General features: G+C 69.5%; 84 protein-coding genes and 7 pseudogenes (1 of these 91 cut by a window edge). 42 read left to right on the forward strand and 49 right to left on the reverse strand.

The window, feature by feature from the left end:
* On the forward strand, positions 1-240 hold the 3' portion of the coding sequence (locus tag ACZ7L0_RS20620; protein ID WP_471243916.1) for a hypothetical protein. It extends 180 nt beyond the left edge of the window; 240 of the gene's 420 nt are visible here — the last part of the coding sequence; the start codon falls outside the window, past its left edge; the stop codon is at positions 238-240.
* 235 nt (positions 241-475) lie between these two features.
* On the opposite strand, the gene ACZ7L0_RS20625 is transcribed toward ACZ7L0_RS20620, so the two are convergent.
* From ACZ7L0_RS20625 to ACZ7L0_RS20645, 5 genes are all read right to left on the reverse strand, one after another.
* Complete coding sequence (locus ACZ7L0_RS20625; RefSeq protein WP_471244006.1) at positions 476-1,093, reverse strand: malonic semialdehyde reductase; 618 nt, start codon at positions 1,091-1,093, stop codon at positions 476-478.
* A 153-nt stretch (positions 1,094-1,246) separates the two neighbouring features.
* A complete protein-coding gene (locus ACZ7L0_RS20630) occupies positions 1,247-3,265 on the reverse strand; it encodes an acetoacetate--CoA ligase (protein WP_471243917.1) in 2,019 nt (672 codons plus the stop codon).
* Between the two features lie 16 nt (positions 3,266-3,281).
* Complete coding sequence (mhpA, locus tag ACZ7L0_RS20635; protein WP_471243918.1) at positions 3,282-4,904, reverse strand: bifunctional 3-(3-hydroxy-phenyl)propionate/3-hydroxycinnamic acid hydroxylase MhpA; 1,623 nt, start codon at positions 4,902-4,904, stop codon at positions 3,282-3,284.
* Positions 4,901-5,839, reverse strand: a complete 939-nt coding sequence (locus ACZ7L0_RS20640) for a fumarylacetoacetate hydrolase family protein (protein WP_471243919.1) — start codon at positions 5,837-5,839, stop codon at positions 4,901-4,903. The genes mhpA and ACZ7L0_RS20640 overlap by 4 nt, the downstream gene beginning before the upstream one ends.
* Positions 5,836-6,981 (reverse strand): VOC family protein, encoded by a 1,146-nt coding sequence (locus tag ACZ7L0_RS20645; RefSeq protein ID WP_471243920.1) that lies wholly within the window; start codon positions 6,979-6,981, stop codon positions 5,836-5,838. Before ACZ7L0_RS20645 ends, ACZ7L0_RS20640 begins: the two co-directional genes overlap by 4 nt.
* A gap of 136 nt (positions 6,982-7,117) precedes the next feature.
* On the opposite strand from ACZ7L0_RS20645, the gene ACZ7L0_RS20650 reads away from it, so the two are divergent.
* Together ACZ7L0_RS20650 and ACZ7L0_RS20655 are read left to right on the forward strand one after the other, a co-directional pair.
* Positions 7,118-7,756, forward strand: coding sequence for a TetR/AcrR family transcriptional regulator (locus ACZ7L0_RS20650; RefSeq protein WP_471243921.1), 639 nt, complete (start codon positions 7,118-7,120; stop codon positions 7,754-7,756).
* A gap of 40 nt (positions 7,757-7,796) precedes the next feature.
* The gene (locus tag ACZ7L0_RS20655) at positions 7,797-8,420 is read left to right on the forward strand and encodes an alpha/beta fold hydrolase (protein ID WP_471244007.1); all 624 of its coding nucleotides are present in this window, start codon (positions 7,797-7,799) and stop codon (positions 8,418-8,420) included.
* Between the two features lie 117 nt (positions 8,421-8,537).
* Here ACZ7L0_RS20655 and ACZ7L0_RS20660 read toward each other — a convergent pair whose 3' ends face one another.
* Both ACZ7L0_RS20660 and ACZ7L0_RS20665 read right to left on the reverse strand, forming a co-directional pair.
* On the reverse strand, positions 8,538-9,584 hold the full coding sequence (locus ACZ7L0_RS20660) for a zinc-binding dehydrogenase (RefSeq protein WP_471243922.1): 1,047 nt from the start codon (positions 9,582-9,584) through the stop codon (positions 8,538-8,540).
* A gap of 128 nt (positions 9,585-9,712) precedes the next feature.
* Positions 9,713-12,934 (reverse strand): bifunctional cytochrome P450/NADPH--P450 reductase, encoded by a 3,222-nt coding sequence (locus tag ACZ7L0_RS20665; RefSeq protein WP_471243923.1) that lies wholly within the window; start codon positions 12,932-12,934, stop codon positions 9,713-9,715.
* A gap of 201 nt (positions 12,935-13,135) precedes the next feature.
* Here ACZ7L0_RS20665 and ACZ7L0_RS20670 point away from each other — a divergent pair, with 201 nt between their 5' ends.
* Positions 13,136-13,798, forward strand: coding sequence for a TetR/AcrR family transcriptional regulator (locus ACZ7L0_RS20670; protein ID WP_471243924.1), 663 nt, complete (start codon positions 13,136-13,138; stop codon positions 13,796-13,798).
* 55 nt (positions 13,799-13,853) lie between these two features.
* Here ACZ7L0_RS20670 and ACZ7L0_RS20675 read toward each other — a convergent pair whose 3' ends face one another.
* On the reverse strand, positions 13,854-14,183 hold the full coding sequence (locus ACZ7L0_RS20675; protein ID WP_471243925.1) for an NIPSNAP family protein: 330 nt from the start codon (positions 14,181-14,183) through the stop codon (positions 13,854-13,856).
* A gap of 68 nt (positions 14,184-14,251) precedes the next feature.
* Positions 14,252-14,521, reverse strand: coding sequence for a hypothetical protein (locus tag ACZ7L0_RS20680; RefSeq protein WP_471243926.1), 270 nt, complete (start codon positions 14,519-14,521; stop codon positions 14,252-14,254).
* 305 nt (positions 14,522-14,826) lie between these two features.
* On the opposite strand from ACZ7L0_RS20680, the gene ACZ7L0_RS20685 reads away from it, so the two are divergent.
* Positions 14,827-17,289, forward strand: a complete 2,463-nt coding sequence (locus ACZ7L0_RS20685) for a SpoIIE family protein phosphatase (protein WP_471243927.1) — start codon at positions 14,827-14,829, stop codon at positions 17,287-17,289.
* 80 nt (positions 17,290-17,369) lie between these two features.
* Entirely contained in the window at positions 17,370-19,796 is a 2,427-nt protein-coding gene (locus ACZ7L0_RS20690) for an ATP-binding SpoIIE family protein phosphatase (protein ID WP_471243928.1), read from the forward strand.
* Between the two features lie 235 nt (positions 19,797-20,031).
* On the opposite strand, the gene ACZ7L0_RS20695 is transcribed toward ACZ7L0_RS20690, so the two are convergent.
* The 6 genes from ACZ7L0_RS20695 to ACZ7L0_RS20720 all read right to left on the reverse strand — a co-directional run bounded on the left by ACZ7L0_RS20695 (position 20,032) and on the right by ACZ7L0_RS20720 (position 26,935).
* Positions 20,032-21,075 carry an NAD(P)-dependent alcohol dehydrogenase gene (locus ACZ7L0_RS20695; RefSeq protein ID WP_471243929.1) on the reverse strand — a complete coding sequence of 348 codons (1,044 nt, stop codon included), beginning with the start codon at positions 21,073-21,075 and terminating at the stop codon, positions 20,032-20,034.
* A gap of 23 nt (positions 21,076-21,098) precedes the next feature.
* Entirely contained in the window at positions 21,099-22,364 is a 1,266-nt protein-coding gene (locus ACZ7L0_RS20700; protein ID WP_471243930.1) for a cytochrome P450, read from the reverse strand.
* A gap of 60 nt (positions 22,365-22,424) precedes the next feature.
* Entirely contained in the window at positions 22,425-23,828 is a 1,404-nt protein-coding gene (locus ACZ7L0_RS20705) for an NAD(P)/FAD-dependent oxidoreductase (RefSeq protein WP_471243931.1), read from the reverse strand.
* On the reverse strand, positions 23,825-24,043 hold the full coding sequence (locus tag ACZ7L0_RS20710; RefSeq protein WP_471243932.1) for a ferredoxin: 219 nt from the start codon (positions 24,041-24,043) through the stop codon (positions 23,825-23,827). The genes ACZ7L0_RS20705 and ACZ7L0_RS20710 overlap by 4 nt, the downstream gene beginning before the upstream one ends.
* Before the next feature lie 294 nt (positions 24,044-24,337).
* Complete coding sequence (locus tag ACZ7L0_RS20715; RefSeq protein ID WP_471243933.1) at positions 24,338-26,161, reverse strand: glycoside hydrolase family 15 protein; 1,824 nt, start codon at positions 26,159-26,161, stop codon at positions 24,338-24,340.
* Between the two features lie 117 nt (positions 26,162-26,278).
* The gene (locus ACZ7L0_RS20720) at positions 26,279-26,935 is read right to left on the reverse strand and encodes a TetR/AcrR family transcriptional regulator (protein ID WP_471243934.1); all 657 of its coding nucleotides are present in this window, start codon (positions 26,933-26,935) and stop codon (positions 26,279-26,281) included.
* 781 nt (positions 26,936-27,716) lie between these two features.
* Here ACZ7L0_RS20720 and ACZ7L0_RS20725 point away from each other — a divergent pair.
* Positions 27,717-28,061, forward strand: coding sequence for a MerR family transcriptional regulator (locus ACZ7L0_RS20725; RefSeq protein ID WP_471243935.1), 345 nt, complete (start codon positions 27,717-27,719; stop codon positions 28,059-28,061).
* A 464-nt stretch (positions 28,062-28,525) separates the two neighbouring features.
* On the forward strand, positions 28,526-29,248 hold the full coding sequence (locus ACZ7L0_RS20730) for an intradiol ring-cleavage dioxygenase (protein WP_471243936.1): 723 nt from the start codon (positions 28,526-28,528) through the stop codon (positions 29,246-29,248).
* A gap of 283 nt (positions 29,249-29,531) precedes the next feature.
* Here ACZ7L0_RS20730 and ACZ7L0_RS20735 read toward each other — a convergent pair whose 3' ends face one another.
* The gene (locus tag ACZ7L0_RS20735; protein WP_471243937.1) at positions 29,532-30,095 is read right to left on the reverse strand and encodes a cysteine hydrolase family protein; all 564 of its coding nucleotides are present in this window, start codon (positions 30,093-30,095) and stop codon (positions 29,532-29,534) included.
* Between the two features lie 260 nt (positions 30,096-30,355).
* On the opposite strand from ACZ7L0_RS20735, the gene ACZ7L0_RS20740 reads away from it, so the two are divergent.
* Positions 30,356-31,573: a GNAT family N-acetyltransferase gene (locus ACZ7L0_RS20740; protein WP_471243938.1), complete on the forward strand. Its 1,218-nt coding sequence runs from the start codon at positions 30,356-30,358 to the stop codon at positions 31,571-31,573.
* A gap of 173 nt (positions 31,574-31,746) precedes the next feature.
* Here ACZ7L0_RS20740 and ACZ7L0_RS20745 read toward each other — a convergent pair whose 3' ends face one another.
* The 3 genes and pseudogenes from ACZ7L0_RS20745 to ACZ7L0_RS20755 all read right to left on the reverse strand — a co-directional run.
* Positions 31,747-32,316, reverse strand: a complete 570-nt coding sequence (locus tag ACZ7L0_RS20745) for a GNAT family N-acetyltransferase (RefSeq protein ID WP_471243939.1) — start codon at positions 32,314-32,316, stop codon at positions 31,747-31,749.
* A gap of 263 nt (positions 32,317-32,579) precedes the next feature.
* On the reverse strand, positions 32,580-32,936 hold the full coding sequence (locus tag ACZ7L0_RS20750; RefSeq protein ID WP_471244008.1) for a GatB/YqeY domain-containing protein: 357 nt from the start codon (positions 32,934-32,936) through the stop codon (positions 32,580-32,582).
* A gap of 119 nt (positions 32,937-33,055) precedes the next feature.
* Positions 33,056-33,261, reverse strand: a pseudogene (locus ACZ7L0_RS20755) (hypothetical protein); the annotation flags it as partial.
* A gap of 83 nt (positions 33,262-33,344) precedes the next feature.
* On the opposite strand from ACZ7L0_RS20755, the gene ACZ7L0_RS20760 reads away from it, so the two are divergent.
* A complete protein-coding gene (locus tag ACZ7L0_RS20760) occupies positions 33,345-33,926 on the forward strand; it encodes a dihydrofolate reductase family protein (RefSeq protein WP_471243940.1) in 582 nt (193 codons plus the stop codon).
* 266 nt (positions 33,927-34,192) lie between these two features.
* Here ACZ7L0_RS20760 and ACZ7L0_RS20765 read toward each other — a convergent pair whose 3' ends face one another.
* Positions 34,193-34,582, reverse strand: a complete 390-nt coding sequence (locus tag ACZ7L0_RS20765) for a hypothetical protein (RefSeq protein ID WP_471243941.1) — start codon at positions 34,580-34,582, stop codon at positions 34,193-34,195.
* A 266-nt stretch (positions 34,583-34,848) separates the two neighbouring features.
* Between ACZ7L0_RS20765 and ACZ7L0_RS20770 the strand changes: the two genes are divergently transcribed.
* Complete coding sequence (locus ACZ7L0_RS20770; protein WP_471243942.1) at positions 34,849-35,097, forward strand: hypothetical protein; 249 nt, start codon at positions 34,849-34,851, stop codon at positions 35,095-35,097.
* A gap of 167 nt (positions 35,098-35,264) precedes the next feature.
* Positions 35,265-38,156 (forward strand): helix-turn-helix transcriptional regulator, encoded by a 2,892-nt coding sequence (locus ACZ7L0_RS20775; protein ID WP_471243943.1) that lies wholly within the window; start codon positions 35,265-35,267, stop codon positions 38,154-38,156.
* A 27-nt stretch (positions 38,157-38,183) separates the two neighbouring features.
* Here ACZ7L0_RS20775 and ACZ7L0_RS20780 read toward each other — a convergent pair whose 3' ends face one another.
* The 5 genes from ACZ7L0_RS20780 to ACZ7L0_RS20800 form a co-directional block, all read right to left on the reverse strand.
* Positions 38,184-40,352 (reverse strand): bifunctional serine/threonine-protein kinase/ABC transporter substrate-binding protein, encoded by a 2,169-nt coding sequence (locus tag ACZ7L0_RS20780; protein ID WP_471243944.1) that lies wholly within the window; start codon positions 40,350-40,352, stop codon positions 38,184-38,186.
* Positions 40,353-40,395: 43 nt separating this feature from the next.
* Complete coding sequence (locus tag ACZ7L0_RS20785; RefSeq protein WP_471243945.1) at positions 40,396-42,663, reverse strand: bifunctional serine/threonine-protein kinase/ABC transporter substrate-binding protein; 2,268 nt, start codon at positions 42,661-42,663, stop codon at positions 40,396-40,398.
* Positions 42,663-43,508, reverse strand: coding sequence for a hypothetical protein (locus ACZ7L0_RS20790; RefSeq protein ID WP_471243946.1), 846 nt, complete (start codon positions 43,506-43,508; stop codon positions 42,663-42,665). Before ACZ7L0_RS20790 ends, ACZ7L0_RS20785 begins: the two co-directional genes overlap by 1 nt.
* Positions 43,509-43,711: 203 nt before the next feature.
* Positions 43,712-43,945 (reverse strand): hypothetical protein, encoded by a 234-nt coding sequence (locus ACZ7L0_RS20795; protein WP_471243947.1) that lies wholly within the window; start codon positions 43,943-43,945, stop codon positions 43,712-43,714.
* Between the two features lie 311 nt (positions 43,946-44,256).
* Positions 44,257-44,709: a hypothetical protein gene (locus tag ACZ7L0_RS20800; RefSeq protein WP_471243948.1), complete on the reverse strand. Its 453-nt coding sequence runs from the start codon at positions 44,707-44,709 to the stop codon at positions 44,257-44,259.
* Between the two features lie 208 nt (positions 44,710-44,917).
* On the opposite strand from ACZ7L0_RS20800, the pseudogene ACZ7L0_RS20805 reads away from it, so the two are divergent.
* Positions 44,918-45,205 (forward strand): annotated as a pseudogene (locus ACZ7L0_RS20805) (SDR family NAD(P)-dependent oxidoreductase); the annotation flags it as partial.
* Here ACZ7L0_RS20805 and ACZ7L0_RS20810 read toward each other — a convergent pair.
* Both ACZ7L0_RS20810 and ACZ7L0_RS20815 read right to left on the reverse strand, forming a co-directional pair.
* Positions 45,190-45,444, reverse strand: coding sequence for a hypothetical protein (locus tag ACZ7L0_RS20810; protein ID WP_471243949.1), 255 nt, complete (start codon positions 45,442-45,444; stop codon positions 45,190-45,192). The pseudogene ACZ7L0_RS20805 and the gene ACZ7L0_RS20810 overlap by 16 nt on opposite strands.
* Positions 45,445-45,457: 13 nt before the next feature.
* A complete protein-coding gene (locus ACZ7L0_RS20815) occupies positions 45,458-46,909 on the reverse strand; it encodes an amidase (protein ID WP_471244009.1) in 1,452 nt (483 codons plus the stop codon).
* A 379-nt stretch (positions 46,910-47,288) separates the two neighbouring features.
* Here ACZ7L0_RS20815 and ACZ7L0_RS20820 point away from each other — a divergent pair, with 379 nt between their 5' ends.
* From ACZ7L0_RS20820 to ACZ7L0_RS20840, 5 genes are all read left to right on the forward strand, one after another.
* Positions 47,289-47,663: an SDR family NAD(P)-dependent oxidoreductase gene (locus tag ACZ7L0_RS20820; protein ID WP_471243950.1), complete on the forward strand. Its 375-nt coding sequence runs from the start codon at positions 47,289-47,291 to the stop codon at positions 47,661-47,663.
* Between the two features lie 68 nt (positions 47,664-47,731).
* Positions 47,732-47,941, forward strand: a complete 210-nt coding sequence (locus ACZ7L0_RS20825; RefSeq protein ID WP_471243951.1) for an SDR family oxidoreductase — start codon at positions 47,732-47,734, stop codon at positions 47,939-47,941.
* 124 nt (positions 47,942-48,065) lie between these two features.
* Positions 48,066-48,356, forward strand: a complete 291-nt coding sequence (locus ACZ7L0_RS20830) for a DUF5133 domain-containing protein (protein ID WP_471243952.1) — start codon at positions 48,066-48,068, stop codon at positions 48,354-48,356.
* A 47-nt stretch (positions 48,357-48,403) separates the two neighbouring features.
* Positions 48,404-48,919 carry a hypothetical protein gene (locus ACZ7L0_RS20835; protein ID WP_471243953.1) on the forward strand — a complete coding sequence of 172 codons (516 nt, stop codon included), beginning with the start codon at positions 48,404-48,406 and terminating at the stop codon, positions 48,917-48,919.
* A gap of 215 nt (positions 48,920-49,134) precedes the next feature.
* Complete coding sequence (locus tag ACZ7L0_RS20840; protein ID WP_471243954.1) at positions 49,135-49,377, forward strand: DUF5302 domain-containing protein; 243 nt, start codon at positions 49,135-49,137, stop codon at positions 49,375-49,377.
* Positions 49,378-49,698: 321 nt separating this feature from the next.
* Here ACZ7L0_RS20840 and ACZ7L0_RS20845 read toward each other — a convergent pair whose 3' ends face one another.
* Positions 49,699-51,714 carry a glycoside hydrolase gene (locus ACZ7L0_RS20845; protein WP_471243955.1) on the reverse strand — a complete coding sequence of 672 codons (2,016 nt, stop codon included), beginning with the start codon at positions 51,712-51,714 and terminating at the stop codon, positions 49,699-49,701.
* Between the two features lie 55 nt (positions 51,715-51,769).
* A complete protein-coding gene (locus ACZ7L0_RS20850) occupies positions 51,770-53,374 on the reverse strand; it encodes a glycoside hydrolase family 43 protein (RefSeq protein ID WP_471244010.1) in 1,605 nt (534 codons plus the stop codon).
* A 430-nt stretch (positions 53,375-53,804) separates the two neighbouring features.
* Between ACZ7L0_RS20850 and ACZ7L0_RS20855 the strand changes: the two genes are divergently transcribed.
* From ACZ7L0_RS20855 to ACZ7L0_RS20865, 3 genes are all read left to right on the forward strand, one after another.
* Positions 53,805-55,451 (forward strand): glycoside hydrolase family 27 protein, encoded by a 1,647-nt coding sequence (locus ACZ7L0_RS20855; RefSeq protein WP_471243956.1) that lies wholly within the window; start codon positions 53,805-53,807, stop codon positions 55,449-55,451.
* 334 nt (positions 55,452-55,785) lie between these two features.
* Positions 55,786-57,075, forward strand: a complete 1,290-nt coding sequence (locus ACZ7L0_RS20860; protein WP_471243957.1) for a CE1 family esterase — start codon at positions 55,786-55,788, stop codon at positions 57,073-57,075.
* Between the two features lie 314 nt (positions 57,076-57,389).
* Complete coding sequence (locus ACZ7L0_RS20865; protein ID WP_471243958.1) at positions 57,390-58,055, forward strand: hypothetical protein; 666 nt, start codon at positions 57,390-57,392, stop codon at positions 58,053-58,055.
* 157 nt (positions 58,056-58,212) lie between these two features.
* Here ACZ7L0_RS20865 and ACZ7L0_RS20870 read toward each other — a convergent pair whose 3' ends face one another.
* Genes ACZ7L0_RS20870 through ACZ7L0_RS20880 form a run of 3 tightly spaced genes read right to left on the reverse strand, consistent with a single transcriptional unit; the run spans position 58,213 to position 61,734 of the window.
* A complete protein-coding gene (locus ACZ7L0_RS20870; protein ID WP_471243959.1) occupies positions 58,213-59,793 on the reverse strand; it encodes an FAD-dependent oxidoreductase in 1,581 nt (526 codons plus the stop codon).
* A complete protein-coding gene (locus ACZ7L0_RS20875) occupies positions 59,790-60,521 on the reverse strand; it encodes a methyltransferase domain-containing protein (RefSeq protein ID WP_471243960.1) in 732 nt (243 codons plus the stop codon). The genes ACZ7L0_RS20870 and ACZ7L0_RS20875 overlap by 4 nt, the downstream gene beginning before the upstream one ends.
* Positions 60,522-60,525: 4 nt before the next feature.
* Positions 60,526-61,734, reverse strand: coding sequence for a lycopene cyclase family protein (locus tag ACZ7L0_RS20880; protein ID WP_471243961.1), 1,209 nt, complete (start codon positions 61,732-61,734; stop codon positions 60,526-60,528).
* 377 nt (positions 61,735-62,111) lie between these two features.
* On the opposite strand from ACZ7L0_RS20880, the gene ACZ7L0_RS20885 reads away from it, so the two are divergent.
* From ACZ7L0_RS20885 to ACZ7L0_RS20910, 6 genes are all read left to right on the forward strand, one after another.
* On the forward strand, positions 62,112-63,416 hold the full coding sequence (locus ACZ7L0_RS20885; protein ID WP_471243962.1) for a polyprenyl synthetase family protein: 1,305 nt from the start codon (positions 62,112-62,114) through the stop codon (positions 63,414-63,416).
* Positions 63,413-64,954, forward strand: coding sequence for a phytoene desaturase family protein (gene crtI / locus ACZ7L0_RS20890; RefSeq protein ID WP_471244011.1), 1,542 nt, complete (start codon positions 63,413-63,415; stop codon positions 64,952-64,954). The genes ACZ7L0_RS20885 and crtI overlap by 4 nt, the downstream gene beginning before the upstream one ends.
* Positions 64,951-65,976, forward strand: coding sequence for a phytoene/squalene synthase family protein (locus tag ACZ7L0_RS20895; protein WP_471243963.1), 1,026 nt, complete (start codon positions 64,951-64,953; stop codon positions 65,974-65,976). Before crtI ends, ACZ7L0_RS20895 begins: the two co-directional genes overlap by 4 nt.
* Entirely contained in the window at positions 65,973-66,983 is a 1,011-nt protein-coding gene (locus ACZ7L0_RS20900) for a DUF5914 domain-containing protein (protein WP_471243964.1), read from the forward strand. The genes ACZ7L0_RS20895 and ACZ7L0_RS20900 overlap by 4 nt, the downstream gene beginning before the upstream one ends.
* A 384-nt stretch (positions 66,984-67,367) precedes the next feature.
* Positions 67,368-67,973, forward strand: coding sequence for an acyl-CoA-like ligand-binding transcription factor (locus ACZ7L0_RS20905; RefSeq protein ID WP_471243965.1), 606 nt, complete (start codon positions 67,368-67,370; stop codon positions 67,971-67,973).
* Between the two features lie 70 nt (positions 67,974-68,043).
* Positions 68,044-69,510 (forward strand): FAD-dependent monooxygenase, encoded by a 1,467-nt coding sequence (locus tag ACZ7L0_RS20910; protein ID WP_471243966.1) that lies wholly within the window; start codon positions 68,044-68,046, stop codon positions 69,508-69,510.
* Between the two features lie 73 nt (positions 69,511-69,583).
* Here ACZ7L0_RS20910 and ACZ7L0_RS20915 read toward each other — a convergent pair whose 3' ends face one another.
* The 4 genes and pseudogenes from ACZ7L0_RS20915 to ACZ7L0_RS20930 form a co-directional block, all read right to left on the reverse strand.
* Entirely contained in the window at positions 69,584-70,936 is a 1,353-nt protein-coding gene (locus ACZ7L0_RS20915) for an MFS transporter (RefSeq protein ID WP_471243967.1), read from the reverse strand.
* Between the two features lie 294 nt (positions 70,937-71,230).
* Positions 71,231-72,139 (reverse strand): ankyrin repeat domain-containing protein, encoded by a 909-nt coding sequence (locus ACZ7L0_RS20920; RefSeq protein WP_471243968.1) that lies wholly within the window; start codon positions 72,137-72,139, stop codon positions 71,231-71,233.
* Positions 72,140-72,566: 427 nt separating this feature from the next.
* A pseudogene (locus tag ACZ7L0_RS20925) lies at positions 72,567-72,737 on the reverse strand (TetR family transcriptional regulator); the annotation flags it as partial.
* Positions 72,738-72,749: 12 nt separating this feature from the next.
* A pseudogene (locus ACZ7L0_RS20930) lies at positions 72,750-72,928 on the reverse strand (IS21-like element helper ATPase IstB); the annotation flags it as partial.
* Between the two features lie 131 nt (positions 72,929-73,059).
* Between ACZ7L0_RS20930 and ACZ7L0_RS20935 the strand changes: the two are divergent.
* From ACZ7L0_RS20935 to ACZ7L0_RS20945, 3 genes and pseudogenes are all read left to right on the forward strand, one after another.
* Complete coding sequence (locus tag ACZ7L0_RS20935; RefSeq protein WP_471243969.1) at positions 73,060-74,046, forward strand: TIGR01777 family oxidoreductase; 987 nt, start codon at positions 73,060-73,062, stop codon at positions 74,044-74,046.
* Between the two features lie 41 nt (positions 74,047-74,087).
* Positions 74,088-74,340, forward strand: a pseudogene (locus ACZ7L0_RS20940) (lamin tail domain-containing protein); the annotation flags it as partial.
* A 40-nt stretch (positions 74,341-74,380) separates the two neighbouring features.
* Positions 74,381-74,866, forward strand: coding sequence for a hypothetical protein (locus ACZ7L0_RS20945; RefSeq protein ID WP_471243970.1), 486 nt, complete (start codon positions 74,381-74,383; stop codon positions 74,864-74,866).
* A 620-nt stretch (positions 74,867-75,486) separates the two neighbouring features.
* Here ACZ7L0_RS20945 and ACZ7L0_RS20950 read toward each other — a convergent pair.
* From ACZ7L0_RS20950 to ACZ7L0_RS20965, 4 genes are all read right to left on the reverse strand, one after another.
* Entirely contained in the window at positions 75,487-76,920 is a 1,434-nt protein-coding gene (locus ACZ7L0_RS20950) for a sensor histidine kinase (RefSeq protein ID WP_471243971.1), read from the reverse strand.
* Positions 76,917-77,651 (reverse strand): response regulator transcription factor, encoded by a 735-nt coding sequence (locus tag ACZ7L0_RS20955; protein WP_471243972.1) that lies wholly within the window; start codon positions 77,649-77,651, stop codon positions 76,917-76,919. Before ACZ7L0_RS20955 ends, ACZ7L0_RS20950 begins: the two co-directional genes overlap by 4 nt.
* A gap of 349 nt (positions 77,652-78,000) precedes the next feature.
* On the reverse strand, positions 78,001-78,414 hold the full coding sequence (locus ACZ7L0_RS20960) for a PepSY domain-containing protein (protein ID WP_471243973.1): 414 nt from the start codon (positions 78,412-78,414) through the stop codon (positions 78,001-78,003).
* A gap of 673 nt (positions 78,415-79,087) precedes the next feature.
* Complete coding sequence (locus ACZ7L0_RS20965; protein ID WP_471243974.1) at positions 79,088-79,261, reverse strand: CsbD family protein; 174 nt, start codon at positions 79,259-79,261, stop codon at positions 79,088-79,090.
* Positions 79,262-79,507: 246 nt separating this feature from the next.
* Between ACZ7L0_RS20965 and ACZ7L0_RS20970 the strand changes: the two genes are divergently transcribed.
* The gene (locus ACZ7L0_RS20970) at positions 79,508-79,678 is read left to right on the forward strand and encodes a DUF5670 family protein (RefSeq protein ID WP_055705189.1); all 171 of its coding nucleotides are present in this window, start codon (positions 79,508-79,510) and stop codon (positions 79,676-79,678) included.
* Between the two features lie 563 nt (positions 79,679-80,241).
* On the opposite strand, the gene ACZ7L0_RS20975 is transcribed toward ACZ7L0_RS20970, so the two are convergent.
* The 5 genes from ACZ7L0_RS20975 to ACZ7L0_RS20995 all read right to left on the reverse strand — a co-directional run bounded on the left by ACZ7L0_RS20975 (position 80,242) and on the right by ACZ7L0_RS20995 (position 85,793).
* Positions 80,242-81,561: a helix-turn-helix domain-containing protein gene (locus tag ACZ7L0_RS20975; protein ID WP_471243975.1), complete on the reverse strand. Its 1,320-nt coding sequence runs from the start codon at positions 81,559-81,561 to the stop codon at positions 80,242-80,244.
* Positions 81,562-81,938: 377 nt separating this feature from the next.
* On the reverse strand, positions 81,939-82,517 hold the full coding sequence (locus ACZ7L0_RS20980; protein WP_471243976.1) for a GNAT family N-acetyltransferase: 579 nt from the start codon (positions 82,515-82,517) through the stop codon (positions 81,939-81,941).
* 397 nt (positions 82,518-82,914) lie between these two features.
* Complete coding sequence (locus tag ACZ7L0_RS20985) at positions 82,915-83,433, reverse strand: cupin domain-containing protein (protein WP_471243977.1); 519 nt, start codon at positions 83,431-83,433, stop codon at positions 82,915-82,917.
* 651 nt (positions 83,434-84,084) lie between these two features.
* Positions 84,085-84,906 carry an SCO6745 family protein gene (locus tag ACZ7L0_RS20990; RefSeq protein WP_471243978.1) on the reverse strand — a complete coding sequence of 274 codons (822 nt, stop codon included), beginning with the start codon at positions 84,904-84,906 and terminating at the stop codon, positions 84,085-84,087.
* 47 nt (positions 84,907-84,953) lie between these two features.
* Positions 84,954-85,793, reverse strand: a complete 840-nt coding sequence (locus ACZ7L0_RS20995; RefSeq protein WP_471243979.1) for an alpha/beta fold hydrolase — start codon at positions 85,791-85,793, stop codon at positions 84,954-84,956.
* A gap of 390 nt (positions 85,794-86,183) precedes the next feature.
* Between ACZ7L0_RS20995 and ACZ7L0_RS21000 the strand changes: the two genes are divergently transcribed.
* From ACZ7L0_RS21000 to ACZ7L0_RS21020, 5 genes and pseudogenes are all read left to right on the forward strand, one after another.
* Complete coding sequence (locus tag ACZ7L0_RS21000; protein WP_471243980.1) at positions 86,184-86,978, forward strand: thiolase family protein; 795 nt, start codon at positions 86,184-86,186, stop codon at positions 86,976-86,978.
* Positions 86,978-87,382 carry a hypothetical protein gene (locus ACZ7L0_RS21005; RefSeq protein ID WP_471243981.1) on the forward strand — a complete coding sequence of 135 codons (405 nt, stop codon included), beginning with the start codon at positions 86,978-86,980 and terminating at the stop codon, positions 87,380-87,382. Before ACZ7L0_RS21000 ends, ACZ7L0_RS21005 begins: the two co-directional genes overlap by 1 nt.
* 227 nt (positions 87,383-87,609) lie before the next feature.
* Complete coding sequence (locus ACZ7L0_RS21010; RefSeq protein WP_471243982.1) at positions 87,610-88,281, forward strand: HAD family hydrolase; 672 nt, start codon at positions 87,610-87,612, stop codon at positions 88,279-88,281.
* 69 nt (positions 88,282-88,350) lie between these two features.
* Positions 88,351-88,581: pseudogene (locus ACZ7L0_RS21015) on the forward strand (AMP-binding protein); the annotation flags it as partial.
* A 214-nt stretch (positions 88,582-88,795) separates the two neighbouring features.
* Positions 88,796-89,713, forward strand: a complete 918-nt coding sequence (locus ACZ7L0_RS21020; protein WP_471243983.1) for a TetR/AcrR family transcriptional regulator — start codon at positions 88,796-88,798, stop codon at positions 89,711-89,713.
* Between the two features lie 202 nt (positions 89,714-89,915).
* Here ACZ7L0_RS21020 and ACZ7L0_RS21025 read toward each other — a convergent pair whose 3' ends face one another.
* On the reverse strand, positions 89,916-90,269 hold the full coding sequence (locus ACZ7L0_RS21025) for a putative quinol monooxygenase (RefSeq protein ID WP_471243984.1): 354 nt from the start codon (positions 90,267-90,269) through the stop codon (positions 89,916-89,918).
* Between the two features lie 355 nt (positions 90,270-90,624).
* Here ACZ7L0_RS21025 and ACZ7L0_RS21030 point away from each other — a divergent pair, with 355 nt between their 5' ends.
* The 5 genes from ACZ7L0_RS21030 (at position 90,625) to ACZ7L0_RS21050 (ending at position 97,703) form a co-directional block, all read left to right on the forward strand.
* Entirely contained in the window at positions 90,625-91,662 is a 1,038-nt protein-coding gene (locus tag ACZ7L0_RS21030) for an NAD(P)-dependent alcohol dehydrogenase (RefSeq protein WP_471243985.1), read from the forward strand.
* 159 nt (positions 91,663-91,821) lie between these two features.
* Positions 91,822-92,547 carry an MIP/aquaporin family protein gene (locus tag ACZ7L0_RS21035; protein ID WP_471243986.1) on the forward strand — a complete coding sequence of 242 codons (726 nt, stop codon included), beginning with the start codon at positions 91,822-91,824 and terminating at the stop codon, positions 92,545-92,547.
* Positions 92,548-92,733: 186 nt separating this feature from the next.
* Positions 92,734-93,531: an IclR family transcriptional regulator gene (locus tag ACZ7L0_RS21040; RefSeq protein ID WP_471243987.1), complete on the forward strand. Its 798-nt coding sequence runs from the start codon at positions 92,734-92,736 to the stop codon at positions 93,529-93,531.
* Positions 93,532-93,734: 203 nt separating this feature from the next.
* Entirely contained in the window at positions 93,735-94,658 is a 924-nt protein-coding gene (locus ACZ7L0_RS21045; protein ID WP_471243988.1) for a Rieske (2Fe-2S) protein, read from the forward strand.
* 600 nt (positions 94,659-95,258) lie between these two features.
* Complete coding sequence (locus ACZ7L0_RS21050) at positions 95,259-97,703, forward strand: SpoIIE family protein phosphatase (protein ID WP_471243989.1); 2,445 nt, start codon at positions 95,259-95,261, stop codon at positions 97,701-97,703.
* Between the two features lie 322 nt (positions 97,704-98,025).
* Here ACZ7L0_RS21050 and ACZ7L0_RS21055 read toward each other — a convergent pair whose 3' ends face one another.
* Positions 98,026-99,732 carry a DUF6895 family protein gene (locus tag ACZ7L0_RS21055; RefSeq protein WP_471243990.1) on the reverse strand — a complete coding sequence of 569 codons (1,707 nt, stop codon included), beginning with the start codon at positions 99,730-99,732 and terminating at the stop codon, positions 98,026-98,028.
* 45 nt (positions 99,733-99,777) lie between these two features.
* Positions 99,778-99,984: a hypothetical protein gene (locus ACZ7L0_RS21060; protein ID WP_471243991.1), complete on the reverse strand. Its 207-nt coding sequence runs from the start codon at positions 99,982-99,984 to the stop codon at positions 99,778-99,780.
* A gap of 164 nt (positions 99,985-100,148) precedes the next feature.
* Between ACZ7L0_RS21060 and ACZ7L0_RS21065 the strand changes: the two genes are divergently transcribed.
* On the forward strand, positions 100,149-100,325 hold the full coding sequence (locus ACZ7L0_RS21065; RefSeq protein WP_471244012.1) for a hypothetical protein: 177 nt from the start codon (positions 100,149-100,151) through the stop codon (positions 100,323-100,325).
* A gap of 111 nt (positions 100,326-100,436) precedes the next feature.
* On the opposite strand, the pseudogene ACZ7L0_RS21070 reads toward ACZ7L0_RS21065, so the two are convergent.
* Positions 100,437-100,613: pseudogene (locus tag ACZ7L0_RS21070) on the reverse strand (IS5/IS1182 family transposase); the annotation flags it as partial.
* Positions 100,614-100,726: the final 113 nt, after the last annotated feature.

The raw sequence follows: 100,726 nt of genomic DNA on the forward strand, positions 1-100,726 counted from the left end.
CACAACAACACCGAGGAGGACTACCGCCGGGACGGACACTACTGGGATGACGAGGACCGCGGCTGGAAGCACGACAGGGCCTACCGCTACGACTGGGACCGGTCCGACCGCGACTCGAACCGGTACGACCACGACTGGGACCGGTACGACCACGACTGGGACCGGTACGACCACGACTCCAACCGGTCGAATCACGACTCCAACCGGTCCGAACGCGACGGAGGCCGCAACGACCGGTGACGCAGGCGCCGTTGGCACGGGTGGGCTCAGACCGTGCACGTCGCCGTGACACCGGCCGGGGGCAGGGAGGCGGCCGCTGATCTCGGGATCAGCGACTCCTGACCGCGCCCGGGCGGAACGCCGAGCAACAGGCCGACCGACAGCGGGCGGTGCGTGTGAAATGGGCGCCGGTACTCGGAAGAGCACCGGCGCCCATGGCATGCCGCCTCTCATCTACCAGGCGGTGGCAGTGCCCTCAGGCATAGGCGACGGCGTCCTCGACGGGCACGCGGGGCAGTCGCGGGAACCACGGGTCGGCACCGGGGTGACCGATGTTGACCACCAGATGCGAACGCCAGCTGGTACCGGCGAAGAACTCCCCGTCCACACCGGCCTTGTCGAAGCCCGCCATGGGACCGGCCGCGAGCCCTGCCGCGCGGACCGCGAGCAGGAAGACGCCCGTCTGCAGTGCCGAGTTGTAGGCCGCCATGCTCTCGCGTGCGTCGACCCGGTCGGCGAACGCCGCTCGCAGCATGTCGCCGCGGGCCGGGAAGACTGTCGGCATCTGCTCGTGGAAGTCGACGTCATACGCCAGGATCGCCACGGCCGGTGCTTGAAGCGTCTTGGCCCTGTTGCCCTCGTCGAGATGCCGGACGAGCCGCTCCTTGCCCTCGCGGGTGCGCACGAAGAGGACGCGCAGAGGCTGGCCGTTGGCGGCGCTCGGCGACCAGCGGGCGAGTTCCCAGATCGTGGCGAGTTCGTCGTCGGCGACGGCCACCTCGGCGAAGGTGTTCGCGGTGCGGGCCTCGGTGAACAGCACCTTTCGGCCGGCGTCGTCGAGGACATCGAGGGCCTGCGGTGCGCGGTCGGTCATGCTCATGGTTTCTCTCTTACTTCGGTGGTGCGGATGGTGTGGTGCCGGGGCGGGTTGACCGCCCCGGCACCACACGGTGGGGACGGGGTCTGCGGAGCCGGACGGGGCGCGAGGACCCGGCGCTGTCCACGCGGGCCTGGCCACCTGGCCGACTCATGTGTGGTGTGCTGACCGCTTGTTGCGCTCCGCTCCCAGGCGGGCGAAGTAGGCGATCAGGTCGGGGTCGTCGACCGCCGCGGGGTTCAGGACCTGCTCGGCGGGGGCACCCTGGAGCAGGCGCTTGACGGGCACCTCCAGCTTCTTGCCGGTCTTCGTGTGCGGGAGCGCCGGTACAGCGATGATCTCGTCGGGGACGTGGCGGGGTGAGGCGTCGGCGCGGATCGCGTCGCGGATCCGGTCGCGCAGGGGATCGTCCAGGTTGACTCCGTCCGCGAGGACCACGAAGAGCGGCATCCAGTAGCCGCCGTGGGGTTCCTCGGCGCCGATGACGAGGGCCTCGGTGATCTCGGGGAGGCGTTCGACGACGTCGTGGATGTCGGCACTGCCCAGGCGCACGCCGTTGCGGTTGAGGGTGGCGTCGGAACGGCCGTGGACGATCACCGAGCCGTGCGAGGTGAGCGTGATCCAGTCGCCGTGCCGCCACACACCGGGATAGGCGCCGAAGTAGGCGTCGCGGTAGCGGCTGCCGTCGGGGTCGTTCCAGAAGTACAGCGGCATGGACGGCATGGGGCGGGTGACGACCAGTTCGCCGACCTGGTCCAGGACAGGGGTGCCCCTCGGGTCGTAGGCGGTCAGTGCCACGCCCAGGCTGGGGGCGGACAGTTCCCCCGCCCATACGGGGGTCGTGGAGGCGCTGCCGGCGAAGCCGGAGACGACGTCCGTGCCTCCGCTGGTGGAGGCCAACTGGACGTCGGCGCCCACGTGGTCGCGGACCCAGGGGTACGCGGAGGCGGGCAGAGCGGAACCGGTGCAGCCGATGACGCGGATGGCCGACAGGTCGTGCGTGGAGGGTTCGATGCCCAGCTTGGCCATGGCCAGCAGATACTGGGGACTGGTGCCGAAGACGGTGACCTTGTGACGGGCCGCCAGCTCCCACAGGAGGTCCGGTCGTGCCTGCGGTGCCGGGCTGCCGTCGTAGGTGCAGGTGGTGGCACCGGTCAGCAGGGTGGAGACGACCAGATTCCACATCATCCAGTGGGTGGTGGTGTACCACAGCAGGCGGTCCCCAGTGCCCAGATCGGTGTGCAGGCCGAGGGTCTTGAGGTGTTCGAGCAGGACCCCGCCGTGCCCGTGGACGATGCCCTTGGGCAGGCCGGTGGTGCCGGAGGAGAAGACGACCCACAGAGGGTGGTCGAAGGGGACCGGAGCGATGGTGAGGTACTCGACGCGGGTGGCCGCGTCCTCCCAGGGAACCGTCAGCCCCGCGTCCCCGCTCTCGGGCCAGGCAAGGCCCACGTGGTCGACGAGCACCGTGGCCTTCAACGTGGGCAGAGCGCGGACCAGTTCGAGCGAGGCGGTCCGGCGGTCGTGTGTGGTGCTGTTGAAACGGTAGCCGTCAGCGGTGATGAGCACGGTGGGTTCGAGCTGGGCGAAGCGGTCGGCGGCGGCCTTGGGCGCGTAGTCCTGGCCGCACACCGACCACACCGCGCCCAGGCTTGCGGTGGCGAGGAAGGCGATGACGGCGTGGGGTGTGTTGGGTAGATAGCCCACCACCCGGTCGCCCTGCCCGACACCCAGGTCGCGCAGGCTGGCGGCGACGGAGGCGACCCGGGCGCGCAGCTCCCGGCCCGTGATCTCATAGCCGGCTCCGGTCTCGTCCAGGGCGGTGATCGCGGGAGCGTCCGGTTGCAGGTTGCGCAGCGCGTGATGGACGTAGTTGAGGGTGGCGCCGGGGAACCAGCGGGCGCCGGGCATGGTCTCCTCGGCCAGCACCCGCTCGTAGGGAGTCGTCGCGTCGATGTCGAAGTACTCCCACACCGCGGCCCAGAACCCTTCGAGGTCGGTGACGGACCACTGGTGCAGGGCCCGGTAGTCCGTGGGCTCCTGGATCCCTTCGGCTCCCCGGTGCCGGGCCGCCCACCGCGCGAAGTCCGCGATGCGGCTGTGGGCGGCCGACTTCGGGTCGGGAACGAAGAAGGGTTCCGGATACGACGCACGGGGCGGGGTGGTCATGGTGTGGTGCTCCTCGTCAGGCGGGCCGGGCGTCGGCGGTACGGCGGGCCGTGTGCAGCAGGGGGGCCCAGGCGGCGGTGTCCGTGAAGTCGCCGGTGCCGGCCGGGACGGTGTCCACCACGACGCGGTCGGGGCGCAGCAGGACGGCGTCGGCACGGCCGCGTGCCAGCCAGTCGGCCAGGGTGCCGTCGTCGCCCAGGTCGTCGACGTGGATCGTCGGGGCACCCAGTGCCGTGGCCACGGCCGTGATCCGCGTCGTGGGCGGCGCGGCGGTCAGGACGGCGAAGGAGTCCCCGAGGACGTCATCGAGGCGCACTCGCCCGCCGTCGTGCCGTACCCAGGGCTGCGGGCAGAAGGTACCGGCCAGCGCGCGGCCGGTCAGCCTGGGGCGGCGCCGTACGAGTGGACCGGCGGTCAGGGCGGGGCTGAGGTCACGGCTCACCGCCGCGGTCACGCCGGGGATGCGACAGGCCGTGCCCACGACGGCCCGGCGGAACGCCGCACCGCGGTCCTGTCCGCCGGTCATGGCCCAGCCGACGGCGACCGCGACGCGGATCGCATGGCGGGCGTGCGGCTTGCGCTCGCGTTCGTAGGTGTCCAGCAGCCCGTCGTGTGCGCCCTGTTGGAGCACGCGGGCGAGCTTCCAGGTGAGGTTGTGGGCGTCGCGCAGGCCCGAGCACAGACCCTGCCCGACGAATGGCGGGGTGAGGTGGGCGGCGTCGCCCAGCAGGAAGACACGCCCCCTGCGCCACCGGTCGGCGAGACGGGCCTGGAAGGTGTACTGCGCCTGCCGTATCACGTCGAAGTCGTCGCCCCGCGAGGCGTCGGGCGGCAGGTCCACCCAGGGGGCCACCAGCTCGCGCAGGCGCTCCCATCCGTCCGGGCCGTCCAGGTTCTGGTCGTCGGCCAGCCGGAACTCCCAGCGGTAGCGGTCCTCGCTGATGCGCATGAAGGTGGTCGGCCGGGTGGGGCAGCAGATCTGCTCGGCACCTTCCCAGGTGCGCACCGGGCGGCTGGTGCGCACGTCGATGACCCGCCAGCTCTCCTGGAAGTGCAGGTCCTCCCAGTCGGTGCCGATGGCGTCACGGGTGAGACTGCCCGCACCGTCGCAGCCGAGGACGGCATCGGCCCACAGGTGCTCCTCCTCGTCGCCGCCGTCGCGCCGGAAGGTGACCCGGACCGGGCCCGTCGGATCGTCGGGTGCGTCGGTGTTCTGCGTGTCGGACTGGGTGACGGACACGACCTCCACCCCGCTCCACAGCTCGCACTCCGGGCGGCGCGCCAAGGCGTCACGCAGCAGGCGTTCCAGCTCGGGCTGGTTGAACATGCTGAGCTGCGGGAAGCCGTGGAGTCCGTGCATGGACCGCGGGAATTCGGTGATCACGCGGCGCCGGGCGTCCAGGAGCCGCAGCCCGGGCGCCGGGCGGGCGAGGGCGGCGAATTCCTCGTGGACGCCGACGCTCTGCAGGATCCGGCGGATCTCGTCGTCCACGACGACGGCGCGCGGCAGGGGGTAGATGTCCCGGTGGCGTTCGAGGATCAAGCTGGGCACGCCGTGCCGGGCGAGCAGAAGGGCGGCCGTGACCCCGACGGGTCCCGCTCCGATGATCACCACCGGTTTCTGGGACGCGGTCCTCATGGCGCGTCCGTAACGGGGGTCCGCTGCTCGCCGAGCTCGATCCGCCCGTCCGGGGTGGCGATCGTGGCGGTGATGAGGTCACCGTTCTGCAGGTAGAGGGGGTTCTTGGCCTGGCCCTTGAAGAACGCCTTCCACTTCAGTGCGGGCGGAAGCAGCGCACTGATCTTCGCGACCGGTGCGGGCGGAGCCTTCAGGGCCGTGCCGCCGGGAGTGCCGGTCAGCAGCAGGTCGCCCGGGTCGAGGGTCTGGAAGCGGGCGAGCAGGGTGAGCGCCTGTGCGGGCCGTACGATCATGTCGGCCAGCGTGCGGTCCTGGCGCGACACGCCGTTGACCGACAACCGCAGCCGCAGGTTCAGCAGATGGGCGAAGTCCTCCGGCTCCAGCAGGGCCAGGTACGGCCCCGTCGGTGTGAAGGTCGGATAGGACTTGCTCTCGTAGAACTGGGTCTTGGTCAGCTGGACGTCGCGGGCGCTGACGTCGTTGGTCAGGACAAGGCCGGCGACGTAGCGCGGCAGGTCCTGCTCCTCGACGACGGTGCCCACGGGCAGGGTCGCGCCCATGACGAGGCCGAGTTCCACCTCGTAGTCGAGGAACTTCACATGGGCGGGGCGGATGATCGTGTCGTGGGGGCCGCTGACCGAGCCGGACGCCTTGCGGAAGAAGGTGGGCGGGATGTCGCCGGTGAAGCCCGAATCCTTGGCGTGGCTACGGTAGTTGACCATCTGGGCGACCACCCGGCACGGGGTGGTGACCGGAGGCAGCGCCACCAGGTCGGCGACGGGCGTGCCGCTCTCGGCGGAGGCGGCGGCCTCGCGGACCGCCTCCCGGTCGGCGAGCAGGTCGGCGGTGGTGACGGCCTTGGTCTCGATGCGGACGGCGCGCTCGTCCCGGACGACCCACCAGCCGTCGGTGGTGCGCAGAACATTGGTGCTCATGAGCTCATCGCTTTCATCAGGCCCAGCAGGCGTGCGGGGTCGAGTTCGTTGTCGCCGCGCAGGGCCGTCATGACCTCGCGCAGCTTGGCGGGGGAGGGGCTGGTGCCCAGGAAGTCGCGGGTGACCGGCGGGCCCCACTGGGCCAGGCCGCTCGCCGACATCGGTGCCCAGCCGGGTTCCAGCTCGCAGGAGAAGAGGTCGCCGTCGGCGAAGTGCTCCAGCATGAAGTGGTCGGGGTCGCGCCAGTAGTCGAACAGCTGACTGCCCTGGATGTGCCGGCCGATGCCCCAGCTGCGCCGGTAGCCGCGCTCGGCCAGATACTCCCCGCCGGCGGCGATCGCGTCGAGGTCGGTGACCTGGTAGGCCGAGTGGACGTAGCCGGTTCCGGGCCCCAGGTGCAGGGCCAGCGTGTGGTGGTCGACGGCCACGCTCCCCTGGTCGCACCGGATGAACGCCATCGTCGGCCCGCGTCCGCGCTGCCCGTCCAGGAACAGGAAGTCGGACACGATCATCCCGAGGGTGTCCAGGTACCAGTCCAGGGTGCGGGTGAACGCCCGTGTCTCCAGCACCACATGGCCCAGCCGCTGGATACGGGACGGCTCACGGGGCGGACGCTGGGTGGCGTTCGTACGACGGTGATCGGTACCGAAGTTGAGGATCAGCGGCTCCTGCTCGGGCAGCGCGGGCAACTGCTCGGCGCAGTGCGCGACCCGGACCGGCAGGCCCGCGGGATCGAGCAGGGCCACCGACTGCCCACCGCCCGGTACGCCGATGTCCCGGACGGTACTGCCGGTGGCACGGGCCAGCCGGTCCAGGTCGGCCCGCTCGGCCGCGCGGAACGCCGGGCCGATGAACCGGGACGCACGCCCCCGCCGGATGACCATGCAGGGTGAGCCCGCGAAGGTGCCGCGCAGCCACAGCTCCGCCTCGGTCCGGGCGGCGATCGCGAACCCGAAGTCACGCGCGAACACCTCGGCCCGGTCCAGGTCCGGCTTCTCGAACTCCAGCCATGCCAGATCCGCCACCTTGATCACGGGATTGCGGGAACGGCCGGGGTGCTCTCCGCGCAGGGCGCCCTGCTCACTGTGGAGGTCTTGGTGGGGCGTCTGGGGAGCGGCTCTGTCAACGGGGGTGTGGGACATGGTGTCCTCCAAGCAACACTGCTGTAATGAGGAAATCATCAACTTTGCCGTTACTCATCGTCAATAGGGAGGGGAGGAATAATTGATGATCTCATCATCAATGGTGAACTCATCGAGACGTTGTTACACTCGTCGTATGCCCCCGCCGTCAGCCCCGCCCAAGAACCGCTTCGAGCGGCGCCGTGCCGAGACCCGGCAGGCGCTCGTCCGTGCGGCCCGGCAGATCCTCGCGGAGACCGGGGACACCAGCGTCAGCATCCAGGCGATCGCGGAACTCGCGGACGTGGGTTTCGGCTCCTCCTACAACCACTTCGAGTCCAAGACGGCGCTGTTCGACGCCGCGGTGACAGACGCCCTGGAGGAGTTCGGGCAGGTCGTAGACGAGCGCGTGCAAGGAATCGACGACCCGGCCGAGCTCGTCGCCGCGGGCTTCCGGCTCACCGCCCGCATGGCCGACTCGCACCCCGAACTCATGCGGATCCTGCGTGACCGCGGTCTTGCCTACATCCACTCCGACCGGGGCCTCGCCCCGCGAGCCCGGCGCGACCTGGAGAATGGCATCGTCTCGGGCCGCTTCACCTGCGGCAACGCGACCACCGCCCTGTCCGCCATGGGCGGCACCCTGATGTCCCTCGTGGCGCTGCGGCTGGCCCACCCCGACCTCGACGGCGATGAGGCCGCCAGCGACCTGGCCGAGATGGTCCTGCGCATGCTCGGCGTCCCGCCGGACGATGCCCACCAGGTGACCCGGCGCTCGCTGCCCGGCCTCGGTTGACCCGGAGCATTCGCGCTCGGGGCCAAAGGCGGCCTGGGACCTGCCCGGCTTCGGCGTACCGCGGCCGCAAGGCTTCGGCTCCACCAAAGAGGAGTACGTCGATCGGCTCATCGACCGGCTGGAGCGAGTCGGCGAGCCGGTGGACCTGGTCGGCCATGACTGGGGCTGCATTCTCACCGCGCGCGTCGCTTCGATACGGCCGGACCTGGTTCGTACGTGGGCCGGCAGCAGCGCTCCGGTGAGTGCTCGGTACGGCTGGCACCCGCTGGCCAGGATTTGGCAGGATCCGGTCGAGGGCGACCGGTTCATGAACGAGCTGGACCCGGCGTCCTTCGCCGAGGACCTGGGCAAACTCGACGTCCCGGCCGACGTGGCCGAGGAGATGGCCCGGCGTGTGGACGGGGCGATGAGGGACAGCATCCTCAAGCTGTACCGCTCCGCCGTGACGGTGGGCGCGGAGTGGGAACCGGAACTGGCGAACGTGTCCGCGCCGTGCCTGGTCCCCTGGGGGACGCTCGACCCGGCTTGTCCGGTCGCGTTCGCCGACGAACTCGGTCAAGCCGTGCGAGCGTCCCGGGTCGTCAAGCTCGACTGCAGCCACTGGACGTTGATCCAGAAGCCGGCCGAGGTCGCCGCAGCCCTGGAGGCGCACTGGGATGCCTGAGGAGCTGTTGCCCTCGGCCACCGGTGGATGAAAGACCGTGGGCGCCGGTGCTCCCTCAAGCACCGGCGCCCACTCACCCCTGCCCGAGGTGGTCTTGGTGAACTTTCTGTTCGGTTGTCAGGGGACGAGGATGAGGCGGATCGGGTCGCCGATCTTGTTCTCCAGCCGGCTGACCGCGTCGGCGGCCTCGGCGAGCGGAATGTGGTCGGTGATGGAGGGGGCCAGGTCGAGACGGCCGACCTCGGCCAGCCGGACCAGGTCGGTGACGGACTCGGGGGTGCCGCCGTAGTGGCCGCGCACCTGCTTGCCCAGGTAGTTGAAGGTCAGGCCCTCGCTGATGGTGATCGGCCTGGGGCTGATGCCGACCAGGATGAGCACTCCGTTCAGGCCGAGCACGGCCGCGGCCTGCTCACGGACCGCCGGCACGCCGGCGCAGTCGAAGGCGAAGTCCAGGCCCCGTCCACCGGTGGCCGCGCGGACCTGGTCGGCGAAGTCGTCGGCGGCCGGGTCCAGGGCCACATCCGCACCGAAGGCCAGGGCGCGCTTCCGGGCGCCGGGCAGCGGGTCGACCGCGATGATCGGCGCGGCGCCGGCCAGGCGGGCGACGCGGACGTTGTGGGCGCCGACACCGCCCACGCCCCAGATGCCGACGGACTGCGCGGGGCGTACTCCGGCGGTGGTGACGACGGCGGCGTAGGGGGTGGAGACCGCGTCGGGGATGATCGCGGCCTGGTCGAAGGGGAGGCTGTCGGCGATGGGGATGAGGGTGTCCTCGCGGGCGAGGGTGTACTGGGCCCAGCCGCCGTCGTAGTCGATGCCGGCGGTGAGCATCTGGGTGCAGGGGCGGTGGCGCACGCAGCCGGCGCACTGGCCGCAGGTCTTGCCGGCCTCCAGGGTGACGCGGGTGCCGGGAGTCAGGCCGCGCTTGAGGTCGGGGCCGAGGGTGTGGATCACACCGGAGACCTCGTGGCCGACGGTGACCGTGTCGGAGGTGGCGAACAGCGGGACGAGGGAGCCGTCGATGAGGTGGACGTCCGAGAGGCAGACGCCTGCGGCCTTGACCTCGATCAGGACCTCGCCCGGGCCGGGTACGGGGACGGGGACCTCCTCCACGGCGAACTTCTTGCTGTCCAGGTGGAAGCGTCCGGCGAGCATGGTGTCCATGGTGCTCTGCTTTCTGTGAGCGGCACTCCCGGCGGTTCCGGCCGACGGGGGGCGTGTGGTGTCGTGGGTGAGTGGTGGCCGGGAGGGGTGCGGAGGGTCAGGACCGCGCGCCTCCCGGCGTGTGAGGGTCAGGCGAAGACGTCCTGCTGGTAGCGCTCGTCGGCTTCGAGCTGGGCGAGCCACTGCTGGGCGGCCTCGTCGTCGCTGCCGGTCTTCCGGCGGTGGATGGCGGCGAGTGCCTCCCGTACGGCGGGTGCCATGCGGCGGCCGTCACCGCAGACATAGAGGTACGCGCCGTCCTGGATGGCCTGCCACACGGTGTCGGCGGCGCCTGCGATGGCGTCCTGGACGAACCGGGCCGGGTGTCCGGTCACCGCCGAGAAGGCGGTGTGCACCTGCGCGATCCCGGCCTGCTCCCAGTCCTGCATCTCCTGCCGGTAGAAGTAGTCGTGCTCCGGGTGGCGGCAGCCGACGAAGACCTGGGACAGCCCCACCTGCGTGCCGTTCACCTGCTGGTGGGCCCGCTCCTCCAGGAACCCGCGCAGCGGTGCGATGCCGGTGCCGGGGCCGATGAGGATGAGCGGTGTGGCGGGGTCGGCCGGGGGGGCGAAGGTCGGGGAGGGCACACGTACGTAGCCGTAGACGACGTCACCGGCATCGAGGCCCGCGACGTAGGAGGAGCAGGTGCCGCGGTATCGGCCGTCGCCGGACAGGGCCGGGCCTTCCAGCAGGCCTACGGTCAGGCGCACGTGGCGCGGGTTGGCCAGCGGGGAGGAGGAGATGGAGTAGAAGCGGGGACGGATCGGGCCCATCATTTCCAGGAACACCGCCAGCGGCAGTTCGACCGCGGGGAAGCGCTCCAGGAGGTTGAGCACGGAGACGCGCTTGCCCAGGACCTCGGTCTGGTAGCGCTCCTCGGCTTCGGCGGTGTCGGCCGTGTAGGCCTGCAGCTGCGGCCGGGTCCAAGGGCACTCGGTGTGCCCGGCCAGCGTCTGTATCTGGGCGCGGGTGGCCACGTCCTGCAGTTCCAGGAACTCCGTGAAGAGCAGACCAGCGGTGACGGGCGTGCCCACCGGGAGGTGCGTGCGGCCGCCGGCCGGCTGGTCCAGGCGCAGGACCTGGTCGCGGTCGACGCCGAGCCGCGCGAGGGCGCGGTTGACCAGCTGCGGCTCGTTCTTGGCGAAGACGGCCAAGTGGTTGCCGGTGTCGTAGGTGACACCGTCGGGGAGTTCGACGGTGATGGACTTCGCGGCCGGGCGCGGCGGTTCGATGCTGAAGTCCCACAGGCCGGTCGGGTCGTCGACGAGTTCCTCGTTGGCCACGACCGTGAGGGGGTAGGCCTGCTCGGAGACGATCGCGGGGCGCACGTCGGCCTCGGTGAGCAGCTGGACCTCGAAGCGCGGCCCGCTGGTTTCGGAGGTGTCGGCGGCGTACTCCTCCGCCAGGGTGGTCCACAGGGTGTCCATCCAGCGGGTGGCCATGCCGTCGAAGTCACCGGCGGCATCAGCGATGCCGCGTTCGATGACGCGGGTGGCGCCGGCGGCCAGCAGGCCTGCCTCGATCCGCTTGGGGAAGGCCTGGTAGGTGGCCACCCACTGGGTGTTGCCGGCGCCCAGCAGCGCGAACCGCACATCGGACAGGGAGCCCTCCGGGAGTCCGGCGGCGAGCAGGTCGTCGAAACGCTGCGAGTTGTCCGGGGCCTTGCCGTTGTAGCTGGAAGCCACGACGACGAGCAGGCCCTCGGTGGGCAGGTTGTCACCCAGCTCGTCCAGGCCGACCAAGGTGGTGCCGAACCCGGAGCGCTCGCCGCGGTCGGCGATGGTGCGCGCCAGGTCCTCGCAGGAGCCCAGACTGGAGCCGTAGGCGACGGTCAGGTTCACCCCGACACCGCTGACCGCGGTCTGGTGCCGCGTGTCGTCGGTCTGCAGGTCCGCGGCGCCGAAGACGGTGCGCTCGTGCTCCTGGCGGGTCCGTACGACCAGCTGGAAGTCGCCGGGCTTGCGCGTCAGCGCCTCCCGCACGTCCATCTTGTAGTCGCTGGTGTCGGAGAACTTGAACTTCTGCAGCACCAGCGCGAGGGCCAGGCGGGCCTCGGTGAGCGCGAACTGCCGGCCGATGCAGGCACGTACACCGTTGCCGAACGGCTTGTAGGCGTGCGGGTGGTGGTTGACCCGGTTCTCCGGCAGCCACCGGTTGATGTCGAACTCCTCAGGCCGCTCCCACGCCTTGGGGTGGGTGTGCAGCGGACCTTCAAGGATGTTGACCCGCGCTCCCTTCTTCAGGCCGTAGCAGCCGCCGATGACGGTGTCCTCCAGCGGGGACTTGCCGATCATCGGGATGGGAGCCCACAGGCGCAGGGTCTCCTCCAGGATCCGCGGGATCACGTCCATCTGCATGATCGTGTCGTAGTCCGGGACCGTGTCGCCCGGCAGCAGCCGGTCCACCTCGGCATAGGCCTGGGCCAGGACGTGCGGGTTGCGCATCAGCGAGTACGTGGCGAACGACAGCAGACCGCTGGTGGTCTCGTGACCGGCGATCAGGAACGTCAGCACCTGGTCACGGACGTTGTCGTCCTCCAGCCCCTTACCGGTCTCCGGGTCGGTGGCCTCCAGCATCAGGCCCAGCAGGTCATCCTCACCGGTGCCCTTCCCATCACGGCGCTCCTTGATCACGTTCTCGACCAGGTCCCGCATCAGCCGGATGTTCTCGCGGTACTTCCTGTCATCGGCCTTGCGCATCTTGGTCATCATCGGCAGCTCCTGCGAGCGCCGCAGCGACTCAACCAGCGCCTGCAGCAGCGCGTTGAGGAAGGGGTGCAGATCCTCCTTGGCGAAGGAGTCGAACCGGTAACCGAACCCCGTCAGGGCGATGGTGTCCAGGGTCAGCCGGGTGTAGTCGTCGGTGATGTTGACCGGCTGGCCCTCCTTGCGCTCCCACTTGCCGACCAGGTTCTGGGCGATCTCCAGCATCTGCCCGAAGTAGCCCTTCATCGCCCGCTGGCTGAAGGCCGGGAGGAGGACTCGGTGCGCCATACCCCATTCCTCTTCGTGCTGGTGGGCCGTGAACAGGGCGGCTCCCGCGTAGTCCCGGACATGGGCCAGCGGCGTCTTGTCGATCTGCTTGAAGAACCGCGTCTCGTCACAGACCTCGGCCACCAGGTCCGGGTCCCAGACGAAGACCTGCTCGATGCCGGCGATCTCCATGCCGTAGAGCCCCTCGGGGAACTGCTTGGACAGCTCGCCGAAGTACTCCACCGGGTTGGTGCTGGGGATCTGCGGCGTGTGGCCGAAGAGCGGGACCCCGCGCGGAGACCGGATGGGGCGCAGGTCGTGCTCGGACTGTGTGGTCATGGCTTGCTCCTTTGTGCAGGGAGGGATGGGCAAGGGCGCCGGGCGATGCCGGGGTGCACCACGGAAACATACGCCGTATGGAATTGGTACCATACGTCGTATGGAAAGTCGACCGCAACCCTGGATGTGCGAGTGACTGTCATGCCGGCGGGGTGGCCGAGGTCATTTCCGTACGTTGTACGAAACTGATAGCGTCCTGGCATGGAAAAGGCGAAGCGTCCCCCGCGAGGAACCAGGAGGAGAGAGGTACCTCTGACCGAGGCCGGGATCTATGCCGCCGCCCTGCGGCTCATCGACGCGGACGGGGTCGAGGCGCTCACCATGCGCAAACTCGCGACCGCGCTCGATGCGAACCCGATGTCGCTGTACCACCACGTGCCGAACAAGGACGCCCTGCTGCGCGGCGTCGCGAGACTGGTCGGCACCCAGTTCCGCACCGTGACGCTGGAGGACGCTCCCTGGCAGGAGCGCATCCGCCTGCTCGCCACGGACTTCCGGACGCTGGCGCACCGCCATCCCAAGCTCATGGCCTACTCGTTCAGCCACCAGGCGGACTTCATTCAGCGCGAAGACCCGTTCTGGGTCGCGCTCACCGCGATCCTGGACGCCGCGGAGGTGCCGCACCCGGAGCTCCCGCAGATCACCGCGCTCGTGGGGGTCGTCATCACGGGCGTCCTCACCGCCGAACTGAACGGCGCGCTCCACCAGTGGGCGAGCCTCAAACCCCTCACTGCCGGCGAACACGGGCCTGCTCACGCGAGCCATGACGAGAACCGCATCTTCCGCCTGACGCTGGACACGATCATCATGGGCCTGGAGAGCCGACTTGCCGCCAATGGCGACGGCCCGGGCGCCGGCCGTTGATTCCGCAGTCGCCTCGAACGAGAAGGTCACCGAAGACTTCGAGCGGCGGTACCTCTCATCGCAAGGGTGAGTCGGCGGTGGGCGTCAGCACGGACTCGGCGACGTCGACGATCTGGCTGATGTCGAAGCCCTCCATGTCCGCGCGGAATCCGGGGCTGGACAGGTACGCCTCCAGCCGCTCCTGAACGTCGTCGGCGTCCCGGTAGGAAACGAGGGCGTACAGCTGGGACGCCTCACTCCCGGGAGCTGCGGGCGCCGTCCAGACGCCGTGTGTGGCGATCCTGTGTTTGGCCATACCGGGAATGTGCTTGGACCAGATGTTCTCGTAGGCGACGAGCGCCTCAGGGCTGCGCAGTGTGTAGACACGAAGCTGGTACTGGGACATGAACTCTCTTTCCTTCTCTTCTGTGGTCGGGGCGAAGAGCCCCACGGGCGCGGCGGTTGGGAGGCTTCTCAGCCTTTCGGTCCCTCGTGGCACAGGCGTCTCCCTGTCTCGGCCCCGGCCGCGCCGCTGATCTCCTCCCAGGAGTAGCCCTGCTCGAGCAGGTAGCCGACACCGTGGTCCCAGCGGTAGTCGTCGGCGTTGACGCTGACTGCCGGGCGCTGGACGCACGCGGACGCGGAAGTCTCGGCCGAAGCGGTACTCCCGGCACCGAGGGCGGCGACGATCGCGACCGCCACGGTGGAAGCGGTGACGGCAACGCGTCTCGTGAGTGTCTTCATGGGTTTCATGGTTTTCCTTCCGGATGGGGCGATCTGCGCCATCGGCTCCGTGCGGGCGGCGTGCGGCGCCTGGTGTGGCCCGAACAAGAGTTTCCATACGACGTATGGATGCGTCCCGCCAGAGGTACCATACAACGTATGGAAGTGTCGAGGAGGTGAAAGACGGGGCTTGACGATGAAGCGCTCGTATCTGACTATTCCATCAGAAGTGGACAAAGTCGTCCAAAGTCCACCGCGGCGACAGATGGGACCACGCCGCACACGCCGACGCTGTCTCAGGCCGCCGCACCGATGGGAAGAACCGGATGACGAACACTGACCACACACGACTCGCCGAGCCGGTGAACCCCCGGGAGACACCTGATGCGGCGATAGCGATGCTCGACGCGGAGGGGACCGTGGTGGGGTGGACGCACGCAGCTGAGCGCCTTGTCGGGTACTCGGCCAGGGAAGTGGTGGGCAAGTCCGCCGCACGCGTGCTGCCGCCCGCCGAGGACGCCCTGAGCGCTGCGGCGTTCGCCGAGCAGTGCCGGGCCCAGGATGGCTGGTCCGGCACCGTGACGGTCCGCCACCGCGACGGCCACGGCATCAAAATGACGTTGCGGACCTCGCTGCTGTGGGGGGAGGGCGCCGGCACCCGGTGGCTGGTGTCCGTGACCGACATAGGGACCCTGTCCTCGGGGATGGCCAACGGAGCTGTGCGGGAGTCACTCCTGGCCCACGCACCGATCGGCATCGCCGTCTACGACCCGCAGTTGCGCTGTACCTGGGTCAACGACGTCATGGAGCGTCACGACGGCACTCCTCGTGAGCGACGGTTCGGACGCCGCTTGCAGGACTCACTGCCCGCCGTCGAGGCCGAAGCGCTCGAAGTGGTGATGCGGCAGGTGCTGGAGAGTGGCACCACCATGGTTCACGAGTACCGGGCGTGGTCGCCGGCGGACCCGCGCCGGGAGCACGCGTTCTCGGCCTCGTTCTTCTGTCTGCAGGACGCGGACGGTACGGCGTTGGCAGTGTGCTCCATGAGCGTGGACGTCACCGGCAACCGGCGGGCTCGCGAGCGCCTTGCCATCCTCAGCGAAGCCGGCACACGCATCGGCAGCACCCTGGAGGTCATGCGGACCGGGCAGGAACTGGCCGACCTCGCTGTGCCCCTGCTGGCCGACCACGTACTCGTCGACCTGGTGGAGTCGGTTCCGTTCGGCGTGGATCCCTCGGCGGAGACCGGCAGGGCGAGCGGCCCCCCACCCGTACTGCGCCGCGCCGGTCTGGCCTCCATCGACCTTGGTGCCCTCGAGTTGCCGTGGGCGCGCGAAGAGGTGATCCGCCCCTTCCCGACCTCGCTGTTCGCCACCGCCCTGCGCACGGGCAGGTCCTACCTGGAATCGGTGCTGGACACCCAGGCGGGCCCCTGGGTCCTTCACGACCCGGTGCGGACGCAGAAGGTCCGTGACAGCGGCGTCCACTCTTTGATGGTCGTACCCATCCGTGCGCGGCGCTGTGTACTGGGACTGGCGGTGTTCGGCCGCTCCGAGGAGTCGGCCCCGTTCCAGGAGGACGACCTGCTCCTCGCCGAGGAGCTCGTCACCCGGGCGGCGCTCAGTCTGGACAACGCTCTCCAGTACGCTCGCCAACGCACCGCGGCCCTGACGCTCCAACGCGACCTGCTCCCTCACCACGTGGGAGGCGGCTCCGCCGTCGATGTGGCCTCGCGCTATGTGCCGGCTGACATGGAGCACGGCGTGGGAGGCGACTGGTTCGACGTGATCAAGCTGTCCGGCGCCCGGGTGGCCCTCGTCGTCGGAGACGTGGTCGGACACGGCATCAACGCCGCGGCGACGATGGGCCGATTGCGCACCGCCGTCCGCACGCTCGCGGACATGGAACTGCCTCCCCATGAACTGCTGACGCACCTCGACGACACGGTCAGACGGCTGAGCGAGGAAGACGCCGACGCTCCGGACAAGGTCCCCGCGGCGGTGGGTGCCACCTGTCTGTATGCCGTCTACGACCCGGTCACCCAGCGGTGCACGATGGCGCGGGCCGGGCATCCCCCGCCCGCGATCATCGACCCGCAGGGCCGTATCACCTTCCCCGACATGCCCGCAGGAGCCCCGCTCGGCCTCGGCCTCGGTCTGGTCCCCTTCGAGTCCGTGGAACTGGAACTGCCCGAGGGAACTCTGCTCGCGCTCTACACCGACGGTCTGGTCGAGTCCCGCGACGACGACATCGACGTGGGTCTGGATCGCCTGGGCGCAGCCTTGGCAGAGACCGGATCGTCCCTGGAAGACCTGTGCTCTCAGGTGATCGAGACCTTGCCGACCCAGGCCCCGGCCGACGATGTCACCTTGCTCCTCGCGCGGACCCGCGGACTCCAACCGGCCCAGGTCTCCTCCTGGGAACTGCCGAACGAACCGGCCACCGTCCGCATCGCCCGGCAGGCAGCCGCCCGTCAGCTCGGCGAATGGGGCCTTGGGCATCTGGTGAGCACCGTCGAGCTGATCGTCAGCGAACTGGTCACCAACGCCGTCCGCCACGGCGGCGGGCCGATCAGCCTGCGGCTCATCCAGCACCAGGTCTTGAGTTGCGAAGTCTCCGACAGCAACACCAGCCACCCCCGCCCCCGTCATCCCCACACCACCGACGCGAACGGCCGCGGTCTCTTCCTCGTCGCCCAGTTGTCCCGCAGATGGGGCTCCCGCTCGTCGAGGGACGGCAAGGTCGTCTGGGCCGAGCACGACCTGCCCTCCAAAGCCGTCGCGGTGTGACGCGCTACCGACCGGGCGGCCGACGGCCGCCACAGCATGCCGCTCTCCCGAGCCGCAGGCTGTCGTAAAGGAAGCCATAGATGGATACAGAGAATGTCAAGAACGCCTTCTCAGCAGGCACCTCCCAAGCATCGACGGGCGGCTGCGATGCCGGTCCGAGTGGCAGGTCGTACGCCTTCGACGGCCTGGCAGCGGCCGTGCTCGACAGCACAGGCACGGTGGTGCGGTGGACCGGGACGGCTGAGGACCTGACGGGCCTCCGCGCCGAGGAAGTCTGCGGCCGCCCTGTGCAGAACCTGGTGGCCGACCTCCCGGACGATCTGCGTGGCGCCACGGAGATGCCGAGGTCCGGCCGGCTACGGCTGCGCCACCAACGCGGCGACACCATCGATGTCACTTTCCGGACCACGGAAGTGGGGGGCTCGGCGGAAATCCTCGTCCTGGCGGCCCCTACGCACCACGTGGCCGACCACGAGCGGGGCGCGGCGCTCCTGCGTGCGCTGTCCGCACAGAGCGGGATCACCATCGCTGTGCACGACACGGATCTCACCACCGTGCAGACGAACGCCACGCCGGGCACTCTCGACGGCCGTCCGGTACAGCCCGGCGCTCGGCTGCGCGACGTGCTGTGCGCCGAGGACGCCGAGAACATCGAGGCAGTACTGCGCCAGGTACTCGAAACGGGCGCCCCGGTGGTCCGCAGAAACCACCAGGTGAGCTTGCGGCACGATCCGGCGCGGCGGCAGGCGCTGTCGCTTTCCGCCTTCCGTCTGGAGGACGCGCGAGGACGTCCCGCGGGGGTCGCGGCCCTGTACATCGACAACGCCGACCAGATGCGTGCCCACCGCCATCTGGATCTCGCACGCGAGGTGGCCGAGCGAGTAGGAGGATCCCTGGATGTCGTGCGCACCGCGCAGGACCTTGCCGACGTTCTCACGCCTGCGTTCGGGGATCTCGTCGCAGTCGACCTCGCGCACTCTGTCTTCGACGGGGAGGAACCCTCGAAGCAGCTGGGCGGTGGAGCCATGGGCAACGCCGCCCTCGCACCGGCCACCGCGATGTGGCCGGCCGGCATCAAGCGCGGCGAGCCCGTCCCGCACCTTCCCGACCACCCCATGCTGCGCAGCTTCCGACACGGCGAGCCAGTCGTCTTCGGCCTTGACGACTTCATCGCCATGGTCAGTGGCCCGCGGCAGGTCGAGTGTCTCGTCCCGGGGGACGCCCATTCGGTGATGGTGGCACCGTTGTATGCCCGCGGGCTCATGCTCGGCGCCATATCGGTCTGGCGCCGCGGTCGGTCCGACTCGTTCACCGAGGACGAGGCGGATCTCATGAAGCAGATCGCCTCCCGGGGTGCGCTCGCCATCGACAACGCCCGCCGTTACACGCGGGAGCACAGGGCGGCCGTAGCGCTGCAGCAGAGCCTTCTCCCTCCGGCCACGACCGACACACCGGGAGCCGAGACCGCCGGCGCCTACCTGCCCGCGGGCGGGGGAGCGGTCAGTGGCGACTGGTACGACGCCATCGCCCTGCCCTCTCTCCGGCTGGCCCTTGTCGCCGGAGACGTCGGCGGCCAGGGAATGTGCGCAAGCGCCACCATGGGCCGCCTGCGCACCGCCATCCAGACGCTCGCGGACCTGGAACTCGAACCGGACGAGCTGCTCACGCGGATCGCGGACCTGATCCAGCGCCTCGCGGCCGAAGCACCGCCCGACAACGACGTCGTCGGCGCCACCTGCCTGTACGCGGTCTACGACCCGGTCACCAGGCGCTGCGCCATGGCCAGTGCCGGGCACCCGCCACCCGTCCTGGTCCGTCCCGACGGGACCGCCGAAGCGGTCGGGATCTCCCCGGGGCCACCGCTCGCCCTCAGCGGCATGCCGTACGAAACCACCGTGATCGACGTCGAGCCGGGCAGTGTCCTCGCTCTCTACACCGACGGCCTGGTCGAACGGGGCGATCGCGACCTCGGCCAAGGCCTGCGGCGCCTGACGGAAGCCCTCGCCCTGTCCTGCCGTCCGGACCGCGCTCTGGACGAAACCGGCCGGACTCTCCTTGCCGACCTGGCAGACCAGTCGCCGCGCGACGACGCGACCCTGCTGCTGGCACGCACCCGCGCCGTCCCGGCGGCGGCCACCGCTCACTGGGAGATCCCGCCCGACCCCGTCTCCGTCTCCAAGGCCCGAGAGTGGGTGGCCCGCCAACTCACCACATGGGGCTTGGACGACCTCCTCTTCACCACCGAACTCATCGTCAGCGAACTGGTGACCAACGCCATCCGCTACGGTCGTCCGCCGATGGACCTCCGGCTGATTCGCCACAACGTCCTGGTCTGCGAGGTCACCGACTCCAGCAGCACCCACCCCCGCCTGCGGCGTGCCCGCACAACCGACGAGGGAGGGCGCGGCCTGTTCCTCGTCGCTCAACTCGGCGGACGATGGGGCTGCCGCCATGGCCAGAACGGCAAGACGATCTGGTCCGAGCAAGCCATTCAGGATTCCCCCTGAAGCCACGGCTCACTGAAGCCGTGCCAGGCATTGATCAGGGAAGAGACGTCCACGACCACGTCACGCGCACGCCTCTCAGGCACGGAGCGCCCTGGGCGATCCGTCGCCGCGTCTCGGATCGGAGCCAGGATCCCCGTTACGCGTTCGGCTCCCAAGTGCCAGGCACGCGGGTCGGGCAAAGCGAGGTCACCCCGTCGCATCGACCCGCGTCGGGCGACTGTCGTGATGTCAGGACTCACGGGGGGGTGATGACGGCGCGTCCTTGGATCTTGCCGTCGTGCAGGAGTTGGTATGCCTCGTTGGCGCGTTCCAAGGGGAAGTGTTCGACCAGCATCTTGATCTTTTGCTGCTGGGCGAGGGTGATCACTTCCATCAGTTCGGGAAGGGAGCCCCAGTAGGGCGAGGCGACCGAGCACTCGTGCGGCGGGCTGGAGAAGTTGACGGGGAGGGCTCCGCCGCCGAGACCGACGATGGTCAGGTGGCCGAGCACCCTGGCCACCTGAGCAGCCATACGCAGAGTCGGGTCTATGCCGACCATGTCGAGTACGAGCTGAGCGCCCTGCTGCTCCGTCATGTCCTTGATGCGGGTGACCGCCTCCTCGCCCGAGAGCAGCACCTCGTCCGCACCCATGCCCTTGGCGGTTTCGAGCTTGCCGGCATCGGTGTCCACGGCGACGACGGTGGTCGCCGCGCTGAGCGCTCGTACCATCTGGATGGCCATCTGGCCCAGACCGCCCGCCCCGATCACCACCGCGGTCGAGCCCGGCCCCAGCAGGTGCATCGATCGCTTGACGGCGTGATAGCTGGTCAGCCCCGCGTCGCTGAGCGGGGCGGCCTGGCGGGGGTCGAGGGTGCCGAGTGGAATCAGGAATCGCGCTGCCGGGACCAGCAGGTACTCTGCCATTCCGCCGTCGTGACCGCCTCCCAGGCCCCCGCCCTGACCACTGACCCTCTGGCAGTAGTTCTCCCGGCCCTCCCGGCAGTCGGCGCACACCCCACAGCCCCAGGGACCGTAGACCATCACAGGGTCTCCCGGCGCGAACCCGGTGACACCCGGCCCCGGCCTCTCCACCCATCCCGCATTCTCATGGCCGAGCGTGAAGGGCAGTTCCGTGGTGAACCCGGGTGGTGGTCCGGGTGCCTCCATGATGTGCAGATCCGAGTGGCACGCACCGGCACCCCCGACCTTCACCAAAACCTGACCCGGCCCGGGCTCGGGCACCGGAACCTCGCGCAGCTCGGGCTGTTGCTGCCATCCGACCAGTTGAAAAGCCCGCATGGCGATCCTTTGAGCACGCCGATTCAGTCGCGGATCCCGTCGATGTCGACCAGGACGTGGCGCGGGCCGCGGAAGATCTGGTTGTGGCGGTACGGCGGTGGGTCCTCCACGAGCCGGGGGTTTTCCACCCGGCGAACGAATTCACCGACCGCGACCTGGACCTCGAGCCGGGCCAGCGGAGCGCCGAAGCAGAAGTGGATGCCCTGGCTGAAGCCGAGGTGCTGGTTGTCCCGGCGTTCGAGGTCAAGCTCGTCGGGGTTGGCGAACCGCTTCGGGTCGCGGTTCGCCGAGCCGTATGCCAGGAAGATCGGCGCGCCCTTCGGGATGGTGGTGCCCGCGATGTCGATGTCTTCCAGAGCGGAGCGGGTGTGCCAGAACTGGACCGACGACTCGAAGCGCAGCAACTCCTCGACCCCGGGCACGATCAGCTCGGGCCGGCGGCGCAGTTCCTCGAGCGCGTCGGGATGCCGCAGCAGGGTGAGCACGCTGTGGGCGATGAGATTGACCGTGGTTTCATGCCCGGCGAAGATCAGGAGCAGGGCATTGCTCACGAGCACGCCCTTGGACATCTCTCCCGCCGGACCGTCCTCGTTCACCATCGCCGAGAGCATGCCCGGGCCGGGCTGGCGGCCGTACCGGTCGAGCAGCTCAGCTGTGAACTGCCCGAAGTCCCTCACGGCCTGGCTGCCCCCGTCCAGTCGGCTCTGTATCTCCTCGGAGGCAGCCTCGGGGCCGAAGTCCAAAGAGTCCAGGGCCGTCTCGATCCAGCTGTGGAAGCGTGGCTCGTCTTCCAGTGGCACGCCCAGGACCTTGCAGATCACGGTCACCGGCAGGGGGTAGGCGAACTCGTCGACGGCATCGATCCGGGTCTTGCCCCGCATGTCGTCCAGGAGGCCGTCCACGATGCGGCGGATCTCGGGTTCCAGGTCGGAGATCAGATGAGGGGAATGGGGCGGACCGACGAAGTGCGGCATCATCATCCGGCGATCTCGATCGTGCTCGGGCGGATCCTGGGTGATGATGTTCGGATCCAAAGAGATCACATTCGTGATCGGCTCGGCCTCCGCCGAGCCCTCGGCCGGGGCCGCGACCGGGACGGGCAGCTTCCTGACATCCGAACTGACCCGGGGGTCGTGCAGCAGCGAGACGATCTCCTGGTAGGTACTGACGACGTAGGTGCCGTCCGGCTGCCGCGCCACCGGTGTCCTGCGGAGTTCCTCGTAGAACGGGTACGGATTGGCGCGGTTGGCGTAGCGGAGGGCCTGCTGCCAGGGGGTTTCCTCGACCACGAGGCTCCCCTCCTTCTTCCTGTCGATGCTGTCCGCTTGCACGCCCGTCCGGCGGGCGCGTCAACGAGGGCGAGGCCGGAATTCGGCCCCCCGCTCGCCGGGGTCGTGGCCGGTCAGGACGACGTCGGGGATCGCCGTCGGGACGCCGGGCTGCGGGAACTCGGCGGGGATCGGCTTCATGTCGGGGGGCTGGTCCCAGCCCGGCGGCGGAGGCGGGAACGGACCCGATTGCTCGATCAGCTTCCCGTAGTACTCCAGCCACTTGCCGTGATCGAAGGTGACGGCGGCGACGATGCGGCCCCGGCGACCGTAGGCGGCGGCGAAGTGGCGCTCGGTGACGGACCCCTGGGTGAAGACGATCTCGTCGCCGAAGGGCGGCACGCCGACGGACTTGATGTTGACGCCGAACTGACCGGACCAGAAGCCGGGCAGCAACAGATGCGGGCGATAGTGGGGCTCGAGGTTCACCATGTTGTGGGCCGCGACCCCGGCGCCGAGAACGGCGTTGTCCCAGTGCTCCATCGCGAGGAACTGGTACTCGTACAGCACGTGGGGCGCGCGCGCCACGTCCCCTGCCACATAGACGCTGTCGGTGACCACGCCGTTGATGTCGAAGGCGCGACCGCCGGCGTCGCAGCCGACGCCCCAGAAACCGGACGCCAGCCCGGCGCCCTCCAGCCATTCCACGTTGCGGATCGACCCCAGCGAGGCCACCACCACGTCGGCGTCGATGGTGGTTCCGTCCGAGAGATGAGCACGCCGCACGTGTCCGCCGGAATCGCCCTCCAGTGACGACACGCCCAGCCCGCAGCGCAGGTCCACGCCGTGTCCGCGCTGCATCTCCGCGGCGATCTCACCGATCACCCCGCCGAGCGCGCCGACCAGCGGCGCCGAGCCCCGCTCGACGACGGTCACCGGGAGATCGAGTTCCCGGCAGACGGAGGCCACCTCCGAGCCGATGAACCCGGCGCCGATGACCACGACCCGCGACGGCGCCGCGGCCAGCGCCTTCTGCAGCTGTGCGGCATCATCACGCGAGCGCAGCGTGTAGACCCCGTCCAGGGCGGCCTCGTCCGGGTTCGGCCACTGTCGCGCGCGGGTGCCCGTGGCGATGAGCAACCGGTCGTACGGGATCCGCTCGCCGTCGGCCAGGCGCACCTGCTTGGCGGTCCGGTCCAACCCGGTGGCGGCCACCCCGAGCCGCCACTCCGCGGTCACTTCTCGCAGGCGGGGCAGCTTGGTGTGGTCGGCCGGCACCCAGCCTTTGAGTACCTGCTTGGACAGCGGAGGACGGTCGTAGGGCTCGTACGGCTCGTCCCCGATGATGGTCAGAGACCCGGTGAAGCCCTCCTCGCGCAGGGCTTCGGCGGCCCGCAGTCCGGCCAGGGACGCACCGACGATGACGATCCGGCCGTGGGCTCTGAACTCGCGCACCAGCTCTGCGACCGTTGCCTGCACGGTCATGACGTCGCGCTCCCCTCCGCGCCGTCCAAGCGGTCGACCAGGATCGCCTGAACCGGACACGCGGCAGCGGCTCGCTCAACCTGCAGGCGCCGCTCGTCATCGGGATTCGGCTCGTAGGTGAGCGCCTCCTGGCCAGTCAATCTGAAGACCTCGTGCGCCAGATACACGCATTGCGCGTATCCCTGGCACCGATTCAGGTCCACGGCGATCCGCATGGGCAGGCTCCTTCCGATCTGCCGCCCAGCTGGACAGCCCATCCGCCGCCCCCGCCGACGCCACCGGCTGAGCACCCGTATGTTCGATCTTCTTCGCCACGGCGGTACCTTCGCGGTGACGCTCACTGCCGGTGAGCGTCACGGTCCCAAGGGCGCGGTACACATCCCCTTAAAAAAATGGTCACCCCGTCCTTCGGTGACCGCAAATTCGCTGTCACGGCAACATCGATCAGGGCGGCCACCGTGATCATGAGCGACCGTGGTTCGCTGATCGGGAACCTCCGCGGTCGGTCGTCAGCCCAGGGCGCGGTCGAGGTTGAAGGCCGCGCTGATGAGGGCGAGGTGGGTGAATGCCTGGGGGAAGTTGCCCAGTTGCTCACCTGTGTGGCTGATCTCCTCGGCGTACAGGCCGACATGATTGGCGTAGGTGAGCATCTTCTCGAAGGCCAGGCGGGCTTCGTCCAGGCGTCCGGCGCGGGTGAGGGCCTCGACGTACCAGAAGGAGCAGATGGAGAACGTGCCTTCGTCGCCTTCGAGGCCGTCGGGGCTGGCCTTGGGGTCGTAGCGCCAGACCAGGGAGTCGGACACGAGTTCGTCGCCGAGGGCGTCGAGGGTGGACAGCCAGACGGGATCGGTGGGGGAGACGAACTTGGTCAGCGGCATCATCAGCACCGCCGCGTCCAGTACGTCGCCGTCCTCGTACTGGACGAAGGCCTGTCGGGTGGACGACCAGCCCTTGTCCATGATCTGCCAGTAGATCCGGTCCCGGACCGGACCCCAGCGGCCGAGTTCGGCGGGCAGGCTGCGGTGCAGGGCCATGCGGATGGCGCGTTCGACGGCCACCCAGCACATCAGCCGGGAGTACAGGAACTTCTTCCTCCCGCCACGGGTCTCCCACACGCCCTCGTCCGGCTGGTCCCAGTGCTCGCAGACCCAGTCCACCAGGGCGCATACCGCGCGCCAGTGGCCGCTGGAGAGGGGCCGGCACCACTTGTCGTACAGGTACACGGAGTCGATCAGCGCGCCGTAGATATCGAGTTGCAGCTGGGTGGCCGCGCCGTTGCCGACCCGCACGGGCGCCGAGCCCCGGTAGCCCTCCAGGTGGGGCAGCTCGCGTTCGGGCAGCTCCGCCCGTCCGTCGATGCCGTACATGATCTGCAGCGGCCCGGACGGTCCGTCGTCGCGCCGGTCGATGTGCTGGGTGAGGAAGCCCATGAACGCCTCGGCCTCCTCGGCGAAGCCGAGTCTGAGCAGCGCGTAGACGGCGAACGCGGAGTCACGTATCCACGTGTAGCGGTAGTCCCAGTTGCGGCCACCGCCGAGCTGCTCGGGCAGGCTCGTGGTCGGGGCCGCCACGATCGCACCGGTGGGGACGTAGCTGAGCAGCTTCAGCGTGAGGGCGGAGCGATGCACCATCTCCCGCCAGCGGCCGCGGTAGCGGGACTGCCGCAGCCAGCGCCGCCAGAAGGCGACCGTGGCGGTGAACTCCCGCTCGGCCTCGGCGTGCGGGCAGCCGCGCGGCGGACTCCCGTCGGTGACCCGCTCCAGGGCGAAGACCGCCGTGTCGCCCTGGGACAGCGTGAACTCGGTCCGTACGTCCTTCCCGTCGGACTCCAGCGGCACCGTCGCGGTCAGCGTCAGCGACAGCGCCTCGGAAGCGAACAGGGCCGCGCCCTCCAGCATCCGCAGGGTGTGCGGTTGGGCGCCGTAGCCGAAGCGGGGAGCCACCAGGGCACGGAACGGGATCGTCCCGCGGACGCACACCACCCGCCGGATCAGCCGGTGGCGGTCCTGCTCCCCGGCGTGCGTCACGGGCATGAAGTCCTGAATCTCCCCGAGCCCGTCGTCGGTGAAGAACCGGGTGATCAGCACGTTGGTGTCGGGGAAGTAGAACTGCTTCGTGCCGGCGGGCACGGCCGCGGACAGTTCGAACGCCCCGCCCAGGTCCGCGTCCAGGATGGCGGCGAACACGCTCGGGGAGTCGAAGGACGGGCAGCAGTACCAGTCGATGGTTCCGTCGGTACCCACCAGGGCCGCTGTGCGCAGATCCCCGATCAAGCCGTGCTCGGCGATCGGCAGGTATCGCTCTGACGTGTGCTGTGTCGGCGCTCCGGACATCGCAGCAGCCTCTCTACGCTCCTGCCTCCACTATGGCCCTTCGTTTTCGCGGCGGCACCAGGTGGCCCGACGGGGGCGCCGCCGGACCGCGCACCCCCCGGAGCTGCTTCCTTTCCATCACGCCCGCTCGCGGCCTCGTGCGACATGGTTCTCCACTCCGGCGACCGCGGCGTCCAGCGCGGAGTTGAACATTGTGTCGATCACGTCCCTGGAGGGCGGGGGAGTGTCTTCCCCGTCGGGGCCCGGCGGAGCCGGTGGCAGGGTGGCCCACCGCTGCAGTGCCCCGTTCAGTTCGCCGAGCAGCAGACCCGTGAACACACCGACCAGGGTCGCGGCGACGCGCGGGATCTCCTCCTCGGGCAGTTTCGCGGCGGCCAGGATGTCGATCAGTGCCTGCCAGAAGGGGTCCTCCGGCTGCACATAGTCGGGGCGCGTGAAGGAATACCCCATCAGTTTCGGGTGACGGTGCGACAGTTCGCGGAAGTCCCGGGCCAGTTCACGCAGCCGGTCCTGCCAGGGGACGTCCTCCCGCTCCTCCGCGCTGAACTGCGAACCGACCCGGTGGGCCACGCCGCGCAGCACGGCGTCCTTGTTCGGCACGTGGTGGTAGAGCGACATCGGGTTCGCATCGAGCGCGGTCGCGAGTTTGCGCATGGTGAGCGCCTCGACCCCGTCGGCGTCGATGAGCTGCAAGGCCATGGCGTAGATGCCGTCCTTGGTGAGCGGTACGTCCCTTTTTCTCGTGCCCCGAGGGGGCTTCCGTTCAGTCGCCATACAACGTATGGTACCAACCCGGGCGGTATCGCGGAGGACAGCGGCATCGTTACCGGCGGCGGACATCCTGGGCTGGTGGCCATGCCCTACCGGATCGCGGCATCTTGCCCTTCCTGCGGGAGGCGCTCGCCGACCCCGGCGCGACCGCACCGCACGGTGCCACCGATGCCGACCGGCCGCATGCCGCGACTCGGCTACGACCGCCCGGATTCCAGCAGTCCCGACGACGGACCCTCGGCGGGTCCGCCCCGCCCGAGCCGCGCGAGTCCGGCCTCCGGCCGGCCGGAACCGCCACCTCTCCACGCAGGGAATCAAGTACCTAGCGGCCGCAGAAACCGAAATCTTGGCTGTGCAGAAAATCTGTCGTGGCGGCGGTAGACATTGAGTCGTAGCAGGGTTACTGTTTTGGTCGTACCCAGGAAGTCGAAGAGGGTGCGGCAGACGACCTGCCGTGCATGCAGGTGAAGCAGGACGCAGCCCCGCAAGGGGCCGCGAGCAGTATCCGAGGTATCCAGCAGTACATCCGAGTAACCGAAGGTAAGGAGCAGACGCCATCAGGATCGCCCGGGCGAGGAAGAAGTCCGCCCGGGTACCGCAGGCCCCGGATTGGAAGGTGGTCCCCGGTCACGCATCCGCGATCCCCGCAGCCCCGCCCTCCCAGGCGGCACCTGCGGAAAGAGAAGGCCGACGCAGTCGGCCGGTAGATGGTGTTGAAAGCTCGGGGCCCGGGTGCCGATACGGCACCCGGGCCCCCCGACGCGCCCCCTGAAAGAAGAGGTCTATGCCCCCTCGCGGTACCCACCCCGTCGCCCCTCTCGATGACGACGACTACCCCGCTTACACCATGGGCCGGGCCGCCGAGATGCTCGGCACCACCCCCGCCTTCCTACGCGCCCTGGGCGAACACCGCCTGATCACCCCCCTGCGCTCCGAAGGCGGCCACCGCCGCTACTCCCGCTACCAGCTGCGCATCGCCGCCCGTGCCCGCGAACTCGTCGACCAGGGCACCCCCATCGAGGCTGCCTGCCGCATCGTCATCCTCGAAGACCAGCTCGAAGAAGCTCAGCGCATCAACGAGCAACTCCGCACCCAAAGCGGCCAGTCGCAGTCGAAGACCTCAGCCTGATCAGCGCGCCGGGCGCGAGCGGGCGAGGCCGCCGTCAAAGGCCCGCACCGCCGTCCAGGGGCCGGGCCCGCGGCTACGTCGGCACCCATGGGGACGCCCTGGACAACGCGCTCATGGAGTCCCGGATCGTTCTCTACGAGACCCAACTGATCAAGCCCCGACGGCCCTGGCACGGTCTCGCCGACGTCGCGCCGCACATGCGCGTGAGCGCTTTTGCAGTCGAAGCTCCTGACGGCCCCGGGGGTCCGACATCCTCCGGGTACGCACGGACGCTGACGCCCGGAGGTGAGCGCTGGCCTCGGCACCGCACCGTCCGACCCGGGGCATGCCCGATTCCCTTGTTCTGCAAGTCACTTGACGCATAATGGATTTCCTGACCCGTCAGATATTCACGTGAAATTTGCTCTATGGTGTCGTGTTCATGACAGACACCTGACGCACGCACCCCCATCGCGCGCCGCACCGTGCTCGCGGCCACCGGCGCCACCGCCGCGGCCCTGGCCGTCGGCGCCGCGGCCACGAACGAGGCCCCCACCGCCGAGACGGACGACACCGCCCCCGTCGCCGCCGCGGCCGTCTGCACCCTCACCAGGGAGATGACCGAAGGCCCCTACTACCTCGACGGACAGTACGTCCGCGCCGACATCACCGAGGGCAAGCCCGGCATCCGGCTCAAGCTGACCCTCACGGTCGTCGACGACGACACCTGCGCACCGCTCTCCAACGCCCTCGTGGAGATCTGGCACGCCGACCACCTCGGCGAGTACTCCGGCTTCGTGGGCGCCAACGGTCACAGCGAACCGGACGACGGCACCTTCCTGCGCGGCGGCGTACTCACCAACTCCCGCGGCGTCGCCAACATCACCACGATCTACCCCGGCTGGTACGTGGGCCGCTGCATCCACGTCCACATCAAGGTCCACACGAACGTCACCCTGACCCCCGACGGCTCCTTCACCGGCGGCCAGGAACTCCACACCGGCCAGCTCTACTTCAGCGAGACGATCACGACCCGCGTCAGCAGGCTCTCCCCCTACTCGGCGAACAGGGTCACCCGGACCACCCTCGCCCAGGATTCCATCTACGACGGCGGAGGCGCCACGTCCGGCCTCCTGACCCTGACAGCCCTGGGCACCTCGACCTCGTCCGGGTACGCGGGGACGCTGACCCTCGGGGTCGAGCGCTGACCCCCACCACTTGACCCCGCCCTCGTCCGACTGGGCGTCACCGGATGTGCCGTTGGCGCCCGGTCGGCATGCCGGAGGGCTGAGCCAAGGGGCACTCCGGATGGCACCAGCCGCAGGGCGCCGTTACGGAGGGCGATGGCGACGGGATGCGTCAGCCCGGACCCCATCCGGCCCACCCAGGCCCGGGCAGCAGCCCAGAACGCCGCACACTGACCTCACCCGGCCAGCGGGGGACCGGTGCCGTCTTGCCCCGCGCGCGAGGGTCCGGACGACCACCCCCCGGCTAGTGCGGTGCGATGACTTTGACCCAGTCCTCGATGGCGAGGACATCTGCCCACTGGGGGAACAGCTTTTCGGTGAGTATCCGGTGCACCTCGGGGTCGGTGTCGAGGCAGGCATCCGCCAGGACGGTGAGCCCGAAGTCCAGGTCGATGGCGCGCCACAGGGTGGACAGCACTACAGCGCTGGTGGCGATGCCGGTGAGAACAAGGCTGTCGATATCGCGAGCCCTGAGTACCAAGTCGAGGTCGCTGCCCGAGAACGCGCTGCCCCGCCTCTTGGTAACCACGACGTCGCCCTGCTGGGGCGCGACGTCGGGATGGATCTCGGTTCCAGGGGCCCCCTCGGTGAACAGGCCGGCCCGCACGGCGTTTGTCATCACCCTGTTGCGAGGGCTGACCTCTGGATCGCCCGGACGTAACCCGATCACCACGTAGATGACGGGGATGCCGGCAGCCCGGGCACCGTCGATCGCCCTGCGCAAGCGCCGCAGATATCCGGAACCGTCGTCGGCGATGGCCACGACGTCCCGTTGGACGTCCATCACCAGAAGTGCGCTGTTCGCCATGCTTGCCGTCCCTTCTCCGTTGAGAAACAAGAGCAAGTCTGGTGGGTCAACCGGGCCGCGGCGGAGGTTTCGGAGATCCTCATCAGCGTCGCGCCACAGCGCGCCCCTGACCGGTGATGGCGACGGGGATCATCGCCGCCGAGCCCGACCACCGCAACGGGCCCGGCCGTAATGCGCTTGACCTGGCCACGGGTGAACGCTGCACTGTGGCGGGACACCATAAGTCGTGGTGCCGGTTTTTCGAGGAGGCAGCGGCGGCAATGGAGATTCGTTCCACGACCGATGAGGACTTTGACGTCTTCGTCGACACGGTCCATGCCGCGTTCGGGCACTTCCCGGAAACCCCGATCGAGGGCGGCGGGCTCTGGTGGTCGGCGCTCGAAACGAGCCGCTGCCTGCTCGCCCTGACGGCGGACGGGCGGCCCGTCGGCACCGCCGCCGCGCACTCCTTCGAGCTCACCCTGCCCGGTGAGACCCTCGTCCCGGCCGCCGGGGTGACCGCCGTCGGCGTCGTGCCCTCGCACCGGCGCCAGGGCGTGCTCAGCGCGATGATGCGGCATCAGCTCGCTGAGTTGCGGGCCGGCGGGGAGTTCCTCTCCGTGCTGCTGGCCTCTGAGGCCCCGATCTACGGCAGGTTCGGCTACGGACCAGCGACCTATACGCGGCGGCTGACGGTGCCACGCCACAGGGCCGCCCTCGCCCTCCCGCGGGCGCGCGGAACGGCCGACGCCCCAACGACCGGTTCGGTCGAGGTGCTGCGGCGTACCGAGTGCGGCGAGATCCTGGAAGAGGTCTACGACCGGTATCGCCGCGCCCAGCCCGGCGCGCTGTCCCGGCCGCACCGCTGGTGGGCCTTGCGCGCGGGGCAGCCCCCGATCTCGCCGGCGCCGCGCTACATCGCCGTTCACCGGGACGCCGACGGCGTCCCGGACGGGTACGCCAGCTACTCGATCGAGTCCGGCACCTTGACGGTCGACGAGACCATCACCACCGACGACGCCGTCTTCACGGCCCTGGCCTTGTTCGTACTAGGACATGACCTGGTCTCTCAGGTCGTGTTCAAGCACGTCCCGCCCGAGCACCCGCTGCGCTGGCAGTTCACGGACTTCCGCGCCGGCGAGGTGAGCGGCGACATGGACTGGCTCTGGGTGCGGCTCCTGGACATCCCAAGTGCCTTGACCGCGCGCGGCTGGTCCATGGACGGCGAGCTCGTCCTCGACGTCGACGACCCGTTCCTCGGCGAGCACGGCCGCTACCTGCTCACCGTCCGGGACAGCAAGGCCGACTGCGTCCCGACGGACCGGGAGCCCGACCTGTCCCTTGACGTGCGCGACCTGGGCTCGGTCTACCTCGGCGGCACCGCCCCGAGCACCCTCGTGCGCGCCGGACACATCCGGGCCCACCGCCCGGGCGCGGCCACCCTCGCCGACGCCCTCTTCCGCGCCGAGCGTCCCCCGCACTGCCTGCACTGGTTCTGACCGCGCGCTCGCCGGCCCTGCGCAAGTCTCGTCAGGGCGCCGTTTTCTTTGGCTGGGTGGGGCGTTGAATGCGATGTGGAGGGTCTCGTTGAGTGTCTGATGCCGGATGAACTTTGACTTCGTCGGACTCGCCGCACTTCCGAGAGGAGCTGAGGGACGGTGGGTTCAGATATTCAGGGGCGGGGAGTGCCGTGAACGGGCGGCGTAGGACGGTTCAGCCGCCAGACCACGTCGATCCCGCTGCCTGAGGGAGCCGTGGGCGGCGATACCTGTTCACGCAGGACTTCGGTGAAGCCCAATCGGCGTGGTATCGCGGCGCTGGAGGTGTTGGCCAGGTCGTGCGCGATTTCCAGGTACTCCACGTCCGGCAGGGTGAACATCTCGCTGACCATGGCCGCCGTCGCTCTGGTGGCGATGCCCTGGCCAGTGGCGGCAGGGTGCAACCAGTACCCCATGCGCCGGCCCTGAGGTTCGGCCCCGCGGTAGGCCTGGCACATGCCGATGAGAGTGCCGTCTTTGGCGATGGCGTAGTTGTACACGTCACCGCTTGCCCACTTCGACTCGGAGTTCGCGAGGAAGTCTCGGGTGTTCTTCTCGCTGTGACGGGCGACCCACGGCTCCCAGGGGCGCAGGTGGTCCACAGACTCCTCGATCAACTTGAATGCCGGAGCGAAGTCGCTTTGCCCCCGCCAGCGTCGCAGGACGAAGTCTCCGCACTCGATGATGTGCCTCGGTCGCTCCATGACCGTCATGATTGTTCGCCGAACGGCTCGCTGCAACGAGTTCGCCCGTGGTCCGGTTGCGGCGGATGAGCAGGTGGCAGCCTGAGCAGGTGGGCCCGAGCGGTCGTCCGGAGCTCAACCCGCCCGAACCGGCCTGCGATCGGACCACGACCTGGTCGAACATCGCCCGCCGTCCAACCGGGGCTACGCTATTGATCACGCGGTGGCCGTGCCTGTTCCCAGCCCTGTCCTGCGTCGCTTCGGGTGCGATGCGACACCGTTTCCTATGCCGCGCCGGGACCGTCTGCCATGTTAGGACCGTCTGCCGTGCCGGGACCGTCAAGGAAGCGCAGCAGCACGGCGGCCTCGGCGCGGAGCCGCGCGGCTCGGTCAGCGTGCGCGGGCGCGGTCAACTGCGCCGCAACCTCCAGTCGCTCGGCAGCCTCGGCTCGCACGACATCCACCACACGGTGTTCGCTCAGCTCATGCCGCGCTGCTTCGGTGGCTCCGACGCCGACCGGCGAATGCTCAAGGGCCAAGCCGCGGAGCTCAGCGGCGTCCACTGGCACCGCCTCAGCATTGTCCAGCGCGGCAAGTGTTGCGCGAAGGGCGCTCACCGCAGCCTTGTCACGGGCACGCATCGCTTCCGGCAGTGCTTGACGCATACGAAGACGTAAAGACATGCCGTGACCCTATGGCGGCGCCCCTGGACCCACAACGCGATACACGTGCAGCACCAGACTTGCCGCCAACTGAGGTGCTACACCCCGGCAGGCGTTCGGGTCCCGTGCAGGTGCTGCACGCCGTCGCCCTTGAGGCGGCAGTCGCGGTCTTCCAGATCTTCATGCGGGAGAAGGCGTACTCCACGCGAGCGCGGACCTTCCGGTGGGAAGTGTCGTGTTCTTACTTCCATACGGGTAGTTCATTCTGCCCGGGGCCGCGGCGAGGCGGGATGATCAGCCCAGTGAGGTTTTCTCAACTAAATGATCTCGTGAGGTGACTCGGCCCAGGGGATCCCGCGACGAACCCGTTACCGAGGAGGACTTCTGATGCGCAGCGTGACCTATTCGATGAGCGTCTCACTCGACGGCTACATCGTCGGGCCGGACGGCGGCTTCGACTGGACGGCGCCCGACGAGGAGGTCTTTCGCTTCTGGATCGACGAGATTCGCGAGGTCGGCGTCCACCTGTTGGGACGACGGCTGTACGAGACGATGCTGTACTGGGAGACCGCCGACCAGGATCCATCGCTCGACGACTCCATGCTCGAGTGGGCCGCGCTCTGGAAGCCGCTCCCCAAGGTGGTGTTCTCCACCACGCTGTCGGCGGTGCAGGGCAGTGCCCGCCTGGCCTCCGGCGGCCTGGCGGAGGAGATCGAGCGGTTGCGAGCCGAGCCGGGGGAGGGCGACATCGCGATCGGCGGCGCGACTCTCGCCGCCGAGGCGGCCGCGTCGGGTCTGATCGACGAGTACCGGGCCGTGGTCTACCCGGTGCTGGTTGGCGGTGGCATTCCGTTCTTTCCCCAACGCGAGCGCCGGGTGGATCTCGAACTCGTCGAGACCCGCACCTTCAGCTCGAGAGTCGTCTACCTCCGCTACCGCGTGGCGCGTCAGGCCGTGTCCGACAATTGATCTTGTGGTGGGTCTAGGGGAAATGTGATTTTGCGCGATGACTGAATTTCCTGGTTGCTTTCTCTGAGTCGGAAGTGGTCGGCATTGAGACTGCAGTGGCTCGGTGTTTCGCTGTGGCCGGCGCGCGGCACCCAACGGAGCTCCCGCCGAACAGTGATCTTGGTGGAGACACGGTTCTGGCAGGTGCTCCGTTGCCTGCTTCAGGTGGCCTTGACAGACCCGCCCCACCCTTGGCTGAAGGGCATTGAGGCCAGGACTACGGGGTCTCAGTAGATGTCACCCTCTCCCTCGTCGACGGTGTCCTCACCGGGGTAGAAGCTGCCGTCGCCGTAACCGTCGCTGCCGGTGTCATCGGTCACCTCGCCGGGATCGTAGGGGTCGGGGTAGATGCTGCCGTCGCTGTAACCGTCACTGACGCCGTCATCGGTGTAACCCGTGTAGGGGTCGCTCCACGGCCCGGGGTCGTACATGCCTCCGTCGTCGCCGTCGTTGTTGACCACGGTTGGCGAGGCGGTGGTGTGACTCAGGGCCGACGTCGCGGCGGATGCCGGAAGGATGATGCCCCCGGAGATCAGCGCGGTCGAGGCCATGACCAGTGCGATGCCGGCGGCCCGCCGCTTGGGCGGGGCGTTCTGGGGCTGGGTGTGATGGATCATGGGTCTTTTCCTTTCGATACCTAAAGGTTTCCGCCCGGCCTTGGAAGTGCGGGGCGGCGGTCGGTGGATTGGTTCCCACCGGGATCGCCGTGCCCTGGAAGGCCGGCGGTTTGGTGAGAGGGGTTTTATCGCGGGGGAATCCCGCCTCACCGTGCTGGCCTCGCCTCTTTGTCCGGTGAGGCCTGCACATCCAGTGGGCCTGAGGGGGGACAGCGGTGTCATGTTCTGACAACTCGGGGCTTGACCGACCTGAGGGCGTCGGATAAATGCGCGCGGGCAGCCACGACCGTGTCTACGCCGCGGGTGAGCCGCAGGCCCAGCAGGCCGCCGTGCCGGTTGTCGCCGACGGCGCGCTGGATGCGCCGGAGGCCGCCCGCCGCACCGTCTTCACCGCCCGCCTGGCCGACGATCCGGCCGCGGGCGATCTTGAGACGGCGACCACATGCTGCGCGGACTTCGAGCACAGCCCGTTCAGCCCGGCGGGGCAGGGCTGCGCCGCGCCGGGGCGGGCATGACCCATCCGCCCAGGTCTGAGAGCCGGGGACGCAGCCGCTCTGATCCGGTTCAGGTGCAAGTCATGTCGTTCCTGTGGTGATATTGGCCGCTTGTGCGGGCAAGGCCGCGAACGGGTGGCCACGCGGGAATGATCACGCGGATTCGGCGGGGAAATGGAGACGCACTGGTGGACGAGACGGAGACGATGCTGGTCGGCCGAGCCGAGGAGCTGAGGCGCCTCGACTCGGTGATCGGCGGTCTGGGGCAGGACGGCGTTCCCGGTGTGGTTGATATCGCCGGAGACGCCGGTATGGGGAAGAGCCGGCTGCTGAGCGAGCTTTGTGCGCGGGCGCGGCAACGGGGGCTGACCGTGTTGCGCGGCAGGGCCACGGAGTATGAGCGGCACTCGCCGTTCCAGACGTTCACGGACGCATTCGTCGACGTCGATCGTGCGTTTCTCGAATCGGACGACGTGCCCGAGGCGGCGGCACCGGTGCTGCGCGGCGCCGACAGTGTGCAGGGCGCCGCGCCGGTCACGGGCAGCCGTGATCGATTCGGCCTCTATCGTGCCGTGAGGGAAGTGCTGACCAGGCTCGGGGAGCGGAGCGGGCTGGTGATGGCCCTGGACGACCTGCACTGGGCGGATCCCGCGTCCTTGGAGCTGTTGGACCACTTGATCCGACACCCGGTGAGCGGCCGGGTGCTTCTGGTCGTGGCCCGTCGAGAACGGCAGACACCGCACTCGCTTGCCGCTGCTCTGAGACGCGGCGTCGACGGCGGAGTCGTATTGAGGATGGCGCTGCGCCCGCTGCCCGAACAGGACTCGATCGAGGCGCTGGCCTCCGACCTGCCACCGGGCGACGCGAAGGGGATCTATCAATCCAGCGAGGGCAACCCGCTCTATCTCCTCTCCCTTCTGCACGCCTACCGGCATGGCGCGTCGTCGAGCGGCACCACCACCGCCCGGGTCCACGATGACACGGTGTCCGGTGTGCCGAGCGGGCTGGGATCGCTGCTCCTGGACGAACTGACCGCGTTGACCGAGCCGCAGCGCCGTACGGTCGAAGCGGTCGCGGTCCTCGGTGACCATGCCACGACCGCGATGCTGGGCCTGATGAGCGGACACACCACCGCGGAGGAACTCGACGACTGCATTGGTGCGCTGACACGGCGTGATCTGCTGCGCAAGGGGGCCGATGGCGGCTGGACATTGCGCCATCCGCTGCTGCGGGCACTGGTCTACGAGAACACCGCCGCACCGCGCCGTGCCGAGATCCACCGTGGCGCTGCGGACGCGCTGGCGCGGGCAGGCGCCTCCGCCGCCGAGCGGGCCCATCACGTCGAGAGGTCGCTGGTCGGCTGGGATCCGGTGTCGGCGGCCGTGTTGAGCGAGGCCGCCGTCCAGTTCGCCCACACGGCGCCCGCGACCGCCGCCCATCTGCTGAACGTCGTCCTCCGGCTCATGCCGGACACGCCCGCCTGCGCGAAGCAGCGTGGGGAGTTGACGCTGGCGCGCGCCAGGGCGCTCGCTGTGGGCGGCAGTCTGCGGGAGAGCCGCGATCTGCTCCACGCGCTGATCAGCAGGTCCGGGCAGGATGACGCATCGTTGCGCAGGGATGCGATAGCCCTGTGCGCCGCGATGGAACGGCACCTCGGACACTCCCCGGAGGCGATCGCCCTGCTGCAGCGGGAACTGGTCCGCAGTCCCGGTCCCGAGCCCCGCCAGGCGGTCTCCCTTGGCCTGGCGCTGGGCATGGCCGCCTTGAACACCGTCTCGTACCCCGACGTACGCGACGACATCGAGCGGACGCTCGCGGTGGCCCGCTCCCACGGCGATCTCATGGGAGAGCTGGGGGCCTTGGCGCTGGGGTCGTTGGGAGAGGCCTACGAAGGGGAGACGGCGTCGGCCCGCCGGTTCGCCGATGCCGCCGCCGGGCTCGCCGACGGTCTGACCGACCCCGACCTCACGGAACCGTGCGAGTCGCTGGTGTGGCTGGCCTGGGCGGAGGCCCTGCTGGAGCGCTATGCCGATGCGGAACGCCACGCCGACCGGGGTCTGGACATCGCCCGGCGCAGCGGCCAAGTCCACGTCCTGCCCCATCTGTTGAGCAGCAAGGCTTTCATACACCTCAACACCTGTCGGCTGCCGTCCGCCCTGGAGTCGGCCGAGGAGGCGGAATCCGTCGCACGAGCCATCGGCAGCGGCGATCTCCTGGCGTTCACCCTGTGCTTCAAGGCGCTGATCCTTCTCCCGCACTGCCCCCTCGGCGACACCAGGGCCTTGAGGACCGCCGAGGAGGCCGTGGCAGCGGCCGGCGGAAGCAGGCACTGGTGGGCGTCGTTGGCCAGGTGCGTGCTTGGTCATACGGCGCTCGTGAGCGGCGACCCGCACCGTGCGCAGGACGCCATACTGCAGGCCGGCGGTCCCGAACTACTGGGGTTGCAGCCCTCCATACGCCCCGGCCAGCTGGACACCCTCGTCAGCACCGCCCTCGCGACCGGCGACGCCGAGCAGGCCGCGCTCTGGGCCGCACGAGCCGTCGAGGAAGCCGACCGGATGGGTCTGCACGGTCAGCGCGGGGCGGCACTGCGCGCCGAGGCGGCGCTCGCCCAGCATCTCGGTGACGCCCGCGCAGCCGCAGACCTCTTCGAACGTGCCGCACAGGCGTACGCCCCCTCCGGCGCGACGCTCTGGGAGGCGTACTCCCTGCTGCTGGCGACTGTCCAGGCGCAGGCCGCGGGCGACGTTCCGCGCGCCGTCAGGATGTGGGAGCGGGCCGGCCGTATCGCCGGCGACGGCGGCGCGCGCCTGCTGTCCGACCTGGCCGCGATCGTGCGCCCCCAGGCCGAGGAGGCCGTGCGCACCCCCACAGAGCTCGACCAACTGACCACACGTGAACGGGAGATCGCCGTACTCGTCGCAGAAGGGCTGAGCAACCAGGCCATCGCGACGAAGCTTTACCTCAGCCGCCGTACGGTCGAGACCCACCTGTCGGCCATCTACCGGAAGACCTCCGTGCCGTCCCGCTCGGCGCTGGCAGGCCTCATGACGCGTGCGGCCCTCGACCGGCGTGAGTGACAAACGGGTTGTGGCACGACGGGTGGCTCAGGCCGTGGCGTCCCGGTAGTCGCCGAGACAGCGGAAGGCGCCCCCGGTCGCCCGGAACAGGTACATCGCGTCCGCGTAGCGGTAGGCCGACGAGTCGTAGCGCAGCCGTTTGGTGATCCCCCGGTAGTCAGTCTCGCGCAACTGGCCGACGATCGCGCCCCGTTGCGCACGGGACGCGCCCAGGGTCGTCATGACGCGGGCTACGAAGAGCGTCGCGTCGTAGGCCTCGGCGGAGTACCAGGGCGGGGCGGTGGCGAAGCGTGCGCGGTAGGCGGTGACGTAGGACTTCGCGGCCGTCACACGGGTCGGATCGAGGAAGGCCGTGGAGAACACCCAGCCCTCGGCGGCGTCTCCCGCCGAGGTGAGGAAGCGGGGGTCGAGGGCGCGCTGGGTGGCCAGCCGCGCACCGGAGTAGCCGGCGGCGCGCAGCGCCCGGGCCAGCCTCGCGGCCCGGGCGTACCCGCCGGCGAACACCACCGCGTCCGCTCCCGCATCCGTCACCGACTTCGCGAGGGCACGGAAGTCCTGATCCGAGTCGTCCGCGGCGGCCAGGGTGCGCCGGACGGTGGTGCGCTGCCCGGTTCGCACGGCATCGTCGACGCCGGCGCACAGACGCCAGCTGAAGTCGCCCTCGGCGGCGTCGTCGATCAATACCGTCCTACGGGCCGCAGCGGTACGGACGAGGTACGCGACGACCGGCGCCGCCAGGGTCGTGTCACTGGGGCGGGTGGCCGCGTACACCCGGTAGTCGATGGGGGACACCTCGTTGAGTCCGACCGACACGGTGACCATCGAGAGCCGTGCCTGCTGGTAGATGGAGAGGGTGGCCTTCGCGCAGGCGTCGCTGGTCGGGCCGAGCACCGCACGGATCCGATCGTCGTCCGCCAGCCGCCGGGCGAGCTGCCGCGCCCGGGTCGTACTGCCTTCGTCGTCGTCCACCTGGAGTGCCAGGTCGAAGCCGCGGCCGGCGCGGGAGTTGAAGTGGTCCACGGCGAGTCGGACGCCGTTCTCCTGGGCGCGGCCCGCCGTACGGCCGCTGCCGCTCAGGTCGGCGTGCAGGGCCACTGCCAGCCGCGGGAGCCGGGTTCCGCCTCCCTGGGCCGAGGTGCGGCCGGGCCTCCGGGCCGACCACCACGCCGCCGTTCCGCCGGCCGCCAGGACCCCGGCGGCCGAACCCAGTACCAGGAAACGGCGGCGCGTGGCGCCTCCCGGGTCGACGGCCGTCTCGTCGCCGGGCGGCGCGTCGGCCACCGTCGCCGTGGACACCTCGGTCGCCTCGATGGCGGGCAGGGCGAGCACGGCGGCCGAACGCCGCGCGATCAGCCGGGTCAGGGACTCCGGCAACCAGCCCCCGCCCTCGCCCGCACCCTCCAGAGCCCGCTGTACCTCGGCCACCTCCGGCCGGGAGCCGGGCTCCTTCGCCAGGCACGCCCGCAGTAGCGGCAGCAATGACTCCGGTACGCCCTCCAGGTCCGGATCGTCGTGGACCGTGCGCATCAACGACTCGACCGCGGAGCCCCGCCCGAAGGGGCGTTCGCCCGTCACGGCGTACGCCAGCAGACAGCCGAGTGAGAAGACGTCGCTGGCCGGCCCGATCTCCCGGCCCCTGCCCTGGGCCTGTTCGGGGGAGAGGAACCCGGCGGAGCCGACCACCATCCCGCTGGCGGTGAGCGCCGTATCCTCCGGCATCCGGGCGATACCGAAGTCGATCACCCGGGGGCCGTCGACCGCGAGCAGCACATTGCCGGGCTTGACGTCCCGGTGCACCAGCCCTGCTCGGTGCACCGCGTCCAGCGCCTCGGCCAGCCGCGCCCCCAGGACACGGACGGTCCCGTACGGCAGGGGGCCGCACTCCTCCACGGCTTCCGTCAGCGAGGGCCCCGGTACGAACGCTGTGGCGAGCCACGGCGATTCCGCGTCCGGGTCCGCGTCGAGCAGCGGTACCACCCAGGGGTTGGCGACACGGCCTCCCGTTTCCACCTCACGGCGGAAACGAGCTCGGAATCCCGCGTCGTCCGCGTGCGCCGCGCGGATCACCTTCACCGCGGCGAGCGCGCCTCCGGGGGAGCGGGCCAGGTACACCACGCCCATGCCGCCCGCGCCCAGCCGGCGCAGCAACCGGTAGCCCGCGATCCTGGCCGGGTCGGCGCCACGCAACGGCTCCATCAGCGCCGCCCCGCCGAGCGGACCCTTGGGACGAAGCGCCCCATCAGGTGGACACCTGGTACGGCGCCACGCCCTGGTACGCGAACCGGCCGCCGTCGACCTTCCACAGGTAGACCCCGCTGCCGTCGGCGACCATGGCTCCGGTCTTCTTGTTGAAGGCGAAATTCCTGGTGATCCCCTTGTACGTGGCCGAGCGCAGCGCAATCGTCAGGTTCTGCCGGGTGCGGCGCCCGGCGGTCAGCGAACGCAGACTCTTCACGGCGAGCTGCGCCACGTCGTACGTCTCGACGCCGTACCGCTCCGGCTCCGCATCGAACCGCTTGCGGTACGCGGCCCTGAACGTCCTCGCCTCGGGTGCCACGGTGGCGTCCATGACGGGGGCGACGATCACCCAGCCGTCGGCCGCCTCCCCGGCGGCGGACAGGAACCGGGGGTCGAGCACTCCCTGGGCGGCGGCCCTGGCCCCCGGGAAGTCACGGCTGCGCAGTTCCCTGGCCAGCAGCGCGGCCCGGTCGTGGTAGCCGGCGAAGACCACGGAGTCCGCGCCCCCGTCGAGCAGGGCGTCCAGGGTCGGCCCGAAGTCGGTGCGCAGGGCGCTGACCACCTTCGGCACGGACGGCTGCCGCTGGTTCCGCAGGATGTTGGCGAGGCTGCTGCTGATCTCCCAGCCGTAGGCGTCCGCCGCCCGGTCGTCGACGATCCCGACCGTGCGTGACTTCGCCGCACCTCGCAGGTACGCGTCGAGGTAGAACGGCAGGACCGTGTCCGTCACCCGGGCGTGCAGGAAGGACCGGCTGTCCGTCACGTCCAGCACGGTGGCGCCGGGCGACACCGCGATCAGGGGCAGCGAGGCGGCGTCGTACGTCGCCAGCGAGGCCAGGGCGGTGGCGTCCGTGGTGGGACCGATCACCGCCAGCACGGAACGGTCGGCGACGAGCTTCTTGGCCGCTTCGCTCGCCCGGGCCGGATCGCCGCCGTCGTCCACCGTCTTCATGGCGAGCGTGAAGGGCCTGTTCGCACGGGAGTTGAACTCGTCGACCGCGAGCCGCAGCCCCCGCTCCTGGGCCCGGCCGACCGCCTTCTGATCACCGGTCAGGTCGGCGTGCAGACCGAGGGTGTGCACGGGACCGGAGGCCGAAGGGGTGGGGTTTCCGCTCTCGCCGTCACGGGAGAGCGCCACCCACGCGGCCAGTCCGCCCCCGGCTGTGACAACCGCCGCGCCTCCGGTCAGGAAGAGGAAACGGCGTCTGCCCACGGCCCCAGCTGGTGGCTGCGCGGCTGTGGTGTCCGTCGGAGCGTTGCCGGCGGACGCGGGGTCGACCTCGGTGTCGTCGATGGAGGGCAGCGCGAGCCCGGCGGCCGACCGCTCCGCGATCAGCCTGACCAACGGCTCGGGCAGCCAGGCCTCGTCGCCGGAGGCCGGTTCCGCTTCGCCGGAATTCCCGTCCTCCTCGGATGCTGGAGGACGTACGGCCCTCAGGGCCTCCCTCGGGTCGGGCGACGAGGGTGTGGCGGCCGTGAGGACCTCGGCCAGCGCCTCGGCCGTGGGCCGCAGCTCCGGGTCCTTCTCCAGACAGCCGGCCACCACTTCGGCGAGCTCCGCCGGAACACCCTCCAGATCCGGCGCGTCGTGCACCGTCCGGTACAGCAGTGCGTCGATCGCCCCGGTACCGAACGGAGCGCGGCCGGTCGCCGCGAAGGCCAGCACGCAGCCCAGCGAGAAGACGTCTCCGGCCGGCCCAGGATCCCGCCCGCCCCGCGCCTGTTCCGGTGGCAGGAACCCCGGCGTACCGACCACGACACCGGTCGAGGTGAGCGCGGTGTCCTCGGGATCGCGGGCCACCCCGAAGTCGATCAGCCGTGGCCCGTCGAGCTCCAGCAGCACATTGCCGGGCTTGACGTCCCGGTGCACGAGACCGGCGGCGTGGAGCTCCCGCAGCGCCTCGGCGAGCCGCGCCCCCAGCACCCGCAGGCTCGGCACCGGCAGCGGTCCGTGCGCGCCGACGGCCTCGCCGAGCGAGGGGCCGGGGACGAACGTGGTCGCGAGCCAGGGCTGCGCCGCCTCGGGGTCCGCGTCCACCAGAGACGCCACCCACGGGCTCGTCATCCGGCGAGCGGTGTCCGCCTCACGCCTGAACCGCTCCCGGAAATCGGCGTTTTCGGCGTACTCGGCCTGAATCACCTTCAGCGCGACCAGGGTTCCGCCGGCCGAGCGGGCCAGGTACACCAACCCCATACCGCCCGCGCCGAGCCGTCCGAGCAGCCGGTAGCCCGCCAGCCGGGCGGGGTCGGAGGTTCGCAGCGGCTCCATCACTTCCCCTTCAGCCGCTGCTCGATGCGCGTCAGCATCTGAGCCAGGGCCGTGCTACCCAGTCGGTTGAGTTCCTGTTCGGTGTTCCCGGCACCGCCCGTCACGGAGACCGCCACGACCACCGTGCCCAGCCGGGCGAGCATCCACCGGTACGGCTGTGCGGCACCGCCGTCCTCGACGTACGCGCCGGCCTCGAATGTGGAGTCGTCGGCGTACTCCTGCTCGCGAGCACCGAAGGGGGTGCCGAGCGACATCAGTCCCGTGATCCGCTCGTCGGACCGGGGCCGCTGCTCCGGGCAGCGCAGCACCTCTTCGAGGGTGGTGCTCAGCTGCTCGTCGGCGCCGAGGACGGAGGCGTGCACGGTGGCGACGGCCGTCACCTTTACCGCACCCTTGCCGCCGTCGGCCGGCAGCCGGCTGTAGCGGGACGTGCTCGCCAGCACCCCGCGCGGGAGCTTCTCACGCTGCCAGCGGCAGTTCTGGTTCAGCACGGCCCAGGTGCCCGGCGTGCTCGCCGCCGGAGTCTGGGCCACGAAACCCCGGCCCCAGTCGTCCGGGGCGAGCACGACGGACTCGGCCAGCCGGCGCCCGTCCTTCGGGGTCCGGGGTACGAGGGAGGCATCGGGCGTGAAGCCGGACGGGGCGGCGGACGCGCCGCCGGACGGGGTCGTCGCGGCGCTCGGTGAGGCCTCGGCCGCAGTGCTCGCCGAAGCACCGGCCGAGGGCGAACCGCTCCGCGGGGAAGGCCCGTCGTCCGTCCTCTGAGCCGAACACCCGGCCAGCAGACTCCCCGCCACCAGCAAGGTCACCCAACTGCCCCGCACCCCATGGGCGTTGTCTGTCACTCAGTCCCCTCAACCCCGTCCACGCCGTCTGACGCCCCGAGGATAAAGGGCTGGGAGGGAAAGGGCCTCAGTAGAACCACGTATCTGGCTACGTATTCCGCAGGCGTGCTGATCGAGCACTCCCGATTCGACGCTCACGAGTTCGACCCGGTCGAGGGTGTGGGCTGCGGCCGGGCCGCGGGTCCGGAAGCTGGTCGCTGCCACTACTGGACGCTCAGGGCCTCGTGCAGCCGGTCCCGGCCAGGCAGCACCAGATCAGTGCGCAGAGCGGTGTCCGCCACCACCGGAGTGGCCCGATGCAACTCGGCCAGGAGGTCTACCACTTCGGCCCGACCCTCGGGTCGGTGCACCCCGAACTGCCCGGCGGCACCCGCGCTCACCGGGAACACCGAGAGGGCGTATCGCGGAGTGAGCCGCCACACCACCGCGCCGGTCACGGCCGGGACTGGCGCGAGGACGACGTCGAGCCCGGCGTCGGGCCTCAGGGCCAGCGCGGTGCAGGCCGCTGGCCGCGGTGCAGGGCGCGGTCCGGGCCGCCGTCGGGACGGGCGGGTCGACCTCCTCCGGCAACAGCTCGCGCTGAGTGCTCAAGGCACGACGTAACCCCAACTGCTCAGGGACGCACCCACCAGCGAGATCACCGTCACCCGAGGTCGAAAACCTCAGGGGTCGAACTCGCCACAAGCACCGGCAGGACGGCAGGAACCGTCGAGGCCCTTGCCGGCGAGCCCCACCGCACTCGGCGGGATCAGCGAGGGCCTGCCCAGAAGTGGCGGACGAAGTGCCGACCGGCGCGCCAAGGCAGGCCCGGCCCGCGGACACCGTCCTCGTGCCACCAGTGAAGCAGCAGGTAGACGGCGGCCACGATGCCGAACAGGAATCCGAAGGTGGGCAAAAATGCTGCGTCGCCACCGGCTTCGACGATGCTGAACACACACCGGACGATGAGCACCAGGGCGAGGAGGCCGCCCACGCCCCAGCCGAACCGCCATACCTTGGTGGAGCGGAGGCTCAGAACGGTGACATCCACGTGGTCGCCGCAGGTTTCGCAGGCGAGGGTGACTTTGCGACTGCCGGTGGCGGGTCGCTCAACACCGATCCGGTGGGGTTGGGACACCCGGACCCGCGAGTTGCCGTAGGCGGTGTCCGAGACCAGGTGCGAGTACGGCGTGGACGGCACCGGTCCCAGGCGGCGTGGCATGAAGTCTCCCATCAATCGGACCACTTGACTATCACCCGGCTCGCCGATCCGTCTACGGGGCGAAAGTGCGGTTCGCGTGCCACCGGCGTCTGCCATAACGGGGTGCCGGTAAGAAGCACTCGCCCGCTCTGATCGGTCTCCGTCGAAAAAATGCATTGCCTCCACTGAAGTCGGGTTGCTACCGTCCGCGGCGAGTGGGTACGTGTGAGCCTCGAAGCACGGCGTGATCGGCCTGACCACCAGCGCCGCCCTGGAGTACGCCCCGCGCGGCATCCGGGTCAACGCCGTCCGCCCCGGCACCATCAACACCCCGATGGTCAGCGACATGATCGCCAAGGGGGAACTGGACCGAGCCGCGGCCGAGGCCAACCAGCCCATCAACCGCCTCGGTACAGCTGAGGAGATCGCTCAGGCGGTTCTGTGGCTGTGCAGCCCGGGAGCCAGTTTCGTCGCAGGTGTCGCCCTCCCCGTCGATGGCGGCTACGTCGCCCGATAACGGCGTGGGAGCCGCTGTCCCGCAACTGACGGCGGCGGCTCCGACGGCAGCATCAGGTACAGCCGGTCGCTCTCCTCCTGACGCACCGCGGCCACCACCCGGGCCAGCGTCGCCACCCCGGGCGGCAGCACCCGGCTGTTCACCAGCCACACCACCGCCCGGTCGAACAGGGCCCGCGGCCCCCGCTCCGTGACTAGCCGCCCGTATCCGTTCCGCTGGGCTTCTTGCTCAGCGGACACCCGGTAGTACGCCCTACTTCGGTACCTGGAAGCCGCCGATCTTGTGCTCGAGCAGTTCGGCCAGCCGCAGCGGGGTGCGGTCCTCGAACATCGGACCGATGAGCTGCACTCCCACCGGCAGACCCTCGGGGGACCGGCCCGCTGGTATGGCGGTGGCGGGTAGGCCGGGCATGGTGGCCAGACCGGCCCAGACGAGCTGGTCCAAGTACGGGTACTCGACGCCGTCGATGTCGATCCGGCGTTCCCTCAGATCGGGGTTGTGGTCGTGCGGGAACGCGGGAGTGGGCGTGATCGGACACACCACGGCGTCGAACTCGGCGAAGAGCTGCCGCCAACCGTGGCGGTGGAGCTCGCGACGGCTGTCCGCCTCGATCCAGTCGCGGTGGCTGAACACCATGCCGCGCAGCCGCGCCGCATCGAGACTCCGGTCGTCCGCGCTCAGTTCGGCGGCGTGAGTCCGCAGCTGCTCGTACACTTCGACGGGAAGACGTGCAACGGCGCTCGAAAACAGCAACTGCGTGTAGAGCATCGCGGCTTCGGTCAGATCGGGCAGCAGCGGACTGTGCCGTTGGACGCGGGCGCCGCCGTCGACAAGCGCGTCGGCCACCCGGTTCACACCCGCCCGCACAGCGGACCCGGTCGGAATGAGCGGATGCTCGTCGAGGACCAGGACCCGGAAGTCGCGGAGCCGCTCGTGGCGCGCGGGCGGCAGCGTCAAGTCGTACGCCGCACCGAGCGTCAGCGGGTCCGGTCCGGCCATTACGTCGAGCAGGAGCGTGAGGTCGCGGGCAGTGCGCGCCATCGGACCGACGACGGCGAGGTCAAGGTCGGCCGGCAAGGCCGGTGCGGGCGGCGGGACCATACCGCGGCTCGCCGCCAGCCCTAGTGTCGGCTTGTGTGCGTAGACACCGCAGAAGTGTGCGGGGGTGCGCAACGAACCCCCGATGTCGGAGCCGATGGACAGCGCGCCGAATCCGGACGCCAGGGCCGCCGCTGACCCGCCGGAGGATCCACCCGGCGTGCGACCGTGATCCCACGGGTTGTTGGTGGTGCCGTAGATCTCGTTGAAGCTCTGCACATCTTGCAGCCCCAACGGCACATTGGTCTTGCCGAGCACCACCGCGCCCGCGGCCTTGAGTCGCGACACCTGCACCGCGTCCTCGGCCGGCATGTAGTTCCGGTGCAGCGGTATGCCCCATGTCGTGGGCAGCCCGGCGACGTTGTAGGACTCCTTGACCGTCACCGGAATGCCGAGCAGCGACCGGTCCTCACCGCGGGCGCGCGCCTGGTCGGCATCGCGCGCGGCGGCCCGTGCACGGTCGAAGTCCGGCACACAGATCGCGTTGATCGCCTTGTCGTCCCGCTCGATACCGGCGATCGCCTCGTCGGTCAGTTCCGCCGAGGTCACTTCACCGGCACGTAAGGCAGCCATGAGTTTTTCGGCCGTCTGAAAATTCCACTTCATGAATCCGAACGTACCGGCCCCTGGAACAGGCCATGAAATGCCGCTTCGCGCAACAGGATGGACGTCTGAATACCCATCATGTTCCTCTCCGGCCACGCCACAGACATTCGCCCGACCGCAGCATGCAGGAAGCGGCGCAAGGTTGCGGCCAGGACGGCCACGCCGCTGAACCGGCTCGCAATGTGTTCGGCGAGGAGACGTGCTTCGGCGGCGGACAGACCGTGTCGTACCTGCTTGAGCCGGCCTGACCTCTTTGGCGAGAGCGAGTTGTGAGGGTGGTTCGCCGCCGGCCAGGGCGACCAGTACGAGGCAGCCGCCTGGTCCTCCTGGCAGTTCGGAGACGGATTCGGTGGCGACGCGGCGGGACGCGGCGGAGACCATGCGGATCGCCCAGCCCAGGTCGGTCTCCAGCGCCGGGTCCTCGGCCTTGCCGCGCCGCTTGTCGTTTTCGGAAGTCGGTGCGCTCACCGAACATCAGCACCGCTTTGCAGGGCAGCACCGCACTGGTGACCGGAGCGACGTCGGGTATCGGCAAGGCCCTCGCGCAAAGCCTGGCCCGACAGGGTGCGCGCCGACCCCCGCGACCGACGCCGCGAGTTTCGACCGGCAGATCGCGGTCAATACGCGGGCCCCGTTCCTGCTGGTCGGTGCGCTGGCGCCCGGCATGGTCCAGCGCGGACAGGGATCGATCGTGCTGGTGTCGAGTGCGGCGCGCATGCCCGCTCCGATCGGCGCGGTCTACGGTGCCTCCTAGGCCGGTGTGGAGATCCTCACCCGTACTGGGCCACCGAGTTCGGCCCGTCCGGCGTACGTGTCAACGCCGTGTCTCCGGGCCCCGTCCACACAGAGGGCACCTCGGCGATGTTCGGCGAGCACACCGCGCTCCTGGACAAGACCAACGCGCGTGGCCGGGCGGGCGATCCCAGTGAGATCGCCGACATCGTCTCGTTCCTGGTCGGCCCGGCCGGCAGCTACGTCAACGGCTCCATCCTGTGCGCGGACGGCGGCGAGCTCAGTGCCTTGCCCGGCTGAGTATTGGCGCCGGCAGACCGGGCCTTGGCGGCGCGCCCGAGACACTGGGAATGGCGGTCGGGACCTGGGGCACACGAGTCCGCGTATGACCCATGCGACTTGCAGTGACAAGGGGAGACTCCTGATGCTCATGGCACACCCGGCCGTGCTGAAGAACCTGGTGGAGCAGTACGAGACGCTGCGCGTCCTGCACGCCGAGAACGGCAGTGCGCAGGTGCGCCGGCGGATGGAGGACGTCACCTACACGCTGTGCGTGGCGACCGGCACCAAGGACATCGACGCCGCCCTCATCGCCGCCCGCCATCGGCTGCCCGGCGCCCGCACCGAGGACGACTCCCTTCTCACCACGTCAGTGGTCCCCGCGTCGACCGGCCATGCGTACGACCGCCGGCCTGCCGACGTTCACCAGCCTTGAGATGCGCTGACCCGGCTCGTCACCAGCCGGCGTACGCAAACCAGCGGGTGGGGCAGGAGCACAGCTTCGCGGTCGTCGCGGCGTCGCACGGCGCGCAGCAGGCCGCTCAGCGGCGCGAGCTGCCGCACGGCGAGCCGCGTTGCCTGCTGCCGACGGACTTCCCGCCCGGGTCGCCCCGCCGTGTTGGGGCGTGGGCCGAGGTGAAAGAGTGGTTGGTCACCATGGAGGAACAGACACCGGCCGAGCAGGCCCTGAGTCGCTCGTACGTCACCGCTGACGGACTCCGTTTTGACGTCACCACGATGTCGGTCGAGCACCATCCGGACCGCAGCGCGACGTTGACGTACTGGCTGACTGTGGGCCGCCGAGGCCACCCGGATGAGCGGTGGGTGGTCACTCTGCCCTGGGACGACAAGTCCTGGGTGGATGTGCTCACTTCGCCCGCGCCGCCTCCCGACCGACTCCGGCAGTTCGTGCATCTCGTCCGTGTCCATCTGGAAGAGTGGTGGGACACGAAGGGACACCACCGGCAGTCCGCAAAGATGGGCCGGCGAATCACCTGACGCTCCCGGGTTCGACGCTCCGGCGCAGGTACCTGCCCAAGGGTTGTGCGCCAGCCGGTGGGCGCCGCGGAATGGCAAGGGGCGTCCGGTCGTCGGCCTGGCCGCCTGCGTGATAGCCACCAGCGACGGCGGCTGGCGATGTCGGCCATGGGCGCCTCATGCGGTGCCCGGCATGACAAGCTGTGATCTCCACTGCCCGAACCCAGGAGGTCACCATGGCCGCAGAGTCTCCATCACAAGAAGGTTCGGAGTCGGCTGACGCCGAGAGCCCTGCCCTCTCTCCCGACGACAACGGCCAGTACGACCTGAAGCGCAAGTTTCGGGAGGCACTGGCGCGCAAGCGCGGTATGCAGGCGGACGCCGCCGACCTCGCTGCGAACACCGACGCGTCAAAGATCCGCGGCGCGCACGGCCCGGCTGCGAACCAGCGGTCGTTCCGACGCAAGAGCGGTGGCTGAGTCCAAAACGGCCGCTGGATGAGACCCGGCAGGACACGGCCCGGCAGCCATGCCGACGAGCTGGGCCGGGTCCTGCCGGGTGACGAGGGGCGGGAAGGTCTGTTCAGCCGCTGTGAGCTGCTTGGGGTCATCAGCGACGAGCCGTGAAGTCCACGAAAGCTGCCTGCTCCAGGGCACGGGCGGAGAGATCCGGCCTCCCCTGAGTCGCCTGGCGACGCCTACGTCCAGCGCGTGCCGATCGAGGAGAGCTGCTCGATCCGCCCTGTGACCGGTACGGGACATGGGCCCCGCGCGAGCGACGGGGCCCATGTCGTCAACCGGTCAGCAGGTCGAGTTGGTCTGGGTGAGCAAGCCCAGTCGCCACGGCAGGTTGTTGTAGTCGCCGCTCGCATTGGGGTTCATGCCTTGGTACAGGTACTGGAGCTTGCAGGAGGGGATGGTCATCGTCTGGTCGTAGCCCGCGCGGATCATCTCACCGTGGCTGATGTCCCGGGTCCAGGCTCCGGCGGGGAAGCTCACGTTGGTCGCCCTGGCGAACGGGTTGCTCTCGGACGCGGCCAGCGGTGTCCACGAGCCGGCGAGGCTGCTGGTCGTCCAGGAGCGGAAGTAGCGCCGGCCGTCCGAGCCGATGGCCTCGACGAGCAACAGGTACTGGTTGCTGCCCTGCACCTTGTACACGTTGCTCGCTTCGAACAGGGCGTACCTGTTGGAGTCCTGGGCCGCGATGACGGTGTTGGTGAAACCGTTCGGGAACTGGCCGACGGTCGTCTGGGAACGGTAGAGGTGCCCGTTGTCGTCGGACGAGAACAGGTAGCAGTTGGCGCTGTCGCAGATCACCCACATGTCGACCCAGTAGCCGTTGCCGATGTTCTGCCTGATGATGTCCGGCATCGACGAGTAGAAGTTGCGCGGTGCGCTCCACCCGTTGGGGTTGCTGATGTCGGGGTTGGTGGAGTACGAGGCGTTGCCGGTCTGGTAGACCAGGTACCACAGGCGCTGCGGGGCGTTGTAGAAGACCTGGGGTGCGGCCCGGTAACCGGTGCCGATGGCGGTGCGGTCCAGGTAGTGGTGCGTGGCGGAACCCGCCTGCGACCAGTCGGAGAAGCTCAGGTACACGAGGTTGTAGCCGGCGGAGCTCGCGGTGCTCGCGAACACGTGGTACTTGCCGTTGTAGTAGACGACCGACGGGTCCTTGATCCCCGCGATGTTGTGGGTCGCGTCCGGTTTCGGCGCGATCAGGGCGCCGCTGGAGCTCCAGGAGAAGGTGGAGGGCAGCGCTGCGGAGGACCGGGGCGAGGTTGCGCCGCGGGCCGCCGCCGTGCCGCCCAGCGCGGTGAGCGTCGACTGGTAGGCCGCTTTCTTGTTGCCGTTGCGGTCGAACAGCAGCGGGTTCTCCCCGCTGCGCCAGGAGTCGCTGTCGCGGATGCCCCAGACGGTGATGCCGGTGCAGCGCGCCACGTTCATGCAGGCCCTCACCGTGTTCGCGTAGGCCGTCGTCGGCGCCTGGGCGATGTCCAGTTCGGTGATCTGGACATCGACGCCGAGAGCGGCGAAGTTCGCCAGCGTGGTCTGGAAGCTCGACGGCGGGCCACCGGCGCCGAAGTGGGCCTGGAAGCCGACGCAGTCGATGGGCACCCCGCGCGCCTTGAAGTCACGCACCATGCGGTAGACGCCCTGGGTCTTCGCGTCGCTCCAGTTCTCGATGTTGTAGTCGTTGTAGCAGAGCTTGGCCGCCGGGTCGGCCGACCGCGCGGTGCGGAAGGCCTGCTCGATGAAGCTGTCGCCCAGCAGGTTCTGGAACACCGAGGGGCGGTGCTGGCCGCTGCCGCCGTCGGCGAAGGCCTCGTTGACCACGTCCCACGAGTGGATCCGGCCCTTGTAGTGGTTCGCCACGGTGGTGATGTGGTTGTTCATCACGCTGCGCAGGGTGTTCGCGTCCGTGATGGAGCTGACCCAGCTGGGCAGTTGGGAGTGCCACACCAGGGTGTGGCCGCGCACGCGCTGACCGCGGGCCGTTGCGCGGTTGACGATCTGGTCGGCGGGGCCGAAATTGAACGAGCCGCGAGACCGCTCGGTCGTGTCCCACTTCATCTCGTTCTCAGGGGTGACCGAGTTGAACTCGCGGTCCAGGATCGCGGTGTACGTGCCGTCGCCGAGCTTTCCGGCGGCCACCGCGGCCCCGAAGTACCGTCCTGACTGGGCGGCTTGTGCGCCGAGTGTGGAGGCCCGGACGGCGTCGGGAGCGGCGGTCGCGGCCGTCGGCGTCACCAGGGCGGCCACGGCCAGCAGGGGTAACACCGAGGCTCGGCGACAGCTGAGCCGTTTCAGCGGGTTCATGGTTCTCCTCGTACGGTTGGCGGGGGGTTGGGTTGATGCGATCGGTCGGATCGGGTCAGGGCGTGGACAGTTCGAACCGCAGGACGCGGACCGCGCCGCCGAGCGCCTGGGTGGCGTGGTTGAAGAGGGCGAATCGGTAGCCCATGAAGAAGCGCCAGTCGTTGCCCATGGAGAAGGAGGGGCCGAGGCGGATGAAGTCGGTGCCGTCGGTGCTGTAGGAGAAGGTTCCGGGGCGTGCCGTGCCGGGGCGGATGTCCGCGGCCGCGCGCAGCCAGACGCGGCTGCCGGACACACTGGCGCTCGCGACCTCCGTGCCGGTGCCGGTGGTGTTCCAGTTGCCGTCCATGGTCAGTCCGTTGGCCATGACCACCCGTGTCGCACCGCCCTCGCGCTTGAGCCCGATCCAGGCGGAGGAGTCACGCAGCAGTGCGAGTCCGGACCGGTCGCCGTCCCGCATCGCGGAGAAGTCGAGCTGGACCGTGGCGGTCGAGGTGGGGCCCTGGATGCGGTGCGTGAGCGTGTTGCGTGCCCAGTACAGGTCGTTGGTGACGGTCGCGGTCCGCAAGGTCAGCCCGTTGTTGACCGACCACTTGGTGTTGTCCGGGTTGTGGTTCCACTCCCACCTCGGCTTGAGGCTCGTGCCGTCGAACGTGTCGACGCCGATCATCGGGGTGACCTGGCGGGGTGGAGCGGGCACGGCCGGGCTGGGATACGAGGTGCCCCACGCGCCGTTCACGAGTTGCACGACGGGCCAGCCGTCCGGGGTCCAGGTCACGGGCGCGAGGACCGGCACCCGGCCGCCGGGGTACGCGTCCACGAAGGCCATGTAGTACCAGGCGCCGCTCTGCGTCTGCACCAGCCCGCCCTGGTGGGGGACGCCGCCGCCGGTGATCGGCCCGCGCAGGTCGAGGAGGACCTGCCGCATCGTGTAGGGACCGAAGGGACCGCTCGACGACTTCAGGACGTACTGGCCGTTCGCGGGGCGGGTCAGGAAGATGTAGTACTGTCCGTTGATCTTGTAGAAGCGGGAGCCCTCGAGGGTGCCGACACTCGACGGCGTGGTGAACACCTGCTGCGTGCGGACTTGGCTGCGGCCGTCGGCCGAGAGCTGGGCCACGCTGATGGTGGTGTTCCCGTACGCCACGTAGAGGGTGTCGTCGCTGTCGACGAGCAGCCCCGCGTCGTAGTAGGGCGTGCTGATCGTCGTGAGTCGGCTCCACGGACCCTCGACGGCGGTGGCGGTGTAGATGTACGTCCTGGCGAAGTCGATCTGGCCGAGCCAGTAGAAGGTCCTGTTGCTCGCCCGGTAGGCCAGCGACGACGCCCAGATGCCCCGGACGTAGCCACGGGCGCCGTTCAGGTCGTACTTGGCGCCGAAGTCGAGCACGGGCACCGAGTGACCGGCGATCTCCCAGTTCATCAGGTCGTACGACCGCAGGACGGGCGCCCCGGGCGAGTAGTGCATCGTCGACGCCGAGGCGTAGTAGGTGGCGCCGACGCGGATGACGTCGATGTCCGCGAAGTCCTGCCAGATCACCGGGTTCGTGAACGCCGCGGCGGCCGCGCGGGCGGGGGTGGGCGGAAGCAGGGCGCCGGTGACCAGGCCGGTGGCGGTGGCCAGCACTAGGCGTCGGCCCGGAGCTTGATCAGGGCATGACATGTCCATGTGTCGATCTCTCTGCGAGGGAGCGCTGTGGTGGCGGAGGATCCCATGAGGTTCGGTATTGCGAACGCCAATCGACTCATCGAGCAACCTGGATGATACGAGGCCGACAGTTCCCGTCAATACGCCTCGCATGATTCGATGGTGACGCCGAAATATTTCGATGTCCGGATGTACCGCGCCATCGGCGAAGCGGGCTGTGATCCTCACCCCTGATGACCGACAAGGTGCGGACAGAACGGCTGACCAGCCGAGTGGTGTTGACACTCCTGGAAGCCTCTCTAATATCCGTGAGGTCGGCGATCCGAAATTGGACCGAAATTTCGAACGCCATTGCGGCAATCTGCCGACGATCGCCTCACCAGCCGAGCCCTCCCCGGGCGCCCTCGTGACAGCCCACGGCGCCCCACCCGGAAAGGACCCCGCGGTGCCCAGACCACCGGGCAGACGACTGCTCCACCTCTTCGCGGCCGTCGCGCTGACGGCCGCCGCATCCCTTACGGCCTCGGTCCACTCCACCGCCTCCGCCGCGCCCGGCAGCCCGGCACTCACTCCGCCGCTGGGCTGGAACAGCTGGAACAGCTTCGGATGCGGTGTCACGGAGGCGCGGGTCCGCGAGGCCGCCGACGCGATGGTGTCCTCGGGCATGCGAGACGCCGGCTACCGGTACGTGGTGGTCGACGACTGCTGGTTCGACCCACAGCGCGACGCGGCGGGCAACCTGCGGGCCGATCCGGCCAAGTTCCCGAGCGGGATGAAGGCTCTCGGGGACTACATCCACGGCAAGGGCCTGAAGTTCGGCATCTACCAGGTGCCGGGCGAGCGTACCTGCGCGCAGGCCGTGGGGAGCTACCCGGGATCCACGGGCAGCAGGGGGCACGAGGCCCAGGATGCCGCCACGTTCGCCTCGTGGGGTGTCGACTACCTCAAGTACGACTGGTGTTCCTCCAGCGGTACCCGTGACGAACAGGTCGCGCGTTTCAAGCTCATGCGTGACGCCTTGCGCGCCACCGGACGACCGATCGTCTACAGCATCAACCCCAACAGCCTGCACGCCATCACCGGCGCCACGTACAACTGGGGCGAGGTCGCCGACCTCTGGCGGACGACCGAGGACCTGCTCGACATCTGGCAGAACGGCAACACCAACAGTTACCCGATGGGCGTCGGCAACGTCCTGGACGTCACCGCGCCGCTGGCGGCGCAGTCGGGCCCGGGACACTGGAACGACCCCGACATGCTGGTCGTCGGCCGTCCCGGCCTGTCACTGACCGAGTCCCGTTCCCACTTCGCCCTGTGGGCGTTGCTGGGGGCCCCGCTCATGGCCGGCAACGACATCCGCACCATGTCCGCCGACGTGAGCGCGATCCTGCGCAACCCGCGTCTGCTGGCGGTGAACCAGGATCCGCTGGGCGCGGGCGGGCGCAGGGTGCGCGACGACGGCAGCACCGAGGTGTTCGCCAAGCCCCTGTCCGACGGCTCGGTCGCGGTGGGCCTGTTCAACCGGGGCGGCGGCACCGCGACGGTCACCACGACAGCCGCTCAAGTCGGCCTGACGGGCGGGCCGTTCACCCTCACGGACCTGTGGACCGGCGGCACGTCGAGTACGTCGGGACAGATCTCGGCGAGCGTCCCCGCGCACGGCGTGGCCGTGTTCCGCGTGACCGGCGGCAGCCCACTGACCGCCACCACCTCGCGGCTGCGCGGCAACAACTCCGGCCGCTGCGTGGACGTGGACAACGCCTCCACCGCCGCCGGGGCCACCGTCCTGCTCTGGGACTGCCACACGGCCGCCAACCAGCTGTGGACCACATGGGCGGGCGGCGAGATCCGCGTCTTCGGCGACAATTGCCTGGACGCCTACGACCAAGGCACCGTCAACGGCACCCGGGTCATCACCTGGCCCTGCAACGGCCAGAACAACCAGAAGTGGACCGTCGGCCCCGACGGCTCGGTCCGCAACGTCCATGCCGGACTGTGCCTCGACGCCGACCGGGCCGGCACCGCGAACGGCACCCCGCTGGTTCTGTGGACCTGCGACGGCCGGGCCGGCCAGAAGTGGAGCCGGGTGTGAGGGAGCCACGCCTCTCCCGAGCGCCGACCGTCACCCGTCAGTCACCACCCACCACCCACCACCCACCACAACGGCGCACTCCCGGGCGGTGGCGGCTTCACCCGCTCGGTCGCGGTGGAGAGGTTCTCCGGTCGGGGGCCGCTGCGGCGTGCCCGACACCGGTGGCCGGCAGGCCTGGACGACGGTGACCTGCCCGGTCAGCGGTGCGACGGGAACCCAGGACCTCCACCACATGGCGATGATCCGACGAAGAAAGGGGAGTTGCATGAGGACAAGGATGAGGGTGAGGACGAGGCCTAGTTCGAGGCCGAGGTTCCACTTACGGGGCGCAGTGATGGCGGTGCTGCTCGTCCTGGCCATGGGAGGAACGGCGCTGGGCAGCGGCCACGGTGCGAACACTGCGCTCACGTCCTTCGACACGGCCGCCGCGCACGTCGGTACCGCCGCTCCGACCACCGGATGCGGCAAGGCCCCCACCTTGACGAGCGGTACATACACGATCCAGAGCAACGGCAAGAGCCGGACCTTCATCCTGCGGATCCCGGACGGCTACGACCGGAACCGCGCGTACCGGCTGGTCTTCGGGTTCCACTGGCTGGGTGGCAACGCCGGCGACGTCGCGACGGGCCGGACGGTGGAGACGGGCACCTGGGCTTACTACGGGCTCCAGCGGCTGGCGAACAACAGCGCCATCTTCGTCGCGCCCCAGGGCCTCAACAACGGGTGGGCCAACGCCGGCGGGGAAGACGTCACCCTCGTCGACGACATCATCAGGCGGATCGAGACGGACCTGTGCGTCGACACGACACAGCGGTTCGCCCTGGGCTTCAGCTACGGCGCCGCCATGTCGTACGCGCTCGCGTGTTCCCGGGCGACGGTCTTCCGCGCGGTCGCGGTCCAGAGCGGCGGGCAGCTCAGCGGGTGCAGCGGCGGCACGCAGCCCATCGCCTATCTCGGGGTGCACGGCATCAGGGACAGCGTCCTCGGCATCTCCGGCGGACGGGCCATGCGGGACAGGTTCGTCAGGAACAACGGCTGCACCGCGCAGAATCCGCCCGAGCCGGCGCAGGGCAGCCTGACGCACCGGCTCACCACCTACTCGGGGTGCTCGGCCGGGCATCCGGTCGCATGGGCCGCCTTCGACGAAGGGCACATCGCCGCTCCGCGGGACGGGGCCGGCGGTGACAGCGGCTCCAGGACCTGGCTGCCGGCGGAGGTGTGGAAGTTCTTCACGCAGTTCCAGACCCCCACCCCGCCGCCCGGCACCGAGGCCTGCCGGGTCACCGACACCGTCAGCGCCTGGAACTCCGGTCTGACCGCGAACATCACCCTCACCAACACCGGCACCACCGCGATCGACGGCTGGTCCCTGGACTTCACCCTGCCCGGCGGCCAGACCATCACCTCCGGCTGGAACGCCGCCTACCAGCCCGTCTCCGGCCGGGTGACAGCCGCGAACGCGCCCCACGACGCGACCATCGCCCCCGGCGCGTCCATCGACATCGGCTTCCAGGCCACCCACACCGGCAACACCGCCTCACCGGACGCGTACACCCTCAACGGCACAGCCTGTGCTGTCACGGGAGTCCACCGAGGTGACCAGGAGGAGCAAAGCCACGGGTGACGGCGTCATGGCGCCACGGCGCCGGGCGGCACCCGGCCGCCCGGCGCGGCGAAGGAGTCCTGTAGGTGCCCTGGAACCCGAACGTCTGGCTGCCGCATGGGGAGGCTCGGTGCACAACCGGTCAGGGTTCGCAGACTCGGTGGTCGCCTGATCACCTCACCGCGATGCTGCGCAACCGGCCTCAGCCGCACGATCCGCCATGAGAACCGGCTTCAATCCAGCCCCTGAGACGTCGGCCGGCAGCGCTCATGGAAATATGCCCCAGGCGGGGCGGTGCCGACCTCCTCGGACGAACCAGGCGAAGGGGTACTCACATGGGGGACATATCGGCCGAGCGGCGTCGCATCCTGCAATCGCCTCCGCCCGAGCTCGTCGCGGAGGCGGCCGCGAACCCGGGCGGGTCGGTTGCGGTGATCGACCCTGATCTCATCGGCGACCCCAACGGCTACGTCCCGGGGGAAGCCGTCCAGGGTGTCTGGCGGGTCGGCGAGGACGGGAAGCTGACCGGCGAGTTCGTGGAGAATCCGAACTACGGCCCGCCCAAGGACGACTTCTCCAAGCTCACGGATTCCAAGCACTGGCTGGACTGGCTCGGTGAACAGCCCGCCGTTGCAGTGCGCGACTCCATCGCGGGGATCTTGGATGAACAGGTCCCTGGAGCCGTTCTGGAGTGGATCAAGGTCGTCGACGTTCCGCGCTACCTCACCGGAGGCCGCCCCCAACCGGACGATGAGAGCCACATGATCATCACCCGGGCCGGCATCGCCCTGGCCTTCGCGCTCTCCGTGACCAGCCCCGGACGCAAGCGGGAGATCCTCCAGGGCGCGTTCTCCTGGGTCGCCGTCAGGCTCGACCAGCCCGGCCAACGCAAGGACCGGGTCTGGCTCGACCTACGAGCTGATCTGGACTGGGCCGAGACGGAACTCCGCGACCGGATCTACCTCGTCGGCCAGGCCCCAGCCCCCGGCACCACCACCTGAGACCCGCTCCGTCCGGGTACAGGACCCGGACGGACTCGACTTCGTCGGTGTACTGGCGCAGCTGGGAGAAAGCGATCCTCACCCGGCTGGACCTCGCCGACCTCCTCACCGTCCAGCAGGTCACGTCACCGGCTTCGATCCGCAGCCGGGTTACTGCTCAAAGGGCGGCCGCCCGTACGGGTGTCCGCCCGAACCTCCGCGTCAGAGCCCGCAAGAGGGCAGAGCGCCCCTGGTCCGGCACGGTCCACAGGGTCTGCCCGCGTACGCCCCACTGCTCGAGCAGGGCGTTCGCGGCCAGGAATCCGGAGGTGGCGGCGCGTTCCATGAGGGCTACGGGCAGGCCGGTACGCACCAGGTCGCCCGCCACGACGACACGGGGGTCCGGGGTGCGGACCGTGGGCCGGAGTGCGTATCCACCGACGGCGAACAGGGGACAGTCCGCTCGCCATTCATGGCGGGCGGACACGATCCGCGCGGCGCTGGTCTCCGGATACACCCGGTGCAGTTGCTCGATGAGGCGTTGCTCTTGGAGATCGCGGGCGACGTCGGCCGACAGGGCATAGGCGTGGAGTTCGACGACCGAACCCCCGGTGCGGGCGGCCCAGCGCCCCGCTTCGTCCTCCCAGTGGGACACCACGCTGATGTTGTCCAGGGAGCCGTAGCCGCTGGTGCCGAGAAAACCCGGGCGGTCGGCGGCGACGGGACGATCCAGCCACAGGCGTGACACCAGGAACGGCGGAGCGGTCCGCAGCCGGGCGGTCCGCGCCCGCCACCGCGCGTCGCCGAGGTCGGGCGAGCCCTCCACGACTGCCCGCAGTCCGCCGGTGTCCAGGGCGAGGACGACTGCGTCGTGCCGGTGGACGGCACTGTCCGTCACGACGTGGAATGCGCCGGACGGGTCGGGACGAACCGACCGGACACGGGCCGCGGTCCGCACTTCGGCCCGGTGTCCGGTGAGGTAACGCGCGAGGGGCTCCCACAGCGCCTGCGGGTAGGGGGCACGGGGCACGTCGAACAGCAGGCCCTCACTGGAGCCGAGGAAGTAGATGTGGAACATCAGCGCCATCTCGGCAGCCGACAGTTGTCGGGGATCGGCGAAGAAACTACGGGAGAACACCTCGAAGGCCAGAGCGCGAGCCGCGGGAGGAAAACCGATCGCGGCGAGGAAGTCGTGGGCGCTGCTGTGGTCCAGCAGTTCGTGGATGCTTCGCGTGCACACGTCGAGCAGGGGCAGGGCCGCCGGCGCGTTCATGGACCACAGGTCCCGCAGACGGAAGGTGGGGCTCAGGGCGGCGAAGCCGAGGGCGCTCCAGGGGGGTGTGCGAGGTACGTGGCGGAAGCGGTCGTACAGGCCGCTGCTGTGCTGCAGCGGGTAGTCCGGCAGTGCGGTCAGCCTTTCCAGTCCGGGGTCGGTCCTGCGCAGGAGCCCGCGCAGGTTGTAGTACTGGCGGAAGAAGGCGTGGAACCCGCGGCTCATGGTGGCGGGTGTGCCGTCGGCGAGGGTGATGGGCCAACCGGCGAGACGGCCGCCCAGATGCGGCTCACGCTCGTACAGCGTTACGCGGACGCCCCGCTCGGCGAGTGCGGTCGCCGCCGCCAGTCCGGCGATGCCGCCGCCGATCACCGCGGTCGACGGCGGATCGCCCTCGATCCGGGACCGCCCGGGCCGGGGCTGGATGACACAGGCACGTCGGTCGAGCCCGTGTCGCCGAGCCCGCTGCGCACGCTGCGGGCTCATCGGGCGCCGCCCGATGGCTGGGCGGGACGGCGGCCGAGGAAGGTGTGGGTGATGCCGGTCTGCCACCCTGGCAGCGGCAGGACGCGAACCGCGTCGAACCCGGCGCGGCGGAGCCGCTCGCCGAACGCGGGCGCGGTGTCGAAGGCGTCGACGCTGTGCCGTAGATGGCGGTAGAGGTTCCGGTCGCGGGTGACGGTGCCGAGCGGGAGGATGACGCTTCGGCACACGGTCGTCCACACCAGGCGATGGAGGCGACGGCCGCTGAGCGCGTAGTCGTGCACGGCGATCCGGCCGCCCGGTACCAGCAGGTGGTGCACCATGCGCAGCACGGCGTCCGGGTCGGCGACGTTGCGGAACAGATATGCGGCGAAGACGGCGTCGAACGGCCCGTTCACCGCCGTCCCGGGCAGCTCTTCGACAGCGGCGTGGGCGAAGGTGACGGTGGGCGGCCAGTGCTTGGCGCGGGCTCGTTCCAGCATGCCTGCCGACGCGTCGATTCCGATGACCTCCGCTCGCGGCAGCACGGACACGAGCGCGGCGGTGGACGCGCCCGTGCCGCATCCGAGGTCGAGCACCCGGCGACCGGCACCACCGTCCGCGAGGCCTAGCCGCCGGGCGGAGCGGCGCAGATGGGCGTGGTATCCGGGATTCAGCGCGACCAGGCGGTCGTAGGCGAGGGCGCCTTGATCGAAGGCGGCGGCCAGTTCCGCTCCGCGCAGCAGGGCCATGGGCTCACTCCTGAGGGTGTCCGTTGGGGGCGGGGCGACGGGGCAGCCAGGGCAGTTCGGCCGCCGTGCGCAGCATGGAGGGGACGGGGGTACGCAGGCCGATCGCGAAGTCCTCGTACAGGCGGGTGCGCCCGTCGAGGAAGCGCAGCAGACGCCGCGGGGGGACGCGCGTGAACAGGCGGTAGAAGAAGTCGGTGCCGTCGATCCGCCCCGTGGCCAGCGCGCGGAGCAGGATGGCGTCCATCGTGCGCGACCTGGCCGGATACGCGGGTGGCGGCACCGGGCGGCGGCCGGTGCGCACCGATCGTGCGACGGCGTCCACTTGACGTTGGATGGCCGCGAAGGTGTAACCGGTGGAGGGGCGTGTCGCCCCACCCGCAGTGCCGATCCGGAACACCGACGCAGCGCTCTGCCTGGCGAAGGGGGCGTCGGTCATGGGGATCACTCCGGTCTCCGAAGACAGCACCTGTATCGCGCCGAGCCGGAGTACGCGCTGTGTGTAGTGGTGGAGCGCGGCGTCGTAGGCGTCCGAGCTCAAGGGGGCCGGCCCGAATTCCGTGTATTCGACCAGGGCGGTGCGCCGACTGGTGGGCAGTACGTATCCGAAGGACAGTCCCCGGGCGGGCTGAGGGGTGCGGAAGTCCATCAGGTCGACCACTTCGGTGTCGAATGACGGCCGCTCGGTGCGCAGGAACCAGCCCCTGAAGTGCTGCAGCAGATGCGTGCGGGCGGCGGGCAGGTCTTGCGGGGGGCGGGAGTCGAAGGCCCAGCGCGCGTCCACCGTCACTGGTGTGCCGTCGGCGTCGACGGCCCGGACCCGGGCGGTGCCGTCAGGCTGGGGCGTGATGTCGTCGACGGTGGCCTGCAACCGGTGCACGCGCGTACGCGCTTTCAGCTCGCGGTCGATCAGCGTCTGGAAGTCGTCGGATCGGATCATTTTGTAGCGCATCGGTGTGATGCGCCGTCGAGCCGCCGCTCCGTGCCGGTCGGTCATCCGCAGCCATTCCCAGGACGCCGTCACCGCGGCGTCGTAGGGGCCGGAGCCTGTTTCCCAGAAGCACCAGGTGCGTGGCGGCGGCTGGAGAGGGCCGGCCGGTGGCGCGATCAGTACGACGGAGGGGGCGGGCCGCGTCGGCGTGCCGAGGGAGAGGCGGTGTGCCAACGACAGTCCCGCCGCTCCCGCACCGACGATCGCCACGTCCGTCTCGGTCACAGGCCTCCTTCACGACACCGCGAGGCGCGCGTGTCCCATGGCCCGACGGCGCCGGGCGCTGTGCAGAGCATTCCGCGGCGCGGCCGTCCGCGGATGCGTGCCGCGCTGGACATGCCCCTGCTGGGCGCCCGCTGGTGGGGTGGCCGACGCGTCCCATCAGGCGAAGAGTCCGTTGGCCGGCGTTCCTGGGTGGAAGAGGTGTCGTGGTGACGCCGTTCGATCCGGTGGTGTGCTGTGGGGCGCTTCCTCGGTGTCCTGCGGACGCCGCCTGGTCGCCGCTCGGCGAAGTCCTGCATCCGGTAGTCCTGCATCCGGTGGGCCGTCTCCGGCCGAATGCATGTGAACAGCCTTGCCCTCGGCCGACGAGAGGAATCCGAATGCGCCCCAGCAGCGCCCGGCGGGGTACGCGTGACAGGCCTCCCCCCGGTTCACGAGCGGTCCACCAGGCCCGGGGCTCCGTCGCGGCGCCGGCGACGGGGACGGGGACGGGAGCGGCGGAATCCGCGAGCGCCCCGTACGCGGAGGCGGTGGACGCCGACGTACCGGCTGCCGTCGAAGGATGCCTGGGGCAGATCCTGGACGAACGTCTCGCCCACGCCTCGTCCCTGGACCCTCTGTTCGGCCAGGACCTGGCGGCACGGCTGGCCGCCTTCACCCTGGCCGGCGGCAAGCGCAGACGACCGCAGTTCCTGTGGTGGGCGCTGCGCGCCTGCGGCGGCGGCGAACGGGCACAGGCTGAGGCCGCCCTGCGCATCGCGGCCGCACTCGAACTGATCCAGGCCTGCGCCCTGGTGCACGACGACGTGATGGACGACTCCGACCGGCGTCGCGGACGGCCCTCCGTCCACGTGGACATCGCACGGCAGTACGCCCGGGTATGCGGCAGCACGAACCGCGGCTTCGGCAAGGCCGCGGCGATTCTGATCGGTGACCTGGCGCTGGCCTGGGCGGACGATGTCGTTTCCGGCACCGTACCGGGCCTGGCCGCCGGGGACGCGGTCGCGGCGATCTGGCGTGCCTTGCGTACCGAGATGGTGGCAGGCCAGTACCTGGACCTGCACGGCCAGGCGACCACCACGCGCTCCGCGGTCACCGCCGTGCGCGTCGCGTACCTGAAGAGCGCTCTGTACTCGGTGGAACGACCGATCGTCCTCGGTGCCGCGCTCGCGCAGGCCGACCCCCGGACCACCACGGCGTTGTCCGCGGCGGGACGCTGCTCGGGCATCGCCTTCCAGCTGCGGGACGACCTGCTGGGCGTCTTCGCCGAACCGCACGTCACCGGCAAACCCACCGGCGACGACATCCGGCAGGGCAAGCCCACTTACCTCGTCGCCGTGGCCAGGCACCGAGTCTGCTCGGCCGGCGACATGGAGGCGCTGTCCGTGCTGGACCGCTGTGTGGGGGCGGGCCGGCTGACGGAATCGGAACTGACGGAAGTACAGCAGGTGCTCATCCGCACCGGCGCCCGGGCCACGGTCGAGCGCCGTATCGAGCAGCTGGCCGCGCGCAGCCTGCGCCACCTGAACGGCGTCGGCCTGCGGGACCCCGGCCACCGGCGGCTGGGCGACCTGCTGTGCGCGGCAGCCGGCGTCATGACCGACACCGAGCAGGCCATGCCCGCTTCCAGCGACGCGGCAGAACCGGACGCCGTGCTGCTGCGCCCGGCAGAGAGGTGGCGCTGATGCGTACGGTGACCGGGCGCAGCGACCATGTCGTGGTGGTCGGCGCAGGCCTGTCGGGCCTGTCGGCCGCGCTGCACCTGCTGGGGGCCGGACGGCGAGTGACGGTCGTGGAACGGGACCACCTGCCCGGCGGCCGCGCCGGCCGACTGGAGCGCGGCGGCTATCGGATCGACACCGGCCCCACCGTCCTGACCATGCCCCACCTGGCCGACGAGGCGTTCGCGGCCGTGGGTGACCGGCTGAGCGACCACGTCGAGCTGCTACCTCTGCACCCCGCCTACCGGGCGTGCTTCGCCGACGGCAGCACGCTCGACGTGCATACGGACGCCACCGCCATGGAGGCCGAGATCGAACGGTTCGCCGGACCGCGCGAGGCGGCCGGGTACCGGCGGCTGCGTGCCTGGCTGAAGCAGCTGTACGCCGTCCAGATGCGCCGGTTCATCGACGCCAACTTCGACTCCCCGCTGGACCTGCTCACTCCCGACCTGGCCCGATTGGCCGCACTCGGCGGGTTCGGCCGCCTCGACGCGCGCATCGGCCGGTTCCTGAGCGACGAGCGTGTGAAGCGGGTCTTCTCCTTCCAGTCCCTGTACGCCGGTGTCGCACCGGCCCGCGCCCTGGCCGCCTACGCCGTCATCGCCTACATGGACACCGTGGCGGGCGTGTACTTCCCGCGCGGCGGCATGCACGCCCTGCCCCGTGCCATGGCCGACGCCGCTGTCGGCGCCGGCGCCGACCTCCGCCTCGGCTGTGAGGTCACGCGCCTGGAGCGGTCCGGCAGCCGAGTCACGGCCGTGGTCACCGCCCAGGAGCGGATCCCCTGCGACGCGGTCGTCCTCACCCCTGAGCTGCCGACCGTCCACCGGCTACTGGGCCGCCGGCCCCGCCGCCCGCTCCGGCTGCGGCACGCGCCCTCGGCCGTCGTCCTGCACCTGGGCACGGACCGGACCTGGCCGCACCTCGCCCATCACACGCTCTCCTTCGGCACCGCATGGCACCGGACCTTCGACGAACTCACCAGAAGCGGCACCCTGATGACCGACCCGTCCCTCCTCATCACCCGCCCCACGGCCAGCGACCCGGCCCTGGCCCCCGCAGGCAGACACCTGCACCAGATCCTGGCCCCCTGCCCCAACACCGACGTCGGGCCGTCGGCCACGGCCTGGCACGACCTCGGGCCCCGCTACCGCGACGGCCTCCTCGCCGTCCTGGAAACCCGCGGGTTCGACGGCATCGCCAGGCACATCGACGAGGAGAGCCTGGTGACACCCGCCGACTGGACGGCCCAGGACCACGCCGCAGGCACCCCGTTCTCCGTGGCCCACACGTTCTCCCAGACCGGCCCGTTCCGCCCTCGCAACCTCGTACGCAGCACGGACAACGTGGTGCTGGCCGGTTGCGGCACCACCCCCGGCGTCGGAGTGCCGACCGTCCTGATCTCCGGCAGACTGGCCGCCGCCCGCATCACCGGCGCACCCCGCCAGGGCCGTTCACGCACTTCCTCCACCCTCACGGCAGCCCAAGGCAGCCGCCCATGACCACGCGCGAACTGGACGCCGCCGGCATCACCGACCCGGTACTGCGCGCTGCCTACACCCGTTGCCGCCGCCTCAACGCGCGCCACGGACGCACCTACTTCCTGGCCACCCGCCTGCTGCCCCTCGACCGCCGACCGGCCGTGCACGCCCTCTACGGATTCGCCCGGTGGGCCGACGACATCGTCGACGACCTCGGCGCCCAGGCCGACCGCACCGACCGTGCCGCGGCCCTCGCCCGGCTCGACGCCCGACTGCGCCGAGCCCTGGCCGACCACCGCGGCACCGGCACCACCGACGAACCGGTCGTGGCGGCCGTCGCCGACACCGCCGCGCGCTACGCCATCGACCCCGCGTACTTCACCGACTTCATGACCTCCATGCGCAGTGATCTGACGGTCACCGAGTACGCCACCTACCACGAGTTGCGCGCCTACATGCACGGATCGGCCGCGGTCATCGGCCTGCAGATGCTGCCGGTACTCGGCACCGTGAGCCCCCGCGCGGAAGCCGCCCCGCACGCGGCCGCCCTCGGAGTCGCCTTCCAGCTGACCAACTTCCTCCGCGACGTCGGCGAGGACCTGGACCGCGGCCGCGTGTACCTGCCCACCGACCTGCTCTCTGCCCACGGCGTCGACCGAACCCTGATGCAGTGGAGCAGGCGCACCGGGCAGGACGACCCCCGCATCACCTCCGCGCTACGGGCCGCCGAGGATCTCACCCGGACGGTCTACCGTCAGGCCGCGCCGGGTCTGGCGATGCTGGACCCGCTGGCCCGGCCCTGCATCCGTACCGCCTACATCCTCTACCAGAACATCCTCGACGCCATCGCACACGACGGCTACGCGGTGCTGCACCGGCGCGCCGTGGTGCCCCGCCGTCGGCGCGCGGCCATCGCGGCGGACGGCCTCGTCCGGGTCACGGCCGCACGCCTCACGAGCCGACGCGGCAGGCGGCGAGCTGCGGGCGCCGTGGCACCGAGGCAGACCTCCGTGCCGTGGGGCGACGTGAAGGAGGCGGGATGAACCCGGGCTCGGCGCCCTCCCGGGGCCGGTATCCGCTGCGGCCGCGGCGCGGGTCGCTCCCGTGGGAGCGGCAAAGGCCCACCTGGCGCGAGGCACGGCCCGCGGTCATCTCGTCCGCCGTCGAACGAGCCGCGGCACGGCCGTCCGGCAACTGGTTCGTCGTCGGCGCCGTCACGGACCTGCGCCCCACCCGCCCGCTGTCCCGCACTGTCGGCGGCACGGAGGTGGTGGTGTGGCGGGACGCCGACGGGCGTCTGGTAGGCGGGCCGGGCGTCTGTCCGCATCTCGGTGCGCCGCTGGCCGACAGCCCCGTGCATTGCGGCACCCTCGTCTGCCACTGGCACGGCCTCACCCTGGACGGTGCCCGGTACGCCGGGTGGGAACCTCTGCCGGTGCACGACGACGGTGTGCTGGTGTGGGTGCGCCTCGACGCCGTCGGCGGCGAGCCCCCCACAGAGGCTCCCGTGGTACCTACAAGACCTGCGTTGCCGACGGCCCTCCAGGCCGTGTGGCACGGTGTCGGAGTCTGCGAGCCGGAAGACGTGATCGCCAACCGTCTCGATCCCTGGCACGGAGCCTGGTTCCACCCGCACACCTTCGTCGACCTCACCGTCGTCGACGCACCGGCCGAGACGGACGACACAGACCGATTCGTCGTGGACGTGTCCTTCCGCCTCACCCGCCGCATCGTCGTGCCGGTTCGCGCCGAGTTCACCGCCCCCGAACCCCGTACCGTGCTCATGCGCATCACGCACGGCGAAGGCGAAGGTTCGGTCGTCGAAACCCACGCCACGCCTCTGGGCCCTGACGACCGCGGCCGACCACGCACTCTGGTCTTCGAAGCCGTACTGGCCACTTCCCAGCGGCGTGGCTTCGGGCTCGCCCGCAGCGCCGCCCCGGTCATCAGGCCCCTGATCCGCGCCGCCGCCGGCCGCCTCTGGCGCGACGACCTCGCCTACGCCGAACGCCGCCGGCTTCTGCGCGAAACCGGCCGGTCACCCGGCTGATCAGGACGAAGGCGCGCACGAAGGCGTTCGGTCAGCCGCCGGCGCCGGGCCACTTCCACGTTCTGGTCGCGAACCACCAGGAGACGACATCGACGATGACGAGGAGGAAAAGCCCTAGCAGGAGTACCCCTGGCAGGAGTACACAGCCACACACGACCGGCTGGGTCCAACCCCGCAGTGCCTTCCGGCCGCCGACGCCGGGGCGCAACGGAAGACGTTCATTGCGCATGCCTTCATCCTCCGAGGCGGTCCCGGGTGCCGCACCTTCGGAGATCAGCGCCTGCGCGGGCCGCCCGGCCATCGGCGAGTAGGACGAGCCAGGCGGGCAGAATCTTGCGCTGCACGCATATTTGCGTGTAACGCAATTTTAGCTACTGTTGTTGTATGGGGCTGCGAGAACGGAAGAAGGCCGAGACACGTGCCGCGCTCAGCTGGGCGGCACTGCGACTGGTCGTCGAGCGCGGGCTCGACAACGTCAAAGTCGAGGACATCGCCGAGGCCGCCGGTGTCTCGCCGCGCACGTTCAACAACTACTTCTCCAGCAAGGGCGAGGCGATCGTCGCCCGCCATCTCGACCGTTGCCTGCGCATCGCGGAAGCGCTGCGCGAGCGCCCGGCAGAGCCGCTGTGGGACGCGATCACTCGCGCGGTGCTGCCGCAGTTCGAACCGGACACCGCGGCGGCCGCTCACCCTGTGCCCGACGCGGCGAAGTGGACGGCGGGCGTGCGCATGATGGTCGCCGAACCGGCCCTGCAAGGCGAGATGCTGCGGGCCGGGGCTATCGCCGAGGCTGAGATCGCCACGGCCATCGCCGACCGCACTGGTACCGACCTGAAACAGGACCTGTACCCACACCTCGTCGCCTCCGCGGTCATGGCTGCCACCAACGCCGCCATGGCACACCACCTCCGCACCGATCCGCCCGTCCCGGTGGGGCGCCTGCTCGCAGATGCCCTCGCCCGGATCGCGGCGGGTCTGCCAACCCCCTAGCAACCCACTGTGCACGGAAAGCCCGGCGGGCGGTCGGGCCGATGTCCTCTGCCCGGAAAGGAATTCGTCCATGATTGACGTCGTCGTCGCGGGCGCCGGACCGAACGGCTTGATGCTCGCCTGCGAACTCGCCCTGGCCGGCGTGCGCCCGCTCGTCCTGGAACGCCTCACCGAACCCTCCGGCGAGCAGCGCGCGAACGGTCTGGTCGGCCAGGTCGTCCGCATGCTTGACCGGCGCGGACTGTACGAGCGGCTGACCGCACCCGGTGCCACACCCGAGCCAGCGCCCGGGTTCGTTTTCGGCGCGTTCCCACTCGACCTGAACGACCTGCCGGACAACCCGCTCCACACGTTGGCGGTGCCGCAGCGCAGAGTCGAGCAGATACTCGCTGAGCGCGCGGCCGAACTCGGCGTCGAGGTTCGCCGTGGGCACGAGGTCACCGGCCTGGCGCAAGGCGAAGAGTCGGTGACGGTCGAGCTGCGCGGGCGAAAACCGGTCGAAGCGGCGTTCTTGATCGGCGCCGACGGTGGGCACAGCGCGGTCCGCAAGCTCGCCGGAATCGAGTTTCCCGGCGTGACAACGGATGCCTCGGTGTCGCGCACCGGACACGTGAGCGTCCCCCTGGAGATGGTCGGTGCTGATGGCGGCCTGCGCGTACCCGGCTTCGGTGTCATACCGCCGTTCCGACACCTGCGTACTGAGCGTGGCCTGATCACCTGGGCGCCGTTCCCGGGCGGAGCTCCGCTGATCAGCACGACGGAGTGGGAGCAGCCGGCCGAGGGTGAGGCGACGCTCGACGAGCTTCGGGCCAGCGCCTCCCGGGTGCTCGGCGCGAACCTGCCGCTCCACCCGCCGACCGGCCCGGGACCACACCTGATGAGGCGACTGCTCGGCGGCAACACCCGGATCGCGTCGCAATACCGTACAGGCCGCGTATTCCTGCTCGGCGATGCCGCGCACGTGCACTCGGCGATCGGGGGACCAGGGCTCAACCTGGGCCTGCAGGATGCGGTGAATCTCGGTTGGAAGCTGGCCGCGGAACTGCGCGGCCACGCACCCGAGGGGCTTCTGGACACCTACGAGTCCGAGCGGTCCCCGGTGGCGCGCCGGGTCGCCATGCACACTCAGGCGCAGTCGTTGCTGATTCGCCCGGGCAGCGAGGTGACAGCGCTGCGTGAACTGTTCGGCGAGCTGCTCGCCCAGCCTGCGACACGGCAGCACATTGCGAATCTGCTCTCCGGCGCGGACATCACCTACGACATGGGGTCGGCAACCGGACCGCTCGTCGGCCGATGGGCGCCGGACGTGCCGGGCCTGCGCGAATCGACCCGCACCGGCCGCCCACTCCTTCTGGACCCCACCGGCACCCTCGATACGGGAGTTTGGGCATCGCTTGTCGACACCGTGACCGTCCCTGAACTCGACACCGCACTGCTTCTCCGTCCCGACTGCTACGTTGCCTGGCAAGGCACCACGGGCGATGGCCTGTACGAGGCGCTGGAGACCTGGTTCAGGGCAGTCGAACAGCACGCCTAGGCTGCTCGTCCGACTTATTGGGCAGGCTCCCGGCGGGCTTCGAGCCCGAGGAGTTGGAACTGCAGGGTGCAGGTCACTCGACGTCACCTGAAGGGCAGCTGCCGGACTCGTGGACCTCGGGGAGGCCAGCCGTCAGCGGCGCATTCTGCGCGGTCGGAAGCGTCCGTCCAAGGCGTGCGAGCGGGGACAAGGCCATCACCACCGGGGACAGCATCATGCCTGCGGCCGTCGCCAGGAGACTGGTGCGCAACCCCCACGCCTCAGCGAGGAATCCGCCGAGGAGGGAGCCGAGTGGGGACAGCCCCATCCCGGCAAACGTGATCGTCGCGGCCGCGCGGCCTTGCATCCCGTCTGGAGTGACCGTCTGTCGGACGGTCATGACCGCCACATTCACCAACTGACCGCCGGCCCCGAACACGAAGTTGACCGCGAGGAGCGCGGGAACGGTCACCGCAGAGGAGCCGTGCAGCGCGGGTACGCACAAGAACACGCCGTCGCCGAGTGCCGCCGCGGCCACGAGTACCGGGCCGTACCCGAACCGGTTCGGCAGCCGGGCGGCCAGCATGGAGCCCAGGAGCGCGCCCGGCCCTGTCGCCGAGAGTGCCAGCCCGACGGCGGTGCCGGACAGGTGCAGTTCCCGCGGCAGGAAGAGCAGATAGACGGTCATCAGGGCCGCGAAAGAGAACTGGAAGGCGGCCGAGGCCAGGCACACGGTCCGCAGCGCGGTATCACTGACGACAAAACGGAGACCCTCGTATATCCGCCGCCAGACCCGTGGGGGACGTTCCAGGCGCTCCGGGGCCGATTCGACTCGACGGATTCGTCGGATTGACAGGAACGACAGCGCGAAGAACAGCGCGCTGGAGGCGGCAGCGAGCGGCGCCGACAGCAGGGACACCAACGCACCGCCGAGGGCGGGACCGCCAATGTGAGCCGCGGACCGGCTGCCCTCGAGCGCGCTGTTGCCCCGCACCAGCTGATCGCGTCGCACCAGCCGTACAAGAGACGCCTGGTATGCCACGTCGAAGAACACGGAAAGGGCCCCGACGACGAAGGCGATCATGAATAGCGCGGGCAGGCCGAGCCGGCCGAAGAGGCCGGCCACGGCGGCGGCACCCAGGGCAAGGGCCCGGCCGACGTCAGTCAGCACCATCACTGTGCGAGTGCGCCACTTGTCCACCCATGCGCCGACGAAGAGCGAGAGCAACAGGATCGGCGCCTGACCCACAGCGCGCAGAATGCCCAGCTGGGTGGCACTGGCATTGAGCGTCAGGACGGCGAAAAGCGGAAGCACAACCAGACCTGTGTGTTCCCCGAGTTGGGAGGCGGTCTGCCCCACCCAGAATATGCGGAAGCTGCCGTCCCGCCACAGGCTTGACGGCACGGGTCGACCGGAATCGGATACAGCGCAGGAAGCGGACGGCACAGGGATCCCTCGGATTGCCGACAATGAGGCCCGCTACCGGGCACACGACAGGTGTGCCGACGGTTCAGGCAGGAGAAGGCTCGCTGTGCCGCGACCTCAAGGGCAGCACGCGATGACAGGCCGATCGGCCTACAACGTCAACGCGCGCTCGGGCGACCGACCATGTCTGCAACTCCTCGTGGGTCAACTCGCTACACCCGGACACTAGCGCTCGGTGTCTCAACCAGAAAGGTAATGGCCACACATGTAGTGCCCCTTTCCTGCCCGAAACCCTCGTGGCGGGCCGAACGGCCGTTACTTTCCGGAGTCGTCCTCCCAGCCCGTCAGGGCCAGCTCGGCGACGTCTCGGACGCGCGGATCGGGATGGTCGGCGAACCGCTGAAGCCGAGCCCTCTCCACGGGGTCGAGTCGGCCTTCGTCGTCCCACGTCTCCACTTCGGCGTGCCATCCGAGACTGCGCACCACCTCGCTCAGCACCCCAGGGTCCTGTTCCTGCTCTGCGTGGGCTCGGAGCAGGCGAGCCGCCCACTGCTGGGCATCCTTGTCGTGCAGGCCACTCACCACGTCAACGCCGACGCCCCACAGGACTTCGGCTGTGATCTGCCGGAGCCGAGGATCGGGCGAGGTCAGGGCATCGGCGACCTCGTTGCGGGAGAGCGGGTCCACTCGCCGCTCCAGTAGTTGCCTGATGATGAACCGGCCCGTGTCGTCCGGGTCGGCGAATGCGAGGATTCGAGTGGCGAGTTCGGCGAAGGATGCCCGTATGCCGAAGGCCGGTTCCAGGATGCTGACAGCCACTGTGTGCCAGGTCGAGGCGGCGCACTGCTGGTCACGCGCGCGGGCCAGGTCCAGTGCCGTCCGCCCGAGATCGTCCGTCAGATCATGCTTCGCCGGGTAGCGGCGCAGCAGGTCCAAGGTGTCGTATGCGCCGGCGTGGGCCGCCAGCATCAGTGGGGTGAGCCCGCCTCGTGAGCGCAGGTCGGCATCCGCGCCCGCGGCCAAGAGCAGCCGGGCCGTCTCGCAGAAGTCCGCGGCCACGGCCACTCCCAGAGCGGTGATACCGTCCGCGCCCGAGCTGTTCACAACCGCACCGGCTTTCAGCAGCGCCCGCACCGCCTCCGGGTCGTTGCCGCGTACGGCTGCCAGCAGCCGTACATCGAGTCCCTCTGAGGGCGGTTCGCCGCCCGGCCCGCGATATCCCATCCCCGTACCCCCTTGATCGCGCTCATTCCTAACACGCGGGGCACTGGCCAACCATCGATCGCGATGGCCACCTATCGGTCGACGCCACAGCGGAAAGCACCTCAACCAGATGTACACGCTCACCCGGGTACTGAACGGCGACCACATCTACGCGAAGATCACAAACTAGCAGGAAGGGCCCACCGGCCATGGCGCTTCTCACCGAACACCACGTCACCGCAACCCCCGGCCGTCGGATCGTAGAGGCCTACGACGCGGACGCCTCTCTCGACGGCGAAGCCGCCCTGCGCACCGCAGAAGTACAGGTAATTGCCGGAAAACCCGAGCGAGCATCTCCGGGTTCACGGGGGAGCGGTGCGCGGGCTTACTGATCGTTTCAGAATGAGGTGCGGGCGGCGGAGGCTGTCGGCCAGTTCGAGCACGGGGCCTAGCGCAGGGCGGCGACGACCAGGCCTTTGAGGGCCTCGCGCGGTACGTCGCCGCCGCTCACCAGCCGGTCGAAGACCAGCCCGTCGATGCAGGTCAGCAGGGTGTGAGTGCGGTTCTCGACGTCCGTGACGCCGTGCGTGGCGAGGAACAGCCGGACGGCCTCGCGGTTATGACGGTCGGCTGGGTTGGCGTCGAAGTCGAAGGCCCGCGGGCTCTTCTGCCGCAGAAAGGCCGCGGCCTGGATGCGGCGCTCGGGCCGGCGGCGGGCTCGGCCGCGCACTTCGCCATCAGCAGCTCGGCCAGGAATGCCCGATAGGACAGTTGCTCGCAGGCAGCGTTGTCAGCAAGGCCCTTGAACTCGGGCCAGAAGGAGTGGACTCCGGTCCGCCCGCCTGTGTCGGCCGCCTCGCCCTGACGTGCACCGCACTCCGTAGTTGAACACGTTCAAAAAGAAGGGCTACGCTGATGCCGAGCGAAGCCGAGGGGGTTCGATGAAGGTAGTGCTGCCCGGGGGAACCGGACAGGTGGGCGCGATTCTCGACCGTGCGCTGACGGCGGCCGGTCACGACGTCACGGTAGTGACCCGGCGTCCCGCGCGGGCGCACGACATCGGCTGGGATGGAGCCACGCTCGGCCGCTGGGCCGCGGCGATCGACGGCTGCGATGTCGTGATCAACCTGGCCGGACGCAGCGTTTCCTGCCGTTACACCGCCAAGAACCTGCGGGCCATGATGGACTCCCGGGTGGATTCGACACGGGTGGTCGGCGAGGCGATCGCCGCCGCCGCGCGGCCACCGCGCCTCTGGCTGCAGATGAGTACGGCGACGGTCTACGCCCACCGCTTCGACGCGGCACACGACGAGACGACCGGGGTGATCGGCGGCTCGGAGGCGGGGGTGCCGGACTACTGGGCGTACAGCGTCGAGATCGCAAAGAACTGGGAGCGGGCGCAGGCCGAGGCGCCGACTCCCTCGACCCGCAAGGTGGCGCTGCGCTCCGCGATGGTCATGAGCCCGGATCGGGGCGGTGTGTTCGACGTTCTGTCGCGGCTGACGCGACTCGGGCTGGGCGGTCCGGTGGCCGGCGGTGCGCAGTACGTCTCCTGGATCCATGACGAGGACTTCGTGCGAGCAGTGGACTACCTGATCGCCCGGGATGACCTCGAGGGGCCGGTGAACCTCGCCTCACCCAACCCCCTTCCGCACCGCGACTTCATGCGGGCGCTGCGCACGGCCTGGGGCGTCCCGGTGGGAATCCCGGCGACCCGCTGGATGGCCGAGCTGGGGGCGTTCGCGCTGCGCTCGGACACGGAGCTGCTGCTCAAAAGCCGTCGGGTGGTGCCGGGCCGGCTGCGCGCGGCCGGGTTCACCTTCACGTATCCCGAGTGGGAGAGGGCCGCTACGTCCCTCGTGCAGCGGGCCAGGCTGGTTCATGCGGCATCGGGTCGGGCCCGTGAAAGGAGCAACCACGCTGCGTAGAGCCAGCCGGCTGCACCCGCACATCACACCTTCCCCGTGTACGGTCCCTTGGCCGCGCAATCGTCCGTATCCACACCGGCGAGGGCCGCGACCGCGACACCGACCTCCACCAGGACCGCCGCACCTACGTGTGGAACAACGACTACGACACCGCCACCCTGCGCAACTACCCACGGCCGCTTCGTCGACGACCCCTCCTGGGGCGACCAGCACCACCGCAACAGCCGCGGCGGCGACGACCGTGACCAGCACGGCGACCACTGTGACGGTGCCCGGCACGACGTCCGCCGCTGAACCACACCCTGTTGGAGCGGTGCGGCCGTAGGATCACGTCATGACTGCCGATGCCCCGCTCACCCGAGACTCGTTCCGGCGGCTCCAGCCGATTAACACGCCCAGGCCGGTGTCTCAGTTGCCGGATCGTGTCTGGACTGACGAGGACTGGGACCGGATCCGGCGCGGATATCGGGCCCGGGACATGGATGAGAAGTGGAACGTCTTCGTCGAAGGCGATGTCGTCTTCATGCACAGGAGTTGGACCGGTCGCGGCGTCTATGAGGCGTCCTTTGCCCCCGTGGCTGGGGGTGGGAGGAGGATCGCCGCTGCTGTGGTGGAGACCGATGGCGAGCGCTATCGCAGCATGGGCGACGCGTACGACCGTCTGATGATGGAGCTGATCATCAGCGCGATCGTCCTTGGTGAGCCAGCCGCCGACCTCCGGGCCGGACTCGTGGAGCTGACTGCTCGGGCTTCGGGGAAGAGCGATCTTCCCTCGGGTGTGGTGGAGCACAGTGCTCTGGGATTGCGTTCTGGATCGTGAGCTCTGGAGCCAGGCGAGTGCTGTCACGGTCTCGCGTTATGTGACTGGATCACACGTTGCAAGCGCAGGATCTCGCCGTGCCGTGGCCAGTCGTTGTTCGAGCCCTTGGACGCGCTCTCGGTGGGTGGTGCGCTCACGGTCGAGGGCTTCGGTAAGGGAATGAATCGCTGTGCCGTCGTCGCTGAGGGTGCCTGCGGGGGAGACTGGTTCTCGGTCCGTTGCCGGCCGCGCAAGGTCTCGATGCGTTTGCGCAGGTCGGTGTGGGCATAGAGAGAGTCCAGGCTGACACCGGCCGAGCGGGCAACGGTGCGGAAGTTGATCTCCTCGCTCTCCTTGGGCAGCGTTCGTATGCCCGCCTCCGCTAGTTGGAAGGCCTGCTGGTGCTTGTCCCGTGCGGCCTGCCGGAGGGCAGCGATCCGCCGGTCAGAGTGATGCGGCCGAAAGCCGCTGACCAGTGCTCATGTCGACTGCACCAGCAGATACACCGCCAGCAGGGCGAAGTTGGCACTGATCATCCGCAAAACGGCGCGCCGGTCCCATGCGGTGCCGGACAACTCCCAGATCACCATCGCTCACCGGGGAAGTCTCCCAGCAGCCACGGCAGCAGAGCGGCCCGTGAGCTATGCCTGCGTTCGATGGCTGAGGACGCGGGGTGCGCGGAAGTCCTGAGCCCTCGAGCGCGGCCCGCGCGGGCGCGTGGTGACGGGGCGCAGCTGGATGCGGGCGTCGAGGCCGGTGACGGGGGCGGGGTGCAGGGTGATGGTGCCGCCGGAGGCGTCGACGAGGTGACGGACGATGGGCAGGCCGAGGCCGGTGCCGTCGTGGTGGGAGTCGGAGGAGCGCCAGAAGCGGTCGAAGGCGCGTTCACGGTCGGCCTCGTTCATGCCGGGCCCTTGGTCGATGACGTGGAGTTCGGTGCCGGGGGCGCGGTGGAGAGTGATGGCGGTGCTGGGCGGGGAGACGCGCAGGGCGTTGGCGAGGAGGTTGTCGATGATCTGCTCCAGGGCTCCCGGGATCGCCCACACGCGGCCGGTGGGAGGACCGGTGATGTCGAGGGCGACGTACTGCTCGGCTGCCAGTGGCTCCCACATCGCCACCCGGTCGGCGAGGACGGCGTCGAGGTCGACGGGTTCGGGGGTGGTGGCGGTGTTCTCCAGGCGGGCCAGGGCGAGGAGGCCCTGGACCATACGGTTGAGGCGTTCGACCTCGGCGACGGCTTCGTCCAGGCTGCCGTGGGCGCGCGGGTCGAGGTAGGGTTCGAAGTTCTCCAGGCGCAACCGCAGCGCCGTCAGCGGGGTTTTCAGCTGGTGGGAGGCTTCCGAGGCGAATGCCTGCTGGGCCTTGAGCAGATGCTGCAGTCGCGTGGCGGTGTGGGTGAAGGAGGCGGCCAGGCGGCGCAGTTCGGGCGGTCCGGTGGTGGCGTCGGGCGGGTGGGTGAGCTGTCCGTCGGCGAGCTGGGCGGTGGCGGCCTCCAGGGTGCGCACGGGGCGGGTGATCCAGCGGGCCAGGCTGAACGCGACCAGGGCGACGGCGGCGAGGACGCAGGCTCCAGCCAGGGCGAGGGCGCCCCAGATCCGGTGGATGCGCGCACTGACCTCGGACAGGGGGTAGGTCAGACGCAGGGTACCGCGGATGGTAGTGCCCGAGGCGCCGGGCATGGTGGCCGACAGGACGTCGTTGCCGCCCGTGTCGGTCGTGGTGGTGACGCTGGGCTGGTTGGTCAGGGCGCGGGCGATGTCCGGTTGCGCGGCGATGCTGATGCCGGTGCGGCCGGCGGGGTCGGAGTCGGCCAGGACGATGCCCTGCTTGTCGGTGACGATGACATGGCCGCCGGTGCGGTCGGCGTAGTCGCCGATCACGTCGGGCAGTGCTTCCAGCTGGCCCTTTTCGATGTTCTCCTCGGTGACCTCGGCGAGCATGGAGGCGTCGCGTTCCACGCTCTGGGAAGCCCGGGAGGTCTCGCCGCGGGCGTAGATGAAGCCGAGCGGGACTTCGAGGCCGACCAGGACAAGCAGGGCGAGGCCCAAGTAACTGAGCAGCAGGCGCCTTGTCATCCGGCTTCCTCGCAGGCGGTGCGGTCGCCGGGAATCGTCAGACGGAAGCCAACCCCGCGGGCGGTGGTGATCCAGCCCGCGTCGCCCAGTTTCCGCCGCAGAGCGGCGACGTGGGCGTCGAGGGTCTTGGTGGGGCCGAAGAAGTGCGGGTCCCACACCGTGTCCATGATCTGCTGACGGGAGTACACCGTCCCCGGATCCTCGGCCAGGTAAGCGAGCAGGTCGAACTCCCTGGGCGCGAGGGCGACTTCCCGGCCCTCGAGGTGCACCTCGCGGCTGCGGCGGTTAATGACCAGCGGGCCCAGCGCCTGCGCGCCAGAAGCCGCCCGCTGCGTTTCAGGCGCTTGTGCGGGGCCGGTGGGCGCGTACGCGGGCGCTCCGGCTCTACGGGTGACGGCGCGGATGCGGGCGATCAGCTCCCGTACGCCGAAGGGCTTGGCGAGGTAGTCGTCGGCTCCCAGTTCGAGGCCGACGATGCGGTCGGCCTCCTCACCCCGCGCGGTGATCATGATGATGGGGACGGCGGAGCGGGCGCGCAGGCTGCGGCAGACGTCCAGGCCGTCCATATCGGGCAGACCGAGATCCAGCAGCACCAGGTCCGGCGCGGCGCTGGTGTCGGCGAGCCCGGCGGCACCGGTGCGGACGTGGTCCACCGTGAACCCATAGCGCCCCAGACCCTCGGTGAGGGGGCCGGCGATTCGGTCGTCGTCTTCGATAAGCAGCAGCCGCATGGCGCCAGGCTCGCACAGCTGTGCCACGGGAGTTGAAAAGTTCACGGGAAGCCGCCTGGGACCAGAAAGACGTACGGGACAACGGGGGACAAGCAGGTGCCGTCCGGCTGAACGATGCGGGAGATGTCGTCGGCCGAACGGAGGTGGCGAGACGTCAGGTGGCGCCGACCTGGGAGTCAGTCGTCGCCGTCCGGCCGCCGGTGTCCTCCGCGAAGCGGTCGCCGTAACCGTCCGGTTGTCGGCGCGCCGGGCACCGCATCCAGGCTCGCTGTCTCGTCGGCGCCCGCGGAGGCGTGCTCGGGTTCGGGCGGCATCGGATGCTCCCTTCGAGTGGTTCAGGCGGTGGCCGTCAGCTGGCGTCCTCGGTCTCCTCGGTGCCCTCCTTCTTGGTGTCGGTGACCTTGAAGGACTTGTCGAGGTAGACCTCGATGGAGGTGCCGTCCTTCTGCTTCACCTCCACCGCGTACATGCCGGGCTTCTCCACGTCCTCCTCGGACTTGACGACCGTGCCCGGGTACGCCGCAAGGGCGGCGGCCTCGGCCTTCTGCTTGATGTCACCGGTCAGCGGCGGCTCCGTCTTGTCGTCCGCGTCGCCGTCGGCTTCACCAGCCGCTTCGGCGCCAGCCGCACTCGGGGCCGACTGCTGGGTGTCCGCAGCCTTGGAGCTGTCGGAGCCGGAGTCGGAACCGCCGCAGGCGACCAGCGCGAACATCAGCACGGCGCAGGGAGCGGCAAGCAGGGCACGGCGGGGCAGAGCACGCATCGGGGTGTCTCCAAACACTGGGAATCACTTGCGAGTTCGGAGGCCTGTGGAACCGGACCTCCAGGGGACGACAACGACCCTAGGAACCCGCGGTCGAGAGGCAGCCCAGCAAATGGAGAGCAAGAGACCAGCAGATTGCCAATCTTCCGCGTGCGCAGCCGATCTGGGGCCGTATGAGGCTGCGCGAGGTAACCCCAGACGGTTCAGGAAGAGCTACTGATCACGTCGGAGTAGCGCAGAGTGCTGCTCCGACCGGTCAGAACAGCAACTCCGCGCACGCGGCACGCAGGGATCCACGTAGATGACACAAGTCGCCGGAGCGGGATCGATCGCGCGACGTCACTGGCCAATGGACGGGGCCGACGCGGGACGTCAGCTCAGAGACTGAACGGCGTAGAGGACGCCGAGGACGGCGGCCAAGCCGCCCAGAAGCAGGCGCAGGGCGGTATCGGGCAGGCGGGGCTGCAGGGGTGCCGAGGTAGCCCTCGATCAGCCCGACCGTGTGCGCCCAGCTGCCCCAGACCGTGGCCCGCGGCGTAAGGGCTGTGCGTTGTTGGGCTGCGGTGACTGCGCCGGGGGACTGCCATCCGCCCGGGAGGGACCCATCAGGGGCACAGGCGTGGGGGCGGCCTCGCTGCCAGGGCCGCCCCCACGCACAGCTGCTCCGGGCCGCTCAGGGCTTGCCGGTGTCCTTGACTGTCTCCTTGGCTTCGCGGGCGTGGCCCGCGGCTTCGGCCGCGTGACCCTTGGCGATCAGCTTCTGGTTGCCCATGGCGCGTCCGGTTGCCTGGGCGGCCTTGCCGACTGCCTGCTCGGCCTTGGCCCGGACCTTCTCGCTGGCGGCCATGCTGCTCACCTTCCTTGATGCCGGTATCAGGTGCTGGATGTGCACATGACCCCTCACCGCGCCGGTAAACCCTTGGCCAGAGCAGCACCTTGAGTGACCGGTGATGGATGGACGCGGTGAGTGAGATGCCAAAGGCGGGGAATCGTTGACGGCGCACGCATGCCCTTCAACCAGTGGAAGTAACTCATATTTTGTGTGCTTGTAGGGCTGAAGTAAGGGCATCCGATGGCCAGGAGGTTGATAACGATGGTTCCCCTGCTTCTGGTTCTTCTGCTGGCTCTGATCCTCTTCGGTGCGGGCTTCGCGCTGAAGGCACTGTGGTGGATCGCGGTGATCGTGCTCATCGTGTGGCTGCTGGGCTTCGTCGTCCGGTCCGCGGACAGCGGCGGCCGAAGGGGCCGCTGGTACCGCTGGTAGACGAAAGCGCCTGAGCGTGAGGGGCACGCCGAGCGCGAAAGAACAAGGGTGTGGGGCCCGGCCGGAAACGGCCGGGCCCCACACCTGTGAGAAGACAACAGCTTGGAGACCGGAAGAGATCGGGCTTATCGGACGCACCACAGGGTACGCGAGCGAAGCAGCGGCCCCGCAGAACAAGCAGTGGAACCCTGCCTCCTAAAGTCTGCGGGGTCGCCGCGCCCAACTTCACGGCAGGGAGGCCATCCTTGGGCCTGCGAGTGCCGGGAGTAGGACAGCGAGGCGTCCTTGCACTTGGCGGTCTCGTACTTGCCCTTGGGCTTCTGGTGGTGCCTCCAACCGCACAGCCCGGTGGTGTGGTGGATGCACTGGCGGGCGGAGTTGGTCGACGGCAAGGTCGCCGCGAACGTGTCGCGACTCACCTCCCCAACAGCGCAACACCGTCGAGCGGGTGCATCAACCGCGTGAAGCAGTGGCGAGGCATCGCCACCCGCTACGAGAAGACCGCGACCCTCTACCTCGCCGGCATCTTCCTCCGGTCCGCCCGATCGTCCAGACGAAAGCCCCTAGCTGTCGTACGGGACCCAGGCACGCCCGCCTGCGTCGTTCGTGCCGTACCAGTAGCGAGGCATTCCCTTGATGCTGGTGGTGTGGAACGGGCGGCCGTGGTCGTCGATGCGGATCGTGCCGGTGCGGCCCTGGGAGGACCAGTCGAGTTCGAGGTACCAGCGGGCGTCGTAGGTCTGTGTCGTCGCGTCGACCAGCAGCACCTCCGGGTCCTCGGCGGAGACGCGGTACGGGAAGTGAATGGACGGAATGGTGTGTTCGCTGTCGGCGCCGTCCTTCGGGCGGGCGATGGGGCGGTCGACGTCGAGGTCCACGGTGAAGCGGCGGGGCGTGAGCTCGCCGCCGCAGCCCTGGTCCATGGCGTACGCGCTCCCCGCGGCCGGGTTGCCGCGGCTGACGATGCGGACGCGGAGCGCTTTCAGGACCACGGCCGTGGACGACCGCCCCTGCACCGAGATCTGCACCTTCGTCTGCCGCCCGTGCACCGCGCCCTGCGTCGCCGCCCACGCCCCGGCGTCCTGCTGCACCGGTGGCGGAGGAACCTGCGCGGGTGGCTTGTCGATGACGTAGTCGTGGCCGCAGCCTTTGTCCCAGACCAGGGAGTCGACGCTCCAGGCGAGGGGCAGGCCGGTGGACGGCCTCGCGGCCGAGGTGGGACCGCTGCCGGTGGCGGACGGGGCGGGTGCCTTCCGCCGCGGGCCGGGCGACGCGGAGCTCCGGGAAGGGGAGGGGGAGGCGGTGGCCGACGGTTTCGCCGAGGGGTGGGGTGTGTCGGGGGCGGGCGTCCGCGGGCTCGCAGAGCGGGAGGCGTCCGCCTCGGAGGAGCGGTCGTCCGAGAGGGCGGACATGCTGCCCAGAGTGGCGAGCAGCGCGCAGGTGACGGCGGTGGACGTCAGGACCCGTCGGCGGCGGAACCAGGGGCGGGGAGCGGGGGAGGGGGCGGGCTCGTCCGGGTCAGGATCGTCCCCGGGCTGCTCCGCGGAGCTGCTCCCCTCGACGAGTGCCACGTCCGTGTCCGGCGCCGGTGCCGTAACGGCCGCCTCCGCCGAACCGGCCGTACGCACCCGCTGCCGAGCAGCCACCGCCGATAGCCACAGCCGGTGCAGCTCGAGCCGCTCCTCCGGTGTCGCCTCGCAGAAGGCCGCTAGCCGCTCCACGGGCGCGAAGTCCTGCGGTACCGCCTCGCCCGCGCAGTACCGGTGCAGCGTGGAGGTGTTCATGTTGAGGCGGCGGGCCAGCGAGCCGTAGCTCCGGTCCGTGCGGTCCTTCAGCCGGCGCAGCAGCGCCGCGAACTCCTCGACATCGTCCCGAATCGACACCGTTCCCCTGTCGTCCACCCGCGATCCCGTATCACAGGCACTTATATACCTGCACGTCAGATGGGCTGGGATGGTTCCCACCGTCGCCCAAAGGGTGGTAGTCGTTGCGCGCCGGACTCCGGTGACGCAATGCGCTGAGCCGGTCAGTAGGCAGCGGGCGACCCGTGCGCGACCTTCGCGAAGGGCGTGGGCTGGTGTGTGCCTGTACCAGCGGCGGGCCTCGTGTCCGTTTCCGCTTCTGCCGCTGCCCGTCGTCTGGCCGCCGCAGCGCTCGCGGCAGGCGCTGTCATCGGGCAGGCCGACGGCGCTGCCGGCCTCCGTTCCAATCACTCCCTGAGGTTGTTCTTCAACCTCTGGCGCGCTCTGACAGAGCTCGCTCAGCGCATCCACCGGACCATGAAGAGCGCCTGTTCACCAGCCGACTCCGTGCCGTCGTAGAGCGAAGTGTCCAGCCCACAGAAGGCGAAGCCCAGCCGGAGGTAGGCGCGAATGGCGGGAGCGTTGATGTTGCTGACCTCGAGCCACACATGCCCTGCCCCGCATTCCCTCGCGAAGTCGAAGGCGTGATTCATCAGGGTTCGCCCAATCCCCCTGCCCCTCCACACTGGGGAGATTGCAATGTCACAGATGGTCAGGCGCGCATTCCACGTATCGAAAGAGGTCTCCACAAACCCACACAACTCGTCCCCGTCGAAGGCGACCACCGTCCGGCGCAGCCCGGGATCGCCATCGTCGTCACTGTCGTCCTCAGCAGGGAAGACCTTGGGGATCGGAGGCTCCACCGGGGTCTGACAGATCCTGAAACCCTCGTCCGTCACGGCGACTTCGAACACAGTATCCGTCGTGAACGATCCGTCGAGCCTGGCAAGGGCGTCGCCGTCCTCGGGCCCCGCCAGTCGGTAGATAACGGTCCCCGCCATGCCAAGAACCGTCGCATCGTCTGCAGTGGTCTTCATTGCTCGACCGTACGTCGGCCCTCACGGGGCCGAGTGCCTTCCGGCCGGGAGAAAGCAGCTCGTACGCCATCACCACCTGGGCATTTGCCATGCAGGCGGACGACCCCCGCACGATCATGTACTCCGTCACGGAGACACACGATCGGTACGAAGGCCGCAGGGGTGCGTCTGCCGCAACACGATGTCTTGGCGGGATGCGTTCGCGGAGGAGTCACGCTCTCGGGACGGCCGCTACGCCTGTCTGGCCGCACGTGTGACGAACTGATCGAGCCAGCGGACGCGTTGCCGGGCGCGGACAGTCCGGTGACCTCCCCGGGGGATAGCTGGTCGCGCCCGCTCGGCGGAGCCGCACAACGCCACGGTCCGGCGCCCCTTTCGGGGCGTGCCGGGGGCAGGCTCAGCTGCGCGCGGCAAGTGCCTGGCGCCACGCCGGGCTGTCGACGTAGTGGTTGTCGAACCGCTCCGAGGAGTCCTTGATCTCCTGCGGGTCGGCCTCGCCGCGCATCACCCGGCCGAGGAGCCGCAGGTAGTCGAAGCGTCCGGCGCCCGGGGTGAAGACGAACAGTACGTCGGCCGTCCTGCCGGGCGCCGCGGCGAAGGCGTGCGGGGTGTGCGGCGGCACGACGAGGAAGTCGCCCGCCTCCAGGACGGTGATCTCCTCGCCCACCAGCACCTGGAGCGCTCCGTCGATCACGAAGAACGCCTCGGACGCCTTGGTGTGCAGGTGGGCGGGTGCTCCGACCGCGCCTTCGGCGAACGTCGACCGATAGCTGGTGAGCCGCCCGCCGGTGTGGCCGGAGTCCGCGAGAAGTGTCATGACACTGCTGGGGTCTCGGGTCGTCTCGGCGTCGGCGGCGCGGGTGAGGACCGGGGCGAACTCCGCGGCCTGCGTGGTCTCGTGCTTCTTCGTCGTCATGACTACGACTCTAGGGAGCCGAAAGACCTGCGGCATGGTGCATTACAGGGCCGAAATCATGGGTCAATTAATCGCTGCCGAAGGCACTGCCGACGGTCCCACGCACCGGTCCAACGTGCTGCTCAGCCTTCTCACCCTGCTCGCGCTCTCCACACCCTCTTCGGCATCACTCGGTCAGCCGTGGCCAAGGGCGGTGAGCAGTAACCGACGAGTAACGCGCGGGCCGCGATGGCGAAGATCTTGGTGTTCGTGCCGGAGATGATGACGGGTCGGTTGCGGGGGTGCAGGGCCTCCAGCGGCCGCCTCCCTGGCCTCCCTCACGCACCAGATCGTGGACGTGCGAGCGGACAACGAGACGGGTCGGCAGCGCCGCCGACGAATTGGGAGGCGTACCGGCGTTGGTCCATCGAACGGCACCGCATCAATGGACAAGAGCGGCGAGAACCGCTCAACAGCACTGAGTTGCTGGGCTGAGCCTTTTCATTCCGGCCGTGCCTGGAGACGTCCAGGCACGGCCGGCGCCGGCCCGGAGTGTCCGGTGTTGGCCCCCGCCCCGAACCAGCCGCCGTTGTCGCTCAGCAGCTCAACCTCGCCGCGCTCCAACCACTACGACATGCTGCGCACGCACGCTCGAGGACCCGGCAGGCGCTGTCAGCCGAGCTTGAGGAGGCCGGCTTCCACGACGGCGTGGCCGAAGGGGCTCGCGAGTTCGGCGAGGCGTTCGCAGTCGGCGTCTCCCAGGACGGCGTAGGCGGGAAGAGCCAGGCGGTCGGTGCGCTCCTCGATGTGCTGGCGCAGGAGTACGCCTTCCGAGCTGAGGGAGTCGCCTTCGAGGAGACCTCGCTTGCGCAGGCGCTCCTCGGTGTCGGCCCACTCCTCCTCGGGCCATGCGCGGCTGGCCTTGAGGAAGTCGACGGGAACGTCCCCGGTGGCGGCGTGCAGAATCAAGGACTCCAGGCCTCCGACGCCCTCGCTCAGCAGGCATGCGACATGTCCGTCTCCGCGGAACTCCCGGAGCAGCGTCTGGGCGTGCCACAGCTGCAGTACCGGCTCCTCCGGCCAGGGCAGCGCGGCGTGCGCGGCGAACAGCGGGCGTCCCTGCGACCGTTCGCAGGCTGCCTCGGCGGCTCGGCGGGTCAGCGCGAGGACCTCCTGCAAAGCGGGTAGCTCGTGGATCCCGGCTCGTCGCAGCGCCTCGCTCGCGGCGGCGTGCCGCGCGTCCAGCACCTGCTGCGGCGTCGCCGTGTCCCAGACCCCGCTGACCGCCTTGCGCACGAAATCGGGGTTGAAGTTGTAGAAGGTCGAGATGACCAGCTCAGCGGAGGCCTGGCCGAAGGCGGCGCTTCGGGAGGCGAAGTACCCGGCGCGTCCGTTCAGTCCGAGGTCCGCGTACCGTCGCCTTGCCTCTGGGACGAAGTAGATCATGGCGTGCACGGGCTCGAGCCGGCGCCAGGCCGATCGCGCTGACTTCATGGGTTCACCTTTTTCGGAGAGCCGACAAGCGGGGTATTCGTAGTGGTTCAGTACGCGCCGTGCGCTTGCAGGTGTGACAGCAGCAGGTGGCTCAGCGTCTCGGGCGCCTCCTCGGGGACCCAGTGGCTGACGCCCTGGAGGGTCTCGAACCGGTAGGGCCCGCTGACCCACTGCCCGGTCTCCTGCGCGGCCGCCGGGCCGAACGCGCTGTCCTGCGTGCTCCAGACGTACAGCGTGGGCACGTCGATGACACCGATCGCGCCGTCGGGGCGACCGGCCCGGTACCAGTTCAGCGCCGCGGTGAGAGCGCCCGGCTGGGACAGGTGCCGGACGTAGGCCTCGGCACTGGCCTGGGGGACCTCTCCGGAATAGAAAGCGCGAAGTTCCTCGGCGCCGTTCGCGAGCATGCGCTCTTCCGTCGCGGGCGTTTCGCGCCAGTCGATCATGTAGCGCGAGCGTTCGCGCTGATCCCGGTCGGTGCGGAGGGTGGTGGCCAAAGCCCGGGGGTGCGGGGTCGAGACAACCGTCAGGGTACGGATGCGGCCGGGGTGGCCATCGGCGGTCCACCACGCCACCGCGCCGCCCCAGTCATGGCCGACCAGATCGAACGCCGCCCAGCCGAGTTCCTCTGTGATAGCGACCACGTCGTCGACGAGGACGCTGATGCGGTAGTCCTCGGGCTGCTCGGGGCGGACGCTGGGGGAGTACCCACGCTGGTCGGGTGCCACCACTCGGTAGCCGTGCGCGGCCAACGCCGCGATCTGCCGCTGCCACACCAGCGCCGTCTGCGGGAAGCCGTGCAGCAGCAGTACCGGGCGGCCCTCGGGCGGACCCGCCACGATGGCGTCGAACGCGCCCGCGGCGGTGGAGATGCGCACCTCGGTCACGATCCACCCCTTCATACCGACTGGTCGGTCAGCTTCCAGGTGCGGCATCCAATTGTCAAGGTCTCGAGAGTGCGCCTTCTCGCAACGGCAGGCCGGCACAGCTCTTTTGGCCGGTTGCTGCCACGCCTGGTTGCCGACCCACGCACTCCACGTGTCCCGAGCGCGAGGTTGAATATGACGCCGGATTCAACTATAACCAACCGGGATGCGGCCGTCAGCGCTGTGGCCATGCGCATGCCATTGATGACGGCACAGGCGGGCAAGACCGCTCGCAGCGCCCGAGTCGGCGTTTCGGCACCGCCTACCGCCATTGATCCCGGCTCACGGAGCTCGGGATTCCCATCCCGAAGTTCTCGGACGATCCGGACCTACAGGAACCAGTGAGGCGACATGAGGGAAGCAGTCATCGTTTCGACGGCACGGACGCCGATCGGAAAGGCTTACCGCGGCGCGTTCAACGACACCCAGGCGCAGGAACTCGCCGCCCATGCCCTCTCTCACGCGGTGCGGCGCGCCGGGCTCGAGGGAGGCGAAATCGAGGATGTGATCTTCGGCTGCGCCGTGCAGCAGGGGTCCGCCGGGTTCAACGTCGCCCGCCAGGCCGCTCTCCGCGCCGGGCTTCCGGACAGCGTCTCCGGGATGACGATCGACCGGCAGTGCTCGTCGGGCCTGATGGCGATTGCGACAGCCGCCAAGCAGATCGTCGGCGACGGCATGCAGGTCGCCGTCGGTGGCGGTGTCGAGTCGATCTCCTTGGTGCAGAACGACCACATGAACACCCACCGCATGGCGGATCCCTGGCTGGTCGAGCACAAGCCGAGTATCTACATGCCGATGTTGCACACGGCGGAGATCGTCGCCGAACGCTACGGCGTGAGCCGGGAACGTCAGGACGAGTTCGCGCTGATGTCACAGCGGCGCACCGCAGAGGCCCAGGAGGCCGGCCGGTTCGACCAGGAGATCGTCGCGCTCGACAGCGTCAAGAAAGTCCTCGACAAGCAGTCCGGAGAGGTGCGGGACGAGGCCGTGACCCTGACTCGGGACGAGGGCAACCGCGCGTCGACCACACTCGAGGGCCTGGCCGGATTGGCGCCGGTGCTGCCGGACGGCCAGGTGACTACGCTGTCCAGCGTGACGGCGGGCAACTCCTCGCAGTTGTCGGACGGGCTTCGGCGTCGGTGTTGATGGAGTCCAGGGAAGCCGAGCGCCGCGGACTGGAGCCGCTCGGCGTATACCGGGGCATGGCCGTTGCCGGTTGCGGTCCGGACGAGATGGGGATCGGTCCGGTGTTCGCCATTCCGAAACTGCTGAAGCAGCACAACCTCGCCATCGACGACATCGGCCTGTGGGAACTCAACGAGGCGTTCGCCTCCCAGGCGTTGTACTGCCGCGACGAACTGAACATCGATCCGGAGCGGTTCAACGCCAATGGCGGCGCAATCTCGGTCGGCCATCCGTACGGAATGACCGGCGCCCGCCTGGTGGGGCACGCCCTGATCGAGGGCAAGCGCCGCGGTGTCCGTTACGTAGTGATCTCGATGTGCGTCGGTGGCGGAATGGGCGCCGCCGGACTGTTCGAGGTCGCCTGAGGTTCGCGTCCCTGCTGGACGCTGGCAGCAAGGGCCAGTTGGGGGAGCGGTACTCGCGGCAACCGGCTCGCCCTGCTGGCTGTCGGCGGCCCTGCCTCCTCTGTCAGGCCGAGGTTGTCGGCGTCGCGGAATCGATGTAGAGGGGTCCGCCCCACGAGAGCCGACGGACCATGGCTGCCGTCGCGTTGGCCAGTGGCAAGCCGGCCGGGAGAGAAAGGTATGGAACCATGCCGAACATGGTGGAAAAGGCCCGAACCGCGGTCCTCGTGGACTTCGGCGGAGTCATCACCTCCAGTGTGTTGCGGGCATTCACCGACTTCGGGGCCTCGCTCGGCGGCGACCCGCGCCTGCCGCTGGACCTCCTCAGCCGGGACCAGCCATCACGCACCCTTCTGGCCGACCACGAGTGCGGCCGTATCGACACCGAAGCCTTCGAGCGAGGATTCGCCGAGCGCCTCCGCGCCCACGGCGCCGACGTGGCGGCCGAGGGGCTCACAGCCCGGATGCAAGCGGGAATCTCGATCGACCAGGACATGCTCGCTCTGCTCGATGATCTACGCGCCGCCGGGTATGCCGTAGCGCTGGTATCCAATTCGTTCGGGACCGGAACCTACGAGGGCGTCGACCTCGCCGCTGTGGCCGACGTGGTCGTCATCTCCGCCGAGGTCGGGATCCGCAAGCCTTCCCGGCGGATTTACGCGATCGCATGTGAACGCCTCGGCATCGGCCCCGAGGAGGCGGTCATGATCGACGATCTGCAGCAGAACCTCGACGGAGCGGAGCGGATCGGAATCGGGGGTGTACTGCACACCAGCGCCGCAGACACCCGACGCCAACTCGCCGAACGCTTCAGCATCACCGCCGGACCGATCCATCGATCGACCGATCGGGCGCACTGAGATCGGTCATGCCCCCGATCGTCACCGCCCACGGCCAGCGTATTCGATGCTGTCAGCCGCCACACGGCCGGCAACCCCGACAACATCGTGTTGCGTGGCGGTGCGAATCGGTGGACCTACCGGCAACTGTGCGACGCGAGCACACGGTACGCGGGTGCCCTGGTCGCGGCGGGCCTCTCCCCTGGGGACCGGGTGCTGGTCGCAGCGCCGGCGGTGCCCGCATTCGTGGTGGCCTACCTCGGGATCCGGGCCGCGGGCTGTGCCGTCGTGCCGATCAACACGATGGCCACCCGGGGCTGAGGTCGAGTACGGCCTCGGCGACGCCGGGTGCTCGTCGGCGATCGCGCGGCACACCCTCGGCGCCCTGCCGTCGCGGAGGCGGCGGCCGCGGCGCTCAAGGTGGAGTCCTGGACACTGTCCCCGGCGCGACGATCATCGATCCCGCCCCTACCCTGTCGTCGACCGGATCAAGGACCTGATCATCCGCGGTGACCCCAACGCCTACCCCGGTGAGGTGGAGGAAGTCCTCTACGGGCACCCGGACATCATCGAGGCAGCCGTCATCGGCGTTGCCGACGACCACCACGGCGAGGAGGTCGTCGCGCTCCTCACCGCCCGACCCGTCGGCACCGAGCTCTCAACGCTCGCCCATATCCACGCAAGTCGGAGCATGTTATTGAGCCCAGTACGCACTGGCGCGTTTATGACCCTGGCGTCGGATTCAAGTACAGTTTCTGGGATGAATGCCATTGCCCCCGAGGAGGACGACAGCGAGAAGGCACCGCCCATGGCGCCCCTTTCGCAACTTCGTGAGCCGCCGGCGACGAAGCGGGGAGCGCGGACACGTGCTGCTTTGGTGACGGCCGCGCGGAAGGTGTTCGAGCGGGACGGCTACCTGGACACCCGCCTGACCGACATCACCAAAGAGGCTCGATGCGCGGCGGGATCCTTCTACACCTACTTCGCCAACAAGGAAGAGGTGCTTGCCGCCGTCCTCTTGGAGGCGCAGGAGGACATGATGCACCCCGGCATGGGCCGGGTGCAGAGCACCGACGATCCGTACGCGGTCCTCGAGGCGAGCAATCGCGCGTATCTCAAGGCATACAAACGGAACGCGAAGCTGATGGGACTGCTTGAGCAAGTCGCGCAAGTGGAGCCGGAGTTCCGTGAGTTCCGAAGCCGGCGCGCGGATGCGTTCATCCGCCGCAACGCCCGCGGCATCGCAGACCTGCAGGAGCGGGGCGTCGCAGACCGTGAGGTGGATCCGATGATGGCCTCACGTGCGCTGTCGGGCATGGTCAGCGTCATGGCCTACAACGCCTTCGTGCTCGGCGAAGGGCAAGAGGAACGTACGCCGGTGGACTTCGAGGAACTCGTGTCCACGGTCACCCGGCTCTGGGCGAACGCCCTGCGGTTCCCCGGCCACCGCTGATCCGGCTCCCGGCCGAGCGCGAGTCGGCCGCCCACGACCGTTCACCGATTCCGGATCCTGGCGCACGCATCGCGACGAGGACCGGCTGTGACCGCGGCAGGGCCGCGAGCTGACCGGCGAGTGGTTGGCGTCCGCGCTCCCCAGCAAGGTGGCGCTCCTGCACCTGGCGGCGGGCGGACGCTCTACCGCACCGGTCGGCTCCTCACGTGATCGGCCCATCGTCTTGGCCCTCACCGGGAACCGCCATTTCCCCCAGCAGTGACCAGTCGTCCTGCGGAACGGTCATGTTCACGATGCGCGGCGTTTCGACCAGGTAGGGCGGCAGCGTCTGCTGCGCGGCCTTGAAGTGCGCGGACTGCACATGCGCGGCCCCGGACTCGTCGTCGCGGAAAGCCTCGATCAGGACGTACTCCGTCGGGTCCGCGACGCCGCGCGACCACTCGAACCAGAGGCAGCCGGGTTCGGCGCGCGTGGCCCGGGTGAAGTCGCCGGTGATCTCCGACCAGCGGTCGGCGTGCTCGGGGCGGACTCGGAACTTGGCGGTGATGAAGATCATGGGACTCCTTCGGGTTGTGCGGCGCGCCGTTTCGTTCGGCCTCAGCGCGGCAGAGGAAGGGCGGGCCGACGCCCAGCCGGTCTGTCGGGCCACCCGCATGCCGCGCCGACACGGCTCATGGCGACCAAAGCCATGAAGGCGGCTGATGCCAACCGTACGACCTCGGTCGGCCGTAATTGGCCCGTTGAGGTCACGGAACCGCCCGGTTCACCGCTCATTGATGAAGAGGGCGGGGATATGTCTGTTTTCTCGGAGGGTGGAATCTCAGCCATCTCTCTCCGTTGACCAGGTGGTTACGGGCGGATGACCATCTCCTCACCCCGACTACGGGATTCACGGACGAGGAGTACGGGAAATGAAGGCAGTACGCGTGTACCAATATGACCGGCGGCCCATTGTCGAAGAGGTGCCCGAACCCCGGATCACGTCGCCTCAGGATGTGATCGTGGAAATCGGTGGGGCAGGACTGTGCAGGACCGATCTCCATGTCATCGAAGGCCAGTGGCGGGAAAAGTCCGGGGTGTCGCTGCCGTACACCCTCGGGCACGAGAATGCCGGATGGGTCCGGGAAGTCGGTTCCGGTGTCTCTCACCTGACCGTCGGCGACCCCGTGATCATTCATCCGCTGATGACCTGTGGTCTGTGTCGCGCATGCCGGTCCGGAGACGACGTGCACTGTGCCAACAGCGCCTTTCCGGGCATCGACTGCGACGGTGGCATGGCAGAACTGATGCGGACCAGCGCACGCTCGTGCGTCAAGCTCGACGCCGGTCTCCGGCCCGCCGACGTGGCCGCGCTGGCCGATGCCGGCCTGACCGCCTACCACGCCGTGCGGAAGGCAGTGCCGCTCCTCTATCCGGGCGCCTTCGTGGTCGCCATCGGCGCCGGCGGTCTGGGTCATATCGGTATCCAGACGTTGGTGGCCCTGACGGCCGCGGAGATCGTCGTCGTGGACGCCTCCGAGGCGGCACTGGATCTCGCCAAGGCCCTGGGTGCCCACCACACCGTGCGTGCGGACGGCGACCCGGTGGCCACCGTGCGGGAGATCACCGCAGGTCAGGGCGCACACGTCGTCATCGACTTCGTGGGCGAGCGAGGCACTGAGGCCCAGGGCGTAGCGATGCTCCGCAGGGCGGGCTCCTACTTCGTCGTCGGGTACGGCGGGCATGTCCACGTTCCGACCATCGACATCATCTCGAACGAGATCAACGTCATCGGCAACCTCGTCGGCAGTTACAACGACCTTGAGGAACTCATGACGCTCGCCGCCCAGGGGAAAGTGCGGTTGCACACCACGACGTATCCGCTCGACGCGGTGAACGACGCCATGGACGACTTGGACCAGGGACGGCTGCGAGGCCGAGGAATCCTGGTGCCTGGCGCGGCTTCCTGAGGCCGACGGGTCATTCCCGCCCGCGTCGCCTCGTAATTCGCCGGTATCGGACCGGGAACTCGCCGGTATCGGACCGGGAACATCTGATTGCACACACCGAAAGAATTGCACACACCGAAAGAGGGGATGAGGTCGGGGCTGCGGCCACCGGCGACCGACATGACAGAGAACACGTATCTTCAACGTCTCCTCGCGGAGTTCCTTGGCACCGCGTTTCTCGTCTTCCTCGGAGTGGGTTCCATACCTGCCACGCTCATGCTGCAGAAGAGCGGGAAGACCAGTTTCACGATGGCCGACCTCGGCGTGATCGCCTTCGCCTTCGCGATGGTGGTGGTGGCCGCCGTATTCGCGATCGGCCATGTATCCGGCTGCCATATCAATCCGGCCGTCACCCTGGCGCTGGCTGCCACGGGCAGGATCCCGCGAAGAGAGGTGACGGGGTACCTGCTGGCGCAGTGTGCGGGGGCGGTGGCGGGCTCGGGAGCGATCATCGCGGTGCTCGGCGGCCGCGCCGTGGACCTGGGCTTGGGCGTCGCGTCCTACGCCTCACCGACCTCCCCCGCACAGGCGTTCTTCGCGGAGACGCTGGGTACGTTCATCCTGGTCTTCGTCGTCTTCGGGGTCGTGGACCAGCGGGCTCCGGGCGGGTTCGCGGGTCTGCCCATCGGATTCGCGGTCTTCGCCATCGCCGTCGCCGTGGGCCCGGTTTCCGGCGCGGCGCTCAACCCGGCGCGGACGCTGGGACCCATGGTGGTGTCCGGCCTGGCCGGGGGATCCGTGAACTGGTCACAGCTACCCGTCTACCTCCTGGCCCAAGTGGTCGGGGGCTTCCTGGCCGGTCAGCTGTACGTGGCGATGAACAGGCTGCGTACCATCGCAGCATGACCGTCGCGCTCGGCAGGCAGTCACCTGCCGAGCAAAGCGCCCTGCCGGCCGACCCGGCAGGGCGCGGCTCCGCGGGGCACCGCTCGGCCGCGGCGGGATGCACTGCCGGATGTTCCCCCGCAGCCTTGGGTCCGAGCTGCGACCGGGGTGGCAACCAGTCTTCGAGGACCGTTCGGGAGGCGCACCATGTACGGCCCTGAGACCTCCGCCGCCGATTCCGGCGACCTGCTCGGATCGGTGCGGCGCGCGCTGAGGGTGCTCGAAGCGGTGGCGGCCGGCGGCGACGGCATCACCGCCAAGGCGGTGGCACGCCGGGCCGGACTGACGCTGCCGACGACGTACCGCCTGCTGCACACCCTGGTGCACGACGGCTATCTGGTCCGGCTGCACCAGTCCCGCGGCTACGGGCTCGGGTACAAGCTCACCGGTCTGCACCGGCGTCTGTGTCAGCAACTCGAGGTGACGCCCGGCGTGTCCGGCGTTCTCAACGAGATCCACAACGAGTGCGAGGCCGCCGCGTACTACACCGTTTTCCGGGATGAGGAGATCGTCGTCGCCGAGGTCGTCGACTCACCTGCGGCACCGCGGGCTGAGCCGCTCGACGTCGGCTTCCACGAGGCTCCGCACGCCACGGCCTTCGGCAAGGTGATGCTCTCCTCCCTCCCGGACGCACGGCGCCGGGAGTACGTGCAGCAGCAGGGGCTGACCCGGCTCACCGAGCGCACCATCACCGCCCCGGACCTTCTGGAGAGCCACCTGGAGCGGGTCCACACCACGGGACTGGCCGTCGAGGTCGGAGAGTTCCAGGGGGGCCTGAGCTGCCTGGCGGCGCCTGTGTTCGACTCGGCCGGGAAGGTGGCGGGAGCTGTGGCCACCTCCTTCCCGCTGGAGCTGTTCGAAAAGCGGCAGACACACCTGGAGAACGCCGTACGCGCGGGAGCAGCCCGCGTCTCCCGCCTGATGGCCGGTGCCGTAGGTCCGTAGATCGCGTACAGCATGCTGCTCCTGGCCCCATGCGACTCGGTGGCGCCACGGACGAGAGCGGCCGTACAGCCTTGCGGCCGCTGCTGGTCGTCCTGGGATGGCGGCCGGGTAACTGATCACCTCCCGGCTGGTCCCGCCCGCGTTTGTCGTCTGCGCAGGTGGGGGACTCGGCGCCCATGACTGCGACGTCACGTCACCGCCGGATGAAGCAGAACCGAATGCTATGGCTGCTGGACCGTCTGGAACAGGCGTCCTGGGCCGACCCGACGATCGACACCCTGCGGTCGGCGGTACGTTCCGTGCCGCTGGGGCGCGGCCGGGACCTGCTGCACGGCAGGTGGCTGGGACACCCGGTTCATCCGCTGATGGTGCAGGTGCCGATCGGCAGCTGGCTTTCCGCGGCTGTGCTGGACACCCGGCCAGGCCGCTCACGCGAGGCGGGGCTGCTCGTCGGTGTGGGACTGGCCGGGGCCGTGCCCGCGGCGGTTGCGGGCGCCGTCGACTGGGCTGAGCTGCACCGCGAGCAGGCGCGCGTGGGACTGGTGCACGCCATGGCCAACTGGGCGGCCGTGGGACTGTACGCGACCTCGCTCGTCTGCCGCCTCAAGGGACGTACGGGGGCGGGCCGGACGTACGGCTTCCTAGGGCTGACAGCGGTCGGGGTGGGGGGCCTGCTGGGCGGCCATCTGGCCTACCGCCAGGCGTCCGGTGCCAACCACGCGGAAGAGGTGCCCCACGTCGTCCGGGACGGCTGGCACCGGATCGGCGCCGTCGCCGAGTTCCCGGCCGGGCAGCCCGTACGGCGCCTCGTGGACGACGTGCCGGTCCTGGTGGTCCGGGAATCCGGCGGGACGATCCACGCGCTGGCCGAGCGGTGCAGCCATCTGGCGGGTCCGCTGGCCGAGGGAACGGTCGCCGACGGGTGTGTCCGGTGCCCGTGGCACGGCAGCGTCTTCCGGCTCTCTGATGGCTGGAACGTACGGGGCCCCGCCACCGCGCCGCAGCCCGCCTTCGACACCCGGATCGTCGACGGTCATGTCGAGGTGCGGCTGCGTCGAGCTGGCCGGGAAGCGGATGGGGAATGGAGCGAGAGCGGGATGGTCAGGTCCCGCGGGTACGCCGACTGACACACGCTGCGCACGATGGGTGAGCGGGCTTCTCCGGCGCACGCAAAACGACTGCTCGGCAGAACTGAGGCGGGCACTGGGCGGATACCTAGCAGCCGTGGCGGCACCGCGGTCAAGGCCGCGTCCCGCGGCTCTCGGCGCTCGGGCGGCCCGGCGCCCGCGAAGCCGTACGGCCGTGGCCAGGCCGCCGTGTAAGCACGCTGCGAAACCGCGGTGGCCACGTTTCGGCTCAGCAGACTGTCCAGCGCAGCCCGAGGCGAGTGGCCTCCACCCTGACCGGCGGCCAACTTCTCTGGCCCCGCGCGACGCGCCCCGCCATGGGCGGGCTCGGCGCTGGGGCCGGTGTGGACGCGCTGCAAGACTGACCTGTGGCGGTTAGGCCCGCTGGACCAAGCGCTGGAACACCGCCCTGAGCGCTTTCATGGGCAGGTATCTTTCGTGGTACTTAAGCTGATTGGTGTTGATTGAGGATCCCTTCAAAAAGATGAGATCTCGGTGACACATAGTGAGCGGCAGGCGGCTGAGCTGCCTGACGCCCCTGGAGCAGAGCAGGCCGAGGGCCTGCCGTTCCACGAGACCGCGCTGGCCGCTGCTCGTGCCGTGGCTCAGGGCGCGGCCTTGGTGGCGGCAGCGCTTGGCGTGGTGGGCCTGTCCGGCTGGGTCCTTGACATAGACGTCCTGAAGAGCGTGCTGCCAGGCGTTGCCGCGTCCATGAAATCGAACACCGCCGTGGCTCTGACGGCGCTGGGCCTCTCCCTCTTCGTGGTGGCGCGCAGATCCGCGAACTTGCGGATGATGACTGCGGCCCGTTCGGGAGCGGTCCTGGCTGCCTTGATCGGCGGGCTCACCCTTGTCGAGTATCTGACCGGGGCCGGCCTGGGCATCGATGAGCTCCTGTTCAAAGACACAGGGCTGGTGGCGACAGGGACGCCCGGACGGATGGCACCGAACACCGCTGCGGCACTGATGCTCGCGAGCATGGCGTCCCTGTGCGCGAGCCTGCCCCGGCTGCCCGTCTGGACGAGTCAGATCCCGGGCCTGGCCGTCCTCGCCCTGGGCATGCTCCGGCTCTACGGATTCGCCTATGACGTGCCTCAGCTGGAACGGTTCGGCGGCTACACGGGCATGGCCCTGCACACCGCGCTGGCCCTGGTGCTGCTGGGCATCGCGGCCTTGTTGGTCCGGCCGGACGAAGGTCCTGCGGGCTTGCTGATGAACGCGGGAACCACCGGCGCGCTGGGGCGCCGACTGTTCGCCACCATCCTGGTCGCGCCGCTGCTGCTGGGCTGGGGCGTCCTGGCCGGCGAGGACGCGGGGCTGTACGGGACGCGTCTGGGCATCGCGTTGCTGGTGTGTGGCCATGTGGCCGTGTTCACCGCGGTCATTTTCGCCGCCTTGAGCGTGGGCCGCCACATCGAGGTGGCGCACGCCCAGGCCGAGTGGCAGGTGCGCCAGAACGAACTGCTGCAGGCGTTCATGGACCACACACCCGCGGTGATGTTCATCAAGGACCTCGACGGTCGTTTCCTGGCAGTCAACGTGAAGTTCGAGGAGAGCATCCGCCTGCCCCGCGAACGGATACTGGGGCGCCGGGACCGGGACGTCATGTCGCCGGCCCTTGCACGTCAGGCGCGAGCCGCCGACCTCGACATGCTGGCGCGGGGCACCCCTGTGCAGCGGGAGGAGCGTCTGGTGTTGCCGGGAGGTCACCGGGACTTCCTCACCACGTTGTTCCCGCTCGACGATCCGTCCGGTACCCCCTACGCCGTATGCGGTGTGGCCACTGATATCACCGAACGAGTCGCGGCCGAGCGCGAGGTCCTGCGGGCCAACCGGCGCTTCCTGGCGCTACTGGAAGCCGCACCCGACGCCACCCTGATCACAGACGGCGACGGGACCATCCTCATGGCCAACGCACAGGTGGAGCCACTGTTCGGTCATGCGCCGGCCGACCTCGTCGGCACCAAGGTCGACGACCTGGTGCCCGGACCGCGGCGCCCGCGCCACAGCACACTCCTCCGCCTCTACCTGCGGCGGGGCGACCCGAAACCGGCAGTCCTGGAGAGGGGCCTGTACGGACTGCACAGCGACGGCGACGAGTTTCCCGTCGAGGTGAGTGTCTGTACCTTCCCAGCAGAACAGGAAACGCTGGTGTTCCTGACCGTCCGGGACATCACCGAACGCAGGCAGGCCGAGGCCGAACGCGCCAAGCGCTACGAGCAGCAACGACGCATCGCCTACACCCTCCAGCTCAGCCTCATGGGCGAGCCGCCCAGCCTGCCCTACCTGCCCTGCGCCTACCGGTACCTGGCGTCCGTCCAGGACCCCGGAGTCGGTGGCGATTGGTTCGACATCATCCCTCTGGACAAGGACCGCACCGGTATCGTCATCGGCGACGTGATGGGTCGGGGCCTCGACGCGGCGGCCGTCATGGGCCAGCTGCGCGCCGCCTCCCACGCCCTGGCCCGTACGGGTATGCCGCCCAGCCGGCTCATGAGCGGGCTGGACGCGTTCGTCAGCGACCTGGCGGACCAGCTCGTCACCTGCTGCTACCTGGTGATCGACCAACGCGCCCGTGAGGTCACCCTGTGCTCGGCCGGACACCCGCCGGTGATCGCACTGCTCCCGAACCAGTCGGCCCGGCGGCTGCGGACACCGATCAGCGTGCCTCTGGGTATCGACGCGTCGTGTGGCGGCGGGCCGCCCTACCAGGAGGCGACCCAGCCGCTGCCGCCGGGCAGCACGCTTGCCCTCTACACCGACGGAATGGTCGAGCGGCGAGGCACTGACATCGACACTCAGATCGACGTCCTCGCCCGAACCCTCGACATCGCGCTGAAGGGTGCTCCCGCCGACCCTGAGACCCTCGATCAGGCCGCAGCCCGCCTGGTCGGGGCCCTCATCCCGGATACGTCCGCCCATGACGATGACGTGACGTTGCTCCTGGTCGGTCTCCCCGAGCCGGACGAGCGCGCCGCGGACCCGGCCCCACACGAAGCCGGGCGGGGCATGTGGCCTGGCCGCATTCGCGGCGGTGCGGAATGACCAGGCCAATGCGTCGTTTACCACCAGCGCTGTTTCCGGCTGCGGTCCTGCGCCAGTAGGAGAAGCCCGAGCGGGCGATGCCGAGGACCAATCATGGTGGCCGGCACCGTCTGCATGCGGATCAGGCTGTCGGCCGGGGTGAGCGGGTAGAGGTCGCGGATCAGGGGCGTGGCGAGCGCGGCGGACAGCCGGAAGCCCTGTCCCTGACTTCGGCTCGCCCGCCCACCTCGGCCGCAGATCGGGTCCAGGCACGCGAGTGGTCATGGCGAAGGCGTCCACCAGCATCCTCTCGACAAGCCCGTCTACCTGCTGCTCGCCGCGCTCATCGGTGCCGCGAACCCCCGCCGCGCCCACCACGCCCGAGCGAGGCGTGTTCCCTGACTGTGGTGGCGAGGGCGGTTACTGCACTTCGGGTCCAGGCGTACTGTGCCTGCTGCCGTGCGGCGGGGTTGTCGCTGGCGGGGTAGCCGAATGCTCCGGTTGGGGTTTGCTGGGCGGTGAGGAAGGCGATGGCGTCCTGGGTGATGCGGTGCTGTCCCCATCCGGCCCGGGCGAGGGTGCGGATGGTGGCGGCGAGTTGGCCGAGGTGGTAGGTCTCTGTGGCTTCGCGTAGTGAGACAGCGGCCTGCAAGGGGAAGGCGTGTCGCTCGTGTGCCGTGGACTGCCGGGGGATGGCTGCGGCAATCGATGGGCTGAGGAGACCGAGGCTGATCAGCCCATGCACACCTTCCGCAATGTCGGCAGGGATTCTGTCCAGTGAGCTGACGACATCGGCTGTTTTTTTGAGGAAGTCGTCCAGGGACGGGCAGCTGACTCCCGCTGCGCTCAGGGCGAGGGCGAACTCTCCGGTGACTTCCATGCCCTGTTCCTGCCAGACTTCCGGGGGCGCGTCGGCGAGCAGTGCCGCGTAATGCGCCAGGGCCGGTCCGGCGAGGTGGTGTTGCTGGATGGCGGCGGTCCCGATCGCGGCGGCCGTGACTCCGGCAAGCCCCACACGGGGGTCCTGCATCACGCTTTGGTCGCACAGCCACACCACTGCGTGTCGCAGGGCCGTTCCCAGGAGAGCGTCCGCAGCTGGCAGGGTCGGGCGTGGTCTGTTCAGGCGGTGGGGGCTTCGCGCCAGGAGACCGGCGAGGGCGGTGACGATGGTGGTGTGGTAGCCCTCGGCCCAGTGCCGGAAGTCCTCGTCCCCACTGTCGAGGCCGGGGTGGATGATGCCCTCGGGTCCATTGACGCGTCCGCTGTCTTCCTGGACCGTCTCAAGAAAGGCCCAGGCGCGATCTGCGGCCTCGGAGTGGTTGATGCCGAGGCAGTACAGGCAGCACAGCAGTTCCCCGACCAGGTCGGCGTTGGCGCGGGCTTCGGCCAGGACAAGGAGCGCTTCGAGGAGCCCGACAGCCGTGCCGAGGCTGTAGCCGCGGGGCCATACCGGCTCTCGCTGACCGAAGTCGGTCGCGTAGAAGAGAGTGTGCGTGATGGCGTAGATGTCACGGTCGGCCAGCTTGAGGACGTTCGCACGGCGGCACAGAAGGGTGAACGGCAGAACCGTGTCCATGGGCGGCAGATCGTGTTCGATGCCGCATAGATGAAGGGTGTGGAGCAGGTCCAGCTGCCGGTAGGGCACCCGCTCGAACGATGCCGCGTACCCGCCATCCACCGCCTGCTGGACAATGCGCCGGAACTCCGGGTCCTCACGGCCGCACAGCCGCAACGCGGCATACGTCCCCGCATACAGCAGAAGAGCCTGCTCATCCCGCGCGGTCATCTCCCGGTACGACGGCTGACCGGCAATATCGGAAACCTGCCCGAGGATGGCTGCGTAGTCGCCGTCGATGGGAGTGTCATCCAGTCGGGCACGCAACCCCACAAGGAAAGCTGTCTCGATCAGCGCTTTCCGGGTGAATAACACCCTGTCCGGCTGGGCGGTGCGCGGGTCCAGCATGGCCCGGCGCGCAGCGAGCCAGGCAACAGCCCGGTCTTCCACCGCGCGCCTTCGAGATGACCGGACGCCGGGCGCTTCTGTTTCCATCACCGAATCCTCCCGGCAGTCACCTTGATGTGGTTCTTCAGTGGGTCAGTTGTCTGCGGGCGTGGCGGCGTCCGCTACTTCGTTGGCGACGACCAGGACGTAGCGTTCCCAGGCCAGTACATAGCCTGCGACGTCGTCCAGCTGACTGACCTGACCGACCACGCGCTCCAGGGGAACACTGAGGTCGACCAGACCACTGCTCCTTAGAAAATCCAGCGCTTTACGCGCATCAACCGACGGTGGACAGGACATGAAGAACCTCCTGCTCGAAGTCCAGCATTTCTCCTCCACCATCCTCCAATTCACCACGACAGGGGAATATGCAAGCAGTAACTCATACAGTCACACTTAATTGATCGATCCCCCGGCAGGAGCCAGATTGCAATGCTCGAATTCGGCCGATTAGGAAAGGTTCCATGTCGGCTGTAATTCAGCATGTCGTCGTCGGTGACGCCCGCGCCGCCGATGGTCTTGCCGCATCTTCGGACGGATTCGTGGCCTCCGAGAAACTGAAGGCGAGCGACGTCGGCCTGGAATTCCTCATCGGGGAACCGAAGGACTCCCGACGACCCGTCGGCATCGCGCGGATGTGAGAAGCAGCAGCCACGCAGGCCCGGGTTCAGTCCAGTTCGTCGGCCGCGTGCGGTTCGGCGAGCAGGTCTGTCCCGAGCCCGAACTCCAGGTCCAGACACGGCCGATTCCCGGTACGCAGTCACCAGCAGTACGCGGTCCTCCGGCGGCAGGCTCCAGGGACGGCCTTTGCGCACCGGCTCCGCGCCTTCGCGGCGTAACGCGGTGATCAGCTTGCGGAAGCAGGACGGGCTCAGCCCGGAGAACGGGGTTATCCAGGAGGGCTCCGACGCCGTGATCACGCCAGCCACGGCAAGATCGTCTCACCCGCGGTCCCGCCTCACGGAGGCGTCAGGGAATCCCCGGCCGTGCGTCGCTGTCCGGGCCACAGGTCGTCATACGCGGCGTCCATGAACTGCACCTG

Source organism: Streptomyces sp. NPDC039424, assembly GCF_055639495.1.

What these genes read in the sequence shown, in the direction of transcription:
- ACZ7L0_RS20770 (WP_471243942.1), top strand. Translation starts at nt 34,849, where the DNA reads ATGCGCGCGGGCAGCCACGACCGTGTCTACGCCGCGGGTGAGCCGCAG.
- ACZ7L0_RS20950 (WP_471243971.1), bottom strand. Translation starts at nt 76,920, where the DNA reads ATGACAAGGCGCCTGCTGCTCAGTTACTTGGGCCTCGCCCTGCTTGTC.
- ACZ7L0_RS21030 (WP_471243985.1), top strand. Translation starts at nt 90,625, where the DNA reads ATGAAGGCAGTACGCGTGTACCAATATGACCGGCGGCCCATTGTCGAA.
- ACZ7L0_RS20715 (WP_471243933.1), bottom strand. Translation starts at nt 26,161, where the DNA reads ATGTCCGGAGCGCCGACACAGCACACGTCAGAGCGATACCTGCCGATC.
- ACZ7L0_RS20720 (WP_471243934.1), bottom strand. Translation starts at nt 26,935, where the DNA reads ATGGCGACTGAACGGAAGCCCCCTCGGGGCACGAGAAAAAGGGACGTA.
- ACZ7L0_RS20885 (WP_471243962.1), top strand. Translation starts at nt 62,112, where the DNA reads ATGCGCCCCAGCAGCGCCCGGCGGGGTACGCGTGACAGGCCTCCCCCC.
- ACZ7L0_RS20670 (WP_471243924.1), top strand. Translation starts at nt 13,136, where the DNA reads ATGGAAAAGGCGAAGCGTCCCCCGCGAGGAACCAGGAGGAGAGAGGTA.
- ACZ7L0_RS20640 (WP_471243919.1), bottom strand. Translation starts at nt 5,839, where the DNA reads ATGAGCACCAATGTTCTGCGCACCACCGACGGCTGGTGGGTCGTCCGG.
- ACZ7L0_RS20935 (WP_471243969.1), top strand. Translation starts at nt 73,060, where the DNA reads ATGAAGGTAGTGCTGCCCGGGGGAACCGGACAGGTGGGCGCGATTCTC.
- ACZ7L0_RS20710 (WP_471243932.1), bottom strand. Translation starts at nt 24,043, where the DNA reads ATGCGGATCGCCGTGGACCTGAATCGGTGCCAGGGATACGCGCAATGC.
- ACZ7L0_RS21065 (WP_471244012.1), top strand. Translation starts at nt 100,149, where the DNA reads ATGTCGGCTGTAATTCAGCATGTCGTCGTCGGTGACGCCCGCGCCGCC.
- ACZ7L0_RS20985 (WP_471243977.1), bottom strand. Translation starts at nt 83,433, where the DNA reads ATGACGACGAAGAAGCACGAGACCACGCAGGCCGCGGAGTTCGCCCCG.
- ACZ7L0_RS20850 (WP_471244010.1), bottom strand. Translation starts at nt 53,374, where the DNA reads ATGTCATGCCCTGATCAAGCTCCGGGCCGACGCCTAGTGCTGGCCACC.
- ACZ7L0_RS21000 (WP_471243980.1), top strand. Translation starts at nt 86,184, where the DNA reads ATGAGGGAAGCAGTCATCGTTTCGACGGCACGGACGCCGATCGGAAAG.
- ACZ7L0_RS20675 (WP_471243925.1), bottom strand. Translation starts at nt 14,183, where the DNA reads ATGTCCCAGTACCAGCTTCGTGTCTACACACTGCGCAGCCCTGAGGCG.
- ACZ7L0_RS21055 (WP_471243990.1), bottom strand. Translation starts at nt 99,732, where the DNA reads ATGGAAACAGAAGCGCCCGGCGTCCGGTCATCTCGAAGGCGCGCGGTG.
- ACZ7L0_RS20645 (WP_471243920.1), bottom strand. Translation starts at nt 6,981, where the DNA reads ATGTCCCACACCCCCGTTGACAGAGCCGCTCCCCAGACGCCCCACCAA.
- ACZ7L0_RS20740 (WP_471243938.1), top strand. Translation starts at nt 30,356, where the DNA reads ATGGAGATTCGTTCCACGACCGATGAGGACTTTGACGTCTTCGTCGAC.
- ACZ7L0_RS20870 (WP_471243959.1), bottom strand. Translation starts at nt 59,793, where the DNA reads ATGAGCCCGCAGCGTGCGCAGCGGGCTCGGCGACACGGGCTCGACCGA.
- ACZ7L0_RS20970 (WP_055705189.1), top strand. Translation starts at nt 79,508, where the DNA reads ATGGTTCCCCTGCTTCTGGTTCTTCTGCTGGCTCTGATCCTCTTCGGT.
- ACZ7L0_RS20905 (WP_471243965.1), top strand. Translation starts at nt 67,368, where the DNA reads ATGGGGCTGCGAGAACGGAAGAAGGCCGAGACACGTGCCGCGCTCAGC.
- ACZ7L0_RS21005 (WP_471243981.1), top strand. Translation starts at nt 86,978, where the DNA reads ATGGAGTCCAGGGAAGCCGAGCGCCGCGGACTGGAGCCGCTCGGCGTA.
- ACZ7L0_RS20705 (WP_471243931.1), bottom strand. Translation starts at nt 23,828, where the DNA reads ATGACCGTGCAGGCAACGGTCGCAGAGCTGGTGCGCGAGTTCAGAGCC.
- ACZ7L0_RS20990 (WP_471243978.1), bottom strand. Translation starts at nt 84,906, where the DNA reads ATGAAGTCAGCGCGATCGGCCTGGCGCCGGCTCGAGCCCGTGCACGCC.
- ACZ7L0_RS20800 (WP_471243948.1), bottom strand. Translation starts at nt 44,709, where the DNA reads ATGCCACGCCGCCTGGGACCGGTGCCGTCCACGCCGTACTCGCACCTG.
- ACZ7L0_RS20780 (WP_471243944.1), bottom strand. Translation starts at nt 40,352, where the DNA reads ATGGAGCCGTTGCGTGGCGCCGACCCGGCCAGGATCGCGGGCTACCGG.
- ACZ7L0_RS20965 (WP_471243974.1), bottom strand. Translation starts at nt 79,261, where the DNA reads ATGGCCGCCAGCGAGAAGGTCCGGGCCAAGGCCGAGCAGGCAGTCGGC.
- ACZ7L0_RS20980 (WP_471243976.1), bottom strand. Translation starts at nt 82,517, where the DNA reads ATGAAGACCACTGCAGACGATGCGACGGTTCTTGGCATGGCGGGGACC.
- ACZ7L0_RS20680 (WP_471243926.1), bottom strand. Translation starts at nt 14,521, where the DNA reads ATGAAGACACTCACGAGACGCGTTGCCGTCACCGCTTCCACCGTGGCG.
- ACZ7L0_RS20665 (WP_471243923.1), bottom strand. Translation starts at nt 12,934, where the DNA reads ATGACCACACAGTCCGAGCACGACCTGCGCCCCATCCGGTCTCCGCGC.
- ACZ7L0_RS20845 (WP_471243955.1), bottom strand. Translation starts at nt 51,714, where the DNA reads ATGAACCCGCTGAAACGGCTCAGCTGTCGCCGAGCCTCGGTGTTACCC.
- ACZ7L0_RS20815 (WP_471244009.1), bottom strand. Translation starts at nt 46,909, where the DNA reads ATGAAGTGGAATTTTCAGACGGCCGAAAAACTCATGGCTGCCTTACGT.
- ACZ7L0_RS20840 (WP_471243954.1), top strand. Translation starts at nt 49,135, where the DNA reads ATGGCCGCAGAGTCTCCATCACAAGAAGGTTCGGAGTCGGCTGACGCC.
- ACZ7L0_RS21035 (WP_471243986.1), top strand. Translation starts at nt 91,822, where the DNA reads ATGACAGAGAACACGTATCTTCAACGTCTCCTCGCGGAGTTCCTTGGC.
- ACZ7L0_RS20910 (WP_471243966.1), top strand. Translation starts at nt 68,044, where the DNA reads ATGATTGACGTCGTCGTCGCGGGCGCCGGACCGAACGGCTTGATGCTC.
- ACZ7L0_RS20830 (WP_471243952.1), top strand. Translation starts at nt 48,066, where the DNA reads ATGCTCATGGCACACCCGGCCGTGCTGAAGAACCTGGTGGAGCAGTAC.
- ACZ7L0_RS20900 (WP_471243964.1), top strand. Translation starts at nt 65,973, where the DNA reads ATGAACCCGGGCTCGGCGCCCTCCCGGGGCCGGTATCCGCTGCGGCCG.
- ACZ7L0_RS20875 (WP_471243960.1), bottom strand. Translation starts at nt 60,521, where the DNA reads ATGGCCCTGCTGCGCGGAGCGGAACTGGCCGCCGCCTTCGATCAAGGC.
- ACZ7L0_RS20725 (WP_471243935.1), top strand. Translation starts at nt 27,717, where the DNA reads ATGCCCCCTCGCGGTACCCACCCCGTCGCCCCTCTCGATGACGACGAC.
- ACZ7L0_RS20625 (WP_471244006.1), bottom strand. Translation starts at nt 1,093, where the DNA reads ATGACCGACCGCGCACCGCAGGCCCTCGATGTCCTCGACGACGCCGGC.
- ACZ7L0_RS20785 (WP_471243945.1), bottom strand. Translation starts at nt 42,663, where the DNA reads ATGGAGCCGCTGCGAACCTCCGACCCCGCCCGGCTGGCGGGCTACCGG.
- ACZ7L0_RS21040 (WP_471243987.1), top strand. Translation starts at nt 92,734, where the DNA reads ATGTACGGCCCTGAGACCTCCGCCGCCGATTCCGGCGACCTGCTCGGA.
- ACZ7L0_RS20820 (WP_471243950.1), top strand. Translation starts at nt 47,289, where the DNA reads ATGCGGATCGCCCAGCCCAGGTCGGTCTCCAGCGCCGGGTCCTCGGCC.
- ACZ7L0_RS20735 (WP_471243937.1), bottom strand. Translation starts at nt 30,095, where the DNA reads ATGGCGAACAGCGCACTTCTGGTGATGGACGTCCAACGGGACGTCGTG.
- ACZ7L0_RS20660 (WP_471243922.1), bottom strand. Translation starts at nt 9,584, where the DNA reads ATGGACACCATGCTCGCCGGACGCTTCCACCTGGACAGCAAGAAGTTC.
- ACZ7L0_RS20695 (WP_471243929.1), bottom strand. Translation starts at nt 21,075, where the DNA reads ATGCGGGCTTTTCAACTGGTCGGATGGCAGCAACAGCCCGAGCTGCGC.
- ACZ7L0_RS21045 (WP_471243988.1), top strand. Translation starts at nt 93,735, where the DNA reads ATGAAGCAGAACCGAATGCTATGGCTGCTGGACCGTCTGGAACAGGCG.
- ACZ7L0_RS21060 (WP_471243991.1), bottom strand. Translation starts at nt 99,984, where the DNA reads ATGTCCTGTCCACCGTCGGTTGATGCGCGTAAAGCGCTGGATTTTCTA.
- ACZ7L0_RS20685 (WP_471243927.1), top strand. Translation starts at nt 14,827, where the DNA reads ATGACGAACACTGACCACACACGACTCGCCGAGCCGGTGAACCCCCGG.
- ACZ7L0_RS20690 (WP_471243928.1), top strand. Translation starts at nt 17,370, where the DNA reads ATGGATACAGAGAATGTCAAGAACGCCTTCTCAGCAGGCACCTCCCAA.
- ACZ7L0_RS20960 (WP_471243973.1), bottom strand. Translation starts at nt 78,414, where the DNA reads ATGCGTGCTCTGCCCCGCCGTGCCCTGCTTGCCGCTCCCTGCGCCGTG.
- ACZ7L0_RS21010 (WP_471243982.1), top strand. Translation starts at nt 87,610, where the DNA reads ATGCCGAACATGGTGGAAAAGGCCCGAACCGCGGTCCTCGTGGACTTC.
- ACZ7L0_RS20865 (WP_471243958.1), top strand. Translation starts at nt 57,390, where the DNA reads ATGGGGGACATATCGGCCGAGCGGCGTCGCATCCTGCAATCGCCTCCG.
- ACZ7L0_RS20895 (WP_471243963.1), top strand. Translation starts at nt 64,951, where the DNA reads ATGACCACGCGCGAACTGGACGCCGCCGGCATCACCGACCCGGTACTG.
- ACZ7L0_RS20765 (WP_471243941.1), bottom strand. Translation starts at nt 34,582, where the DNA reads ATGATCCATCACACCCAGCCCCAGAACGCCCCGCCCAAGCGGCGGGCC.
- ACZ7L0_RS20750 (WP_471244008.1), bottom strand. Translation starts at nt 32,936, where the DNA reads ATGCGTGCCCGTGACAAGGCTGCGGTGAGCGCCCTTCGCGCAACACTT.
- ACZ7L0_RS20920 (WP_471243968.1), bottom strand. Translation starts at nt 72,139, where the DNA reads ATGGGATATCGCGGGCCGGGCGGCGAACCGCCCTCAGAGGGACTCGAT.
- ACZ7L0_RS20945 (WP_471243970.1), top strand. Translation starts at nt 74,381, where the DNA reads ATGACTGCCGATGCCCCGCTCACCCGAGACTCGTTCCGGCGGCTCCAG.
- ACZ7L0_RS21025 (WP_471243984.1), bottom strand. Translation starts at nt 90,269, where the DNA reads ATGATCTTCATCACCGCCAAGTTCCGAGTCCGCCCCGAGCACGCCGAC.
- ACZ7L0_RS20860 (WP_471243957.1), top strand. Translation starts at nt 55,786, where the DNA reads ATGGCGGTGCTGCTCGTCCTGGCCATGGGAGGAACGGCGCTGGGCAGC.
- ACZ7L0_RS20630 (WP_471243917.1), bottom strand. Translation starts at nt 3,265, where the DNA reads ATGACCACCCCGCCCCGTGCGTCGTATCCGGAACCCTTCTTCGTTCCC.
- ACZ7L0_RS20760 (WP_471243940.1), top strand. Translation starts at nt 33,345, where the DNA reads ATGCGCAGCGTGACCTATTCGATGAGCGTCTCACTCGACGGCTACATC.
- mhpA (WP_471243918.1), bottom strand. Translation starts at nt 4,904, where the DNA reads ATGAGGACCGCGTCCCAGAAACCGGTGGTGATCATCGGAGCGGGACCC.
- ACZ7L0_RS20745 (WP_471243939.1), bottom strand. Translation starts at nt 32,316, where the DNA reads ATGGAGCGACCGAGGCACATCATCGAGTGCGGAGACTTCGTCCTGCGA.
- ACZ7L0_RS20650 (WP_471243921.1), top strand. Translation starts at nt 7,118, where the DNA reads ATGCCCCCGCCGTCAGCCCCGCCCAAGAACCGCTTCGAGCGGCGCCGT.
- ACZ7L0_RS20955 (WP_471243972.1), bottom strand. Translation starts at nt 77,651, where the DNA reads ATGCGGCTGCTGCTTATCGAAGACGACGACCGAATCGCCGGCCCCCTC.